This is a genomic window from Actinacidiphila glaucinigra (assembly GCF_035918135.1).
GTDB classification, from domain to species: domain Bacteria; phylum Actinomycetota; class Actinomycetes; order Streptomycetales; family Streptomycetaceae; genus Actinacidiphila; species Actinacidiphila glaucinigra.
This window is the reverse complement of record NZ_CP109144.1, coordinates 1,594,122-1,705,346: the sequence shown is the minus strand read 5'-3', so window position 1 is coordinate 1,705,346 and position 111,225 is coordinate 1,594,122. Positions and strand designations below refer to the sequence as shown.

The 111,225-nt window shown below is 73.0% G+C and carries 108 protein-coding genes, 2 pseudogenes and 1 riboswitch (2 of these 111 running past the window's edge); of the genes and pseudogenes, 60 read left to right on the top strand and 50 right to left on the bottom strand.

Annotated features, from left to right (window positions below; genetic code table 11):
* Positions 1-728, bottom strand: the start of a protein-coding gene (locus OIE69_RS07555) for a DEAD/DEAH box helicase (protein WP_326571163.1). It extends 1,786 nt beyond the left edge of the window; 728 of the gene's 2,514 nt are visible here — the first part of the coding sequence; it begins with the start codon at positions 726-728; its stop codon lies off the left edge, out of view.
* A 134-nt stretch (positions 729-862) separates the two neighbouring features.
* On the opposite strand from OIE69_RS07555, the gene OIE69_RS07550 reads away from it, so the two are divergent.
* On the top strand, positions 863-1,654 hold the full coding sequence (locus OIE69_RS07550) for a metal-dependent hydrolase (protein WP_326571162.1): 792 nt from the start codon (positions 863-865) through the stop codon (positions 1,652-1,654).
* Between the two features lie 56 nt (positions 1,655-1,710).
* Here the strand turns inward: OIE69_RS07550 and OIE69_RS07545 are convergent.
* Both OIE69_RS07545 and OIE69_RS07540 read right to left on the bottom strand, forming a co-directional pair.
* A pseudogene (locus OIE69_RS07545) lies at positions 1,711-3,493 on the bottom strand (ABC transporter ATP-binding protein).
* A complete protein-coding gene (locus tag OIE69_RS07540; RefSeq protein WP_326571161.1) occupies positions 3,490-5,310 on the bottom strand; it encodes an ABC transporter ATP-binding protein in 1,821 nt (606 codons plus the stop codon). The pseudogene OIE69_RS07545 and the gene OIE69_RS07540 overlap by 4 nt, the downstream one beginning before the upstream one ends.
* Positions 5,311-5,487: 177 nt before the next feature.
* On the opposite strand from OIE69_RS07540, the gene OIE69_RS07535 reads away from it, so the two are divergent.
* Positions 5,488-6,204 (top strand): L,D-transpeptidase family protein, encoded by a 717-nt coding sequence (locus tag OIE69_RS07535; protein WP_326571160.1) that lies wholly within the window; start codon positions 5,488-5,490, stop codon positions 6,202-6,204.
* A gap of 231 nt (positions 6,205-6,435) precedes the next feature.
* The gene (locus OIE69_RS07530) at positions 6,436-8,139 is read left to right on the top strand and encodes a carbohydrate-binding module family 20 domain-containing protein (protein WP_326571159.1); all 1,704 of its coding nucleotides are present in this window, start codon (positions 6,436-6,438) and stop codon (positions 8,137-8,139) included.
* A gap of 43 nt (positions 8,140-8,182) precedes the next feature.
* Here the strand turns inward: OIE69_RS07530 and OIE69_RS07525 are convergent, their stop codons facing one another.
* On the bottom strand, positions 8,183-8,650 hold the full coding sequence (locus OIE69_RS07525; RefSeq protein ID WP_326571158.1) for a MarR family winged helix-turn-helix transcriptional regulator: 468 nt from the start codon (positions 8,648-8,650) through the stop codon (positions 8,183-8,185).
* Between the two features lie 158 nt (positions 8,651-8,808).
* Here OIE69_RS07525 and OIE69_RS07520 point away from each other — a divergent pair, with 158 nt between their 5' ends.
* The 4 genes from OIE69_RS07520 (at position 8,809) to OIE69_RS07505 (ending at position 13,349) form a co-directional block, all read left to right on the top strand.
* Positions 8,809-10,551: an ABC transporter ATP-binding protein gene (locus OIE69_RS07520; RefSeq protein WP_326581035.1), complete on the top strand. Its 1,743-nt coding sequence runs from the start codon at positions 8,809-8,811 to the stop codon at positions 10,549-10,551.
* A 9-nt stretch (positions 10,552-10,560) separates the two neighbouring features.
* A complete protein-coding gene (locus OIE69_RS07515; RefSeq protein ID WP_326571157.1) occupies positions 10,561-11,172 on the top strand; it encodes a hypothetical protein in 612 nt (203 codons plus the stop codon).
* Between the two features lie 102 nt (positions 11,173-11,274).
* Positions 11,275-11,649, top strand: coding sequence for a DoxX family protein (locus OIE69_RS07510; RefSeq protein WP_326571156.1), 375 nt, complete (start codon positions 11,275-11,277; stop codon positions 11,647-11,649).
* A gap of 44 nt (positions 11,650-11,693) precedes the next feature.
* Positions 11,694-13,349, top strand: a complete 1,656-nt coding sequence (locus OIE69_RS07505; protein ID WP_326571155.1) for a bifunctional 3'-5' exonuclease/DNA polymerase — start codon at positions 11,694-11,696, stop codon at positions 13,347-13,349.
* 11 nt (positions 13,350-13,360) lie between these two features.
* Here OIE69_RS07505 and OIE69_RS07500 read toward each other — a convergent pair whose 3' ends face one another.
* The 3 genes from OIE69_RS07500 to OIE69_RS07490 are packed head-to-tail and all read right to left on the bottom strand — an operon-like array spanning position 13,361 to position 16,295.
* The gene (locus tag OIE69_RS07500) at positions 13,361-14,008 is read right to left on the bottom strand and encodes a LutC/YkgG family protein (RefSeq protein ID WP_326571154.1); all 648 of its coding nucleotides are present in this window, start codon (positions 14,006-14,008) and stop codon (positions 13,361-13,363) included.
* Positions 14,005-15,534: a LutB/LldF family L-lactate oxidation iron-sulfur protein gene (locus OIE69_RS07495; RefSeq protein WP_326571153.1), complete on the bottom strand. Its 1,530-nt coding sequence runs from the start codon at positions 15,532-15,534 to the stop codon at positions 14,005-14,007. Before OIE69_RS07495 ends, OIE69_RS07500 begins: the two co-directional genes overlap by 4 nt.
* On the bottom strand, positions 15,531-16,295 hold the full coding sequence (locus OIE69_RS07490) for a (Fe-S)-binding protein (protein ID WP_326571152.1): 765 nt from the start codon (positions 16,293-16,295) through the stop codon (positions 15,531-15,533). Before OIE69_RS07490 ends, OIE69_RS07495 begins: the two co-directional genes overlap by 4 nt.
* 187 nt (positions 16,296-16,482) lie before the next feature.
* Between OIE69_RS07490 and OIE69_RS07485 the strand changes: the two genes are divergently transcribed.
* A complete protein-coding gene (locus tag OIE69_RS07485) occupies positions 16,483-16,803 on the top strand; it encodes an L-rhamnose mutarotase (RefSeq protein ID WP_326571151.1) in 321 nt (106 codons plus the stop codon).
* A gap of 200 nt (positions 16,804-17,003) precedes the next feature.
* Positions 17,004-18,029 (top strand): LacI family DNA-binding transcriptional regulator, encoded by a 1,026-nt coding sequence (locus tag OIE69_RS07480; protein ID WP_326581034.1) that lies wholly within the window; start codon positions 17,004-17,006, stop codon positions 18,027-18,029.
* Positions 18,030-18,099: 70 nt separating this feature from the next.
* Here OIE69_RS07480 and OIE69_RS07475 read toward each other — a convergent pair whose 3' ends face one another.
* The 7 genes and pseudogenes from OIE69_RS07475 to OIE69_RS44745 all read right to left on the bottom strand — a co-directional run bounded on the left by OIE69_RS07475 (position 18,100) and on the right by OIE69_RS44745 (position 23,999).
* A complete protein-coding gene (locus tag OIE69_RS07475) occupies positions 18,100-19,200 on the bottom strand; it encodes an NAD(P)-binding domain-containing protein (RefSeq protein ID WP_392567654.1) in 1,101 nt (366 codons plus the stop codon).
* 20 nt (positions 19,201-19,220) lie between these two features.
* Positions 19,221-19,676, bottom strand: a complete 456-nt coding sequence (locus OIE69_RS07470) for a hypothetical protein (protein WP_326571149.1) — start codon at positions 19,674-19,676, stop codon at positions 19,221-19,223.
* A gap of 123 nt (positions 19,677-19,799) precedes the next feature.
* Entirely contained in the window at positions 19,800-21,008 is a 1,209-nt protein-coding gene (locus OIE69_RS07465) for an LLM class flavin-dependent oxidoreductase (RefSeq protein WP_326571148.1), read from the bottom strand.
* 11 nt (positions 21,009-21,019) lie between these two features.
* Positions 21,020-22,051, bottom strand: a complete 1,032-nt coding sequence (locus OIE69_RS07460) for an ABC transporter substrate-binding protein (RefSeq protein WP_326571147.1) — start codon at positions 22,049-22,051, stop codon at positions 21,020-21,022.
* 32 nt (positions 22,052-22,083) lie between these two features.
* Positions 22,084-22,853: pseudogene (locus OIE69_RS07455) on the bottom strand (ABC transporter ATP-binding protein).
* A complete protein-coding gene (locus OIE69_RS07450) occupies positions 22,826-23,731 on the bottom strand; it encodes an ABC transporter permease (protein WP_326571146.1) in 906 nt (301 codons plus the stop codon). Before OIE69_RS07450 ends, OIE69_RS07455 begins: the two are co-directional and overlap by 28 nt.
* A gap of 184 nt (positions 23,732-23,915) precedes the next feature.
* Entirely contained in the window at positions 23,916-23,999 is an 84-nt protein-coding gene (locus OIE69_RS44745) for a putative leader peptide (RefSeq protein WP_392567653.1), read from the bottom strand.
* A gap of 142 nt (positions 24,000-24,141) precedes the next feature.
* On the opposite strand from OIE69_RS44745, the gene OIE69_RS07445 reads away from it, so the two are divergent.
* Entirely contained in the window at positions 24,142-24,564 is a 423-nt protein-coding gene (locus OIE69_RS07445) for a secondary thiamine-phosphate synthase enzyme YjbQ (protein WP_326571145.1), read from the top strand.
* Positions 24,565-24,591: 27 nt separating this feature from the next.
* On the opposite strand, the gene OIE69_RS07440 is transcribed toward OIE69_RS07445, so the two are convergent.
* The 5 genes from OIE69_RS07440 to OIE69_RS07420 form a co-directional block, all read right to left on the bottom strand.
* Positions 24,592-25,263 (bottom strand): HAD family hydrolase, encoded by a 672-nt coding sequence (locus OIE69_RS07440; RefSeq protein WP_326571144.1) that lies wholly within the window; start codon positions 25,261-25,263, stop codon positions 24,592-24,594.
* A 24-nt stretch (positions 25,264-25,287) separates the two neighbouring features.
* Complete coding sequence (locus OIE69_RS07435) at positions 25,288-25,776, bottom strand: Lrp/AsnC family transcriptional regulator (RefSeq protein ID WP_326571143.1); 489 nt, start codon at positions 25,774-25,776, stop codon at positions 25,288-25,290.
* Between the two features lie 72 nt (positions 25,777-25,848).
* On the bottom strand, positions 25,849-28,056 hold the full coding sequence (locus OIE69_RS07430) for a xanthine dehydrogenase family protein molybdopterin-binding subunit (RefSeq protein WP_326571142.1): 2,208 nt from the start codon (positions 28,054-28,056) through the stop codon (positions 25,849-25,851).
* Positions 28,053-29,042, bottom strand: coding sequence for an FAD binding domain-containing protein (locus OIE69_RS07425; protein WP_326571141.1), 990 nt, complete (start codon positions 29,040-29,042; stop codon positions 28,053-28,055). The genes OIE69_RS07430 and OIE69_RS07425 overlap by 4 nt, the downstream gene beginning before the upstream one ends.
* On the bottom strand, positions 29,029-29,556 hold the full coding sequence (locus OIE69_RS07420; RefSeq protein ID WP_326571140.1) for a (2Fe-2S)-binding protein: 528 nt from the start codon (positions 29,554-29,556) through the stop codon (positions 29,029-29,031). Before OIE69_RS07420 ends, OIE69_RS07425 begins: the two co-directional genes overlap by 14 nt.
* Positions 29,557-29,926: 370 nt before the next feature.
* Between OIE69_RS07420 and OIE69_RS07415 the strand changes: the two genes are divergently transcribed.
* The 3 genes from OIE69_RS07415 to OIE69_RS07405 all read left to right on the top strand — a co-directional run bounded on the left by OIE69_RS07415 (position 29,927) and on the right by OIE69_RS07405 (position 34,264).
* On the top strand, positions 29,927-31,444 hold the full coding sequence (locus OIE69_RS07415; RefSeq protein WP_326571139.1) for an FUSC family protein: 1,518 nt from the start codon (positions 29,927-29,929) through the stop codon (positions 31,442-31,444).
* Between the two features lie 432 nt (positions 31,445-31,876).
* A complete protein-coding gene (locus tag OIE69_RS07410) occupies positions 31,877-33,148 on the top strand; it encodes a nitric oxide synthase oxygenase (protein WP_326581033.1) in 1,272 nt (423 codons plus the stop codon).
* A 78-nt stretch (positions 33,149-33,226) separates the two neighbouring features.
* On the top strand, positions 33,227-34,264 hold the full coding sequence (locus tag OIE69_RS07405; protein ID WP_326571138.1) for a lactonase family protein: 1,038 nt from the start codon (positions 33,227-33,229) through the stop codon (positions 34,262-34,264).
* A 93-nt stretch (positions 34,265-34,357) separates the two neighbouring features.
* Here the strand turns inward: OIE69_RS07405 and OIE69_RS07400 are convergent, their stop codons facing one another.
* The 4 genes from OIE69_RS07400 to OIE69_RS07385 form a co-directional block, all read right to left on the bottom strand.
* A complete protein-coding gene (locus OIE69_RS07400) occupies positions 34,358-35,233 on the bottom strand; it encodes a sirohydrochlorin chelatase (protein WP_326571137.1) in 876 nt (291 codons plus the stop codon).
* Between the two features lie 126 nt (positions 35,234-35,359).
* A complete protein-coding gene (locus OIE69_RS07395) occupies positions 35,360-36,199 on the bottom strand; it encodes a phospholipid scramblase-related protein (RefSeq protein WP_326571136.1) in 840 nt (279 codons plus the stop codon).
* A gap of 25 nt (positions 36,200-36,224) precedes the next feature.
* The gene (locus tag OIE69_RS07390; RefSeq protein WP_326571135.1) at positions 36,225-36,902 is read right to left on the bottom strand and encodes a uracil-DNA glycosylase; all 678 of its coding nucleotides are present in this window, start codon (positions 36,900-36,902) and stop codon (positions 36,225-36,227) included.
* A gap of 31 nt (positions 36,903-36,933) precedes the next feature.
* Entirely contained in the window at positions 36,934-38,019 is a 1,086-nt protein-coding gene (locus tag OIE69_RS07385) for a WD40/YVTN/BNR-like repeat-containing protein (protein WP_326571134.1), read from the bottom strand.
* 250 nt (positions 38,020-38,269) lie between these two features.
* Between OIE69_RS07385 and OIE69_RS07380 the strand changes: the two genes are divergently transcribed.
* Positions 38,270-38,665 carry an ArsR/SmtB family transcription factor gene (locus OIE69_RS07380; protein ID WP_326571133.1) on the top strand — a complete coding sequence of 132 codons (396 nt, stop codon included), beginning with the start codon at positions 38,270-38,272 and terminating at the stop codon, positions 38,663-38,665.
* Here OIE69_RS07380 and OIE69_RS07375 read toward each other — a convergent pair.
* The 3 genes from OIE69_RS07375 to OIE69_RS07365 form a co-directional block, all read right to left on the bottom strand.
* Entirely contained in the window at positions 38,567-39,979 is a 1,413-nt protein-coding gene (locus tag OIE69_RS07375) for a nucleobase:cation symporter-2 family protein (protein ID WP_326571132.1), read from the bottom strand. The two genes, OIE69_RS07380 and OIE69_RS07375, sit on opposite strands and share 99 nt — an antisense overlap.
* 119 nt (positions 39,980-40,098) lie before the next feature.
* On the bottom strand, positions 40,099-41,445 hold the full coding sequence (locus tag OIE69_RS07370) for an FAD-dependent oxidoreductase (protein ID WP_326571131.1): 1,347 nt from the start codon (positions 41,443-41,445) through the stop codon (positions 40,099-40,101).
* A 142-nt stretch (positions 41,446-41,587) separates the two neighbouring features.
* Positions 41,588-42,265, bottom strand: a complete 678-nt coding sequence (locus OIE69_RS07365; RefSeq protein WP_392567476.1) for a DUF305 domain-containing protein — start codon at positions 42,263-42,265, stop codon at positions 41,588-41,590.
* 113 nt (positions 42,266-42,378) lie between these two features.
* Here OIE69_RS07365 and OIE69_RS07360 point away from each other — a divergent pair, with 113 nt between their 5' ends.
* The gene (locus OIE69_RS07360; protein ID WP_326581031.1) at positions 42,379-43,743 is read left to right on the top strand and encodes an LVIVD repeat-containing protein; all 1,365 of its coding nucleotides are present in this window, start codon (positions 42,379-42,381) and stop codon (positions 43,741-43,743) included.
* Here OIE69_RS07360 and OIE69_RS07355 read toward each other — a convergent pair.
* The 6 genes from OIE69_RS07355 to OIE69_RS07330 form a co-directional block, all read right to left on the bottom strand.
* The gene (locus OIE69_RS07355; protein ID WP_326571129.1) at positions 43,734-44,372 is read right to left on the bottom strand and encodes a TetR/AcrR family transcriptional regulator; all 639 of its coding nucleotides are present in this window, start codon (positions 44,370-44,372) and stop codon (positions 43,734-43,736) included. The genes OIE69_RS07360 and OIE69_RS07355 overlap by 10 nt on opposite strands.
* 158 nt (positions 44,373-44,530) lie before the next feature.
* On the bottom strand, positions 44,531-45,226 hold the full coding sequence (locus tag OIE69_RS07350) for an HAD family hydrolase (RefSeq protein WP_326571128.1): 696 nt from the start codon (positions 45,224-45,226) through the stop codon (positions 44,531-44,533).
* A gap of 55 nt (positions 45,227-45,281) precedes the next feature.
* Positions 45,282-45,992 (bottom strand): phosphatase PAP2 family protein, encoded by a 711-nt coding sequence (locus tag OIE69_RS07345; protein WP_326571127.1) that lies wholly within the window; start codon positions 45,990-45,992, stop codon positions 45,282-45,284.
* 10 nt (positions 45,993-46,002) lie between these two features.
* Positions 46,003-46,941, bottom strand: coding sequence for a M56 family metallopeptidase (locus tag OIE69_RS07340; RefSeq protein WP_326571126.1), 939 nt, complete (start codon positions 46,939-46,941; stop codon positions 46,003-46,005).
* Positions 46,942-47,013: 72 nt separating this feature from the next.
* Positions 47,014-47,604 carry a DUF5134 domain-containing protein gene (locus OIE69_RS07335; RefSeq protein ID WP_326571125.1) on the bottom strand — a complete coding sequence of 197 codons (591 nt, stop codon included), beginning with the start codon at positions 47,602-47,604 and terminating at the stop codon, positions 47,014-47,016.
* 103 nt (positions 47,605-47,707) lie between these two features.
* On the bottom strand, positions 47,708-48,613 hold the full coding sequence (locus OIE69_RS07330) for a DMT family transporter (RefSeq protein ID WP_326571124.1): 906 nt from the start codon (positions 48,611-48,613) through the stop codon (positions 47,708-47,710).
* Here OIE69_RS07330 and OIE69_RS07325 point away from each other — a divergent pair.
* Positions 48,612-50,066 carry an aminotransferase-like domain-containing protein gene (locus tag OIE69_RS07325; RefSeq protein WP_326571123.1) on the top strand — a complete coding sequence of 485 codons (1,455 nt, stop codon included), beginning with the start codon at positions 48,612-48,614 and terminating at the stop codon, positions 50,064-50,066. The two genes, OIE69_RS07330 and OIE69_RS07325, sit on opposite strands and share 2 nt — an antisense overlap.
* A 13-nt stretch (positions 50,067-50,079) precedes the next feature.
* Here OIE69_RS07325 and OIE69_RS07320 read toward each other — a convergent pair whose 3' ends face one another.
* Entirely contained in the window at positions 50,080-50,466 is a 387-nt protein-coding gene (locus OIE69_RS07320) for a VOC family protein (protein WP_326571122.1), read from the bottom strand.
* A 179-nt stretch (positions 50,467-50,645) separates the two neighbouring features.
* On the opposite strand from OIE69_RS07320, the gene OIE69_RS07315 reads away from it, so the two are divergent.
* Positions 50,646-51,446 (top strand): hypothetical protein, encoded by an 801-nt coding sequence (locus OIE69_RS07315; protein ID WP_326571121.1) that lies wholly within the window; start codon positions 50,646-50,648, stop codon positions 51,444-51,446.
* A complete protein-coding gene (locus tag OIE69_RS07310) occupies positions 51,368-51,913 on the top strand; it encodes a GNAT family N-acetyltransferase (protein ID WP_326571120.1) in 546 nt (181 codons plus the stop codon). Before OIE69_RS07315 ends, OIE69_RS07310 begins: the two co-directional genes overlap by 79 nt.
* A gap of 25 nt (positions 51,914-51,938) precedes the next feature.
* Here the strand turns inward: OIE69_RS07310 and OIE69_RS07305 are convergent, their stop codons facing one another.
* On the bottom strand, positions 51,939-52,634 hold the full coding sequence (locus tag OIE69_RS07305; protein ID WP_326571119.1) for a glycerophosphodiester phosphodiesterase: 696 nt from the start codon (positions 52,632-52,634) through the stop codon (positions 51,939-51,941).
* Positions 52,635-52,862: 228 nt separating this feature from the next.
* Here OIE69_RS07305 and OIE69_RS07300 point away from each other — a divergent pair, with 228 nt between their 5' ends.
* Genes OIE69_RS07300 through OIE69_RS07290 form a run of 3 tightly spaced genes read left to right on the top strand, consistent with a single transcriptional unit; the run spans position 52,863 to position 56,148 of the window.
* Positions 52,863-54,281 carry a DUF6421 family protein gene (locus OIE69_RS07300; protein WP_392567475.1) on the top strand — a complete coding sequence of 473 codons (1,419 nt, stop codon included), beginning with the start codon at positions 52,863-52,865 and terminating at the stop codon, positions 54,279-54,281.
* 26 nt (positions 54,282-54,307) lie between these two features.
* On the top strand, positions 54,308-55,072 hold the full coding sequence (locus tag OIE69_RS07295; RefSeq protein WP_326581028.1) for an SDR family oxidoreductase: 765 nt from the start codon (positions 54,308-54,310) through the stop codon (positions 55,070-55,072).
* Positions 55,051-56,148, top strand: coding sequence for a threonine aldolase family protein (locus OIE69_RS07290; RefSeq protein ID WP_326571118.1), 1,098 nt, complete (start codon positions 55,051-55,053; stop codon positions 56,146-56,148). The genes OIE69_RS07295 and OIE69_RS07290 overlap by 22 nt, the downstream gene beginning before the upstream one ends.
* 103 nt (positions 56,149-56,251) lie before the next feature.
* Here OIE69_RS07290 and OIE69_RS07285 read toward each other — a convergent pair whose 3' ends face one another.
* Positions 56,252-56,521 (bottom strand): chaplin, encoded by a 270-nt coding sequence (locus tag OIE69_RS07285; protein ID WP_326571117.1) that lies wholly within the window; start codon positions 56,519-56,521, stop codon positions 56,252-56,254.
* Between the two features lie 37 nt (positions 56,522-56,558).
* Positions 56,559-57,731 carry a sialidase family protein gene (locus OIE69_RS07280; RefSeq protein WP_326571116.1) on the bottom strand — a complete coding sequence of 391 codons (1,173 nt, stop codon included), beginning with the start codon at positions 57,729-57,731 and terminating at the stop codon, positions 56,559-56,561.
* A gap of 293 nt (positions 57,732-58,024) precedes the next feature.
* On the opposite strand from OIE69_RS07280, the gene OIE69_RS07275 reads away from it, so the two are divergent.
* The gene (locus tag OIE69_RS07275; protein ID WP_326571115.1) at positions 58,025-59,419 is read left to right on the top strand and encodes a peptidase C39 family protein; all 1,395 of its coding nucleotides are present in this window, start codon (positions 58,025-58,027) and stop codon (positions 59,417-59,419) included.
* A 38-nt stretch (positions 59,420-59,457) separates the two neighbouring features.
* On the opposite strand, the gene OIE69_RS07270 is transcribed toward OIE69_RS07275, so the two are convergent.
* Both OIE69_RS07270 and OIE69_RS07265 read right to left on the bottom strand, forming a co-directional pair.
* Positions 59,458-61,383: a M48 family metallopeptidase gene (locus OIE69_RS07270; RefSeq protein WP_326571114.1), complete on the bottom strand. Its 1,926-nt coding sequence runs from the start codon at positions 61,381-61,383 to the stop codon at positions 59,458-59,460.
* Positions 61,384-61,461: 78 nt separating this feature from the next.
* Positions 61,462-63,123 carry an IclR family transcriptional regulator domain-containing protein gene (locus OIE69_RS07265; protein WP_326571113.1) on the bottom strand — a complete coding sequence of 554 codons (1,662 nt, stop codon included), beginning with the start codon at positions 63,121-63,123 and terminating at the stop codon, positions 61,462-61,464.
* A gap of 146 nt (positions 63,124-63,269) precedes the next feature.
* Here OIE69_RS07265 and OIE69_RS07260 point away from each other — a divergent pair, with 146 nt between their 5' ends.
* The 12 genes from OIE69_RS07260 (at position 63,270) to OIE69_RS07205 (ending at position 73,280) form a co-directional block, all read left to right on the top strand.
* Positions 63,270-64,040, top strand: a complete 771-nt coding sequence (locus tag OIE69_RS07260; RefSeq protein WP_326571112.1) for a CoA transferase subunit A — start codon at positions 63,270-63,272, stop codon at positions 64,038-64,040.
* The gene (locus OIE69_RS07255) at positions 64,040-64,693 is read left to right on the top strand and encodes a CoA transferase subunit B (RefSeq protein WP_326571111.1); all 654 of its coding nucleotides are present in this window, start codon (positions 64,040-64,042) and stop codon (positions 64,691-64,693) included. Before OIE69_RS07260 ends, OIE69_RS07255 begins: the two co-directional genes overlap by 1 nt.
* Positions 64,690-65,883, top strand: coding sequence for a thiolase family protein (locus OIE69_RS07250; protein ID WP_326571110.1), 1,194 nt, complete (start codon positions 64,690-64,692; stop codon positions 65,881-65,883). Before OIE69_RS07255 ends, OIE69_RS07250 begins: the two co-directional genes overlap by 4 nt.
* A 9-nt stretch (positions 65,884-65,892) precedes the next feature.
* Positions 65,893-66,675, top strand: coding sequence for a protocatechuate 3,4-dioxygenase subunit beta (gene pcaH / locus OIE69_RS07245; protein ID WP_326571109.1), 783 nt, complete (start codon positions 65,893-65,895; stop codon positions 66,673-66,675).
* Positions 66,672-67,244, top strand: a complete 573-nt coding sequence (gene pcaG, locus OIE69_RS07240; protein WP_326571108.1) for a protocatechuate 3,4-dioxygenase subunit alpha — start codon at positions 66,672-66,674, stop codon at positions 67,242-67,244. Before pcaH ends, pcaG begins: the two co-directional genes overlap by 4 nt.
* Complete coding sequence (pcaB, locus tag OIE69_RS07235; RefSeq protein ID WP_326571107.1) at positions 67,213-68,643, top strand: 3-carboxy-cis,cis-muconate cycloisomerase; 1,431 nt, start codon at positions 67,213-67,215, stop codon at positions 68,641-68,643. Before pcaG ends, pcaB begins: the two co-directional genes overlap by 32 nt.
* Positions 68,640-68,801 (top strand): hypothetical protein, encoded by a 162-nt coding sequence (locus OIE69_RS07230; protein ID WP_326571106.1) that lies wholly within the window; start codon positions 68,640-68,642, stop codon positions 68,799-68,801. Before pcaB ends, OIE69_RS07230 begins: the two co-directional genes overlap by 4 nt.
* Positions 68,798-69,979: a bifunctional 3-oxoadipate enol-lactonase/4-carboxymuconolactone decarboxylase PcaDC gene (gene pcaDC, locus OIE69_RS07225; protein ID WP_326571105.1), complete on the top strand. Its 1,182-nt coding sequence runs from the start codon at positions 68,798-68,800 to the stop codon at positions 69,977-69,979. Before OIE69_RS07230 ends, pcaDC begins: the two co-directional genes overlap by 4 nt.
* An 8-nt stretch (positions 69,980-69,987) precedes the next feature.
* On the top strand, positions 69,988-71,169 hold the full coding sequence (locus OIE69_RS07220) for a 4-hydroxybenzoate 3-monooxygenase (RefSeq protein ID WP_326571104.1): 1,182 nt from the start codon (positions 69,988-69,990) through the stop codon (positions 71,167-71,169).
* A 69-nt stretch (positions 71,170-71,238) separates the two neighbouring features.
* On the top strand, positions 71,239-71,949 hold the full coding sequence (locus OIE69_RS07215) for a molybdopterin-dependent oxidoreductase (RefSeq protein WP_326571103.1): 711 nt from the start codon (positions 71,239-71,241) through the stop codon (positions 71,947-71,949).
* The gene (locus OIE69_RS07210; RefSeq protein WP_326571102.1) at positions 71,933-72,577 is read left to right on the top strand and encodes a cytochrome b/b6 domain-containing protein; all 645 of its coding nucleotides are present in this window, start codon (positions 71,933-71,935) and stop codon (positions 72,575-72,577) included. Before OIE69_RS07215 ends, OIE69_RS07210 begins: the two co-directional genes overlap by 17 nt.
* Positions 72,578-72,830: 253 nt before the next feature.
* Positions 72,831-73,280: a phospholipase gene (locus tag OIE69_RS07205; RefSeq protein ID WP_326571101.1), complete on the top strand. Its 450-nt coding sequence runs from the start codon at positions 72,831-72,833 to the stop codon at positions 73,278-73,280.
* Positions 73,281-73,343: 63 nt separating this feature from the next.
* Here the strand turns inward: OIE69_RS07205 and OIE69_RS07200 are convergent, their stop codons facing one another.
* The gene (locus OIE69_RS07200; RefSeq protein WP_018562386.1) at positions 73,344-73,841 is read right to left on the bottom strand and encodes a peptidylprolyl isomerase; all 498 of its coding nucleotides are present in this window, start codon (positions 73,839-73,841) and stop codon (positions 73,344-73,346) included.
* A 93-nt stretch (positions 73,842-73,934) separates the two neighbouring features.
* Between OIE69_RS07200 and OIE69_RS07195 the strand changes: the two genes are divergently transcribed.
* Positions 73,935-74,567: a GNAT family N-acetyltransferase gene (locus OIE69_RS07195; RefSeq protein ID WP_326571100.1), complete on the top strand. Its 633-nt coding sequence runs from the start codon at positions 73,935-73,937 to the stop codon at positions 74,565-74,567.
* Between the two features lie 69 nt (positions 74,568-74,636).
* On the opposite strand, the gene OIE69_RS07190 is transcribed toward OIE69_RS07195, so the two are convergent.
* Positions 74,637-75,644 carry an aldo/keto reductase gene (locus OIE69_RS07190; protein ID WP_326571099.1) on the bottom strand — a complete coding sequence of 336 codons (1,008 nt, stop codon included), beginning with the start codon at positions 75,642-75,644 and terminating at the stop codon, positions 74,637-74,639.
* Positions 75,645-76,276: 632 nt separating this feature from the next.
* A riboswitch (cyclic di-AMP (ydaO/yuaA leader) is annotated at positions 76,277-76,468 on the top strand.
* A gap of 2 nt (positions 76,469-76,470) precedes the next feature.
* On the opposite strand from OIE69_RS07190, the gene OIE69_RS07185 reads away from it, so the two are divergent.
* The 3 genes from OIE69_RS07185 to OIE69_RS07175 all read left to right on the top strand — a co-directional run bounded on the left by OIE69_RS07185 (position 76,471) and on the right by OIE69_RS07175 (position 80,793).
* On the top strand, positions 76,471-77,616 hold the full coding sequence (locus tag OIE69_RS07185; RefSeq protein WP_326571098.1) for a transglycosylase family protein: 1,146 nt from the start codon (positions 76,471-76,473) through the stop codon (positions 77,614-77,616).
* 208 nt (positions 77,617-77,824) lie between these two features.
* Complete coding sequence (locus tag OIE69_RS07180) at positions 77,825-78,640, top strand: SAM-dependent methyltransferase (protein WP_326571097.1); 816 nt, start codon at positions 77,825-77,827, stop codon at positions 78,638-78,640.
* Entirely contained in the window at positions 78,637-80,793 is a 2,157-nt protein-coding gene (locus OIE69_RS07175) for a putative bifunctional diguanylate cyclase/phosphodiesterase (RefSeq protein ID WP_326571096.1), read from the top strand. Before OIE69_RS07180 ends, OIE69_RS07175 begins: the two co-directional genes overlap by 4 nt.
* Here OIE69_RS07175 and OIE69_RS07170 read toward each other — a convergent pair.
* A complete protein-coding gene (locus OIE69_RS07170; RefSeq protein WP_326571095.1) occupies positions 80,790-81,590 on the bottom strand; it encodes an alpha/beta fold hydrolase in 801 nt (266 codons plus the stop codon). The genes OIE69_RS07175 and OIE69_RS07170 overlap by 4 nt on opposite strands.
* Before the next feature lie 134 nt (positions 81,591-81,724).
* On the opposite strand from OIE69_RS07170, the gene OIE69_RS07165 reads away from it, so the two are divergent.
* From OIE69_RS07165 to OIE69_RS07145, 5 genes are all read left to right on the top strand, one after another.
* Complete coding sequence (locus OIE69_RS07165) at positions 81,725-83,065, top strand: aminotransferase-like domain-containing protein (RefSeq protein ID WP_326571094.1); 1,341 nt, start codon at positions 81,725-81,727, stop codon at positions 83,063-83,065.
* A gap of 135 nt (positions 83,066-83,200) precedes the next feature.
* On the top strand, positions 83,201-83,584 hold the full coding sequence (locus OIE69_RS07160; protein ID WP_089223574.1) for a hypothetical protein: 384 nt from the start codon (positions 83,201-83,203) through the stop codon (positions 83,582-83,584).
* On the top strand, positions 83,581-84,540 hold the full coding sequence (locus OIE69_RS07155) for a transcriptional regulator (RefSeq protein ID WP_326571093.1): 960 nt from the start codon (positions 83,581-83,583) through the stop codon (positions 84,538-84,540). Before OIE69_RS07160 ends, OIE69_RS07155 begins: the two co-directional genes overlap by 4 nt.
* 80 nt (positions 84,541-84,620) lie before the next feature.
* Complete coding sequence (locus OIE69_RS07150) at positions 84,621-85,013, top strand: roadblock/LC7 domain-containing protein (RefSeq protein ID WP_089223339.1); 393 nt, start codon at positions 84,621-84,623, stop codon at positions 85,011-85,013.
* Between the two features lie 116 nt (positions 85,014-85,129).
* Positions 85,130-85,504 (top strand): hypothetical protein, encoded by a 375-nt coding sequence (locus tag OIE69_RS07145; protein WP_089223338.1) that lies wholly within the window; start codon positions 85,130-85,132, stop codon positions 85,502-85,504.
* A gap of 100 nt (positions 85,505-85,604) precedes the next feature.
* Here the strand turns inward: OIE69_RS07145 and OIE69_RS07140 are convergent, their stop codons facing one another.
* Entirely contained in the window at positions 85,605-86,036 is a 432-nt protein-coding gene (locus OIE69_RS07140; protein WP_326571092.1) for a hypothetical protein, read from the bottom strand.
* Positions 86,037-86,379: 343 nt separating this feature from the next.
* On the opposite strand from OIE69_RS07140, the gene OIE69_RS07135 reads away from it, so the two are divergent.
* Complete coding sequence (locus OIE69_RS07135; protein ID WP_326571091.1) at positions 86,380-87,558, top strand: acyl-CoA dehydrogenase family protein; 1,179 nt, start codon at positions 86,380-86,382, stop codon at positions 87,556-87,558.
* A gap of 70 nt (positions 87,559-87,628) precedes the next feature.
* Here OIE69_RS07135 and OIE69_RS07130 read toward each other — a convergent pair whose 3' ends face one another.
* Together OIE69_RS07130 and OIE69_RS07125 are read right to left on the bottom strand one after the other, a co-directional pair.
* Positions 87,629-88,066, bottom strand: a complete 438-nt coding sequence (locus tag OIE69_RS07130) for a hypothetical protein (protein ID WP_326571090.1) — start codon at positions 88,064-88,066, stop codon at positions 87,629-87,631.
* A gap of 215 nt (positions 88,067-88,281) precedes the next feature.
* Entirely contained in the window at positions 88,282-89,331 is a 1,050-nt protein-coding gene (locus OIE69_RS07125) for a LacI family DNA-binding transcriptional regulator (RefSeq protein WP_326571089.1), read from the bottom strand.
* A 139-nt stretch (positions 89,332-89,470) separates the two neighbouring features.
* On the opposite strand from OIE69_RS07125, the gene OIE69_RS07120 reads away from it, so the two are divergent.
* Genes OIE69_RS07120 through OIE69_RS07095 form a run of 6 tightly spaced genes read left to right on the top strand, consistent with a single transcriptional unit; the run spans position 89,471 to position 97,473 of the window.
* Positions 89,471-90,775 carry an ABC transporter substrate-binding protein gene (locus OIE69_RS07120; RefSeq protein WP_326571088.1) on the top strand — a complete coding sequence of 435 codons (1,305 nt, stop codon included), beginning with the start codon at positions 89,471-89,473 and terminating at the stop codon, positions 90,773-90,775.
* A 16-nt stretch (positions 90,776-90,791) separates the two neighbouring features.
* Positions 90,792-91,721, top strand: a complete 930-nt coding sequence (locus tag OIE69_RS07115) for a carbohydrate ABC transporter permease (protein WP_326571087.1) — start codon at positions 90,792-90,794, stop codon at positions 91,719-91,721.
* Positions 91,721-92,539, top strand: a complete 819-nt coding sequence (locus OIE69_RS07110; RefSeq protein WP_326571086.1) for a carbohydrate ABC transporter permease — start codon at positions 91,721-91,723, stop codon at positions 92,537-92,539. Before OIE69_RS07115 ends, OIE69_RS07110 begins: the two co-directional genes overlap by 1 nt.
* Positions 92,536-94,884 (top strand): beta-xylosidase/alpha-l-arabinosidase, encoded by a 2,349-nt coding sequence (locus OIE69_RS07105; RefSeq protein WP_451916784.1) that lies wholly within the window; start codon positions 92,536-92,538, stop codon positions 94,882-94,884. The genes OIE69_RS07110 and OIE69_RS07105 overlap by 4 nt, the downstream gene beginning before the upstream one ends.
* Positions 94,881-96,494, top strand: a complete 1,614-nt coding sequence (locus OIE69_RS07100) for a glycoside hydrolase family 43 protein (RefSeq protein ID WP_326571085.1) — start codon at positions 94,881-94,883, stop codon at positions 96,492-96,494. The genes OIE69_RS07105 and OIE69_RS07100 overlap by 4 nt, the downstream gene beginning before the upstream one ends.
* Positions 96,484-97,473 carry an acetylxylan esterase gene (locus OIE69_RS07095; RefSeq protein WP_326571084.1) on the top strand — a complete coding sequence of 330 codons (990 nt, stop codon included), beginning with the start codon at positions 96,484-96,486 and terminating at the stop codon, positions 97,471-97,473. The genes OIE69_RS07100 and OIE69_RS07095 overlap by 11 nt, the downstream gene beginning before the upstream one ends.
* A 91-nt stretch (positions 97,474-97,564) precedes the next feature.
* Here OIE69_RS07095 and OIE69_RS07090 read toward each other — a convergent pair whose 3' ends face one another.
* The 3 genes from OIE69_RS07090 to paaI form a co-directional block, all read right to left on the bottom strand.
* The gene (locus OIE69_RS07090; RefSeq protein WP_326571083.1) at positions 97,565-98,362 is read right to left on the bottom strand and encodes an ArsR/SmtB family transcription factor; all 798 of its coding nucleotides are present in this window, start codon (positions 98,360-98,362) and stop codon (positions 97,565-97,567) included.
* Positions 98,363-98,471: 109 nt separating this feature from the next.
* A complete protein-coding gene (gene paaK / locus OIE69_RS07085) occupies positions 98,472-99,818 on the bottom strand; it encodes a phenylacetate--CoA ligase PaaK (RefSeq protein ID WP_326571082.1) in 1,347 nt (448 codons plus the stop codon).
* Complete coding sequence (gene paaI / locus OIE69_RS07080) at positions 99,815-100,228, bottom strand: hydroxyphenylacetyl-CoA thioesterase PaaI (RefSeq protein WP_326571081.1); 414 nt, start codon at positions 100,226-100,228, stop codon at positions 99,815-99,817. Before paaI ends, paaK begins: the two co-directional genes overlap by 4 nt.
* Before the next feature lie 110 nt (positions 100,229-100,338).
* On the opposite strand from paaI, the gene OIE69_RS07075 reads away from it, so the two are divergent.
* From OIE69_RS07075 to OIE69_RS07045, 7 genes are all read left to right on the top strand, one after another.
* On the top strand, positions 100,339-101,544 hold the full coding sequence (locus OIE69_RS07075) for a thiolase family protein (protein WP_326571080.1): 1,206 nt from the start codon (positions 100,339-100,341) through the stop codon (positions 101,542-101,544).
* Positions 101,545-101,654: 110 nt separating this feature from the next.
* The gene (paaA, locus tag OIE69_RS07070) at positions 101,655-102,638 is read left to right on the top strand and encodes a 1,2-phenylacetyl-CoA epoxidase subunit PaaA (RefSeq protein ID WP_326571079.1); all 984 of its coding nucleotides are present in this window, start codon (positions 101,655-101,657) and stop codon (positions 102,636-102,638) included.
* Positions 102,635-102,943 carry a 1,2-phenylacetyl-CoA epoxidase subunit PaaB gene (gene paaB, locus OIE69_RS07065; protein WP_018562414.1) on the top strand — a complete coding sequence of 103 codons (309 nt, stop codon included), beginning with the start codon at positions 102,635-102,637 and terminating at the stop codon, positions 102,941-102,943. The genes paaA and paaB overlap by 4 nt, the downstream gene beginning before the upstream one ends.
* Positions 102,944-102,952: 9 nt before the next feature.
* A complete protein-coding gene (gene paaC, locus OIE69_RS07060) occupies positions 102,953-103,810 on the top strand; it encodes a 1,2-phenylacetyl-CoA epoxidase subunit PaaC (RefSeq protein ID WP_326571078.1) in 858 nt (285 codons plus the stop codon).
* A complete protein-coding gene (gene paaD / locus OIE69_RS07055; protein ID WP_326571077.1) occupies positions 103,807-104,328 on the top strand; it encodes a 1,2-phenylacetyl-CoA epoxidase subunit PaaD in 522 nt (173 codons plus the stop codon). Before paaC ends, paaD begins: the two co-directional genes overlap by 4 nt.
* Positions 104,328-105,437, top strand: a complete 1,110-nt coding sequence (paaE, locus tag OIE69_RS07050) for a 1,2-phenylacetyl-CoA epoxidase subunit PaaE (protein WP_326571076.1) — start codon at positions 104,328-104,330, stop codon at positions 105,435-105,437. The genes paaD and paaE overlap by 1 nt, the downstream gene beginning before the upstream one ends.
* An 80-nt stretch (positions 105,438-105,517) precedes the next feature.
* Entirely contained in the window at positions 105,518-106,459 is a 942-nt protein-coding gene (locus tag OIE69_RS07045) for an anti-sigma factor RsbA family regulatory protein (RefSeq protein ID WP_326571075.1), read from the top strand.
* 67 nt (positions 106,460-106,526) lie between these two features.
* Here the strand turns inward: OIE69_RS07045 and OIE69_RS07040 are convergent, their stop codons facing one another.
* The 3 genes from OIE69_RS07040 to OIE69_RS07030 all read right to left on the bottom strand — a co-directional run bounded on the left by OIE69_RS07040 (position 106,527) and on the right by OIE69_RS07030 (position 108,545).
* On the bottom strand, positions 106,527-106,640 hold the full coding sequence (locus OIE69_RS07040; RefSeq protein WP_326571074.1) for a hypothetical protein: 114 nt from the start codon (positions 106,638-106,640) through the stop codon (positions 106,527-106,529).
* A complete protein-coding gene (locus OIE69_RS07035) occupies positions 106,627-107,508 on the bottom strand; it encodes a ribonuclease BN (RefSeq protein WP_326571073.1) in 882 nt (293 codons plus the stop codon). The genes OIE69_RS07040 and OIE69_RS07035 overlap by 14 nt, the downstream gene beginning before the upstream one ends.
* Before the next feature lie 575 nt (positions 107,509-108,083).
* Positions 108,084-108,545 (bottom strand): SRPBCC family protein, encoded by a 462-nt coding sequence (locus OIE69_RS07030; RefSeq protein WP_326571072.1) that lies wholly within the window; start codon positions 108,543-108,545, stop codon positions 108,084-108,086.
* Positions 108,546-108,621: 76 nt separating this feature from the next.
* Between OIE69_RS07030 and OIE69_RS07025 the strand changes: the two genes are divergently transcribed.
* The 3 genes from OIE69_RS07025 to OIE69_RS07015 all read left to right on the top strand — a co-directional run.
* Positions 108,622-109,455, top strand: a complete 834-nt coding sequence (locus OIE69_RS07025; RefSeq protein ID WP_326571071.1) for a PP2C family protein-serine/threonine phosphatase — start codon at positions 108,622-108,624, stop codon at positions 109,453-109,455.
* Between the two features lie 81 nt (positions 109,456-109,536).
* Positions 109,537-109,977 carry an Lrp/AsnC family transcriptional regulator gene (locus OIE69_RS07020; protein ID WP_018562423.1) on the top strand — a complete coding sequence of 147 codons (441 nt, stop codon included), beginning with the start codon at positions 109,537-109,539 and terminating at the stop codon, positions 109,975-109,977.
* Positions 109,978-110,157: 180 nt separating this feature from the next.
* Positions 110,158-111,225, top strand: the 5' portion of a protein-coding gene (locus OIE69_RS07015; RefSeq protein ID WP_326581024.1) for an amidohydrolase. Its footprint extends 483 nt past the window's final position; only the first 1,068 of its 1,551 coding nucleotides appear in the window; its start codon is at positions 110,158-110,160; its stop codon lies beyond the right edge, outside the window.

The following is a 111,225-nucleotide window of genomic DNA, read 5'->3' as shown; positions in this document are numbered from 1 at the left end:
TCCACGGCAGCCGCCTGCGTGAAGTGCACGATGTAGACGGGCGCCTGGCGGGTCTCCAGCAGCTCGGTCAGCGTCTCGGTGAGCGGGGTGAGCCGGTACTCGTACGACAGCGGCACCGGCCGTGTCGCCGAGCGCACGACGGTGGTCGGCCGGCCGGTGCGTCGGGTGAGGTCGGTCTCGAAGCGCGAGACGTCGCCGAGCGTCGCCGACATCAGCAGGAACTGCGCCTGCGGCAGCTCCAGCAGCGGGATCTGCCACGCCCAGCCGCGGTCGGGCTCCGCGTAGAAGTGGAACTCGTCCATGACGACCTGGCCGATGTCGGCGTTCTTGCCGTCGCGCAGCGCTATCGACGCGAGCACCTCCGCCGTGCAGCAGATGACGGGCGCGTCCGGGTTGACCGAGGCGTCGCCGGTCAGCATGCCGACGTTCTCGGTGCCGAAGAGCTTGCACAGGTCGAAGAACTTCTCCGACACCAGTGCCTTGATCGGGGCGGTGTAGAAGGTGACCTCGTCCCGGGCCAGTGCGGCGAAGTGCGCACCGGCCGCGACCAGGCTCTTTCCCGAGCCGGTGGGGGTCGACAGGATGACGTTCGCCCCCGACACCACCTCGATCAGCGCCTCCTCCTGCGCGGGGTAGAGGGAGATGCCGCTGCCCTCCGCCCAGGACGAGAAGGCCTCGAAGAGGGCGTCGGGATCGGGCTCGGAAGGCAGCTGATCGATGAGGGTCACACCACCATCTTGCCTGTCCCGGGGACCAGGGGAGGAACCGGCGGCGCACACGAAGATCGGCCGACGGTATGGTGTGCCGTCGACTGGGCGTCAAGTCCGCTGTCAGAGCGGGCCGAAAGGGCGGGACACACACCATGATGGGACCGGCACATTCCATCTCCGGAGCGGCGGCGTGGCTGTCCGTGGGAGCAATCTCCGCGGGACTCGGTCATCCGATGCCGTGGCCGACCATCGTGGTCGGCGCGCTGATCTGCGCCGGCGCGGCTCTCGCCCCCGACCTGGACCACAAGGCGGCGACGATCTCGCGGGCCTTCGGCCCCATATCGCGCGGGCTGTGCGAGATCATCGACAAGCTGTCGTACGCCACCTACAAGAAGACCCGGAAGCCCGGTGACCCCGTGCGCCAGGGCGGCCACCGCACCCTCACCCACACATGGCTGTGGGCGGTCCTGATGGGCGCCGCGGCCTCCGGCCTGGCCCTGGTGGGCGGCCGGTGGGCGGTACTCGTCATCCTCTTCGTGCACGCGGTACTGGCCGTCGAGGGACTGCTGTGGCGGCAGGCCCGGGTCTCCAGCGACATCCTGGTCTGGCTGCTCGGCGCGACCAGCGCCTGGGTACTGGCGGACGCCCTGGACAGCACCGAGAGCGGCAAGGCCTGGCTGTTCACCGAGCCCGGCCAGCACTACCTGTGGATCGGCGTCCCCATTGTGCTGGGCTCCATCGTGCACTGCATCGGCGACGCCCTGACCGTGTCCGGTTGCCCGGTGCTGTGGCCCATCCCGATCGGGCGCAGGCGCTGGTACCCGCTCGGCCCGCCCAAGTTCATGCGCTTCCGCGCCGGCAGCAAGGTCGAGGTCAAGGTGCTGACGCCTGTGTTCTTCGTGATCGGCGGCGTGGGCGCGGCCGGGGCCCTGTTCTTCGGCTGACCGCCCCGACCGCCGCCCGCACTGCCGCGTGGCACGCGGCGCCGTGCCGGTCCGCACTATCCGTGCCAGGACCGCCACAGCGCCGCGTAGGCGCCGTCGGCCTCGACCAGCTGATGGTGGCTGCCCAGCTCGCTGATCGCGGCCGTCCTCGACGACCGCGATCAGGTCGGCGTCGTGCGCCGTGTGCAGCCGGTGCGCGATGGCCACCACGGTCCTGCCGTCCAGCACACGGGCCAGCGACCGCTCCAGGTGGCGCGCCGCACGCGGGTCCAGCAGCGAGGTGGCCTCGTCCAGCACCAGGGTGTGCGGGTCGGCGAGGACGAGCCGTGCCAGCGCCACCTGCTGCGCCTGGGCCGGGGTCAGCGCGGTGCCGCCCGAGCCGACCTCGGTACCGAGGCCGTCGTCGAGGCCCCGCGCCCACCCGTCGGCGTCGACCGCGACGAGCGCCGCCCACAGTTCTCCGTCTTCCGCTCCCGCACGGGCGAGCAGCAGATTGTCCCGGAGCGTGCCGACGAAGACGTGGTGCTCCTGGTTGACCAGGGCCACGTGCTCACGGACCCGCTCCGCGGGCATCCGGGCCAGCTGGGCGCCGCCCAGGGTGACCTCGCCGGCCCGCGGGCTGTAGATCCCGGCCAGCAGCCGCCCCAGCGTCGACTTGCCGGCCCCGGACGGGCCGACCAGAGCCAGCCGGATGCCCGGGCGGACCCGCAGGCTCACCCCGTGCAGCACGTCGCTGCCCGCGCGGTAGCCGAAGCGCACCTCGTCGGCGTGGACGTCGCGTCCGTCCGGTGCCACCCGCTCGTCCCCGGCGCCCTGCTCGACCTCCCGGACGCCGACCAGCCGGGCCAGTGACACCTGTGCCACCTGCAGCTCGTCGTACCAGCGCAGGATGAGGTTGATCGGGTCGACCAGCATCTGCGCGTACAGCGCGCCCGTCGTCAGCTCGCCCACCGACACCCGGCCGTGCAGCACCAGCGTCCCGCCGATCAGCAGCACCGAGGCGAGGATGAGCATGTACGTCACGTTGATCACCGGGAAGAGCACGCTGCGCAGCCACATCGTGTAGCGCTCCCATTCCACCCACTGGTGGATGCGGGTGCGCGACAGCTCCTCGCGGCGGTCGCCGAGCCGGTGCGCCTCGATGGTGCGCCCGGCGTCCACCGACTCCGCGAGGACCGCCGAGACGGCGGCGTAGCCGGCGGCCTCGGAGCGGTAGCCCTGCGGAGCTCGGCGGAAGTACCAGCGGCAGCCGGCGAGCAGCACCGGCACGGCCACCAGCACCGCCAGCGCCAGCGGCGGCGAGGTGGCCGTCAGCGCGCCGAGCAGCAGGCCGCTCCACACCACGGCGATCGCCAGCTGCGGGACGGCCTCCCGCATCGCGTTGGAGAGCCGGTCGATGTCGGTGGTGATGCGGGACAGCAGGTCGCCCGTGCCCGCCCGCTCCAGGACACCGGGCGGCAGCCCCACGGACCGTACGAGGAAGTCCTCGCGGAGGTCCGCCAGCATCCGCTCGCCCAGGACCGCGCCGCGCAGCCGCACCTCCCGGACGAACACGGTCTGCACGGCGAGCGCCACGGCGAACAGCGCCATGGTGCGTCCGAGGTGCAGGTCGCGGCGGCCCGCTGCCAGGTCCTCGACGAGCCCGCCCAGCAGGTAGGGGCCGACCATCGAGGCGACGACGGCGACGGTGTTCACCGAGACGAGCAGCACGAACGCGCCCCGGTGCCGCCGGGCCAGCTCGCCGACGTAACGGCGCACGGTCGCGGGCGAGCCCACCGGCAGGGTCGTCACGTGCCGGGGCGCGGCCGGGTCGTACTCCGGCGGTTCCACGCCGATCATGCGGTCTCCTCGGCTTTCTCGAGTCGTGCGGATTGCCCGGGCCCCGCGGGTCCCTCGGGTTCGTTCTCGGTCTCGCGGGTGACGACGGCGCGGTAGCCGGCGTCGGCGCGGAGCAGTTCGCGGTGCGTGCCGGACGCGCGCACCGTGCCGTCCTCGACGAACACCACCCGGTCCGCACGGTCCAGCAGCAGCGGGCTGGAGGTGAGGACCACCGTCGTCCGGCCGGCGCGCAGCGCCCTGAGGCCCTGGGCGATCCGGGCCTCGGTGTGCGTGTCGACGGCGCTGGTCGGCTCGTCCAGCACCAGGACCTCCGGATCGGCGACGAGCGACCGGGCCAGCGCCAGCCGCTGCCGCTGGCCGCCCGACAGGGACCGTCCGCGCTCGGTGATCGGGGACCGCATCGGGTCCCCGGAGTCGTCCGCCGAGGCCTGCGCCAGCGCGTCGAGCACATCGCCGCACTGCGCCGCCGCGAGCGCCTCGGCCGCGGTGACGTCGCCGGAGGCGGGCACGTCCAGCAGTTCGGTCAGCGTGCCGGAGAGCAGCACCGGCTCCTTGTCCTGGACCAGCACGGCGGCGCGGGCCGCCATCAGAGGAAGGCCGTCCAGCGCGGTCCCGCCGAGCAGCACCGAGGGGGCGTCCCCGGAGCCGGCGGGGCTGTGCCCGCCCAGCCGGTCGGCGAGCGCGCCCGCCGGGTCCGGGTCCCCGCACACCACGGCGGTCAGTTCGCCGGCCGTGGCGAGCAGCCCCGTCTGCGGGTCGTGGAGGTCGCCCGCCGGCAGCCGGTCCGCGGAGGTCCACGTCCCGCGGTGGTCCCCCGTGCTGTCCCGCCGCAGTGCCAGCACTCCCGCGGCGCGCTGGGCGGACGGCCGCGAGAAGGAGTACGCCATCGCGATCTCCTCGAAGCCGCGCAGAGGGAACAGCAGGAAGACCACCGTCCCGTAGACGGTGACCAGTTCGCCCACCGCGATCCGTCCGTCCAGCGCCAGCCGTGCGCCGTACCAGGTGACCGCGAGCAGCAGCAGACCGGGCAGTGCCACTTGGACGGCGCTGATCAGCGCCCACATCCGGGCGTTGCGGACGGCGGCGCCGCGGACCTCCTGGGAGGCCTGCCGGTAGCGGGACAGGAACAGCTCCTCGCCGCCGATGCCGCGCAGCACGCGCAGTCCGGCCACGGTGTCGGAGGCGAGTTCGGTGGCCTTGCCCGCCTTGGCACGCTGCTCGTCGGCCCGCCGTGTCGCGTGCGGCAGCAACGGCAGCACCGACAGGGCCAGCACGGGGACGCCCGCGGCGACGATCAGCCCCAGTTCGGGCCGGTAGACGAGCAGCGCGACGGTGACGCCGACGGTCGCCAGCACGGAGCAGGCGAAGCGGGCCAGCGCCTCGACGAACCAGCCGATCTTCTCGACGTCGCCGGTGCTCACCGCGACGACCTCGCCCGCCGCGACCCGACGGGTGAGCAGCGAGCCCAGTTCCACGGTCTTGCGCGACAGCAGGAGCTGCACCCGGGCGGCCGCGGCGATCCAGTTGGTGACGGCGGTGCGGTGCAGCATGGTGTCGCCGACGGCGGTCACCACGCCCAGGGCGAGGATGAGGCCGCCCGCGAACGCGAGGCGCCCGGCGGAGCCGTCGACGACGGCCTGAACGGCGATGCCGACCGCGGCCGGGAAGCAGGCCACGGCCGCCATGTGGAGGGTGCCCCACAGCGCGGCCTTGACCTGGCCCCCGATCTGGCGCTGTTCCAGCCAGAGCAGGAAACGGAAGCCGGAGCGGGTGTCGGGGACACCCGGATCGGCATGGGGGAGAGCGCGTAGCGACATGACGTCCCGACATCGGTGCTGAGGGGTGGGAGCAGACGTGCCAGCGTCGCGTCATCGACGTGACGAATTCAACCCGTTTTTTCCCGAGGCGGGTGGAACGGGCCGCGGTCCGCATCCGTCCTCGACCAGGGGTGCGAAGATGGAGCGCGACTGCACAAAAGAGGGGCGGTTCGAGTGATGCGTGGGGCGGGGACGGTGGTCGTCGCGGCGGCGCTGGTGCTGCTGGCCGGCTGTGCCGGGGGCGCCGATGAGCACCGGGACACGTCGCGGCAGACGGTGAGGCAGCCGCCGCGAGCGACCCAGGCGGCCGCCACGCAGCAGATCCCGGGTGTCGGTCCCGCGCTGCGGTCGCGTATCCCGGCCGGTTCCCGTCAGGTCGTGGCGGTGTACGGGGACGATGCGCGTTCGGCGGACTCGACCATCGTGCTGTACACCCGGCAGGGCGACCTGTGGAAGCGCGAGCGCTCCTGGTCCGGGCACAACGGCAAGCGCGGCTGGACGACCGACCACCATGAGGGCGACAAGAAGAGTCCGGTGGGCGTCTTCACACTGTCGGACGCCGGCGGCGTTCTGGCCGAACCGGAGTCCCGGCTCCCGTACCACCACTCCTCCGCCTTCACCGCGCCGCGGTCGTGGTCCCGTTCGCACTGGCACGACTTCGACCTGGTCATCGCCATCGACTACAACCGGGTCAAGGGCACGTCCCCGCTCGACCCGACCCGGCCCCAGGGTCAGTCCAAGGGCGGCGGCATCTGGCTGCACATGGACCACGGCAGCGGTACGTCGGCCTGCGTCAGCCAGTCCAAGGCAGACATGGAGTACCTGCTGCGCACGCTCGACCCGGCGCTGCACCCGGTCGTGGTGATGGGGGACCGGGCGCACCTGAAGGCCTGACGGCTGATCAGGATGCCGGAGTGCGCGGCTTGCGGGACTGCTGCAAGAGCGAAGCAGGACTTTTCCGCAAGAAGTTGAAAGTTTTTCACGCGACGTATTGACGCTACCCGCCGGTGGCGCCAGTCTCCTACCCGGAGTTCCCACGGGCGGGAACTCCGCCCCCACACTCGATGGCCCGGCGCGTGGCTGTCTTCGGGGCACCTTTGTGCCCGAACACGAAGGAGCCGCACCATGAGATCGCGTTTTCTGCGCGCGGGTCTGGCCGCCCTGCTCGGCACGGCCGGGCTCGTCGGCGTCTCGCAGCAGCCGGCCGAGGCAGCACCGCCCGGAAGCAAGGACGTCACCGCCACCCTCTTCGAGTGGAAGTTCGCCTCGGTCGCCAAGGAGTGCACCAGCACGCTCGGCCCGGCCGGGTACGGCTACGTCGAGGTGTCGCCGCCCCAGGAGCACGTGCAGGGCGCGCAGTGGTGGACCTCCTACCAGCCCGTCAGCTACCGCATAGCGGGCCGGCTGGGCGACAGCACGGCATTCAGGAACATGGTCGACACCTGCCACGCCGCCGGGGTGAAGGTCGTCGCGGACGCCGTCATCAACCACATGAGCGCCGGCTCCGGCACCGGTACCGGCGGCACGTCGTACAGCAAGTACAACTACCCGGGGTATTACCAGAACCAGGACTTCCACTCCTGCCGGACGAACATCTCCGACTACACCAACCGCGACAACGTCCAGAACTGCGAACTCGTCGGGCTCTCGGACCTGAACACCGGCAGCGACTACGTGCGCTCGACGATCGCGGCGTACATGAACAACCTCATCGCGCTGGGAGTCGACGGATTCCGCATCGATGCCGCCAAGCACATGGCGGCCTCGGACCTCGCGGCCATCAAGGCCAAGCTCACCAACCCCTCGGTCTTCTGGGTGCACGAGGTCATCTACGGCTCCGGAGAGGCCGTGCAGCCCGGTGAGTACACCGGCACCGGTGACGTCGACGCCTTCCAGGGCGCGTACGACCTGAAGCGGATCTTCACCAGCGAGAAGCTCGCCTACCTCGGCAACTGGGGCGCCTCATGGGGCGCGGGCTACCTCTCGAGCGGCAACTCCCGCACCTTCGTCGACAACTGGGACACCGAGCGCAACGGTTCCACGCTCAACTACAAGGCGGGCGCGACCTACACCCTGGCCAACGTCTACATGCTGGCCTGGCCCTACGGCTCGCCGAACGTCTACTCCGGCTACGAGTTCTCCGACAACGACGCGGGCCCGCCCAACGGCGGCACCGTCAACGCCTGCTACAGCGACGGCTGGAAGTGCCAGCACGCCTGGCCGCAGATCGCGGGCATGGTCGGGTTCCGCAACGCCGTGGCCGGCACGGCGGTGACCAACTGGTGGTCCAACGGCAACAACGCCATCGCCTTCGGGCGTGGCAGCAAGGGCTACGTCGCCATCAACCACGAGAGCGGCCCGCTGACGCAGACCTTCACCACCTCGCTGCCCGCCGGCACCTATTGCGACGTGCAGCACAGCGGCGCCACCTACACCGTCGGCTCGGACGGCAGGTTCACCGCCACCATCGGTGCCAACGACGCGGTCGCGCTCCACACCGGTGCCCCGTGCGGCACCGGAGGCGGCACCACTCCCGCGAGCGGTGCGTCCTTCTCGGCCAACGCCACCACGGTGTGGGGCCAGAACGTCTACGTCGTCGGCAACAACGCCGCGCTCGGCAACTGGAACACCGGCAGCGCCCTGCCGATGTCCTCGGCGGCCTACCCGGTGTGGAAGCTCGACGTCTCCATGGGCGCGGGCACGTCCTTCGAGTACAAGTACATCAAGAAGGACAGCGGCGGAAACGTCACCTGGGAGTCCGGCGCCAACCGTACGGCGACCGTCCCCGCGAGCGGCAAGGTGACGCTGAGCGACACCTGGCGCGCCTGAGGCCCCGGCGCGTTTTGGCGCGCCGATTCCGGTCCTCCGGCCCTCAGCAGCGACCCGGCGCGGTGTCCAGGGCGGCGAGCAACGCCGTCAGGGCATCGCGCTGGTCCGTGTCCAGGGGGGCGAGCAGTTCCTCGGCCGCCGCCCGGCGGGCCCCGCGCAACCGTCGTACGGCGTCGTCGCCCTCCTCGGTGAGCTCGATGCGCACCACCCTGCGGTTGGCCGGGTCGGGCGCCCTGCGGACGAGCCCCCGCTCCTCCAGGGCGTCGGTCAGGCTCGTCACCGCGCGCGGCACGACGTCCAGCCGTTCCGCGAGGTCGGCCATCCGGGGCGCGGGCCCGCTCTTGAGGATGTGCGCGACCGTGCGCAGCATGCGCGCCTGGGCCGGCGTGACGCCCACCGGCTCCAGGTGCCGCCGCTGTGCGCGGTGCAGCCGGCGGGTCAGCCACAGCAACTGGTCGGCGAGGCGCCCGGTGGTCTCGTCGGTGTCCGCGGCGGAGGTGCGGGATTCCATGGTCAGAGGGTATCAGGATGCACTTCATTGTGAGTATAGGTAACAATGAACTACACTCTCATCGTTCTGCCCTGCCCGGAGCCTTCGGAGGCCCTTTGCACCCCGATGAAACCTCGCGGTGGACCCCGCCGCCCAAGGACCCCGCCCGACCCACCGACGTGCGCCGCGTCGTGCGGCTCTTCCGTCCCTACCGCGCCCGCCTCGCCCTCGTCGGACTCCTCGTCGGCGCCGCCTCGCTCGTCTCGGTCGCCTCGCCCTTCATGCTGCGCGAGATCCTCGACACCGCGATCCCGCAGGGCCGCACCGGGCTGCTGAGCCTGCTCGCCCTCGGCATGATCGCCACCGCGGTCCTCAACAGCGTCTTCGGAGTCCTGCAGACCCTGATCTCCACCACGGTCGGCCAGCGCGTCATGCACGACCTGCGCACCGCCGTCTACGAGCGGCTGCAGCGCATGTCGCTCGCCTTCTTCACCCGGACGCGCACCGGAGAGGTGCAGTCCCGCATAGCCAACGACATCGGCGGCATGCAGGCCACCGTCACCTCCACCGCGACCTCGCTGGTCTCCAACCTCACCAGCGTCGTGGCCACCGTCGTCGCGATGATCGCCCTGGACTGGCGGCTGACCATCGCCTCCCTGCTGCTGCTCCCGGTCTTCGTGTGGATCAGCCGCCGGGTCGGCACCGAACGCAAGAAGATCACCACCCAGCGCCAGAAGCAGATGGCCGCGATGTCCGCCATCGTCACCGAGTCGCTCTCGGTCAGCGGCATCCTCCTCGGCCGCACCATGGGACGCGCCGACTCCCTCACGCGCTCCTTCGCTGACGAGTCGGACCGGCTGGTCGACCTCGAGGTGCGCTCCAACATGGCCGGCCGCTGGCGCATGTCCACCATCGGCGTGGTCATGGCCGCCATGCCCGCGCTCATCTACTGGGTCGCCGGCATCGCCGTGCACGGAGCGGGCGGCACCGTGTCCATCGGCACGCTCGTGGCCTTCGTCTCGCTCCAGCAGGGACTGTTCCGGCCCACCGTCAGCCTGCTGTCGACCGGTGTCCAGATGCAGACCTCGCTCGCGCTCTTCCAGCGCATCTTCGAGTACCTCGACCTGCCCGTCGACATCACCGAGAAGGACGACGCCGTACGCCTCCCGCGCGTGCGCGGCGACATCCGCTTCGAAGGCGTCGGCTTCTCCTACGACCCGGCCTCGCCCGGGCGCACCCTCGACGGCATCGACCTGACGGTCCCGGCCGGCGGCAGCCTGGCCGTCGTCGGCGCCACCGGCTCCGGCAAGAGCACCCTGAGCTACCTCGTGCCCCGGCTGTACGACGTCACGGAGGGGCGCGTCACTCTCGACGGCCACGACGTGCGCGACCTGGCCTTCGACACGCTTGCCGCGTCGGTCGGCGTCGTCTCCCAGGAGACGTACCTCTTCCACGCCTCGGTCGCCGAGAACCTGCGCTTCGCCAAGCCCGACGCCACCGACGAGGAGGTCGCCGCCGCCGCGCGTGCCGCGCAGATCCACGACCACATCGCGGGCCTTCCCGACGGCTACGACACCGTGGTCGGCGAGCGCGGCTACCGCTTCTCGGGTGGCGAGAAGCAGCGACTCGCCATCGCGCGGACGATCCTGCGGGACCCCCCGGTCCTCATCCTCGACGAAGCCACCAGCGCGCTGGACACACGTACCGAGCACGCCGTCCAGGACGCCATCGACGGCCTCTCGGCGGGCCGCACGACGATCACCATCGCCCACCGGCTGTCCACCGTCCGCGACGCCGACCAGATCGTCGTCCTCGACCACGGCCGGATCGTGGAACGCGGAAGCCACGACGAACTGCTCGCCATGGACGGCCGCTACGCCGCCCTGGTCCGCCGTGACGCCCAACTCGTCCATACGGCATGATCCTCGGCCATGGGACCCATCGCGGGGGCGGAACTCCCCGGCTACCGGCAGATCGAGGCGGACGCCTGGACCAACGACCACGGCGACCTCGTCAGCCTGCACTGGTTCGACGTGCCGCCGGACATCCCCGCGCCCCTGGAGGACCTGCCGCGCCTGCGCCACGCCCTGGCCCACTACACGGCCGGGGCGGGCGGCGGCCTCATCGAGGCCGACGTCCTGCACCTGGGGACGGTGCCGACGCTGCGCCAGGTCATCAAAGTCCCCCTGCCGGACCGCCCCACCGGCCAGGCGTTCCTGGGCAGCTACACCCTTCCCCGCGCCTCCTGCAGCGCCGTCGTGAAGGTGCAGGCCCTGGAGCAGGGCACCACCGGCGCCCGGGAGGCGAAGGTGCTCATCGAACTCGGCCCCGAGCACTATTTCATGCCCCATCCGTACGCCGCCGACCTGCGGCAGGGCCTGCCCTTCCACTGGGGCGACGCCCCCCACTACGACGCGCACTTCCCGGAGCACCCCCTCACCCGGATCCGGGACGCGCTCGCCCAGCTCGCCGTGTCGCTCCGGGTCGCCCCGGAGTTCGCGGCGCTGCCGCCCTTCGCCGGACCGGCCTTCACCACGCCGTGAGCCGGGTGAGTAAGCGCACACCAGGGCCCGGGCGATCGCCCGCCCGGCACAGGGCGCCGGCGCTAGCCTGAGCGGCGCCGCGCAGACCGCAGGAGGTAACCGATGGCCGCGTCCGACCGCTCCGCCCTGCTGCTGGCCAGGCTGCTCGCCACCACGGGCACCGCACACTTCGTGGCGCCCCGGCCCTTCGACGCGATCGTCCCGCGCGTCCTGCCCGGTGAGCCCCGTACCTGGACCTACGTCAGCGGCGCGGTGGAGCTGGCGCTCGCCGCGGGCATCGCCCTGCCCCGCACCCGCCGGGCGAGCGCCCTGCTGGCGGCCGGCTTCTTCACCGCCGTGCTCCCCGCCAACGTGAAGATGGCCCACGACTGGCGCGACCGGCCCGCGCCCCTGCGGAAGGCGGCCTACGCCCGGCTGCCGCTGCAGGCGCCGCTCGTGCTGTGGGCCCTGAAGGTGAGCCGCGACAACCGTCCCTGACCGGCACGCGGGGCGTTGTCGGTACCTCGTTCTACTCTCGAACGGTGACCTCGCCCAGGAGTCTGTCCGTCGCCGTCGTCGCCGATCCCCTGGGGACCGGCGGGCGGCTGCAGGCGCTGCGCGAGGACGGCACCGCGGACGGGCCCCCGCAGACCGTCGGCGACCTCGCGGCGGCCGTCGCCGAGCGCGAGGCCCGGCAGGCGCCCCGCTGGGTGTGGGCGGCGACCGACGAGATCTACCCGTCGCTGCTGGAGCGGGTCCCGGTACGTCCGGCCCGGTGCCACGACCTCAAGCTCGTCGAGGCACTGCTGCTCGGATCCGAGGAACGCTGGGGCCTGCCCCGTTCGCTGGGCGCCGCGTGGGCCCGGCCGCGCGGGCTCCCCGTGCCGGAGGACGCGCGCGAGGGCGGCCCCGACGACCAGCCGGTGCTCTTCGCCGCCGACCGCCACCATCTGCCGCCGGGCACCGACCCGCTGGAGGCGGTGGTCGCCGTCCACGCCGACCAGCAGCGTCGCATCGCCCTGTCCGAACACCCCGACCGGCTGCGCCTGCTGTGCGCCGCCGAGTCCGCCGGCGCCCTGGCCGCCGCCGAGATGACCTGGGACGGCCTGCCCTGGAGCGCGGCCGCCCACGACGCGGTGCTCATCGGGCTGCTGGGCCCCCGTCCGGCCGGCGGCATCCGCCCCAAGGTGCTCTCCGAGCTCGCCACCGGCATCCAGGAAGCCCTGGGCCGCCCGGTCAACCCCGACTCGCCCGCCCAACTGCTGCCCGCCTTCGAGCGCGTGGGAGTGAAGATCGGCTCCACCCGCTCCCATGTGCTGCGGGAGGTCGGGCACCCGGCCGCCGCGCTGCTGCTGCGCTACAAGGAGCTCTCCCGCATCCACAGCGCCCACGGCTGGGCCTGGCGCGAACAGTGGGCTCCCACCGGGCGGTTCCACCCCGAATACGTCGTCGGCGGTGTCGTCTCCGGCCGCTGGGCCACCCGCGGCGGCGGCGCCCTGCAGATCCCCCGGCAGATCCGCGCCGCCGTGGTCGCCGACCCCGGGCACCGGCTGGTCGTCGCCGACGCGGGCCAGCTGGAACCCCGCGTCCTGGCCGCCCTCTCCGGTGATCCCGGGCTGATGGCGGCCGCCGCCGAGGGCGACCTCTACGCCGCCCTCGCGCACACCGCGTTCGGCGGCGACCGCGCCCGGGCCAAGCTCGGTCTGCTGGGTGCCATGTACGGCCAGACCAGCGGGGAGGTGGGGCCGCTGCTGGAAGTGCTGCGCCGCCGCTTCCCGGACGCCATGCGCCTGGTGGAGTCCGCCGCCCGTACCGGCGAGGGCGGCGGCGTCGTCCGGTCCCACCTCGGGCGTACCTCACCGGCCCCGTCCGCCGACCGGCAGGACCTCACCGACGCGCAGGCCCGCTCCTGGGGGCGCTTCACCCGCAACTTCGTCATCCAGGCCACGGCCGCCGAATGGGCGCTGGCCGTGCTGGCCTCCCTGCGCCGCCGCCTGGCCGCGCTGGGCGGAGGGCCGCGCCTGGTGTTCTTCCTGCACGACGAGGTCATCGTGCACACACCCCAGGAGCTGGCCCCCGACGTGGAGCGCGCCGTCGCCGAGTCCGCGGAGGAGGCCCGGCGCCTGCTCTTCGGCCCGACGCCGGTGCCCTTCCCGCTGCAGACCCATGTCGTCGAGTGCTACGCGGACGCCAAATGAGCGGCGCGCGGTCAGTCCGTGACGAGCACGACCTCCAGGGTGCGCGGCCCGTGCACACCCTCGACGCGGTCCAGCTCGATGTCGCTGGTGGCCGAGGGCCCGGAGATCCACGTCAACGGCCGGACGGGATCGAGCCGTTCCAGCGCCTGCGGCACCGAGTCCACGACCTGCTCCGGGACGCGCACGACGACGACGTGGTGGTCCGGGACGAGGGTGATCCTGCGCCGACCCTGGTCGGGCCCGGCATCCAGCACGATGGTGCCGGTCTCGGCGATCGCCACCGCGCAGCCGGTGACGACGCTGTCGACGGCGTCGAGCTCGCGCGCCGTCAGCCCGGCCGAGTCGGGCACCCGCTCCACCTCCTGCACCGCCGAGAGCCACCACTCCGGAAGACCGGGCGGTACGACGACCCGGCGGGCGCCGCGGGCGGCCAGCAGGCCCGCGAGGCGGCCGGGGAGTTCGTCGCCGGTGGCGCGGTGGACGATCGCACGGTAGTCGGCGAGGTTCTCGGCCAGCAGATCCGCGGTCTGTGCCGCGTCCCGTTGTCCGTGGACGCGCAGATAGCCGCGGTCCACCGCGCCGCGTGCCGGTGCCGCTTCGTGCGGCGCTCCGGCGAGGGCGCGGCGGATCCGCCCCAGGACCTGGTCACGGGTGCTCACTTGGTGCCCTCCCTGCTCTCGGTGCCGGTGCCGGTGCCGGTGGCTGTGCCGGGGTCCGGTGCGCCCGTCCCCCGGGTGCGCTGCCACCAGTCCCGGAAGGACTCCGCCGGCACCGCCGGGACGTCCCGGGTGTCGGTCCACGCCTTTCCGGGCCCCGGCAGCCGCCGCGGGTGGAACCTGCGGGTCCGCGACGCCAGCCGCTGGCCGGCGCGCAGCGCCGCCGGGTGGTCCAGCGTCCAGCGCGCCGCGCGCATGGCCGCCCGCTCCGCCGCGTGGCCCTTGGCGGGCCTGAGCGTCACCCTGTTGCCCGCCCGGGTCACCTCACCGCCCTGCACCACGCGTTCCCGCAGGTGGACGAGGACCTCCGGGATGTCGATGGCGACCGGGCACACCTCGTAGCATGCGCCGCAGAGGGACGAGGCGTACGGCAGCGAGGCGTCGAGCGCGGTGTCCGTGCCGCGGAGCTGCGGGGTGAGGATGGCGCCGATCGGCCCCGGGTAGGCGGAGCCGTACGCGTGCCCGCCCGCCCGCTCGTACACCGGGCAGACGTTGAGGCAGGCCGAGCAGCGGATGCAGCGCAGCGCCTGCCGGCCCACCTCGTCGGCGAGGGTGTCGGTGCGGCCGTTGTCGACCAGGACGAGATGGAAGGCGCGCGGCCCGTCCTCGTCGGTGGTCCCGGTCCAGGTGCTCGTGTACGGGTTCATCCGTTCGGCCGTGGAGGAGCGCGGCAGGAGCTGCAGGAACACCTCGAGGTCCTGCCAGCTCGGCAGCACCTTCTCGATGCCGACCACCGAGATCAGGGTCTCGGGCAGCGTCAGGCACATGCGGCCGTTGCCCTCGGACTCCACCACGACCAGGGTGCCGGTCTCGGCGATCATGAAGTTGGCGCCCGAGATGCCGACCTTGGCGCGCAGGAACTTCTCCCGGAGGTGGAGCCGTGCGGCCTCGGCCAGTTCGGCGGGGGAGTCCGACAGTCCCTCGGGTGCGGGACGGCCCCAGCGGCCCATGGCGTCGGTGAAGATGTCGCGGATCTCGGAGCGGTTGCGGTGGATCGCGGGCACCAGGATGTGGCTCGGCAGGTCGTCGCCGAGCTGCACGATCAGCTCGGCCAGGTCCGTCTCGTAGGCGGTGATCCCGGCCTCCGCGAGCGCGTCGTTGAGGCCGATCTCCTGCGTCGCCATGGACTTGACCTTGACGACCTCGGTCTCGCCGGTGGCGCGCACCAGGTCCGTCACGATGCGGTTGGCCTCGTCCGCGTCGGCGGCCCAGTGGACGGTGCCGCCCGTGGTGGTGACCGCCTCCTCCAACCGCACCAGGTAGTGGTCGAGATGGCGCAGCACATCGTCCTTGATCTGCTTGCCCGCCGCGCGCAACTGCTGCCAGTCGTCGAGTTCGGCGACGGCGCGGGCCCGCTTGTCCCGGATGGTGTGGGTGGCGTGCCGCAGGTTGCGGCGCAGCGTCGTGTCGCGCACGGCCTCGCCGGCGGCGACGGGGAAGGCGGGCATGCCCAGATAGGTGCCGCTCATCGGTTGCCTCCGTAGGGCTGCTCCTCGGTCGACGCGAGGATCTCGGCGAGGTGGACCGGCCGGACCTCGGAGCCGAGCCGGGCGAGGGTGCCGCCGATGTGCATCAGGCAGGAGTTGTCCACCGTGCACACGGCGCGTGCGCCGGTGGAGGTGATGTTGCGGGCCTTGTCCGCGCCCATGGCGGCGGAGACGGCCGCGTTCTTGACGGCGAAGGTGCCGCCGAACCCGCAGCACTCCTCGGCGCCGGGCAGCTCGACCAGCTCCAGCCCCTTCACATGGCTGAGCAGCTCCTGCGGGCGGCGGCCCAGCCCCAGCATCCTCAGGCCATGACAGGTCGGATGATAGGTGACGGGATGGGGGAAGTAGGCGCCGACGTCCGTCACCTTGAGCACATCGGTGAGGAACTCGGTCAGCTCGTAGGTGCGCGGCACGACTGACGCGGCGACGGCGGCGAGGCCCTCCCCGCGTCCTTCCGCGCGGGCCCGCTCGCCGATCCGGGGGTAGTTGTCACGCACCATCGCGGCGCACGAACCGGACGGGGTGACGATGTAGTCATAGCCCTCGAAGGCCCTGGCGTACCGCTTGACCAGGGGCTCCGTCTCGTGGCGGTAGCCGGTGTTGAACTGCGGCTGGCCGCAGCAGGTCTGTGCGGCGGGGAAGTCCACGGTCACCCCCAGCCGCTCCAGCAGGGTCACGACAGCCTTCCCCGTATCCGGGTACAGCGTGTCGTTCACGCAAGTGACGAACAGTGCTACGCGCATGCGGCCTCCTTACGGTCGGCACGGCCACCCGTGGGCTCATACTGCCGTATGTGCCCCGCACCATGGGGCAGAGATCGGATGTCTGCGCGTCGCAGAGGGTGCCATTGACGAGCCATGTCGGGGTGTCCTAACGTCCCTGCCATCGATTGAAACCTTTCATATCAGACCCGAGAGGCCAGGGCCGACCGTGCAGCGCGTCTGTTTCCTGTTGAAGGTCCGCGAGGACCGGCTCGCCGAGTACCGCGAGCGCCACGCCGCCGTCTGGCCCGAGATGCTGGACGCCCTCTCCGCCACCGGCTGGCACAACTACTCGCTCTTCCTCCGCGAGGACGGTCTGCTCGTCGGCTACCTGGAGACCGAGGACTTCGCCGCCGCCCAGGAGGCGATGGCGGCGACCGATGTCAACGCCCGCTGGCAGGCCGAGATGGCCGACTTCTTCGAGGCGCTGGACGGGACCCGGCCCGACGAGGCCATGCGGCCCCTCACCGAGGTCTTCCACCTGGCGTGACGCCGCACGGCCGCATCCCGCGCGGACGATCCGCCCCGCCCCGGAGGCTGCTGTTCCGCCCCGGAGCCCGCCGTTCCGCTCCACCACCGCCGTTCGGCCACCCGGACACAGTGGGCACCGACGCCGTCACGAATGCGTAGCATGAACCCGCGGCCTGCGGCGGGCCGGCGGCAGGAGGTAGGGCGGAGCTCGTGACACGCATGGTGGGGATCAAGGACGTCGCCCGGCAGGCGGGTGTTTCGGTCGGCACGGTGTCGAACGTGATCAACCGGCCCGACATGGTCTCCGAGGACACGCGTGCCCGCGTGCTGTCGGTCATCGAGCAACTCGGCTACGTGCGAAGTGAGTCCGCCCGGCAGTTGAGGGCGGGCCGCAGCAGGATCATCGCGCTGCTCGTGCTCGACATGGCCAACCCCTTCTTCGTGGACGTCGCCTCGGGGGCCGAGCGGGCCGCCCGGGAGACCGGGCTCGGGGTGATGCTCTGCAACAGCGGCGAGAGCCCCTCGGAGGAGGCCGACTACCTCGGGCTCTTCGCCGAGCAGCGGGTGCGCGGCGTCCTGGTGACGCCCGCGGACACCAGCGGCCGGAACATCACCTCCTTCCGGCGGCACGGCATCCCCTTCGTCTTCGTCGACCGCGTCGTGCCGAGCGCCGAGGCCTGCTCGGTGTCCGTGGACGACACGGAGGGCGGCCGCCTCGCCGTCGACCACCTCATCGAGCGCGGCCACGAGCGCATCGTCTACGTCAGCGGTCCGATGCACCTCGCCCAGTGCCAGGACCGGCGCGCCGGCGCCCTGGACGCGCTTGCCGCCGCCGGGCTCCCCGCCGAGTCCCTGGCGCACATCGAGGCCGAGCGGCTCGACGTCCCCTCCGGACGCGACGCCGGCGCCCGCCTGCTGGGGATGGCCAACCGCCCGAGCGCCGTCTTCTGCGCCAACGACCTGCTCGCGCTGGGCGTGCTCCAGGCGCTGTACGCCGCGGGCATCGCGGTGCCCGAGGAGATCGCCCTGGTCGGCTACGACGACATCGAGTTCGCGGCGGCCGCGGCGGTGCCGCTCACCTCCGTACGGCAGCCCGCGTACCGGATGGGCCGCGCGGCGGCCGACCTGCTCATCGAGGAGACCGGGGACGCGGCAGAGGAACACGAGCACCGGCGCATCGTCTTCCAGCCCGAACTCGTCGTCCGGGCCTCCACCCTCGGCAAGAGCGGCCGCGCCGTCCGCTGAGCCCTCAGGGGCGGCCCCGTTGCCTTCCCGGTACGCGGGACAGGGTTCCGGGCGTTCGGGACGGACGCCGTCAGCCGGCCGCGGCCACCGGTTCCGGCGCCCGGGTCCCGTCCCGTCCCCGCAGGTGGGCGCGGATCTCGCGGACCGCGCTGCGGCCGGCCCGGTTCGCGCCGATCGTGCTCGCGGAGGGGCCGTAGCCGATGAGGTGGATCCGGGGGTCGGCGGCGACCCGGGTGAGCCCCTCCAGGCGGATGCCGCCGCCGGAGCCGCGCAGGTGCAGCGGGGCGAGGTGGTCGAGGGCCGCGCGGAAACCGGTGGCCCACAGGATGACGTCGGCGGTGACATGGCGGCCGTCCGCCCAGCTCATGCCGTCCTCGGTGATCAGGTCGAACATGGGGAGGCGTTCGAGGATGCCGCGCTCACGGGCGCGTTCCATCGCCTCGGTCATGGGGAGCCCCGTCACGCTGACCACGCTCTGGGGCGGCAGACCCCGCTTGACGCGCTCCTCGACCAGCGCGACCGCGGCCCGGCCCTGCTCCTCCCCGAAGGGGCCGCCGTGGTAGACGGGAGGCCGCCGGGTGACCCAGGTCGTCGCGGCCGCGCCGCCCGGCTCGTGGAGCTCCATCAGCAGCTGGACGGCGGAGGTGCCGCCGCCGACGACGATCACGTGCTTCCCGGCGAACTCCTCGCGCCCGCGGTAGCCCGCCGTGTGCAGCTGGCGGCCGCGGAAGACCTCCTGGCCCGGGTAGCGCGGCACGAAGGGCCGGTCCCAGGTCCCGGTGGCGTTGATCAGCGCGCGGGCCGCCCAGGTGCCGGCGTCGGACTCGACCAGCAGCCGGCCCTCCGTGCCCTCACGGACCGTGGAGACGTCGACCGGGCGGTGCACGCGCAGGTCGAAGGTGCGCTCGTAGCGGTCGAAGTACTCCGCGACGACCTCGGCGGACGGCCGGGCGGGGTCGGCCCCCTCGAGTTCCATGCCGGGCAGCGAGTGCACCCCGTGCGCCCTGCCGTACGTCAGCGTCGGCCAGCGGTACTGCCAGGCGCCGCCGGGGCCGGGGGAGTGGTCGAGGACGACGAAGTCCTCGTCGGGCCGCATCCCCGCCCTTCGCAGGAAGTACGCGCCGGACAGCCCGGCCTGCCCGGCCCCGATGACGGCGACGTCCACATCCACATGGTTCACGCTTCCACCAACTACGCGCGTCCGCGGAAGCTTCCCGCGGACACCTCGCGGCGCAGCCGGGCCACTCGCGCGGCCGCCTCCTCCAGGCGGGACAGCGGCAGGTCGCCGTCGGCGACCGCCCTGGTGGCCGCGGTGCGGATGGCCTCCCGGACGCCCGCGCCGCAGCCGGGGCCGAGCTGGAGCAGGTCCACGCCCGAGAGCCAGGCGAGGACGGCCGCGCCCGGTACCCCCCAGCCCTCCACGACCTCGTCGGTGTCGAGCGGTTCGCTGATCACGACCGCGCCGTCGCCGAACTCGTCCCGCAGCAGTTCCGTGACCGCGGGCCCGCTGAGCGCGGCGGGGACGCCGATGGTGACCGCCCCGGCCCGTTCCAGGCCGCGCCGGAGCCATTCCGGCGGTCTGCGGGTCCGGCCGACGGGCAGCAGGCAGACGTCGACCAGCGCGGCGACGCGGTGCGGTGCGTACACGTGGAGTCCCCCTCTGGCGCTCGGGCGGGCGCTGCCGACCCTATCCCGAGGGGCGGCAAGTGGTCCAGACCAATCGGGGCGGCCGCCCGGATCAGGACGGCCGCCCCCGTCGTGCGGTGCCGTTCAGCGGCCTCCTGAGAGCAGCAGCGGCGCCCCGCCGGGCGCGGACGCCGGCCGGCCGTTCGCCGCGGACACGCCCGCGAGCGGCGCGGTCGGCACCCTCTCGAGCAGCCCCCGTGCGGCCAGTTCGGGCATGACGCCCTCACCGAACCAGTACGCCTCCTCCAGGTGCGGGTAGCCCGACAGCACGAAGTGGTCGATCCCCAGGGCGTGGTACTCCTCGATCCGGTCGGCGACCTCCGCGTGGCTGCCGACCAGCGCCGTCCCGGCCCCGCCGCGCACCAGGCCCACCCCGGCCCACAGGTTCGGCGATATCTCGAGCCCGTCGCGCGAACCGCCGTGCAGGGCCACCATCCGCTGCTGGCCCACCGACTCGCTGCGCCCCAGCGCCTCCTGCGCGGCGGCGACGGTGTCCTCGTCGAGGTCGTCCAGCAGCCGTTCCGCCGTGGCCCACGCCTCCTTGGCGGAGTCGCGGGAGATCACGTGGAGACGGATGCCGAAACGTACGGTGCGCCCCTGGGCCTCGGCCTGACCGCGGATCCAGTCGGTCTTCGCCCTCACCTGCGCCGGCGGCTCGCCCCAGGTCAGGTAGACGTCCGCGTGCCGGGCGGCGACGGGCCCGGCCGCCGGTGAGGAACCCCCGAAGAAGATCTGCGGTACCGGGTCGGGCGGCAGCGCGGTCAGTCCGCCCTCGACCCGGTAGTGCTCCCCGTCGAAGTCGAAGGGCCGCCCGCCCCACACCCCCCGCACCACCGAGAGGAACTCGTCGGTGCGCGCGTAGCGGGCGTCGTGGTCCAGGTGGTCGCCGAAGCGCCGCTGTTCGACGGAGTCCCCGCCGGTGACGACGTTGAGCAGCAGCCGGCCTCGGGTGATCCGCTGGTAGGTCGCAGCCATCTGCGCGGCGAGGACCGGCGAGACGACTCCCGGCCGGAACGCGACCAGGAACTTCAGCCGCTCGGTGTGCTGCGACAGCGCGACCGTGGTCAGCCACGCGTCCTCGCACCAGGTGCCGGTGGGCGTCAGGACGGCCTCGAAGCCCAGCCCGTCGGCGGCCCGGGCGATCTGTGCCAGGTAGTCGACGTCGGGGGCGCGCACCCCGGAGACCGGCGTGACGCGCGAGCGCTTGACGCCGCCGTCGGTGTAGGCGTGACGGTCCACCAGGGTGCGGCCGTCGCCGCCGGTGGGCAGGAACCAGTGCAGGCGAACGGACATGTGCGGTCCTCTCAGCGGGTGCGCGCGGCGGTGGTGGAGGCGGGCAGGCCGGCGTTGAAGCGCCGGTCGACGAAGGCGGCGAAGTCCACGTGCCGCGGGATGAGCCCGAGGTCCTCGAAGGTGTCGGCGATCTCCTGCTCGGAGGCGACGGCGGCGTCGTCCACGGCCACCGAGACGCGGGTGCCGTTGGTGCGCTCCACCGCGTCCAGCGCCACCTCGTACGGCAGGCCGGTCTCCTTGGCCCACACCTTCGCCCACTGCTCCGGGTGTTCGGCGACCCATTCCTGGGCGCGCCGCAGGCGCTCCAGGTAGTCGCCGATGGCGGCCGACGTCGCCTTGTCGGCGAGCGCACCCGGTGCGGCGACCTGGAAGGCGAGCCCATTGACGCGCCCGGTGCCGGTGGTCAGGACGCGCGCGCCGTTGTTGCGCAGCACCTGGGAGGTGTAAGGGTCCCAGATCGCCCAGGCGTCGACTTTGCCACCGCTGAAAGCGGCGAGCGCGTCGGCGGGCTGCAGATAGCTGACGTCGACGTCCTCGAGCGAGAGTCCGGCGGACCGCAGCGAGGTGATCAGCTGGTAGTGCGCGGAACTGCCCTGGGCGACCGCGATGCGCCTGCCCTTCAGGTCGGCGAGCCGCTTCAGCGCCGAGTCCCCGGGCACCACGACGGCCTCGCCCTCGGAGGAGCCGTGCGAGGCCGCCACGACCGTGATCTTTGATCCTGAACCGGCGGCGAAGACCGGCGGGGTGTTGCCCACCCCGCCGATGTCCACGGCTTTGGCGTTCACCGCCTCCAGCAGGGGCGGCCCGGAGGTGAAGGTCGACCACTTGATGCGGTAGGTGAGGTCGTCGAGTTCGCCCGCGGCCCTCAGGACGGCCTCGGAACCGCCCTTCTGGTCACCGACGTTCAAGGTGACCGCGCCCTTGCCGTCGGTGCCGTCGCCGGTGCCGCCCACGGAGGTGTCGGCGGTGGAGACGCCGCAGGCGGCGAGCAGGAGGGTGAGCGGGAGCAGCAGGGCGGGGGCGATGCGCCGGGTGGTGTTCATGGTGGGTCCGTCGTCCTTCTCGTGAGGGCGGGTCAGGCCGCTTCGGTCGACGCCGGGGTCTCGACGCCGAGTTCGGCCAGCAGCCGGGAGCGCAGGGCGGTGAAGCGGGGGTCGCCGGCGTCGCGGGGCCGGGGCAGCGCGACCGGGGTGTCGTGGGCGATGACCCCGTCCCGCATGACCAGGGCACGGTCGGCCAGGAGCAGCGCCTCGTCCACGTCGTGCGTGACGAGCAGGACCGCGCAGCCGCGGCGCTGCCACAACTCGGCGACGAGGCGCTGCGCCTTGATGCGGGTCAGCGCGTCGAGCGCGCCGAACGGCTCGTCGAGCAGCAGCAGGTCGGGCTCACGGACCAGCGCCCGGGCGAGCGAGGCGCGCTGGGCCTCACCCCCGACAGCGTCTTCGGCCAGGCGCCGGACCGCTCCCGCAGCCCGACCTCCTCCAACGCGGCTTCCGCGAGTTCCCGTTGGGGCCGTCCCGGCAGTCCGAGCAGGACGTTGCGCCACACCCGCTTCCACGGCATGAGCCGCGGCGCCTGGAAGGCGACCGCACGCCTTTCCGGTACCAGTACGGTGCCCGCGATCTCCCGGTCGAGCCCGGCGAGGACGCGCAGCAGCGTGCTCTTGCCGCAGCCGCTGCGGCCGAGCAGAGCGGTGAACTCGCCCGGCCGCAGGGTGAGGTCGAGGCCGTCGATGACGGGCCGGCCGCCGAAGGCACGGGTCAGCCCCGCCACGCGCACGGCCGCGGGACCGCCGGCGGCCGGCGGGACTTCGTGGCTCACTGGCCGGTGAAGGTCGGTCGCCATTGCAGCAGCAGCCTTTCGAGAGCGCGGACGACGATGTCGGCGGTGAGGCCGAGGAAGGCGTAGACGACGAGGCAGACCACGATCACGTCGGTCCGCAGGAAGTCCCGCGCCTGGGTCATCAGGAAGCCGATCCCGTCGGAGGCGTTGATCTGCTCCCCGAAGACCAGGGCGAGCCACGCGGTCGCCAGCGAGTAGCGCAGACCCGTCATCGCGCCGGGCAGCGCACCGGGCAGGACGACGTGCCGGACCAGCGCCCGGCGGGACAGCCCGAGCGAGGTGCCCGCCTCGATCAGTTGCTCGTCGACGCCGCGGATCCCCGCGTAGACGTTGAGGTAGAGGTGGAAGGCGACGCCGAGCGCGATGAGGGTCACCTTCGGGGCCTCGCCGATCCCGAGCCAGATGATGAACAGCGGGATCAGGCCGACGAACGGCACCGCGCGCAGCATCTGCACGCTCGCGTCGACCAGGTCCTCGCCCAGGCGGGACAGCCCGGACAGCAGGGCCAGCGCGATGCCGGCCGCGCCGCCGAGGAGCAGCCCGATCACCACGCGCTGCAGCGACACCGCCATGGCGGAGGTCAGTTGGCCGCTCGTCACAAGATCGGCCGCCGTGCCGGCGATGGTGCCCGGCGATGCCAGCACCTCGGGCCGCAGCACACCCGTCGCGCTGAGCAGCTGCCACGCCGCGAGCAGCAGCAGAGGGCCCGTGGTGCGCCGCAGCCAGCGGGGGAGTGAACGGCGGCGGGCCGAGACCGGGACCACGGGCCGCAGTTCCAGGGCGGCCGCGGCCGGGACGGCAGAAGGGACGTCCGGTGGAGCGTCCGGTGGGACGTCAGCTGATACAGGGGATATGTCCGGTGGTGCTTTGCTGATGCTCATGGGAAGGCTCCACATGGGGAGGCGGCGAGCGGGCAGGCACGCCCCTCCGTACGCGCAACCGGTCAGGCGCAGGCGCGGGCGCTACGACTCGTCACTGGCAACGCGTACGGGGGGCGGTGCGGGAAGGGCGCGCAAAGGCGCGGAAAGCACGCGGAGGAAGAGCGTGCGAAAAGGTGGGGAAGCGTCAGCAGCCGCGGCGACAGGCGGCGGAGGCCACCCGCAGCAGGTCGATGTGACCGCGCGTGGTGAGCGGAACGGGACGCGACATGCCGACGACGGTAGCCAGGCCGTCCAGATGGCGTCAACGGCGTCTCGGCCCTCGGAACGTCCTCGGACGTCCTCGGACGTCCCCGAAACGCCCGCGGCCACCCCGGAACGCGCGGGCCCGCGACGTGGGCCACCATGGTCACATGGCCGACGCATTCTCCACCCGCACCATCGACGTCACCACCGGCAGCCGGGAGACGGTCCACGATCTGACCGGCGCCTGCGCCGACTTCCTCGACGACGTCGCCCACGGACGCGACGGGTTGCTCAACGTGTTCGTCCCGCACGCCACCGCCGGGATCGCCGTCATCGAGACCGGCGCGGGCAGCGACGACGACCTGCTGGCGGCGCTCCACGACCTGCTCCCCGCCGACGACCGCTGGCGCCACCGCCACGGCAGCCCCGGTCACGGCCGCGACCATGTGCTGCCCGCCGTCGTCCCGCCGCACGCCACGCTCCCGGTGGTCGGCGGCCGGCTCGAACTCGGCACCTGGCAGTCCGTCGTCCTGGTCGACACCAACCGCGACAACCCCCGGCGCCAGGTGCGGCTGAGCTTCCTGGGGTGACCGCCGCGAGGCCCGCGCGTCGGGGCGTCAGGCCGTCAGCCACTCCATGACCGCCCGCGCGTCGAAGGCGCTCTGCCCGCCGCGCACCAGCAGACCGGCCGTGGCGAAGGCGGGGTCGTCGGCCTGCACGGCCAGGTAAGGGACGGCCACGCACCGCATGCCCGCCCGGTGCGCGGCCTCCGCGCCGGGCGGCGCGTCCTCGACGACCACGCAGTCCGCCGGGTCCGCGTCGAGCCGGGCCGCCGCCTCCAGGAAGACGTCCGGGGCGGGTTTGCCGCGCTCGACCTCCTCCGCCGAGACCACGGTCGTCAGCAGGGCGTCCAGCCCGGTGCCGGCCAGCACCGCCCGGATCGCCTCCCGCGAGGAGCCCGAGGCCACCGCCATGGGGTGCCCCGCCTTCGCCAGCAGCTCGACGAACGCCCGCATCCGCGGGAACACCTCGGTGGCGCCGCGGGCCAGCTCCAGGTAGAGCCGGTTCTTGCCGTCCAGCAGCTCCTGGACGGACGCGGACAGGGCGTACTCCTCGCGCAGGGCCTCCAGCGTCTCCTTGGTGCCGATGCCGATGAAGCGCCGGTGCTGCTCCCAGGTGAAGTCGTCCACGCCGTGCGCGGCCAGCAGCCGGCGGCCCGCCTCGAAGTAGTTGGGCTCGCTGTCCACGAGGGTGCCGTCGAGGTCGAATATCACCGCGGGGAGCGTCATGCCCCCAGCATGCCAAGCCGGTGGTCACGGCGTGCGCCCGGCCGCCGCGTCCCGGCCCACTGCCCGCACCAGCGGCAGCATCCGCTGCGGGACCCGCTCGCGCAGCGCGACCTCGGTGCGGGTGCGCACCACGCCCGGCACCTGGACCAGACGCTGGATCACGTCCTCCAGGTGCGCGGCGTCCCGGGCGACCACCCGGGTGAGCAGGTCCCCGCCGCCGGTGATCGAGAACGCCTCGATGATCTCGGGCACCGCGGCCAGGGCCCGGCCCGTGGCGTCCAGATGGCCCTGGGTCACCTCGAGGTGGACGAAGGCCAGCACCCGGTACCCCAGGGCCTCCGGCGAGAGCCGCGGGCCGTACCCGGTGATCACCCCGTCCCGGTCCAGCCGGTCCAGCCGCGCCTGCAGGGTCCCCCGCGCCACACCCAGGATGCGGGCGTACTCGCGGACGCTGGTGCGCGGCTGTTCCAGCAGCAGCGCCAGGATCCGGGCGTCCAGCTCGTCGGCGGGCACGGGGCGCGGCCTCCTCGGGGTCCGGGGGCGGTGGGGGAGGGCCCGACGCTGCCGGCGGCCCGTGCGCGCCGCTCAGAGCAGGTTGTCGATGGTGATCGGCAGGTCGCGGAAGCGCTTCCCCGTGGCGTGGTACACGGCGTTGGCGATGGCCGGTGCGATGCCGACCAGGCCGACCTCGCCGACTCCCTTGGTGCCGGTCGGCGAACCGCGGTCGGGCTCACCGACGAAGACGACGTCCAGCTCCGGGATGTCGGCGTTCACGGCGACGAGGTAGTCGGCGAACGTCCCGTTGGCGATGCGGCCGGTGCGCGGGTCGGTGACGGTGTCCTCGAAGAGGGCCATGCCGATCCCGCCGACCGTCCCGCCGATGATCTGGCTCCTCGCCGTCTTCTCGTTGAGGATGCGGCCCCCGTCGATCACGGACACCACCCGGGCGACCCGGACGAGTCCGAGGTCGGCGTCGACGCGCACCTCCACGAACTTCGCGCCGTAGGCACCGGCCGGGGACATGTCGATCTCGGCCGGGTCCAGGGGTGTGCTGCCGCCGGTCGCCGTGAGCTGGGCCAGCCCGTGCCGGGCCAGGATGTCGGCGTACGGCTCCCCGCGGTCCGGGCGGCCGACGAGGTGGACCCGCCCGCCGGAGACCTCGACGCCCTCGGGGGAGGCGCCCAGCAGCGGCGAGTCCGCGTCCCCGCGGGCGAGGTCCGCGAACAACCCCACGAGCCTGCGGCAGGCGTCGTGCACCGCGTTGCCGAGCGCACCGGTCAGGCCGGAGCCGCCCGCCATCATCGAGTCGGGCATGTCGGAGTCGCCGAGGTCGAAGCGGACCTTGTCCAGGGGCAGGCCGAGTTCCTCGGCGGACAGCTGTGCCATCACGGTGTACGTGCCGGTGCCGATGTCGGTCGCCGCGCTGCGCACGAACGCGCTGCCGTCGCGGTTGACGGTGGCCTCGGCCATGCACGGCGTCGCGAAGTACGGGAACATCGCGCTCGCCATGCCGTAGCCGACGAGCCAGTTGCCGTCGCGCATGGACCGCGGCTCCGGGTTCCGGTCGGCCCAGCCGAAGCGCCGCGCCCCGACCTCGTAGCACTCCAGGATCGCCTTGCCGGACCAGGGCAGCCCGTTGCGCGGGTCGACCTCGGTGTGGTTGCGGATCCGCAGCTCCAGCGGGTCCATCCGCAGGGTGTACGCCAGCTCGTCGAGGGCCGACTCCAGCGCGAAGGAACCCTGCGCCTCCGCGGGGGCGCGCATCGACGTCGGCACGGCGATGTTGAGCTTGGCCTGCTGGTCCCGGGTGATGACGTTCGGGCACCGGTAGGCGAAGGAGGTCCCGTGGGAGAACGGCTCGAAGTCGTTGTCCTCCATACTCAGCGAGCTGAGGCTGCGGTGGTCGAGGGCGACCAGTTCGCCGTCGCGCGTGGCGCCCACGCTGAGCCACTGGACCCCGCTGGGACGGTGGCCGACGGAGGTGAACATCTGCGGCCGGGTCAGCACGAGCTTCACCGGGCGCTTGGTCGTGCGGGCCGCCATGGCGGTGAGGATCACGTGCGGCCACGCTCGCAGCCCGGCGCCGAAACCGCCGCCGACGTAGGGCACCAGCACCCGGACCGAGCTCTCGGGGATGCCGAAGGCCATGGCGAGGGTGGTGCGCACCATCGAAGGCCACTGGCTGGTGTCGTGGACGGTGAGGGTGTCCTCCTCCCACGCGGCCAGCGTGGCGAACAGCCCGAGCGGGTTGTTGGTGTTGTCCGCCGTGAGGAACGTGCCGCGCACGATGACGTCGGCGGCCTCCAGGGCGGCGGAGACGTCGCCGCGCGTGTGGTCCATCTGCCACGGGTCGACCACGTGCTGCGCCCTCGGGTCCTGCAGGTCCAGCAGCGGCTCCGCGGCCTCGTACTCGGCGTGCACCAGCCGGGCCGCCGCCGCGGCCTGTTCCGGTGTCTCGGCCACCACGAAGGCGATGTGCTGCCCGTGGTGGATGATCCGGTCGTTGCGCAGTGGGGCCGGCGGGGCCTCGCCGAGCACCGTGGTGGGGCCGGTTCCGACCTGCGGGGCGTTCTCGTGCGTGAGTACCGAGATCACGCCCGGGGAGCGTTCGGCCTCCTCGGTGTCCATGCGGACGATCCGGCCCGCGGGGACGGTGCTCTGCACCAGGGCGCCGTAGGCCTGGCCGGGGACACTGAAGTCCATCGGGTAGGGGGCGGTTCCGGTGACCTTGCGCGGTCCGTCGAGCCGGTTGACGCCCGCGCCTACCAGTGGCCTGCTCTCGACCGTGCTCATGCCGTCACTCCTGACACTGTCTGCAGTTCGCGGACGAGGGTCCGGCGGGCCAGCGGCACCTTGAAGGCCGTGCCGGGCACGGTCCACGCGTCGCGCATCGTCGCCTCGGACGCGTCCTGGAACGTGGCCGACGTCGCGGGAGCGCCGGTCAGCACGTGCTCGGCCTCGTACGCCCGCCACGGTTTCGAGCCCACCCCGCCCAACCCGACCCGGGCCTGACGGATCGTGCCGTCCTCCACGACCAGCACCACGGCGGCCGAGGTCAGCGCGAACTCGTACGACACCCGGTCGCGGACCTTGAGGTAACCCGACCGGGCGGACGGCGGCGGGAGCGGGATCTCGACCTCGGTGATCAGCTCGGCGTGCTCCAGGACGTTCTCCCGCTCGGGGCTCTCGTCGGCCGTCACGTAGAACTCCGTCAGCGGGACGGTGCGCCGCCCCGACAGCCCCTGGATGTGCACGACCGCGTCCAGCGCCACGAGCGCGACGGCGAGGTCGGAGGCGTGCAGCGCGATGCAGTTCTCGTTCACGCCGAGCACGGCGTGCATCCTGGCCGCGCCCTGCACGGCCGCGCAGCCCGTGCCCGGTGCGCGCTTGTTGCACTCGAGGACCGCCGGGTCGCGGAAGTAGCGGCAGCGGGTGCGCTGCAGCATGTTGCCGCCGATGGTGGCCATGTTCCGCAGCTGCACCGACGCGCCCAGCAGGAGGGCCTCGCGCACCACCGGCAGCCGCTGGGCGACCGTGGCGTCGGCGGCCAGCTCCTCCATCGTGGCCAGCGCCCCCACGTGGAGCGACTCGCCGCGCCGTTCGATGCCGTGCAGCGGGAGCCGGGTGATGTCGATCAGCGTCGGCGGCTCCAGGACCCCGTCCTTCATCAGGTCCAGCTGGGTCGTGCCGCCCGCGAGGCAGGACGCGGACGGGTCCTCCGCCAGCATCCGCACGACCTCCTGGGTGTCGGTGGCCCGTACGTACTCAAAGGTGTGCATCGTGACCTCCCCCGGACGCAGCCTCGCGAACGGCGGCCACGATGTTGGGATAGGCGCCGCAGCGGCACAGGTTGCCGCTCATGAACTCCCGGATCTCCTCGTCGGAGCCGGCCCGGCCCTCGGCCATCAGCGCCACCGCGGACATGATCTGCCCGGGGGTGCAGAAACCGCACTGGAAGCCGTCGTGGTCCATGAAGGCCCGCTGCACCGGGTGCGGTCCCTCCGTGCCGGCGACGCCCTCGATGGTGGTGATCGCCCGGCCCTCGGCCTGGGCGGCCAGTGTCAGGCAGGCCAGCACTCTCCTGCCGTCGAGATGGACCGTGCACGCTCCGCACGCTCCCTGGTCGCAGCCCTTCTTGGTGCCCGTCAGGCCCAGCCGGTCCCGCAGCGCGTCCAGCAGCGTGACCCGGGTGTCCAGGCGCAGGGTGTACGACCGGTCGTTGACGTCGAGTGTCACGACCCTCTCGGTGATTCCGGGACGGTCCACGTCCCGCTCGCTCGCCACGTCCCTCATCGCGTCCTCCTCCGGACGGGTCGGATACGACTCGAGCCCCTCCTGGGGCGGATCCGGTGAGTTGGTTCGTCAGGCGCCGTTAAAGGCGGCATCGACTTTTCGCGTCAATATGTCCGCCTTTCTCCTCAATATACGCCGAATGGGCGTTTCGGCATGGGCCAGTGGCTCGGCCCCGCCCCGGCCGTGCCATCGGCCGGTGGGCCAATGGCCCAGTGCATTCGCGCTCGCTTGAGCCATGGGCGCCGGGGATGTTCTCCTGGGGGCGACGATGGCGTTGCGGGAGGCACGAGGCCACGTAGCGCCTTTTCCATGCGCGGACATACGCCGTGACACGAACGAGGGGGCGGACGAGCACGTGGTGGTGAGGCGGATGTTCATCGCACCGGACCCGGGGCGCACGCGGCTGCGCGGCGCCTCGCGCGCGGTCCTGGGCATCGCGGGGGCGGTCGCCGCCGTGGCGGCGGCCGGGCTGCCGCTGCCCGCCGTCGTGGTCGGCGGGCTCGCCGCGCTGCTCGCGCTGTTCGTCGTCACCGACCGGGGGCCGGGCCGCCAGGCCGTGACCACCGCGCTGATGCCCGCGGCGGGGTTCCCCGTCCTCGCGCTGGCCGCCTGGCTGCACCCGTACCCGGGCGCACGGGACGCGGCCTTCCTCGCGGTGGTCTTCGCCGGGGTCTACGCCCGCCGCTGGGGGCCGCGCGGCCACGCGCTGGGCGTCTTCGCCTTCATGATGTTCTTCATCGCCCAGTTCCTGCGGGCCGCTCCCGGACTGCTGCCGGAGCTGTACGGGGCCATGGGCCTCGGGCTGGGCTGCGCCGCCCTCGTCCGCTTCGGCTTGTGGTGCTACGAGCGCGGGGCCGTCCCGGCGCCGGCCGTCGTCCTGCCCCAGCCGCGGGGGCTGCGCCGCCCGACGACCCGGCAGGCCTTCCAGGCGGTGCTCGCCGGCGGCATCGCGGTGGCGGTGGGCCAGGCGCTGTCCGAGGACCGCTGGTACTGGGCCGTCGGCACGGCCTGGTGGATCTTCGTGAACACCACCTCGCGGGGCGAGACCCTCGTGCGCGGCTTCCGCCGCGTCCTGGGCACGGTCACCGGCGTCGTCGCCGGACTCGCCGTGGCACTCCCGCTGCACGGGGCGCCCACGCCGACCGCGGCGCTCGTCGCCGTCTGCGTCTTCGGGATCTTCTACACCGCGCCGGTCTCGTACAGCTGGATGATGTTCTTCGTGACGGTGATGGCGGGGCTGCTCTACGGCCTGCTCGGCATCCTCCACCCCGGTCTGCTCGCCCTGCGGCTGGGGGAGACCGCCGTCGGCGCCCTGGGCGCGGCCGTCGCCGTCCTCCTGGTGCTGCCGGTGCGCACGCACGCGGCGACCGACGCCTGGATCCGCCGCGCGCTCCAGGCGGTCCGCGACTTCACCGGCGAGGCCGCCCGCCACCTCGCCGGCGGCCCCGGCGACGACCTGGCCCGCCACGTGACGGAACTCGACGTCCTCCTGGAGCGGGTGCGGGCCACCGTCGCCCCGCTGGTGCACCCCCTCAGCCCGCTGCGCCGCCGCAAGGCCCGCGCCCGTACCGTCCTCGCCCTGCTCGACGAGTGCGCCCGCCAGGTCCGCGGCCTCGCGGAGGTCGTGGCCGACCCGCACGCCTGCCACGACGAACGCCTCACCGCGGCCTGCCGCCGTGCCGAGATCGCCGTGCGGCGACTGGTGCCACCGGATGCGGCCGGGAGCGGGACCCCGGCGCCCGGTACGGCCGCCGGCGAGAGCGCGGGGCCGCACCCGCACGCCGACCGGGCCCTGGAGCACCTGCGCGGCCTCGAGACGGCCCTGGCCGGTCTGGCCGTTCCCCTGGGCGCCTCCGCGCGCCCGGAGCCGTCGGCCGGGCCCGCCTGAGCCGCTGCGGGCCTGCCGCCGTGTCGAGACCGACGGGCGGCGTCCGGTGCCACGGCGCGCGGGGAGCGCCCTCGGCGGGCGGAGACCCATCGGCGGGCGCCGGGCGCGCGTGCCGGGTTGATGTGCGCCCCCGGGCCGATCGCGACCGGTCGCCGTCGTCATCTGACCGGATTGCGTCCAACCCGGGTCGCGATGTCGTCAATCCACCCGATTCGGCGTCCTGTTCGGCCCGGCATGCCAGGATGACTGACTCCGGACGAGCGGTGAGACCGATTCCCGTCTCGTGCCGTATCCGCGGGCCGTGAGGGAAACGGTTCGCGCAGGGTGGTCTTGGGGGTGCCAGGCGTGCTGAGATTTCTGCGCCGTACCGGGGGGAAGAACGAACGGCGTGCCGGGCCGGGCCGTGTCCCGCCCGCGGCGGAGCACGCGCGGATGGACGGCCCGGAGCCACTGGCCGGGTGCCCCGCGGGGCACCCGCAGGCCGTGGACGAGGGCGGCGAGGCGCCGCGTCCCGATGAGGTGGCGGCCACCTGCCCCGTCGACGGCGCCGCAGGTCAGGACAGGTCGGGGGCCACGGCCGTCCGGCACAAGGAGGTGGACGTCCGCGCGCTGGCCACCGACTTCCTGCGGCAGTACCACAGTGAGCTCCCCGGCGTCGCGGGTGACCCGCGGCAGCGGCTGGCCGCGGTGCTCGCCGAGATCGACGCGACGGGCACCTACCGGCACACCCACGAGGAACTCGTCTTCGGGGCGCGCGTCGCCTGGCGCAACAGCAACCGCTGCATAGGGCGGTTGTACTGGAACTCCCTGCAGGTCCGCGACCGCCGCCATGTCGCCACGGCGCGCGGGGTGGCCCTGGAGGCCGCCGCCCACCTGAGGGTCGCGACCAACGGCGGGCGGATCCGCCCGGTCATCACCGTTTTCGCCCCGGACACCCCGGACCGTCCCGGCCCGAGGATCTGGAACGACCAGCTCATCCGCTACGCCGGCTACGCCCGGCCCGACGACGGTGTGCTCGGCGACCCCGGCAACACCGGCATCACCGAGGTGGCCCGGCAACTCGGCTGGCCCGGCGGCCCCGGCACGCCCTTCGACGTCCTGCCGCTGGTCGTGCAGGGCGGGGCCGAGCCGCCGCGTCACTTCACGCTGCCCGCCGACGCCGTGCTCGAGGTGCCGATCGTGCATCCGGAGCTCGACTGGCTGGCGGAGTGGGGCCTGCGCTGGCACGCCGTCCCGGCCATCTCCTCCATGTGCCTGGAGATCGGCGGCGTCTGCTATCCGGCCGCCCCCTTCAACGGCTGGTACATGGGCACCGAGATAGGCGCCCGCAACTTCGCCGACGCCGACCGCTACGACCTTCTGCCGCGCTTCGCCGACAGGCTCGGCCTGGACACCCGCAGCGACCGCTCGCTCTGGCGCGACCGTGCCCTGGTCGAGCTCAACCGGGCCGTGCTGCACTCCTTCGACCTCGTCGGCGCCAGCATCACCGACCACCACACCGAGTCCCGGCGCTTCCTCGCCCACATCGAACGGGAGGAGCGCAAGGGCCGTCCGGTGCCCGCCGACTGGTCGTGGATCGTGCCGCCCATCTCCGGCTCGGCCACCGGCGTCTTCCACCGCTACTACGACACCGGCGACCTGACCCCCGCCTACGTCCACCACCCCGAGTCGCTCGCCCTCGCCCGCGGCGAGACGCTGGTGTGACGGGGGCAACGGCATCGGTTTCCGGCCACTGCGTTACTCTCAGCCGCCGTACAGACAACCTGCGGAAGAGGTACGGCAGTGGCCGGGCACGTTTACATCGGGTCGTTCACCTCGGCGGGCGGAAAGGGACTGACCACCGCCGCCGTCGACCCCGATTCGGGAGCGCTGACGGTGCTGCGCGCCGACTCCGCGGTGGGGGACCCCTCCTTCCTCGTGCTCTCCGAGGACCGCGGCCTGCTCTACGCCGTCAGCGAGCACGCCGAGGACGGCGGCGCGGCCGTGTTCTCGCTGGCCGACCCCGCCCGCCCCGAACCGCTGGGCGCCACGGTCCCGGTGGGCGGCGGCGCGCCCACCCACCTGTGCCTGCACCGGGGACACCTGCTCACCGCCAACTACGCCTCCGGCACCGTCAGCGTGCTGCCGGTCGACGAGCGCGGCGCGCTCGGCGGGCCGCGCCACGTCCTGGAGCACGAGGGCGACGGCCCCGACCCGGAGCGGCAGCAGGGCCCGCACGCCCACATGGTGCTGCCCGACCCGTCCGGGCGCTGGGTGCTGAGCGTGGACCTCGGCACGGACTCCGTGCGCGTCTGCGAACTCGACGCGGACAGCGGGGAGCTGGAGGTGGAACGCGAGATGGGTCTGCGCTCCGGCAGCGGACCGCGCCACCTCACCTTCCACCCGCGCGGGGACCGCGCCTACGTCATGAACGAGCTGGACTCCGTGGTGACGGTCTGTCACTGGGACGCGGAGGTCGGCCGTCTGAAGCCCGTCGCCGAGGTCTCCGTGCTGCCCGCGGACGCCTCCGGCCCGAACTACCCCTCCGAGCTGGTCGTCTCGCCCGACGGCCGGTTCGCGTGGGCCGCCAACCGCGGACACAACAGCATCGCCGTGCTGTCCGTCGACGAGAGCGGTGACCGGCTGGAACTGCTGGAGACCGTCGACTGCGGCGGCGACTGGCCGCGTCACCTGACCCTCGACACCTCCGGGAAGCGGCTCTACGCGGCCAACGAGCGCTCCGGCGACGTCAGCTGGTTCGACGTGGACCCGGCCACCGGCACGCCGAAGCTCGCGGGCTCGGTTCCCGTGCCCGCCGCGTCCTGCGTGGTCTTCTGCTGACGGCAGCGGCCTGCCCGAACATGCGACGGCGTGGTGGCCGGCCCCGGCGTCCCGGGGCCGGCCACCACGCCGTCGTCGTCGACGGCCCACGGTTCAGCTCAGCGGAGCGCCCAGCGACGGCTGGGCGATGCCCAGGGCCGCGGTGTACGTGGAGACGACCAGCTTGCCGATGGCCGGGTAGGGGCCCAGCGCGTCGGCCGCGGAGCAGTCGGCCTCCTTGGCGGCGTCGTGCAGCACCTCGGGGGCGACCTCGGGACCGACCACGTACGGCGCGAGCGCCAGCGTGGTCGACCCGGAGGAGCGCAGCTGCTCGGCGGCCCCGGCGACCGAGCCCTCGATGTCCAGCGCGGCGGCCAGCACCGGCACCGCGAGACGCGCGGCCAGCAGCAGACCGGTCACGCCCGCGGCCTGGACGGCCTCCTCGCCGCCCACGGTGGCCAGGATGATGCCGTCGGCGGCCGTGGCCACCGTGAACAGGCGGGCGCGGTCGGCGCGGGCCAGGCCGGCCTCGGAGAGACGCACGTGCAGTGCCTCCGCCAGCAGCGGGTGGGGGCCGAGCACGTCGGTCACCTCCGCCGCGGAACGGCTGTCAGCAACGGCCTGGCGCAGCCGGCGCATCACCGAGGCCTCGGGTCCGGCCAGCAGCGGGACCACGACGGCCGCGGGGGCCTGGTCGCCGCGCTCGGTCGCGGCCTGGGCCAGCACGGACTCGAGAGTCGGGTACTCCTCGCCGTCACCGTCGACGTATCCGATGCGCGGGTCGAGTCCGGAGAGCTCGATGCGGGCGATGCTGACGATCTCCTCGGCGAGACTGCGTATCGCGGGAGAGGGCGTGCCGGGCACGGCGAGGACCAGCGCGGGTGCACCCTCGGGCGTGGTCAGCGGCTCCGGCCGCCGGTGCCGCCCGGGCTGGCGGGGGCGGGGCATACGAACGGGCAGGCCGGGTGCGGGGCCTTCGGCAGTGCTCATGGCGAGGCATGCTAGTGCCTTTGCGCGCTCTGTTGTTCGGGTGGGTCCATCGCAGGGGTTACCTGTCCGGTTCTGTCCTGATACGGTGCCGGGTCCGCACGCCCCGGCACCGTATGCGTGCCACCATCAGCCGAGTCCGCGCGAGTCCTGCTTGAGGGCGGTGTCCACGGTCAGCGCGGAGGCGACGACCATGCTCAGCAGGGGGTCCGGCAGTTGCCGGTGGATCTGCAGCACGTAGTTGTCGGCGGTGGTGAACATCGTCTTCGCCAGGCCCTCCCAGGTCTTGGTGATCCGGGCGACCTCGGTGTCGGTGTGGTCGACGATGGCGAAGTTCCAGGCGCGCCAGTTCTCGGCCTTGATCGCGCCGATCTTCTGGCCGTTCACCTCGAAGGCGAAGTTGATCTTGCCGATGGCGTTCTGCTGGACGATCTCGCCGAGCGTCGTGCCGTCGGCGCGCTGCACGATCACCTTGGACTTGATGAACTTCGCCGGACGCGTCAGGAGCAGCTGCGGCTGTCCGTGCGCGTCACGGACCTCCAGGCGCACCGACATGAACTGGTCGACGCTCGCGACGAAGCGCAGCACCTTCCGCGCGGTGCTCTGGCCGACCTGGAGCACCGAGCCGAGTTGGCGCCCCTGCTGGTCGAAGACGCTGTACTCGTTGTTCAGCTCGATGAGCTTGGCCTTCTGGTTGACCACCAGGACGGGCTCGCTGAAGAGCGTTCCCCCGCCCGGGCCGGTGGGGGAGACGCCCGCCTGCTGCTGCACCTGGCGCTGGATGCGCGAGGGGTCGGCGCCCCCGTCGACGCCCAGTTCCCAGGGGTTCGCCTTGGGCTGCGGCGGGACCTGCGCGCCGCCCGGGTGGGTGTGCTCCGTCCACTGGGAGCCGTCCCAGTAGCGCAGCAGGTTCTGCGTGCCGTGCGGGTCCGGGTACCAGCCCGCCGGGGTGTTCGATTGCGTCGTCACCCGGGCAGGGTAACGGCTGCCTCTGTCAGGGCAGCTGCCAGTCCACCGGATTCGCGCCCTGCCGTGCCAGGAGGTCGTTGGCCCGGCTGAACGGACGCGAACCGAAAAACCCGCGGTCGGCCGACATGGGGGAGGGGTGGGCGGACTCGACCGCAGGAAGACTCCCCAGCAGCGGGCGCAGCTTGCGAGCGTCGGAGCCCCATAGGATCGACACCAGCGGCTTGCCTCGCGCGACGAGCGCGCGCATGGCCTGCTCGGTGACTTCCTCCCAGCCCTTGCCGCGGTGCCCCCCGGGCTTGCGAGGTGCGGTGGTGAGCGCCCTGTTGAGCAGCAGGACGCCCTGCCGGGTCCAGGGGGTCAGGTCGCCGTTGGAGGGCCGGGGCAGGCCGAGGTCGGTGTTCAGCTCCCGGTAGATGTTCTCCAGGCTGCCGGGCAGCGGACGCACCTCCGGGGACACCGAGAAGGAGAGCCCGACGGCGTGCCCCGGGGTGGGGTACGGGTCCTGGCCCACGATGAGCACCCTGACGTCGTCGAAGGGCTGCTGGAACGCGCGCAGCACGTTCGCCCCCGACGGCACGTAGGTGCGGCCCGCGGCGATCTCGGCGCGCAGGAAATCGCCCATCTGGGCGATCCTCCCGGCGACCGGCTCCAGCGCCTTGGCCCAGCCCTCTTCGACGATCTCGTTCAACGGTCGTGCTGCCACGGGGAGTCACTCTAGTGGCTCGCACCGACAATCAGACCACGGCCGCCCGGACGCAGAGCACGTCCGGCAGGTGCGAGACCACGAGCCGCCAGCTGTCGCCCTCGTCGGAGCTGGCGTACACCTCGCCGTTGCGGTTGCCGAAGTACACGCCGACCGGGTCCGCGTCGTCGGTGCGCAGTGCGTCGCGCAGGACCACGCCGTAGTGCTCCTCCGTGGGCAGGCCGGCGGACAGGGCGGTCCACGAGGCGCCCGCGTCCTCGGTGCGGTAGACCCGGCAGCGGTAGTCGGGCTGGTAGCGGTCGCTGCCGTCGTTGACCGGGGAGACGTACGCGACGCCGCCGCGGCGGGGGTGGGCGGCCACGGCGAAACCGAAGTCCGCGGGCAGGCCCTTGCCGATCTCCGTCCACGCCGCGCCGGCGTCGTCGCTGCGGTAGACCCCGCCGTGGTTCTGCAGGTACAGCCGGTCCGGGTCCTCCGCGTCACGGGCGATCTTGTGCACGCACTGGCCGAACTCCGGGTACGGGTCGGGCAGGAACTCCGCCTTGAGCCCGGTGTTGGACGACTCCCAGCTCGCGCCGCCGTCGGACGAGCGGTAGACACCGCCGGAGGAGACGGCCGCGATCACCGCGTCGGCGTCGCGCGGATCGGTGACCACCGTGTGCACCGCCTGCCCGCCGAATCCGGCGCCCCACAGCTCCCGCTGCGGGTGCTCCCACAGGCTCCGCACGAACTCGAAGGTCACCCCGCCGTCGTCGGAGCGGAAGAGCGCACCCGGTTCCGTGCCGGCCCACACCAGGTCCGGGGCGCCGGTGCCGGCGGGCTGGATCTGCCAGACACGCTCCAGCGAGGTGTCCGTGTCCTTGGGGAACCGGACCGCGGGCCTCGCCGGCTCCTCCCAGCTGCGCCCGAGGTCGTCGGAGCGGAACACCGACGGCCCCCAGTGCGAGCTGTCCGCGCCGACCAGCAGCCGGGGTACCGCCCGGCGCGTGTCGATGCCCACCGAGTACACCGCCTGCATGGGGAAGTGCGGTCCGGTCAGCTCCCACTTGCCGGCGGCGCCCCGCCGTCCCAGGAACAGTCCTTTTCGTGTGCCGATCGCGAGTACGACGTCGTCCATGACGCACCATCTCCGAACTACGGGAATGTGTTCTGCATCACAGATTCTGCACCGCCCCACTGACAACGGGGGCCGCGGCGCGCGTTCTCCCCGCGGAAGCGGGCCGTACCGGGCCGTGAGCCCGCGGTGCTCCGTACGTGATCGGCGGTCACGTGGTGCGTATCTGCGGACCCGTCAGTTTTGGCCCGGTCCCCGGGATCCAGGTGGTACGTCCACGGTCGAACTACGAGAATTCTCGTAATATGGGTCCATGACCCCGCAGCAGCTCCCGGCCGCGGCCGCCCGCGTACCCGGCGGGAGGGTGTGCGCGCACCCGGACCGCGCGGAGATCCGCCTGGAGGCCGTCCTGCACGCGCTGTCCGACCCCATGCGCCTGCGCGTGGTGCGGACGCTGGCGGCGCGCGGTGTGGAGGCGGCGTGCTCCGAGGTCGATCTGCCGGTCGGCAAGTCGACCTGCACCCACCACTTCCGGGTGCTCCGGGAGGCCGGCGTGATCAGCCAGACCTACCGGGGCACCTCCAAGATGAACGCGCTGCGCCGTGCCGACCTAGAGGCGCTCTTCCCCGGGCTTCTGGACAGCGTCCTCGCCGCCGCCGACCGGCAGGACGGGCGGCTCGGCGGGGCCAACGGCCTCGTCCGCGCCTGAACCGGGGCCGCCGGGCAAGTGGTTGAAGAGCAGGTTCAGCGCGATCGCGGTGATGCACCCCGCGCTGATCCCGCTGTCCATCACCGTCTGGAACCAGTCGGGGAAGGCGTCGTACACATCCGGGACGCCGACCGGCAGCAGTCCGACCGCGACCGACACCGCCACCACGGTCAGATTGCCGTTGCCGTGGAAGTCGACGGTGGACAGGGTCCGCACCCCGCTCGCCGCCACCGTCCCGAACATCACCAGGCCCGCGCCGCCCAGCACCGGCGTGGGGATCGCCGCGACCACGGCGCCCAGTTTCGGCAGCAGCCCCAGCAGTACGAGGATGCCGCCCGCGGTCGCCACCACCCAGCGGCTGCGTACCCGGGTCATCCCCACGAGGCCCACGTTCTGCGCGTAGGCGGTGTACGGGAAGGTGTTGAAGACCCCGCCGAGCACGGTCGACACGCCGTCGGCGCGCAGCCCGTCCGCGAGCCGCAGCGGCTCCACGTGGCGGCCGGTCAGCTCCCCCACGGCGATGATGTCGCCGGTCGTCTCGGTCATCGTCACCAGGGCCACGACGAGCATGGAGGCGATCGCCGCGCCCTGGAAGTCGGGCGTGCCGAAGTGGAACGGCGTGCTGATCCCGACCCAGTCGGCGTCGCCGACCGCGCCGAAGTCGGTGAAGCCCAGCGGAACGGCCGCCAGGGTGCCCAGCACGATGCCCGCCAGGACCGCGACGCGCGCGACGGCAGGGGGCGCGAAGCGCTGCACCAGCAGGACGACCACGAGCACGGCGGCCGCCAGGCCGATGTTCCGCGGCGCCCCGAAGTCGGCCGAACCCACCCCGCCCGCGGCCCAGTTGCCGGCCACCGGCAGCAGGCTGAGCCCGATGACCAGGATCACGGTGCCGGTCACCAGCGGTGGGAAGAACCGCAGCAGCCGCCCGAAGACCGGTGCCAGCAGGACCATCGCCACTCCCGAGGCGATGACGGCGCCGTAGATCGCGGGGAGTCCGCCGTCCTGTCCGATCAGCACCATGGGGGCGACCGCCGCGAAGGTGCAGCCCTGCATGATCGGCAGCCGGACGCCGAACCGCCACCAGCCGACGCACTGCAGCAGCGTGGCGATGCCGCACACCAGCAGGTCCGCCGTGATCAGGTAGGCGAGGTCGGCGGGCGGCAGCTTCAGCGCACCGCCGACGATGAGCGGCACGGCCACCGCGCCGGCGTACATCGCCAGCACATGCTGCAGCCCGAACGCCCCGAGCTGGACGGCGGGCAGGACCTCGTCGACGGGATGGACGGCGGGACGGTGCGGCGGCGTCGCCATGGGCAGCTCCTCGAACGCGGCGCGGGTGAGCGGTGGAACGATGAAGCAGTTGCCCGGGACCCCGGTGAGCGCAAACAGTCTGTTGATCGCGGAGGGGGTTCGGTCGCTCCCCGCGGGTCTCAGCCCGTGGGGCGTGCGGCCGCCAACAGCCCTTCCCAGTCGGGGATCTTCACGGTCGCTCGGTTCAGCGACCGTCCCAGCGCCGCCTCGGCGGCCTCGATGGCCTCCCACCCGTTCCACTCCACCGGTTCCTGCCCCAGCGCCCGGAGCCCCTCCAGCGGATCGGCGGCCGTGGTGCGCCGGGCCAGCAGTTCCCGCGCGTCGGCGACCAGGGCCGCCGCCGTCTGCTTGGCGCAGGGCCGGTTGGTGCCGATGACCCCGGTCGGCCCGCGCTTGATCCAGCCGGCGACGTACTCGCCGGGCGAGGGCGCGCCACCGCGCAGCACACGGCCCTCCTCGTTGGGCACGATGCCGAGCCGGTCGTCGAAGGGCAGCCCCTCCAGGGGGACGCCGCGGTAACCGACCGACCGCAGCACCAGGCCGGCGTCGATGTCCTCCAGGACACCGGTGCCCCGCACCCCGCCCCGCCCGTCCGGCGCGGTCCGCTCGAACCGCACCCCCGTCACCCCGTCCTCACCGAGCACCGCCACAGGCCGCAGGAAGAACCGCAGATGGATGCGGCGCCGCCGGCCCGCAGCCGGCCGGGAGGCCCAGCCGCGCAGCACTTCCACATTGCGCCGGGCGACCGGGACGAGCCCCTGCGGATCGGCGTACGCGGGGTCGAGTTCCAGCTCCTCGGGACGGACGAGCGCCTCCGCGTCCGGCAGGTCGCCGAGCTCGCGCAGCTCCTTGGTGGTGAACTTCGCCTGCGAGGGCCCGCGCCGCCCCACCATGTGGACGTCCGTGACCCGGCTGTCCGCCAGGGCCCGCAGCACTCCCTCGGGCACATCGGTGCGGCGCAGCTCCTCGGCGCCCCGGGCCAGGATGCGGGCCACGTCGACGGCGACGTTGCCGACCCCGATGACGACGGCGGAGCGGGCGTGCAGGGGGAAGCCGTCGGGAGCCTCGTCGGGATGGGCGCTGTACCAGGAGACGAAGTGCGTGGCCGCGCAACTGCCGGGCAGGTCCTCCCCGGGCACGCCCAGCCGACGGTCGGTCGCGGCGCCGACGCAGTACACCACCGCGTGGTACAGCTCCAGCAGGGCTCCCGGGGACAGCCCCGGACCCCCGACGGTCACGTTGCCCAGGAAGCGGATCCGGGGGTCCTCCAGGACGCGCCGCAGCGTGCCCTGCAGGGACTTGATCTTCTCGTGGTCGGGTGCCACCCCGTACCGGACCAGCCCGTAGGGGCAGGGCAGGCGGTCGAGGACGTCGACGGCGACGTCCGGCGCCGACTCCTGGCGGGTCAGCGCCTCGGCCGTGTACACCCCGCTGGGACCTGATCCGACGACTGCCACACGCAGCACGGGCGCCTCCCCTTCGGCGAGGGTTGGGTTCACCTCGGCGGCCCGTGTGCCGCCCGGAACGGGCGGGACGGGCGGCCACGTCCAGCATCGCACCGAGGGGCCACCGGGGGGAGGGCACCGGAGCGTGTCGCGGTCCGGGATGTCAGCCCATGGCGCGCATCCGGGCGATCTCCGCGCTCTGCTGGGCGATCACGTCGTTCGCCCACTCGCCGACCTGGACGTTGCGCCCGTGCGTGAGCACGTCCGTGGCCATCGTCACCGCTCCCCGGTGGTGGGTGATCATCAGGCGCAGGAACTGCCGGTCGAACTCGGCGCCGCGCGCCTCGCGCAGCGCGGCCAGCTGCGCCGCGGTGGCCATCCCGGGCATCGAGGCGTGGTCATGGTCGTGGGCGGTGCCGTGGGAGCCGCCGTTGGTCTTGAGCCAGGCCTCCATGACGTCGATCTCCGGGCCCTGCGCGGCGTCGATGCGTGCGGCGAGTCCCCGGACCTGTTCGCCCGAGGCGTGACTGTCGGCGAGGGCGGTCATGACAAGCGCCTGCTGGTGGTGGGCGACCATGTTCGTCACATAGGTGAGGTCTGCCGGATTCGGGGAGTCGTCGGGCAGGGCCTTCGCCGCCTCGTCCCTGGAGAGGGTGGTGGCTTTCTCACCCGGTGCGCCCGGCGCGATGACCGAGGGCGCGGCGGACGCGGAATCGCTTCCGGAACCGCCATCGCAGCTGGTCAGGGCGAGTATTAAGGAGGCGGTGAGGGCCAGCGCGGGCAGCGTCGCAACGCGATAGGAAGAAAACACCAGTGCATTGTCATCTTTTGACGCGCACATGAGAAGGGCCATACTGCCGGGGTCCGCATGAAGTTCAATCGCGAACGGATACAAGGGAGGACGCGGTGAAGCGCTTACGTACAGCCCTCGCTCGCCCCGGACGACTGGCGACCCTGGCGGCCGCTGCCGTCACGTTGCTCGGACTGGCGGTTCCGGCCCCCGCCACGGCCGACGGGAGCATCCCGGGTGTCGACGAGGTCGTCACGAGCGCCAACGTCGAGCACCTGGTCAACATACCCAAGCAGTCCCTCGGGGGGTTCAACACCGACCTGGCGTTCCAGGGGAGATACGCCTTCGCGGGCAACTACGACGGCTTTGTCATCTACGACATCAGCCGTCCCACCAGCCCCAAGATGGTCAGCCAGGTCCTGTGCCCCGGATCCCAGAACGACATCTCGGTCTCGGGGAACCTGCTGGTCCTGTCCACCGACTCCTCGCGCTCCGACAACTCCTGCGCGAGCACGAGCCAGTCCGCCGCCGAGAAGTCCTCCTGGGAGGGCGTCAAGGTCTTCGACATCAGCGACAAGGCCAACCCGCGCTACGTCGCCGCCGTGGAGACCGCCTGCGGCTCCCACACCCACACCCTCGTGCCGGGCAAGCGCGACCTGTTCGTCTACGTGTCCTCCTACTCGCCCAGCGCCTCCTTCCCCGACTGCCAGCCGCCGCACGACGGCATCTCCGTGGTGAAGATCCCGCGCAACCACCCGGAGAAGGCCGCCGTCACGGCCTTCCCCGTCCTCTTCCCGGACGGCGGCAACCCGGGCGTCCCGCCCACCGACACCCAGGCCCGGGTCAGTGAGACCACCGGCTGCCACGACATCACCGCGTTCCCGAAGCTCGGGCTCGCCGCCGGCGCCTGCATGGGCGACGGCATCCTGATGGACATCCGCGACCCCGAGCGGCCGAAGGTCCTCGACCGTGTCCAGGACAACGTCAACTTCTCGTTCTGGCACTCGGCGACCTTCAACGAGCGGGGCAACAAGGTCGTCTTCACCGACGAGCTGGGCGGTGGCGGCGGCGCCGAGTGCAACGCCGCGATCGGTCCGCAGCGCGGTGCCGACGGCATCTACGACATCGTCCGCAAGCACGGCAAGTCCAAGCTCGTCTTCCGCAACTACTACAAGATCCCGCGCCACCAGGCCGACACCGAGAACTGCGTCGCCCACAACGGGTCGCTCATCCCCGCCAAGGGCCGCGACATCATGGTCCAGGCCTGGTACCAGGGCGGCGTCTCCGTCTGGGACTTCACCGACTCCGCCCGACCCAAGGAGATCGGCTTCTTCGAGCGCGGGCCCATCTCGGCCGACACCCTGACCCTCGGCGGCTCCTGGAGCGCCTACTACTACAACGGTTACATCTACTCCAACGACATCGCCAAGGGCTTCGACGTCCTCAAGATCTCCGACCGGCGCACCGACAGCGCCCGGGGCATCCGGATCGCCGAGCTCAACGTCCAGACCCAGCCCGACTACCGCTGAGCGGTCCCGGGCAGCTGCGTTCCGCCGGGCGGCAGGTCGCCCGGCGGAACGCCGAGTTCCCAGGGCAGGCCGTACCGCTGGAACGCGTCGGCTCTCAGCCGCGCCAGCGGCATGGCCGCGCCCGGGATCAACTGCGCGAACACCCCGCCCATGAGCAGGGCCCGCAGCATCCGGTAGTCCTGCTCGGGATCCGTCGAACCCCAGGCCCGCACGGCGCCCAGCAGCAGTTCGGCCAGGCGCTGCCGTTCCTCGCACTCGCTGAACCCCTCCGCCTGGAGGATGCCCGCCATGTGCGCCCGCATGACGACCGGATGGTGCACGGGCAGCGCCAGGACCGCGTCGATCGCCCGGGCCAGCACCTCGCGGCCGTCGGCGGGGGCGGGTTCCCGTCCCAGCGCCGCGGCCAGTTCGCAGTGCATCAGCCGGTGCGCGGCCGACTGCAGCAGCAACCGCTTGCCGGGGAAGTAGTACGACACCAGACCGCGTGCCGAGCCCGCGCGGTCGGCGATGTCCCCGAGCGTCGTGGCCTCGAACCCGCGCTCCTCCACCAGTTCGACGGTCGCCTGCAGCAGGCGCTCCCGTGAACGCCGGCGCATCGCTTCATTGACCGAAGGTCGCCGAGGGGACATGCTTTACTCCTGCGTTGACTGGCTCGGAGCCAATATACTCAGAGCCGGCCCGCCATGAGTGGCATGCTCATGCGGGTGACGGGGGTGAGGTGCATGTACCCGGCGGCGCGGGGGACCGCCGGGTACCGCATCTCCGCGCCGGCGCGCTCACACCCCCATCAGGCGGTCAGGTCCAGCACCGGCAGCAGCCCCGACGGGCGTTGCTCCACCGGCAGATGGTCCACCAGGTGCACCGCGCAGCCCATCGCCGCCGCCCCGCCGTCCGCACGCCGGTCGTCCCCGACCATCGCGACGCGCTCCGGCGGCAGCCCCAGCCCCTCGCACGCGATGCGGAACAGCCGCGGATCCGGCTTCTGGACGCCGTGCTCGAAGCTCAGTACGAAGACGTCCACCAGCCCTTCCAGACCGTGCGCGCGGAACACCGGCCGCAGGTCCCAACCGATGTTGCTCACCACCGCCACCGGCACGCCCCGGCGCCGCAACTCCCCGAGCACCTCCATCGCGTCCGGGTACGGCGACCAGGCGTCAGGCTCCATGTGCCGGTCGTACAGCGCGTCGTAGGCCTCCTCCCACGGCAGCTCCACCTCCCGCGCCAGCGCGGTGAACGCCGCGCGGTGGTGCTCCGCCGACAGGTCCCGCTCCTGCCACAGCCGCTCCAGCCGCGCCGGCACGCGCTCCGGCGGCGCGCCGCCCGGAAGCCCGCCGGCCCGCTCCAGGCGCTCCGCGTACGCCGCGATCTCGCCCTCGCCGAGGGCGATCCCCAGCCGCTCCAGCACCGTCCCCAGCCAGCGCCGGGCGGGCTCGGCCCGCAGCAGGGTCCCGGAGAAGTCGAACATGCATCCCTTGATGGTCATGCCCGTCATCCTCCCCGACCCGTCGGACGACCCCCGCGACGGGCCGTTCGACGTCTCAGGAGGTCGGCCGGTCCGGCTCGGCGGCGCCCGTGCGCCACGGTTCGCAGAGCGCGGCGGTGCCGGTGAGGACGGCCGCCGCCAGCAGCCAGCCGCCCAGGATGTCGGAGGGCCAGTGGACGCCGAGGTAGACGCGGGTGAAGCCGACGCCGACGACCGACACGAAGGCGACGGCGCAGGCGGCCACACACCAAGGGGAGCGAGCCGGCACGCGGAGCAGCAGCAGCCACAGCAGGGCGCCGCAGACGAGCGCGGCGGTCGTCGCGTGGCCGGAGGGGAAGGCGGCGAAGGCCGCCGAGTCGACGGGGTCGGGCCAGCGCGGGCGTTCCCGGCCGACGAGAGCCTTGGCGGCCTGCTGGATCACCCAGCCGAGGGTGCCGGCCAGCACCAGCCACAGGGCCTGGCGGTTCTCGCGCCGTACGAGCAGCCACCCCACGGCCGCGAGCAGCAGCAGACGCATCGTCAGCGGATCCCAGACCCAGTCGGTGAGGACGCGGTTGAGCCGGGTCCAGCCGGAGTGCCGCACCGCGACGGCGTGCAGCTCCACCGTGATGGCGCGGTCGGCGGCGAGCAGCGGCCCCCAGCGCGCCGCGACGATCCCGAGCAGCAGCAGGAAGGCGGCGGAGGCCGCCGCGCACTGGCTCAGACACGCGGTGCGCAGGGCGCGGTCGGGGTCCCGGACGGCGGACGGTGCGGGAGGGGCGTGCATGCAGCCGAGGCTACGTGAGCGCCCCGATTCCGGGGCCGAATGCCACGACCAACGGCACGACGGGGATCAGCAGCGCGCACGCGGAGGCATGGGCGCGGCCGAGGCGGGTGAGGCGGGGCGCCGGGTCCAGCAGCCGGTTGACGCGGACCGGGACCTGCGCGTCCGGCGCCGGGCAGGGGCCGAACACGCCGCGGTCCTCGTTGAGTTCGACCAGGGCCAGCGCGGTCGTGAGCCGCCCGAAGCGGCGTGAGGCGATGTCGTCGGCGGCGAGCTCGACGAGCCGGTGCACCTGGTCGCGGAACCCGGCGAAGACCGGCACCTGCGGGAAGCCCGAGGCCAGCGCGCCGGCGCAGTGCAGCAGGACGTCGTGCCTGGCGCGCGCGTGGCCCTGCTCGTGGGCGAGTACGGAGTCGAGCTGACGCCCCTTCAGGCGGCGCAGCGCGGCCGTGGTGATGACCAGTTGCGGCCGGGGGCCGGTCAGCCACCAGGCGTCCGGACGCTCACTCTCCAGGACGACCAGCCGCTCGTCGGAGGCGGCGGCCTCACCGGGCAGCCGTGGCGAGCGGGCCCGCAGTTCGGCGCGGCGTGCCCGCTGCCTGGCGCCGGCCCTGCGGATCTCCCGGGCGAGCATCGCCGCCGTCCAGACGCCGCCGCAGGCCAGCAGGACCGCCAGATAGCCCGCCCAGGGACCGTAGCCGGGCAGCTCGTAGGCGGCGACGACACCCCGGGGGGCGAAGGCGAACAGCCCCTCGCGCAGCCAGGTCCAGGTGGCGGAGGCGCTGAGGGCCATGGCCAGGAACAGGCAGAGCAGGACCGCGCCGACCACGCACTGCCACACCCACAGGGCCAGCACCGGTTCCTGCTCGGGCCAGACGGCGCGGGTGAGAAGGCGCGGGGCCATGGCGGCCGCCACCGCACCGAGCAGGAGCAGCACGAGCGGGACGGTCATGCCGCCACACTATGAGGGCGTCACTCCGCACGGGTACGTTCTTCGAGGGGAAAGTGACGCGCCTCACTGCCGTCACAGGGTGAGGAGCATCGCGAACATCCCGATTGCCATGGACACGCGGCACGCCGACGCCAGTTCGGGAGCGTGCGCCACCGGTACGGCGCCCCCCGCGGACGCCGTACCGGCCGCGGTCACGGTGGCGGGGGCCGAGACCAGGCGGACGCCCGCGGCCAGGACGTATATCGCGAAGTACGCCAGCAGCAGCCCGGTCGTCGCGGGCGTCCCGGCCGGGGTGTGGCCTGCGTGGGCCCCACCGCCGACGGCGCCACCCCCGGCCATGGCCACCGCCATGTAGACCATCGCCCCGGCGCCCACCGCGTGGTGCAAATGGTGCGCGTCGTGGCGGGCAAGCAGCAACGCCCGCACCGCGGCGACGCCGAAGACCAGGCCGAAGGCCGCGGCGGCCCACCGCGGCGGATCGAGGACCGACACCGGCACCGCCATCGCCGCCATGCCCATCCCCATCAGCGCCTCGGCGCGCGCCACCCGGCGCTCCTCGGGCCCGGTGCCCGGGCAGCCGAGCCGGGTGCGGAACAGGCAGTACACCCCCGTGGCGGTGCCGAGCACCACGAGCAGCCAGGCCACCAGCGGTGGTCCGTGCATGAGCGGCCCTCCTTCGGCTCCTGCGCGGAGGATGCCCGGCCACGGCGGCGCATACTCCAGCGCACGGGCGTACCGGGGGAGCACGGCGGGGCCGTCCAGGGCCTCAGCTGCGGGCCCGCTGGGTGACGGCCACGCACACCAGGACCGCCAGCGCCGCCGGCCCGGTCAGCGTGCCCAGGTCCTCGCCGAGCAGCGCGGCCGCCCAGACCAGCGTCAGCAACGGCTGCGCGAGCTGCAACTGGCTGGCACGCGCGACGCCGATGGCGGCCATGCCCCGGTACCAGACCATCAGCCCGAGGAACTGGGACACCACCGAGACCCAGAGCAGCCCCGCCACCGCCCGCCCGCCGAGGTGCAGCGGTTCGAGCGCGAGCGCCACCCCCGCCGCCGGCACCGTCAGGGGCAGCGCGCCGACCAGCGCCCATCCGATGACCTGCCAGCCCGGCATGACCGAGGCCAGCCGCCCGCCCTCGACGTAACCGGCCGCGCAGACCAGCAGCGACGCGAAGAGGAAGACGTCACCCGTGGTCAGGGCGCCGCCGCCCTGCCACAGGGCGAAGCCCACCACGACGGCACCGCCCGCGACGGCGGCGGACCAGAACGGCTTCGACGGGCGCGTGCCGACGCGTACGGCGGCCAGCACGGCGGTGACCAGCGGCAGCGCGCCCACGACGACGGCGGCGTGCGAGGTATCGGTGGTGCGCAGCGCCAGGGTGGTCAGCAGGGGGAAACCGAGGACGACACCGAGCGCCACGACCGCGAGCCCCGGCCAGTGCCGGCGGTCGGGCACCGGCACCCGCGCCGCGGCGAGACAGGCGGCCGCCACGGCCGCCGCCAGCACGCCCCGGACGGTGGTGGCCGTCCAGGGGCCGAGCCCCGTGAGCGCCCAGTGCGTCGCGGGGAAGGTCAGGGAGAAGGCGGCGACGCCCAGTCCGGCGAGAGCGGTGCCGCCCGCACGGCTCCCGACCGCTATCGGCGGAACGGCAGTAGCGCTATTCTGTGCTGTCATGAATGACGGTAGCAGTTCCGGAAACCTCGCGGATACCCTGCGCGCTGAGCTTCACCGCTACTCGCCGGGCGAGAAGCTGCCGTCGAGTCGTGTTCTCGTCGACCGCTTCGGCGTCAGCCCGGTCACGGTCTCCCGCGCCCTGGCCGCCCTCGCGGCCGAGGGGCTGGTCGTCACCCGTCCCGGCGCGGGCGCCTACCGTGCCCGAAGCGCCGCCACCGGACCTCGCGCCGTCGACACCTCCTGGCAGCAGGTCGCCCTCACCGTCGAGGAGCAGCACGGCGAACCCGCGCCCAGGGTCGTCGACGCCTCCGGCGTGACCGCCAGCCTCGCCGTACCCCCGCCCGGGGTCATCGCCTTCAACGGCGGCTATCTGCATCCCTCGCTCCAGCCCGGGCAGGCCCTCGGTGCCGCGCTCGCCCGCGCCGCCCGCCGGCCCGGTGCCTGGGACATGCCGCCGCTGGAGGGGCTGACGGCGCTGCGGGCCTGGTTCGCCCGCGAGGCGGGCGGCCCCGGCGGTACCCTCGGCCCCGCCAACGTCCTCGTCACCGCGGGCGGCCAGGCCGCGCTCACCACCGCCCTGCGCGCGCTCGCCCCGCCCGGCTCGCCGGTGCTGGTCGAGTCGCCGACGTACCCCGGCGCCATGGCCGTCGCCCGCGCCGCCGGCCTGCGTCCCGTCCCCGTCCCCGTGGACGAGGACGGCGTACGGCCCGACCTGCTCGCCGACGCCTTCGCCGCCACCGGCGCCCGGGTCTTCTTCTGCCAGCCGCTGTTCCAGAACCCCACCGGGGCCGTCCTCGCCGCCGACCGCCGCCGCAGGATCACCGAGATCGCCCGCGCCGCCGGGGCCTTCCTCATCGAGGACGACTTCGCCCGGCGCCTCGGCCACGGCGCCGAACCGCCGCCGCCCCTGGTCGCGGACGACCCGTACGGCACCGTCGTGCACGTCACGTCGCTGACCAAGCCCACCTCGCCCAGCCTGCGCGTCGGCGCGCTCGTCGCCCGCGGCCCGGTCATGGAGCGGCTGCGTGCCATCCAGGTCGTCGACAGCTTCTTCGTGCCGCGCCCCCTCCAGGAGGCCACCCTCGAACTCGTCGGCGCCCCCGCCTGGCCCCGCCATCTGCGGGCCGTCTCCGTGGGCCTGCGCGACCGCCGTGACGCGATGTCCGCCGCCCTCCACCGCGAACTGCCGGGCCTCATGGCCGAGGTCCACGTCCCCATCGGCGGCTACCAGCTCTGGCTCCGGCTCCCCGACGGCACGGACGAGTCCGCCCTGGCCGCCGCCTCGCTGCGCGCCGGCGCCGCCGTCGCCCCCGGGCGCCCCTACTTCGCCGCCGAGGCCCCGGCCCCGTACGTCCGCCTGAGCTTCGCCGACACCAGCGGTACCGAGGAGATCGCCGAGGGCGTCCGCCGGTTCGCGGCGGCCTGCGCCGAGACGGGCGTGGACGCGACCTAGCTGGTCAGGGGGCCTAGGGGCGGTAGCGCAGCGGGTGATCGGCCGGCACCTCCACCACGCAGATCTCGATCCCGTCCGGATCCTCGATCCACATCTCGATCAGCCCCCACGGCTCCCGGACGGGCTCCCGCACGATACGGACCCCGCGCCCGGCGAACCGCCGGTGGCACTCCGCGACGTCCTCGACCTGGAGCCACAGCCGAAGCCCCGGGGCGGGCGGCCCGTCGGCCTGCCCCGAGACCTCCAGGAAGCCCCCACCGAGGAAGAACACGGTGCCGCGCTCCTCCCAGGGCCCGAACTCTCGGTAGACCGCCAGCCCCAGGTCGTCGCGGTAGAAGGCGCGGGACCGTTCGAGTTCCGTCGGCCGTAGCAGGATCCGGCTGCTCAGTACGTTCGTCACGGGCCCGAAGCTACCCACGCGCCGCCGGGGAAACCGGCTGACACGGCGCTTTCTGCTGCGCGAGGCTGCCCCGCATGGACCACGGCCCCGGCGTGATCGCCCCGCTGTTCACGACCTGACGGCGTCCTGCACTGGAGCGTGGAGGGCGGCTGCGAGACATGCGGGGCCGGCGAGGTGGGGTGCGGACGCGGCGAGGTCCCCGAGTACGTCAGCGCCGCCTGATCGCCGCCCACGGCGAGGTGGTGCTGCGTGCCGAGCCGCTGCCCGCGACCGCGGGCGCGCGTGCCTTCAAGACGGTGCGCGAGCTCTTCGGTGTGCCGCTCGCCGAGGTGCGCGGACGGTTGCGCGCGCTCGCCGCGGAGGGCGAGCGGGGGACGGGACCCGAGACGGCGCTGCTCGCCGCCCGTCTGCGGGAGGGCGGGTTCGCCGTCACCCTGGAGGCCGGTCAGCCGCCCACGGGCGAGAAGCGCTTCGTGCCCACCGCGCCCGGCCGCCGCCGGCCCGCCAACCCGGCCGCCCGCGGCCGACCGGTCCTCACCGCCGCTGCCGCCCGCGTCGGCCGCGGCAGGGGCCGCGAGGTGCGCCTTGTGCCGGGAAGCCTGCCCGAGGAGTTGCGCGAACCGCTCGCCGACTACCTCGCGGCGGGCCGGATCCTCGTCATCGCCGTGAGCCACGCCCCGGATCCGCCGGCCGAGGGGGCCCTACGAGTACGTCCGCCCCGGGCGGGCCACCGACGGTACCTGGACGTGGGACCTGGCCTGGGAGCAGTGGGTGCGCCGGCGCGGGTGCGCGCCGCCCGAGGAGTTCGTGCGCCAGGTGCGGGCCAGGGGCTTCGTGCCGCCTCCCGGCGCGACCGGCTAGCCTCGGGACGAACCGCCGCCGCCGAGAGGACGCCCCCGCCATGGAGACCGCACAGCCCGTCGCCCGCCCCGTCTTCCGTACCGCCACCCGTGAGGACGTCCCCGCGCTCGTCGAGCTGATCGAGTCGGCGTATCGCGGCGAGTCCAGCCGCACCGGGTGGACGACGGAGGCGGACCTGCTCGAAGGTCAGCGCACCGATCCCGAGGGCGTGGCGGCCGTCATCGAGGGCCAGCGCAGCCTGATCCTCGCGGTCGAGTCGGACGGCGCCGTCGTGGCCTGCTGCCAACTGGAGAACCGCGACGGGCACGCCTATTTCGGGATGTTCGCCGTGCGCCCGGCCCTTCAGGGCAGCGGCATGGGCAAGCTGGTGCTCGCCGAGGCGGAGCGCCGGGCCCGCGAGGAGTGGGCGGCGGACGAGATGCACATGACGGTGATCACCCAGCGCGCGGACCTGATCGCCTGGTACGTGCGCCGCGGCTACGTGCGGACCGGCCGCACCAGCCCCTTCCCGTACGGCGACGCAAGGTTCGGGCTGCCCACCCGCGACGACCTCGCCTTCGAACTGCTGGTCAAGAAGCTCGCCTGAGCCGCCCCGCCCGACCCGGGTCGGGTCACCAGTCGGTGAGGCCGCCCTCGACCGCGCGCTTGACCGCCGGCATGTCGGTGACGACGCCGTCCAGCCCGAGGGCCCGCGCCAGGGCGAGGTCGGCCGGGGTGTTCACGGTCCAGGAGATCACCGAGATCCCCGCGCGGTGGCACTCCTGCACCAGCGCCAGGCTGATCCGCCGCAGGCTCAGGCTGACGAGCCTCGCGCCGACCGCCTGGGCCCGGGTGACGATCTCCGAGCCCATCGGGCCCTGGGCGACCAGCACGGTGCGCGCGTCGGGCAGCAGCTCGCGGATCTCGGCGAGCGCCTCGTCGTGGAAGGACAGGACGTCGACGCGCTCGACCAGGTCGCGCTCGCGCATCACGCCGGCCAGCACCCGGGCCGCCGCGACGTCCTTGATCTCGGCCTGGATCGGCTTGGTGACCGCGTCCAGCACCTCCTCGAACACCGGGATCCGCTCGCCGTGGCCCGCGTCCAGATCGCGCAGCTCGTCCAGGGTGAAGTCGCCGATCAGCCCGGAACCGTCCGTGGTGCGGTCGACCTTCACGTCGTGCATGACGATCAGGGCGCCGTCCTTGCTCAGGTGCAGGTCGAGCTCGATCTGGTCCATGTCCTCGCGCTCGGCGCGAACGAAGGAACGGAGGGTGTTCTCGGGCTCGACGCCCATGACACCGCGGTGGCCGACGGTGAGAAAGCTCAAAGGGGATCGCTTCCGTGCTGGGTGCTGCGCGTGATCGACGGACAGTCGGCAGCCTAGCGGGCCCTTACGGCGCAAGGCCGAACGCGGGATGAACGGCGCGGCCGCCCGCAGGAAGATCCACGGTCCGGGGCCTCCTCCGCGGAAGAATCTCCTCCGCCTCCACTTGAACGGGAGAAGCTGCCGTATATACGGTGAGCTGACAACAGGTTCTTCAGTGAAGGAGGGGTCATGACGGAAATTCTGTCGCCGGTAGCGGCATCGATGGACAGCGCAGCCACCAGCGAGACCGGTGTGTCCGGCGGCGGCATTGTCCGGCACCCGGCCTGGGCGGTCCTGAAGCAGGCGGTGGAGGAGATCCGCCCCTGGCAGAGCAAGGACGGCTCGATCGACTTCTCCGCGGAGGGCGCGCCCGAGCGCGCCGACGCCGAGAGCGCCCTGGACCGGGCGGTCCGCGCCGTCGAGGACCTCTCCCCGCTCGTGCCGCACGACAGCGCCTACCACGAGGCCCTGGTCGTGGACCTGCGCCGCTGGGCCGAGGGCGGCTTCGCGGTGCCCGACTTCCTCGACTCGCTGCTTGCCTTCCACCCGGCGGCCGACCGTCAGGACGGCCTGGAGCACCTCGTGGTGTTCCCGATGTACACGCAGAACGGCAACCCGGACCGCAACCTGGAGGCCGTCGCGCTGCGCGTCGTCTGGCCGGAGTGGCTGTCCGAGCTGGAGCGCACCCGCTACGACAACCCCCTCTTCGTGCCGATCACCTTCGAGGACTTCACCCCCGGGTACGACACGAACTCCGCCGTGCTCTTCCCGGAGACCGTCGCCGTCCGCGAGGCGCCCGAGCGCTTCACCTGGGGCGGCATCTTCTGCGACCGCGAGGCCGCCCGCTTCCGCGCGGTGAGCCGCGCCGCCGTGGACACCCTGGGCCTGGAACTCCCCGAGGACGCCGTCGAGCTCCTCGGCGACCAGGATCTCAGCCAGCAGACCTTCGTGCTGTGGGACATGATCCACGACCGCACGCACAGCCACGGCGACCTGCCCTTCGACCCCTTCATGATCAAGCAGCGGCAGCCGTTCTGGATGTACGGACTGGAGGAGCTGCGCTGCGACCTCACGACCTTCAAGGAGGCCGTGCAGCTGGAGGCCGAGGGCCACGGCATGGGCCGCTACGTCCAGTACGCGATCCTCTTCGACCGCCTCTTCCGCTTCCCGGTCACCGGCGACCGCGTCCGCAACTACGACGGCCTGGGCGGCCAGCTGCTCTTCGCCTACCTGCACAAGCACGACGCCGTACGCTGGACGGACAACAGGCTCCACATCGACTGGCAGCGCGCCCCGCAGGTGACCAACCAGCTGTGCGCCGACATCGAGAAGCTGTACCGGGACGGCATCGACCGCCCCAAGCTGGTGCACTGGTTCGCCGCCTACGACCTCGTCGCGGACTACCTCTCGCCGCACCCCGGTTCGGTCTGGGCCAAGGGGCCGGAGGCCCTGGACCTCGACCAGCCGCCGCGGAAGCTCGTGGACGACGTGCTGCCGGACGAATTTCCGCTCAGCATGTTCTACGAGGCCCTGGCGAAGAAGCTGCGTGATGTGATCGCCTCGACCAAGGGCATCACGGCCCACGGCACCGGCCAGGTGGCCGCGTGACCGATTCAGGCGAGGAGGCGGCGGAGATGACGGAAGCCAACGAGGCGGCCAGGGGACCCCTGGCCGGAGCCGTGATCGCGGTGGCGGGGGCCGGCGGCCCCGCCGGACGCGCGACGCTGCAGCGGCTCGCCCGTGCCGGCGCCTGGGTCATCGCCGCCGACGCCAACCCGGAGCGGCTCGCCGAGGCCGTGGACCTGGCCCGCTTCGACGCCGGCGGCGCCGGGATCACCGGCGACATCGTCGACCTGCTCGACCTGGACGCCACCCGCGAGTGGGCGGGCCGCATCGAGAAGGAGCACGGCCGGATCGACGGCATGGTCCACCTGGTCGGCGGCTGGCGTGGTTCGGCCTCCTTCCCGGAGACCGACCTCGCGGACTGGGACTTCCTGGAGAAGCTGCTGATCCGCACCGTCCAGCACACCTCGCTGGCCTTCCACGACGGACTGCTGTCCAGCCCCGTCGGGCGCTACGTGCTGATCAGCGCCGCCGGTGCCACGCAGCCCACCGCCGGCAACGCGGCGTACGCCGCGGCCAAGGCCGCCGCCGAGGCGTGGACGCTGGCGATGGGCGACTCCTTCCGCAAGCTCGCGGGGGAGCAGGGGCCGACCGCCGCCGCCACCGTCCTGGTGATCAAGGCGCTGGTGCACGAGCAGATGCGCAAGGAGCGCCCGAACGCCAAGTTCGCGGGCTTCACCGATGTGACCGACCTGGCCGACGCCATCGCGGACGTGTGGAACCGGCCCGCCGAAGAAGTGAACGGAACCCGCCAGTGGCTGACACCCCGCCCGTGACCGCACTCCGGACCGACGCGGTCCGGCATCACGACCCCCGCGTCCGGGGCTTCGCCAGCGACAACTACGCGGGCGTCCACCCCGAGGTGCTGGCGGCGATCGCGCTCGCCAACGGCGGCCACCAGGTCGCCTACGGCGAGGACGACTACACCGCCCATCTGCAGGACGTCTTCCGCGGCCACTTCGGCCCGCGGGCCGAGGCCTTCCCGGTCTTCAACGGCACCGGCGCCAACGTCGTGGCCCTGCAGGCGCTCACCGAGCGTTGGGGCGCGGTCGTCTGCGCCTCTTCCGCCCACATCAACGTGGACGAGGGCGGCGCCCCGGAGCGGATGGGCGGTCTGAAGCTGCTCACCGTGCCCACCCCGGACGGCAAGCTCACCCCGGAGCTGATCGACCGGGAGGCCTGGGGCTTCGACGACGAACACCGCGCGCAGCCGCAGGTCGTCTCGATCACGCAGTCCACCGAACTGGGCACCTGCTACACGCCCGAGGAGATCCGCGCGATCTGCGAGCACGCCCACGAGCGGGGTATGGCCGTCCACCTCGACGGCTCGCGGATCGCCAACGCCGCGGCCACCCTCGGGGTGCCGCTGCGCGAGTTCACCACGGACGCGGGCGTGGACGTGCTGTCCTTCGGCGGCACCAAGAACGGGCTGCTGCTGGGCGAGTGCGTCGTGGTGCTGAACCCGGAGCGGGTGCGGGCGATGAAGCACCTGCGCAAGCTGTCCATGCAGCTCGCCTCCAAGATGCGCTTCGTCTCGGTGCAGTTCGAGGCGCTGCTCGCCGGCGACCTGTGGCTGCGCAGCGCCGGTCACGCCAACGCGATGGCCCGGCGTCTGGAGTCGGCCGTCCGCGCCGTCGAGGGTGTCACCGTCGTCCGTCCCGTACAGGCCAACGCGGTCTTCGCGCGGCTGCCGCGCGAGGTCAGCGAACGGCTGCAGAAGCGCTACCGCTTCTACTTCTGGGACGAGTCGACCGGCGAGGTCCGCTGGATGTGCTCGTTCGACACCACCGAAGAGGACGTGGATTCCTTCGCGGCGGCGCTGGCCGAGGAAATGGCCGCCCACTCCGCCTGAATCCGTCGTCCGCACGGCACGGCATCACAAAGCCCGAGGGGCGTACGGGATTTCCCGTACGCCCCTCGGTGCGTCATTCCGCGCCCCTCGTGGGGGCGCCGGATCACGCGTTGACGCAGACGTTGCCGGCCGTGGGGTTGAGCAGCCCGACGATGTTGATGGTGTTGCCACACAGGTTGATCGGCACGCTGACCGGAATCTGGATGACGTTGCCGCTGGCGACACCGGGCGAGCCGACGGCGGCGGCCTTGGCCGAGGCACCGCCGTGGTCGTAGCCGCGACCGTGGTCGGACGCGGCTGCGGCGCCGGCGGCACCCAGCACGGTGGCGCCGGCGACAGCGGTCAGGGCCGCGGCCTTCGCGATGCGCATCATTCGTTCTCCTTATGGAAGATCGCTCTGTGGACCCTGCTCAACGACCCGCGGTGGGGCCGGATGTGGGAATCCACCCGTTCGGCCCTTGCGTCAACCGCGTAAACGTCACCGACTCGTACGGGGAGGTGATTCCGGTCTCGTAGAGCAGGCCGACCGTGCCGTCTCCGAGTTCGACGAGGTCGGAGTAGGCCGCGGGGAGGTCGCTGACAGGGGGTCCGGATGTCCACGACGCGCCCTGGTCGCCACTGACCCGGAGGGTCATCAGGCGGCGCTTGGCGGGGTCGGCCGGGCCCGAGTACACCAGGGCCCCCGCATGGGTGCGCAGTACGCTGCCCTGCACCTCGGGGCCCTGCAGGGCCCCCTGCGGCCGGAAGACGCCGGTGATGGTGAGCCCGCCGTCCGGGCTGTAGGCGTCGGCGCGGGTGGGGGCGGAGAACCCGCGGTCGTCGCGGCTGTTGACGTAGACCCGGCCGTCCGCGAGCTCGGCCATGGTGCTCTCGTTGAGGTTGAGCCAGTCCCCGGGAAGCGCCTGGACGAAGCCGATGTGCCAGTTCTGCCCGCCGTCGTCGCTGTACAGGGTGTGGGCGCCGTGCACCGTCTCGCCGGCCAGGACGGACGTGTGGTTGGCGGGTACCAGCAGCCGTCCGGCGTGCGGACCGTTCCTCAGGGCGATGGCGTGCCCCGGACCGGTCGCGTACCAGCGCCAGCCGGGGGGTTTGACCGTGGACGTGATGTCGCGGGGCGGGGACCAGGTCAGGCCGCCGGAGTCGCTGTGCAGTTCGTGGACGAGCCGTTCCTTGCCGGTGCCGCGGCAGATCAGCAGGACGACGCGGCCGGTGCGGGGGTCGACCACCGGGGCGGGGTTGCCGAAGGTCTCGGTGCCGGCGTCGGCGATCACCTGGAGGGGTTCCCAGGTGCAGCCTCCGTCGTAGGAGCGCCGGAGCACGACGTCGATGTCACCGTCGTCCGCCGCCGAGTTGCGCCGTCCCTCGGCGAAGGCGAGGACGGCGGTCCCGCCGATGCGCACGACCGCCGGGATCCGGAAGGTGTGGTAGCCCTGCGTCCCGGACCGGAAGGGCACCGAGGTCGTGCAGGCCACCGGGAGCGGCGTCGCCGCCTCGCCCAGGGACGCCTGCCATCCGGTGGCGCCGGTGAACAGCAGGGCGAGGCCGGCCAGCGTGTGCCGGCGTCTGGCGGCGGCGAATGTCATCGGGCGATTCCTCCGGGGCGGCGTGCGGTCGGCCGGCGGCGCCACATTCTCATCGGTCCGCCCGGGTCGCGGCATGACACTCCGTTCGAAGTTATTCCGGTAGTTCAATATGAGGAATTAGGCCGAAACGGGCAGGGATATGCTTGACGATTCACCGGGCCCCGCCTTTCCCTGTGTCAGAGGTATCGACCAATGAATGTGCCCGGATCCTTTCGGGGGTGCTGGTCGAAAGGCGCGCATGGAGCGATAGTTGTGCACCTGTCGTCCATGCCCATGACAGGGGGACACCCGCCATGACCCGACCGACCCCGCGTCGAACGGTGCTGGCCGCCGCCATCGCGGCGGCCACCGCGGCGGCGACCGCCCCGCGGGCCCTCGCCGCGTCCGACGCGGATGCGTGCGACCTCGCCGACGACGTGGTGGGCAGGCCGGGCGCCCACGACGGCGACGCGGCCCCCGTGGACTACCGCGCCTGGACGCGATGGGCCGACTGGCACCGCGGGCGGGGCTCCGGCACCGGTGTCGTGCACGGCCCGCGCCCCGGTGTGGCCATCCTGCGCCCCACGGGCACGGTGGAGTACACCGACCCGCACACCCGGATCACCGCCCCGTGGGAGACCGCCACCTGGACCTCTCCCGAGCACACCCCGCGGCACCCGGCGACCGAGGTCGTCGCCTCCTGGAACGCCCGCACGCCTCCCGGCACCTGGATCCAGGTCGAGTTGCGCGCCACCTACACCGACGGCAGCCGCTCCCCGTGGTACGTGATGGGCCGCTGGGCCTCGGGTGACGCGGACATCCGGCGAACCTCCGTCGACGACCAGAGCGACGGCAGGAGCAGCGTCTGGACCGACACGCTCTCCGTCGACGATCCCGCCTCGGGCCTGCGGCTCGCCTCGTACCGGCTGCGGCTCACCCTGCTGCGGACCCCCGGCTCGCGGGTCACCCCCACCGTCTGGCGGCTCGGCGCCATGGCGTCCGACATCCCCGACCGGTTCACGGTGCCGGCGTCCGTGCCGGGCGCGGCACGGGGGATCGAACTGCCCGTGCCGCGTTACTCGCAGGAGATCCACAAGGGCCAGTACCCGCAGTACGACAACGGTGGCGAGGCCTGGTGCAGCCCGACGGGCTCGCAGATGGTGATCGAGTACTGGGGCCGCGAGCCGACCGCCGCCGACCTGGCCTGGGTCGACCCCTCCTACGCAGACCCCCAGGTCGACCACGCGGCCCGCTACACCTACGACAACCAGTACGAGGGCTGCGGCAACTGGCCGTTCAACGCTGCCTATGCCGCGACCTACCGCGACATGGTGGGCGTCATCACCCGGCTTCGGGGCCTGGGCGACGTCGAACTGCTGATCAGGGCGGGCATTCCGGTGATAACGTCCCAGTCCTTCCTCGCCACCGAACTGGACGGCGCGGGGTACGGGACCTCCGGGCACCTGATGTGCGTCATCGGCTTCACCACCGACGGCGACGTCGTCGCGAACGACCCCGCGAGCCCCGACGACGCCTCGGTGCGCCGCGTCTACAAGCGGTCGCAGTTCGAGACCATCTGGCTCAGGACGAAGCGCTACACCGCCGACGGGCAGCTGCGCAGCGGCACGGGCGGCGTCTGCTACCTGTACTGGCCCCTGCGGCCCTCCGGCCGTCAGGCGCGGGCACTGCGGCGGATCGGGGTCCTCTAGGCGCCGCCGTCACGACAACGCCCCCGCCGCGGCCGCGTTCAGCGGGAGGGGGCGGGCGTGAACGGCACCACGAGGCGGGACGCGCTCGGGAGCGGGAGTGGCGGGACGCTGACGCTCGGCAGGGGGAGCAGGGACGGAAGGTACGTCGGGTAGTAGGGGGGGAGGGCCGTTCGCCAGTCCAGGGCCGGGTAGCCGGTCGGGTCGGAGAGCCCCTGGCCACAGACCAGGGCGCCGTCGACGATACGGCAGAGTGTCACGGCGGGTGACGGTACCTTCGTGCCGTCGTTGCCGCCGGCCGTCGCGATGATGGCCAGGACGAAGGCGGCCGCGCCCATCGTCACCAGCGTGACACGGGTCTGGCGCTTCTTCCGCTCCTCCGCTTCGGGGTCCACGACGGTCGTGAACTCCCATCCCCGGAACGACGGCTCCCTCGCTTCGCCCGGTATCTCCTCCACCCACGGATTCGCCGGGTCGGGCGGCCCCGACCGGTCGGGGTCCACGTCCAGGAGTGTGAGGTGGAGCCGCAGCCGGTCGAGTTCGGGGGGCTCGGAGAGCGCCTCCGCGACGAGCACGCGCAGCCCGTCGTCGGCCAGTCCGTCGCACACCAGGCGCGTGCCGCCGCCCCAGAGCGGGATCCAGGAGGCCCGTCCCTCCCTGAGCAGGGTGTGGCCCACCAGCGCGTACAGGGCCTCCGACAGCTCCTCGCGGGTGCCGTCGAACTCCCGTGCCAGCGGCGCCGTTCCGTCGTCGGCGAGCAGACGCAGCACGGTGTCCAGCCCCGGGAGCCGCTCCCCGGTCGCGCGGGATGCGGCACGCAGCAGGTCCCAGGCGCGGGTGCCCGCGACGCGGTTGGCGGAGAGCTCGATCCAGCGCTCCCACGGGACGGTCGTCCGGCTGCGGCCCGCCGGACCGCGCAGCTCCTCGAGCACCGCTCCCATGTCCTCGGGAAGCAGCCGGAGTGCCCCCGTCCCGTCGTCCTCCCCGGGCGGGACGTCGAGTTCCCCGAGACGGCGCAGCCTGAGGCCGAGCGGGGGGTGGGAGTCCCGCCGGTTCGAGCGGGTGCGGTCGTCGCCCACCGGTACACGAAGGACGCCCGGCGCGCCGAGCAGTGAACGGAACGCCAGGTAGGGGTTGTCCGGGTGCATCCCCGCCAGGGCGGACGGATCGAGCCACTCCCGCTGGAACCTCCGCCACGCCGACGCGGTGCCGTGCGTCGCGCGCAGCGCCGAGCCCGTCACCTCCCGCCCGGCCAGGCGCGCGGCCGTACGGTCCGCCTCCAGCTCCTGATGGCGGCGGACCGCGAAGGTGAGCCACCGGAAGGCCATCGCGTACAGCCGGACCGAGCCGCGGACCACGAGGTGCGGAAGGGAGAACCACCGCTTCCCGCCGTCCCACTGACCGAGCGTCGTGGCCAGTGCCACGTCGCACCGGTATGCGACCGCGCCGAAACGGGTGTGCCGGTGGGAGAAGTGGCCGAACTCGTGGGCCAGCACGGCCCTCAGCTCCGCGTGGGTGAGACTCGCCAGGAGGGGCAGGCCCAGGTGGAGCCGCCGCTGCCCGGACAGCAGGCCCAGGGCCGCCCCGTCCTCGGACACGGAGGCGTTGGCGTCCCCGGTCAGCAGCAGCACGTCCGGCGGACGCGCCCCGACCCGCCAGGCGATGCCCGTGGCCAACTCCCACAGCGCGGGCGCCTCTTCGCGGGACACCTGCACCGCGTCCGGACGCAGGGGCGTCGACCGGGTTATCGCGCCCAGCCCCTGGGCCATGCTCAGGAGCAGCGGGACGGCGGCCGCCCCGATGATGACACCGCGCAGCGCGAGGTCCGTCTGGCCGTCACGGGCCGCGAGCAGGAAGAGGCCCAGCAGCCCCAGGATGCCGAGCCCGAGCCCGCCGATCAGCACGACGAGCCCCGCCAGCAGCACGATCGCCAGCAGCGCCCGTAACGACGCCCACACCGTGTTCACCGCCCACCCCCTCGCGTCCCCCGTGTCCCTCGATGATGCCCTCTCGCGGACGCCGTGGACCACTTGTCCACAGGCTCCTCAGCCGGCCGGCACGCGCGCGTATCGGCCCGCCACGCGCAGGTCGTCGCCGATGCGCGCGGCGGCATCGAGGAGCGGGGGCAGCAGTTCGGAGCGCGACTCCTCCACGGAGCGGCGGCTGGCGTGCATGGAGACGTTGATCGCCGCCACCACCCGGCCGCCGCGGTCGCGGACGGGGACGGCGATGGACCGCAGGCCCTCCTCCAGTTCCTCGCTGACCAGGGCGTGCCCGTCGGCGGCGACGTCGTCGAGGACCCGGGCCAGGTGCGGTGCGTCCGTGACGGTGTACCGGGTGAGCCGCGTGAAGTCGGTGCGGCCGAGGTGTGCCGCGCGTTCCCGCTCGGGCAGCCCCGCCAGCAGCACGCGCCCCATCGCGGTCGCGTAGGCGGGGAAGCGGGTGCCGAGCGTGATGTTGACGCTCATGATGCGGACGGTGGGGACGCGCGCCACGTACTGGATGTCCTCGCCGGACAGCACCGCCATCGACGCGGAGTCGTGCACCGACTCGACCAGTTCGATCAGATGGGGCTGCGCGATCTCGGGCAGCGTCAGTCGCGACAGGTGGGCGCAGCCCAGCTCCAGCACATGCGGGGTGAGCCGGAACAGGCGCTCCGCGGAGGCGACGTAGCCCAGGTGCTCCAGGGTGATCAGGGAGCGCCGCGCGGTGGCGCGGGCCAGTCCGGTGGCCTCGGCGACGGCGGTCAGGGAGAGTTCGCCCCGGCCCTCGCCGAAGGCGGTGAGCACGGTGAGCCCGCGGGCCAGCGACTCCACGAACTCCGGCCCGAGTTCCTGCTTGGAGGCCCGGGTCCAGGTGGCGGGGGACGCGCCGACCGGGGAGGGGGCGGGTGCGCCGGCCGGCCGGGAGAGGGCGTCCTCCATGGCCGCGACCGTCTCCCGCAGCCGGGGCAGCACGGCCTCGCGCAGCGACCCGGCGCTGTGCCTGCTGGTGTGGCTGACCACGCTCACCGCGCACACCGGCCGCCCGGCGCCGTCCCGTACGGGCACGGCGACGGCGATCAGTCCCGGTTCGATGAGCTGGTCGTCGGTGGACCAGCCGTGGGCACCGGCGGCGGCGACCCGCTCCGCGAAGGAAGCGGCGGCGTCGCCGTGTCCGCGGGGCAGCGCGGGGAAGCCGGTGTCGTGCGGGTCCGCGGCGCGGCGGCGGCGCCAGCGCTCCCAGCCGGCGTCGTCCCAGTCGCCGGCGAAGAGCGCCCCGGGGGCGCCGCGCTCGGCGGGCAGCTGGTCGCCGATGCGGAAGGTCAGGGACATCGCGCGGCGCCGGGTCGCCTGGTGGACGAAGCGGACCCCGTCGCCGTCCGGCACGGCGATGGACACGGACTCGTCCAGGCCGTCCGCGAGGGCGTCGGCGAGCGGTCCCAGCAGGTCGGGGAAGCGGCTGGCGGCGAGGTAGGCGTTGCCGAGCTCCATCAGCCGCGGGGCGAGAACGGCGTCGCGGCCCTCGACCCGCAGGTACCCGGTCCGGACGAGGGTGCTGACCACCCGGTCCACCGTGGAGCGCGCCAGGCCGGTGGCGCGCACGAGGTCGCCGACCGAGCGGCGGCCGTCGGCCGCGGCCAGCTCGCGCAGCACCGCCAGTCCCCGGACCAGGGGGCCCACGGCCTCCTGCGGCGGGGGAGCGGTCGCGGTGGTCAGCGGCGTCATCAGCACTCCAGCGTGGCGAAATGTCGTCGAAACCGTACCGCCCCGGAACGTTGACAGAGCGGGCGCCCGAGGATCAGACTCGGGCACGAGCAATTGTGAACTTAAGTTCACTGGACGAACAAGACGAACGAGAAGGTGGGCGCAGGATGGACAAGGTGGTCGCCTCGGCCGCTGAGGCCGTAGCGGACGTCCAGGACGGCGCTTCGCTGGCGGTCGGCGGCTTCGGCCTGAGCGGCGTGCCGAACACGCTGATCCAGGCCGTGTACGAAGCCGGGGTCGGCGGCCTCGCCGTCGTCTCCAACAACTGCGGCGCCCTCGACTCGGGCCTCGCGGTCCTGCTGGCCGCGCACCGCATCGCCCGCGTCACCGGCAGCTACATCGGGGCCAACAAGGAGTTCGCCCGCCAGTACCTGGCCGGCGAGCTGGAACTCGAACTGATCCCGCAGGGCACCCTGGCCGAGCGCCTGCGCGCGGGCGGCTGCGGCATCCCCGCCTTCTACACCCCGGCGGGCGTCGGCACCCAGGTCGCCGAGGGCGGCCTGCCCTGGCGCTACGACGGGGACGGAGGCGTGGCACTGGCCTCCCCGCCCAAGGAGGTGCGCGCCTTCGACGGCGCCGAGTACGTCCTGGAGCGCGGCATCACCACCGACTTCGCCCTCGTGCGCGCCGCCAAGGGCGACCGCCACGGCAACCTGGTCTTCAACAAGGCCTCCCGCAACTTCAACCCGCTCGCCGCGATGGCCGGCCGAATCACCGTCGCCGAGGTCGAGGAACTCGTCGAGCCCGGCGAGCTGGAACCCGACCAGGTGCACCTGCCCGGCATCTTCGTCCAGCGCGTGGTCGCGCTCACCCCGGAGCAGGCCGCCGACAAGAAGATCGAATTCCGTACCGTCACCGCCAGGGAGGTGCGGGCCTGATGGCCTGGACACGCGACGAGATGGCCGCCCGCGCGGCCCGGGAACTGCGCGACGGCGAGTACGTCAACCTCGGCATCGGCCTGCCGACGCTGATCCCCAACCACCTCCCCGAAGGCGTCGAGGTCGTTCTCGAGTCGGAGAACGGCATCCTCGGCACCGGCCCCTTCCCGTACGAGGAGGAGGTCGACCCCGACCTGATCAACGCCGGCAAGGAGACGGTCACCGTGCTGCCAGGCGCGGCCTTCTTCGACTCCGCGCTGTCCTTCGGGATGATTCGCGGCGGTCACATCGACACCGCCGTGCTCGGCGCCATGCAGGTCTCCGCCGGCGGCGACCTGGCCAACTGGGCCATCCCCGGCAAGCTCGTCACCGGCATCGGCGGCGCCATGGACCTGGTGCACGGCGCCCGGCGGGTCATCGTCACCATGACCCACACCGCCAAGGACGGCAGCCCCAAGATCCTCAGGGAGTGCGCGCTGCCGCTCACCGGGAAGGCCTGCGTGGACCGGATCATCACCGACCTGGGCGTCCTGGACGTCACCGACGGGGGACTCGTCCTCGTGGAGACCGCACCCGGCGTCACCACGCAGGAGATCCTGGAGAAGACCGCGGCCCCGGTGCACGTCGCCGCCGCAGAAGGGAGCGCCCGATGAGCGGGCAGCTGCGTGAGGTGTACATCGTCGACGCCGTCCGTACCCCGGTCGGCAAGTACGGCGGCGCCCTGTCGGGAGTACGCCCCGACGACCTCGCGGCGCATGTCGTGGCCGCGCTGGTGGCCCGTACGCCCGAGCTCGACCCGGCCAGGATCGACGACGTCTTCTTCGGCGACGCCAACGCCGCGGGCGAGGACAACCGCAACGTCGCCAGGATGGCCGCACTCCTGGCCGGGCTGCCCGTCACCGTCCCCGGCACCACGGTCAACCGGCTCTGCGGCTCCGGCATGGAGGCCGTGATCCAGGCCGCCCGCGCCGTGGCCGTCGGCGACGTCTCCGTCGCCGTCGCCGGGGGCGTGGAGTCGATGAGCCGCGCCCCCTGGGTGCTGCCCAAGCCGGAACGCGCCTTCCCGGCGGGCCACCAGGAGATGTACTCCACCACCCTCGGATGGCGCATGGTCAACCCGAGAATGGACCCGCGGTGGACGATCCCGCTGGGCGAGAGCGCCGAGCTGATCGCCGACCGGCACGGCATCACCAGGGAGCAGCAGGACGCCTACGCAATGGCCAGCCACGAGAAGGCGGCCCGTGCCTGGAAGGACGGCCTGTACGAGGCCGAGGTCGTCCCGGTCGACGGCGTGGACCTGCCGCGCGACGAGACGATCCGCGACAACACCTCCATGGAGGCGCTCGCCCGGCTGAAGCCCGCCTTCCGCAGGGACGGCGGCACCGTCACGGCGGGCAACTCCTCGCCCCTCAACGACGGAGCGGCGGCCCTGCTCATCGTCGACGAGGAGGGCCTGAAGGCCACCGGCCGCGAGCCGCTGGCCCGCATCCGCGCCTCCGCCGTCACCGGCATCGAGCCCGACTACTTCGGCCTCGCCCCCGTCGAAGCCGTCCGCAGGGCACTGGCCAAGGCCGGCAAGGGCTTCGGCGACCTCGGCACCGTGGAGCTGAACGAGGCCTTCGCCGCACAGGTGCTCGGCTGCCTCGCCGGATGGCCCGAGCTCGACCCCTCCGTCGTCAACCCGCGCGGCGGCGCCATCGCCGTCGGCCACCCGCTCGGCGCCTCCGGCGCCCGCATCGCCGGCGCCGTCGCCCACCAGCTCGCGGCCGCGGGCTCCGGCACCGGCCTCGCCGCCCTGTGCATCGGCGTCGGGCAGGGCCTCGCCCTCGTCCTGGAACGGTAGGAGCCCCGCATGAGCAGCCCCCTCACCCAGGGCGACATCTCCGCCGAGATCGCCGACGAGCGCGCGGCCTACGCCAAGCGCCTCGCCGACGGCGGCGCCGCCCGGGACCACCCCGACCGGGGGTACGCCCCCTACCGCAGCAGCGTCCTGCGGCACCCCAAGCGGCCGCTGGTGGCGGCGGGAGCGGCGGCCGGCGACCCCGAGGCGGTCGAGCTCTCCGGGCCGGTCTTCGGCGTCACCGACGTCACCGCCCTCGACCACGACCTGACGCGGCAGCACCGGGCCGAGCCGCTGGGCGAGCGCATCAAGGTGACCGGGCGGGTCCTGGACCGCGCGGGCCGCCCCGTGCGCGGCCAGCTCGTGGAGATCTGGCAGGCCAACGCCTCCGGCCGCTACGCCCACCAGCGCGACGACCACCCCGCCCCGCTGGACCCCCACTTCACGGGCGTCGGCCGCACCCTGACCGGGGAGGACGGCTCCTACGAGTTCGTCACCATCAAGCCCGGCGCCTACCCCTGGCGCAACCACGTCAACGCCTGGCGCCCGGCCCACATCCACTTCTCGCTCTTCGGCCCGGCGTTCACCCAGCGCCTGGTCACCCAGATGTACTTCCCCGGCGACCCGCTCTTCGCGTACGACCCGATCCTGCAGTCCGTCACCGACGACTCGGCGCGGCGGCGGCTCGTCGCGACGTACGACCACGACCTGTCCACCCCCGAATGGTCGCTCGGCTACCGCTGGGACATCGTCCTGGACGGTCCGGCCGCCACCTGGATCGAGGAGGGCCGATGAGCACCGAGGCACCCGCCCCCACGCCCTCGCAGACCGTGGGCCCCTTCTTCGGCTACGCGCTGCCGTTCCCCAAGGGCGGAGACCTCGCCCCGGCCGGGCACCCGGACACCGTCACCGTCCACGGCTGGGTCTACGACGGTGCCGGGCAGCCCGTTCCCGACGCGCTCATCGAGGTCTGGCAGCCGGCACCCGACGGCTCCCGCCACGGCGCCCCCGGTTCGCTGCGGCGCGACCCGGTGACCGGCGCCGTCGTGGGGCGCGACGGACTGCTCTTCACCGGCTTCGGGCGCATCGCCACCGACGCGGACGGGCACTACGTGATCCGCACGCTGCCGCCGGGCGGCGTCCCCTACCTCTCGCTGATCGTCTTCGCCCGCGGTCTGCTCCACCATCTGCACACCCGGGTCTACCTCGGGGACGCCGAGGGCGACACGCTGCTCGGCTCCCTGGCGCCGGAGCGGCGCGCCACCCTGGTCGCCACTGCCGAGGGCGGGCGCGTCCACCGCTTCGACGTACGGCTCCAGTACGACGGAGTCCATGAGGAGACGGTCTTCCTTGCCTTCGACTGATCCTGCCGCGGACGTCGGCCTGCTCTCCCCGGTCCGGGCCGGGTCGGCCGCGGAGGAGGCGACCGGGGACGCCGCCTTCGTGCGCGGCATGCTCGACGCCGAGGCCGCGCTGACCCGGGCGCAGGCCGCGCTCGGGCTCGCACCGGCGTCCGCGGCGGCCGCGGTGACCGCCGCCGCGGCCGAGCCCGGCCGGTTCGACCCGCGCGACCTGGCGCTGCGCGCCCGGGCCGGGGGCAACCCGGTGATCCCGCTGGTGGCCGACCTGACCGAGGCCGTGGGGGAGCGCGACGCGGAGGCCGCCCCCTATGTGCACCGCGGCGCCACCAGCCAGGACATCCTGGACACCGCGGCGATGCTCGTCGCGTCCCGCGCGCTGCGCCCCGCCCTGGACGATCTCGCCGCCGCGGCCGGGGTGTGGGGGCGGCTCGCCGCGGAGCACCGCGGCACCCCGATGACGGGACGCACCCTGACGCAGCACGCCGTCCCCACCACCTTCGGACTCAAGGCGGCCGGCTGGCGCGCCCTCGTCCTGGACGCGCACGACCGGCTGACCGCCGTCCGCGGCGACCTGCCCGCGCAACTGGGCGGCGCCGCCGGCACGCTCGCCGCCTTCGGCGCCTTCGCCGAGGCGGACGGCGCCGCCCCGGGCACGAGTGCCGCCGCCGCTCCGCGTCTCCTCGCCGCCTACGCCGCGGAGACCGGGCTGGCGGAACCCGCGCTGCCCTGGCACACCCTGCGGACCCCCGTCGCCGACCTCGCCGGGGCACTCGCCTTCGCGGCGGGCGCGCTGGGCAAGGTCGCCGCAGACGTACTGGTGCTGTCGCGCACCGAGATCGGCGAGGTCGGCGAGGGCGCCGGCGGCGGTTCCTCGGCCATGCCCCACAAGGCCAATCCCGTCCGCGCCACGCTCATCGCCGCCGCGGCCCGCCAGGTGCCGGCGCTCGCCGCCGTGCTGTACGGCTCCCTGGCCGCCGAGGACGAGCGCCCGGCGGGCGCCTGGCACGCCGAATGGCAGCCGCTGCGCGAGGCGCTGCGCCTCGTCGGCGGCGCCGCCCGGGACGCCGCCGAACTCGCCGCGGGCCTGCGCGTCCACCCGCACCGCATGCGGGAGAACCTCGACGCGAGCGGGGGGCTGGTGGCCACCGAACGTCTCGCCGCGGCCCTGACCCCTCTCATGGGCCGCGGCGAGGCCAAGTCCGCCCTCGCACGGGCCTCCAGGCGCGTCGCCGAGGAGGGGATCACCCTCGACGACGCCCTCGCGGAGGACCCGGCCCTCGGCGGCCTCCTCCCCGAAGGCCGCCTACGGGAACTCACCGACCCCACCCGCTGCACCGGCTCCGCAGGCGAGCTCGTCGACCGCGCCCTGCGCCGCCCCGGCCCCGCGGGGACGTCCCCATGACCGCCCCCACCCCCTTCCGCGACCCGGGCCGCGCGGGGTACCCACTGTCCCGGGGCCTTCGGACCCGGGCGGGCGCCCGCCGGTCCGCCGGGCCGCGCAAGGACGCCGTGGCACCACCGCACGCACCCGTCGGCACCATCCGCGAGGAGCCCGCATGAGCACGCCGTACGAGGCCGTGGAACCGCGTCTGCCGCACCACCGGGTGGACGGCGCCCCGGGCCTGCCGCCGCTGATCCTCGGCCCCAGCCTCGGCACCTCGCTCGCCGTGTGGGACCCGCAGGTCCCGGCCCTGGCCCGCGGTCACCGCGTCATCCGCTGGGACCTGCCCGGCCACGGCGGCACCCCCGCCTCGCTGCTCCCCGAGGACGGCACCGTCGAGGACCTGGCGCGCGCGGTGCTGGCCCTCGCCGACGCGCTCGGCGCCGAACGCTTCGCCTACGCCGGCATCTCCCTCGGCGGCGCCGTGGGGACCTGGCTCGCGATCCACCACCCCGAACGGGTCACCGCGCTCGCGATCGTGTGCTCGTCCGCGGACTTCGGAGACCCTGACCGCTGGCGTGAACGCGCCGGCCTGGTGAGGGCGAAGGGCACGGGACCCGTCGCCGACACCGCCGCCGGGCGCTGGTTCACCCCGGGCTTCACCGGCGCCCCCGCCGTCAGTGCCCTCCTGGACGACCTGCGCGCCGCCGACCCGGAGGCGTACGCCACCCTCTGCGACGCCCTCGCGGCCTTCGACGTACGCGCCGACCTGCCCCGGATCACGGCGCCCACCCTCGTCGTCGCGGGCCGCGGCGACCCGGCGACCCCGGTCGCGGACGCCCGTGTCCTCGCCGACGGCATCCCCGGCGCGAGCCTCACCGAGGTGGCGCACGCGGCGCACCTGGCCGGCGTCGAGCGTCCGGCCCCCGTCCTCGCCGCGCTCCTGCAGCACTTCGCCACCGAGCCCGCCGCCGACGACGGCGCCCGCCACACCGAGGGCACGGCCGTCCGCCGCGCCGTGCTCGGGGACGCGCACGTCGACCGGGCGGTCGCCCGCACCACCGCCTTCACCGCCCCCTTCCAGGACTTCATCACCCGCTACGCGTGGGGCGAGATCTGGACCAGGCCGGGCCTGAGCCGCAGGACCCGCAGCTGCATCACCCTCACCGCGCTGGTGGCCCACGGCCACCTCGACGAGCTGGCGATGCACGTGCGCGCGGCCCGGCGCAACGGCCTGACCCGGGAGGAGATCCAGGAGGTCCTGCTCCAGTCCGCCGTCTACTGCGGGGTTCCCGCGGCCAACGCCGCGTTCGCCGTCGCGAACCGCGTCCTCGAGGAAGAGGAAGAAGAGGAGTAGGAGAACACATGCAGCACCACACCACCGTCGGCATCATCGGTGGCGGCCCCGCCGGCCTCCTGCTGGCCCGTCTGCTCCACAACCACGGCATCGACTGCGTCGTCCTGGAGAGCCGTGAACGCGACTACGTCGAGCACCGCCAGCGCGCCGGGATCCTGGAACAGGGCACGGTCGACGTGCTGCGCTCCTGCGGCGCGGGGGAGCGGCTGGACCGCGAGGGCCTGGTCCACGACGGCATCGAGCTGCGCTGGAACCGCCGTTCCCACCGTGTGGACTTCCCGGCGCTCACCGGGGGCCGGCGCGTGTGGGTCTACGCCCAGACCGAGGTCGTCAAGGACCTGATCGCCCTCCAGCTGGAGGACGGGGCGCCGCTGCTGTTCGGCGCGCACGTGCAGGCGGTCGAGGGGGCCGACACGGACCGCCCGCGGGTCCGCTACCGCCACGAGGGCCTGGAGAAGACCCTCACCTGCGACTACGTGGTCGGTTGCGACGGTTTCCACGGCGTGACGCGATCGGCGCTCCCGGAGCACGCCCGGCGGACGTACGAGCGGGTCTACCCGTTCTCGTGGCTGGGCATCCTCGCCGACGTCCCGCCGTCCTGCGACGAGTTGATCTACGCCCACTCGCCCCGCGGATTCGCGCTGCACAGCATGCGTTCCCCCGAGGTCAGCCGGCTCTATCTGCAGGTGCCGGGCGGCACCGACCCAGCCGAGTGGTCCGACGAGCGGATCTGGGACGAACTGGACGCCCGCTTCGCCGTCGACGGGGACTGGAAGCTGGAGCGCGGCCCCGTCACGTCCAAGGCCGTGCTGCCGATGCGCAGCTTCGTGACCGAGCCGATGCGCTGGGGCCGGGTGCTGCTCGCCGGCGACGCCGCGCACATCGTGCCGCCGACCGGCGCCAAGGGCCTCAACCTGGCCGCCGCCGACGTCGTCGTGCTGGCCCGTGCCCTCGCTCATCTCAAGGAGACCGGCTCCACCGCCCTGCTCGACGCCTACTCCGACACCTGCCTGCGGCGGGTGTGGCGTGCCGAGCACTTCTCCTGGTTCATGACCACGACCCTGCACACCGACCCGGCGCAGAGCGACTTCGACACCCGGCTGCAGATCGCCCAGCTCGACCGGATCGCCGCCTCCCCGCACGCGGCGGCCGAGCTCGCGGACAACTACGCGGGCCTGGAGATCGGCTAGCCCGCCGGGACGTGTTCATGCGGCACCCGGCGGTCCGCAACCGCACCGCGCGGGATTACCGTGAGAGCCATGGAAGACAAGGGCACGCCGGTCGGCCGGCGCGTGGTGCTCGGGATGCTCGGGCTGGGCGCCCTCGGGGTGGCGTTCGGCAGCCGCGCCCAGGACGGACTGGACTCGGCGCTCTCCCAGGTGGCGGGGAAGGATCCGACCGGGCTCAGCGGGCTGCTCCCCGGGGGCGGCGGCTTCCGCATCTACAACGTGGCCGACTCCGTCCCCCACCGGGACGCGACCGACTACCGCCTCACCGTCTCCGGCCTCGTCGACCGGAAGGCCACCCACACCCTCGCCGACCTGCGGGCGATGCCGCAGACCCGGCTGGTGCGCGACGTGCAGTGCGTGACCGGGTGGCGCGTGCCCGGTACGCCCTTCGAAGGGGTGCGGCTGTCCCACCTCCTCGACCTCGCGGGCGTGCAGGACGGTGCCGGGGCCGTCCGCTTCACCTGCTTCGACGGGGTCTACAGCGAGAGCCTCACCCTCGAACAGGCCCGCAGGGACGACGTCCTGGTCGCCCTGAGGATGCAGGACAAGCCGGTCAGCACGGCCCACGGCGGCCCCGTGCGGCTCTACGTGGCGCCGATGTACTTCTACAAGTCCGCCAAGTGGCTCTCGGGCATCGAGGTCACCCGGGACGTACGGCCCGGCTACTGGGAGCACTACGGCTACGAGGTCGACGCCTGGGTCGGCCGCTCGAACGGACGCCACGATGACCCCACGTCCTGACAGGGTGCGCCGCTTCACCCGCGGCGAGCGCCGGGTGCACCGCGCGACGGCCGCCCTGATGCTCGTCTGCCTCGTCACTGCGGCGGCCCTCTACCTGCCGCCGCTCGCCGAACTCGTGGGCCGCCGGCGGCTGGTGGTCACCGTCCACGAGTGGTCCGGCATCGCCCTGCCGCTGCCCGCCCTCCTGGGCCTCGCCTCCCGCGCCTTCCGGCGCGACCTGCGGCTGCTCAACCGGTTCGCCCCGTACGACCGCGGCTGGCTGCGCGACGCGGTGCGCCGCGTGCCCCACGACCGGCGTGCGGCGGGCAAGTTCAACGCGGGTCAGAAGCTGTACGCGTCCTTCGCCGCGGGTGCGGTGCTCGTCATGCTCGGCACGGGGCTGCTGATGATGTTCCCGCACCTGAGCGGTGTGGTGTGGCGTACCGGTGCGACCTTCGTCCACGACTGGCTGGCCCTGGCGGTGGCGGCCGTGGTGGCGGGACACCTGTGGATGGCGGCCGACGACCCGGAGGCGCGGCTGGGGATGCGCACGGGGTTCGTCGCGCCGGAATGGGCGCGTCGACACCATCCGCGGTGGGAACACGCGGAGCCGGGTGAGCCGGGGCCGTCCGACGCTGACGTTCCGTAGCGGAGACATGCGGCCCGCGGGGTCCGCGGGGAACTGAACCAGACAGCGGTGTCAGTCTCTTGACGTGCCGTCGACGATCGCGGTCGGCGGCACGTCGTCATGTTCATGTAATTTTTGCCGTCCGACATCTACTCGCATAGACCCCCGCGGCTCCATCCTGGCTTCGCACACCAGTACCACCTGTTCGGTTCCGCATCCGGTTGCACCCCCATGCCCGCGCGTCACAACGCGCCCGTCAGTGACTGGAGTCCCCATGCGCCGAATCACGACCGGCTTCGCCGCCACCGCAGTCGCCGCCGTCGCCACCGTCGTCTTCACCGTCCCCGCCCAGGCCGCTCCCGCCGACAAGGCCCAGGTGCTGTCCAGTTGGACTCAGACCAGCGCCTCCAGCTACAACACCTGGTGGTCCGCCCGCGGCAACCAGGGTGCCTGGGCGGCGTACGGCTTCGACTGGTCCACCGACTACTGCAGCAGCTCCCCGGACAACCCCTTCGGCTTCCCGTTCCAGAACTCCTGCGCCCGCCACGACTTCGGCTACCGCAACTACAAGGCGATGGGCTCCTTCTCCGCCAACAAGAGCCGCCTCGACAGCGCCTTCTACGAGGACCTCAAGCGCATCTGCGCCGGCTACAGCGGCGCCACCAAGACCGCCTGCAACGGCACCGCCTGGACCTACTACCAGGCGGTCAAGGCCCTCGGCTGACCCCGGGAACACGGCGGCCCGGCACCGGGAGCTCCGGTGCCGGGCCGTTGCCGTGGGACAGGGTCAGGCGACCGTGCCGGACTTGGCGATCTCGATGCGGGCGCTGGTGGCGCCGGTGCGCGAGCCGAGCGACTCGACCTTCTTGACGACGTCCATGCCCTCGACGACCTCGCCGAAGACCACGTGCTTGCCGTCGAGCCAGTCGGTGACGATCGTGGTGATGAAGAACTGCGAGCCGTTGGTGTTCGGGCCCGCGTTGGCCATGGAGAGCTGGCCGGGCTTGGTGTGCTTGAGCTGGAAGTTCTCGTCGGCGAACTTCTCGCCGTAGATGCTCTTGCCGCCGGTGCCGTTGCCGGCGGTGAAGTCGCCTCCCTGGAGCATGAAGTCGGGGATCACGCGGTGGAAGTGCGAACCCTCGAAGCCGAAGCCGTGCTCGCCGGTCGCGAGCTCACGGAAGTTCCGCGCGGTCTTGGGGACCACGTCGTCGAACAGGGTGAACACGATCCGTCCGGCGGGCTCGCCGTCGATCGTGATGTCGAAGAACACGTCGTTGCTGTTCATGCCCCCATTTTCGCATCCGTGGCGCCCGGCCTCCGACGCGCCCCGCGGAAACGCGCTTGACGGGTGACCCGGCCGGACACCACCATCCGGGGCATGCCCGAATCCGTGATCTTGGAAGGCCGGCACGTCCGCCTGGAGCCGCTGAACGCCGCCCACACGGACGGGCTGCTGCGCGCCGCCGGCGAATCCCGCGACACCTACGTCTACACCAAGGTGCCGGAGGACCGTGCGGCGATGGCGCGCTACGTCGAGGAGGCCCTCCAGGAGCAGGCGACCGGGACCGCGCTCCCCTTCGCGGTACGGGACGTCCGGCGCGACACCCTGATCGGCTCCACCCGGTTCCTGGACCTCGACTACTGGACGGCCGCCCCCGCCCGGCCGGCGGGCCGCTCCGTGCCCCGCGGCGGCGCGGTGCCCACCGTCGCCGAGATCGGCAGCACCTGGCTCGCCGCCTCCGCCCAGCGCACCCCCTGCAACACCGAGGCGAAGCTGCTGTTGCTCACCCACGCGTTCGACGTGTGGGGTGTGTTCCGCGTCACCTTGAAGACGGACGCGCGCAACGCGCGTTCCCGGTCGGCGATCGAGCGCATCGGCGGCCGCTTCGAGGGCATCCGCCGCGCCCACACCCGTGCCGTGGACGGCACCGTCCGCGACAGCGCGTACTACTCGGTCGTCGCCGAGGAGTGGCCCGGTGTCCGCGCCGCGCTGGAGGCCCGTCTCACCTGAGCCCGGCGGCGTACGCGAGGACGGGCCGGACCCACGGGGTCCGGCCCGTCCTCGCGTACGGAGAGGCCGCTACGGGATGCGGACGCCCGCCTCGGCGGAGAGACGGTCGATCTCGGCGAGCTCGTCGGCGCCGAGCGGGCCCGCGTCGAGGGCGGCGAGGTTCTGGTCGAGCTGGGCGACGCTGCTCGCGCCGATGAGCACGGAGACGACCCGCGGGTCGCGCAGCACCCAGGTCAGGGCCAGCTGGGCCAGGGTCTGGCCGCGCTCGCCCGCGAGCTTGTCGAGGGCGCGCAGGAAGGTGAGCTTCCGCTCGGTCAGGGCGTCGCGCTTGAGGAAGTGGCCCAGCGCCATCCGCGAGTCGGCGGGCACGCCGTCCAGGTAGCGGTCGGTGAGCTGGCCCTGGGCGAGCGGCGAGTACGCGATGAGGGCGGTTCCGGTGTCGCCGACGGCGTCGAGGACGCCGTCCTCCGGGTCGCGCTGGAGGATGCTGTAGGCCGCCTGGTGGATCAGCAGCGGGGTGCCCAGCTCGCGCAGGATCTGCGTCGCGCGGCGGTGCGCCTCGGCGGGGTAGTTGGAGATGCCGGCGTAGAGGGCCTTGCCCTGGCGGACCGCGGAGTCCAGGGCGCCCATGGTCTCCTCCAGGGGCGTGTCCGGGTCGAAGCGGTGCGAGTAGAAGACGTCCACGTAGTCCAGGCCCATGCGGCCCAGGGACTGGTCGAGGGACGACAGCATGTACTTGCGGCTGCCCCACTCGCCGTACGGACCGGGCCACATGTCGTACCCGGCCTTGGTCGCGATGAAGAGCTCGTCGCGGTACGGGCGGAAGTCCTGGGCGAGGAGCGTGCCGAAGTTGGCCTCGGCCGAGCCCGCGGGCGGGCCGTAGTTGTTGGCCAGGTCGATGTGGACCACGCCGCGGTCGACGGCGCGGCGCAGCACCGCGCGCTGGTTCTCCAGCGGCGAAGTGTCGCCGAAGTTGTGCCACAGGCCCAGGGACACGACGGGCAGCAGGACCCCGCTGCGCCCGGTCCTGCGGTAGTCCATCGAGGCGTAGCGGTCGTCGGCGGCGAGGTAGGGCACGCGAGGGCTCCTGGGCGATGTAAGAAAATGTGAGGGATTGGGAGGCTACCGTCGCCGAATCGGCGCTGTCACGTCCGTTTTCCGGGCGCGGCCCGCCGTCCGCGGCCCTTCTCGCCCCGCCGGAGCGGCGGTTGTGGCGCACGCCACACCGCGGGCCGGGCCGGATGGGCGCATCCGGGAATCGCCGGCCGCCCCCGGCGGTTGGCTCAGGGGGTGTTCCTCCGGGCGGGCCCTCAGAAGGGCGCGGTCGGGGGCGGGTTGGACCGGGATGCGTCCTCCCTTATCCGGCATTGAGGCATCTAACCGGACATATGCGCCCACAGTGCATGCGTAATACATCGTTGCGTGACGGGTGTCACGTGCCGAACACGCAGCGCAGACCCCGGGCGACGCACCGTCGAATTTTGCCGCTGAATTTTACCGGGCGATATCACGTGATTACCGAGGGGCAATTTTTCGCCTACGCAGAGCGGACACTTATCACGTAAAGTCACAGAAGTAATTGATCGACTTGCGGTCTGCCGGGGGGCGTGATTCCGCTCCTTGCTCCGGAACGATTCCGTCGTTTAGCTTCCAGATCTCGCAGGACAAATGCCTGCGAGATTCTTCCGGGTAGAACGCCTAGTCCTGCCGCTGCCCGGACGCCGGATGACAAGACCGCACGGCAGGAGCGGGGGACCCAGGTAGTTTGCCGTTCCCGTTGGTCTCGGGACGGCTAGGGGTGAAGTCGCAGCGACATGCCTTGATGTGGCGTGCCCTATTGCGGCCGGGCATCTCCAGCCCGAACCCGACAGCTTACCTCGCAGGCGTCGGAGAGGAATTCGGCATGCCCGGTAAGGGAAAGCACCGTCGCCCGCGGAACACCCGCATCACCCGTATCAGCGCGCTGGCCGGCACCACCGGTGCGGCCGTGGCGCTCCCGATCGTCGGTGCCACCGGTGCCCACGCCGCTCCCGTGAGCGTCTGGGACAAGGTCGCGGCCTGCGAGAGCACCAACAACTGGTCCATCAACACCGGTAACGGCTTCTACGGCGGCCTCCAGTTCACCCAGAGCACCTGGGCCGGCTTCGGCGGCACGAAGTACGCCCCGCGCGCGGACCTCGCGACCAAGGCCCAGCAGATCGCGACCGCGGAGAAGGTCCTGGCGACCCAGGGCCCGCAGGCCTGGCCCGTGTGCGGCCCCAAGGCCGGTCTGACCAAGGCGATGGCCAACCCGTCGGCCACCCCGGAGAGCGTCTCCGGCACGGCCGCGAAGCCGGCCGCCAAGCCCGCCGCCCCCGCCAGGAAGGCCGAGGCGCCGAAGGCCGCCACCGCGCCGAAGAGCGCCGGCGGTTCCTACGCGGTCGCCGGCGGCGACACCCTCTCCAAGATCGCCGACGCCAGGTCGGTCGAGGGCGGCTGGCAGAAGCTGTACGCCGACAACAAGTCGGTCATCGGCGGCAACCCGAACCTGATCTACCCGGGCCAGGTCCTGTCCCTCGGGGAGAAGGCCGCCGCCAAGCCCGCGCCGAAGGCCGCGAAGGCCGCGAAGGCCGCCCCGGCCGCCGTCAAGGCCGCCAGCACCTCCGGCTACACCGCCCCGCTCGACCGCGTCACCCTGGGCACCGCCTACCACCAGGCCGGTGCCATGTGGTCCAAGGGCTACCACACCGGTGTCGACTTCATCGCCTCGACCGGCACCAAGGTGAAGTCGATCGCCGCCGGCACCGTGGTCTCTTCGGGCTGGGGCGGCTCGTACGGCAACCAGGTCGTCGTCAAGCACGCCGACGGCCGGTACTCGCAGTACGCCCACCTGTCCTCGCTGTCGGTCTCGGCCGGCCAGACGGTCTCGGCCGGTCAGCAGCTGGGCCTGTCGGGCGCCACCGGCAACGTGACCGGTCCGCACCTGCACTTCGAGGTCCGCACCACTCCCGACTTCGGCTCCGACATGGACCCGCTGGCCTACCTGCGCGCCCACGGCGTCAACGTCTGATCGAACTGATCCACCGTCATCCGGCGGTAGCCTGTGCCCTGTTCCCCGCTTGTTGGGAACAGGGCACATGCCTTTGGTCTGTGACCGAAAACGGATCGAATATTTCCATTTCTAGTTTCCTCTCGAACGGTCGATCAGTAGCCTCTGTCGCACGTGGTCGTGTCCACGACCAAGTGCCCCGATCGCCGACGACGAGCTGGAGCCGTTGATGGAGCGTCCCGCCTGGGCCCCGCAAGGCATCGATCTCTCCGTGCCGAGCGTGTCCCGCATCTACGACTACTACCTGGGCGGCTCCCACAACTTCGAGGTCGACCGGGAGGCCGGACGGCGGGCCATCGAGGCATTCCCGGGGCTGCCGAAGATCATGCAGGCCAACCGGGCGTTCATGCGCAGGGCCGTGCGGTACTCCGTCGACCAGGGCGTCACCCAGTTTCTGGACATCGGCTCCGGCATTCCCACCTTCGGCAATGTCCACGAGGTCGCCCAGGCCGCCAGTCCCGGCGCCCACGTCGTCTACGTCGACCACGACCCGGTCGCCGTCGCCCACAGCCGTGCCGTGCTGGAGGGAGTCGAGCACACCGCCATCGTCGCCGCCGACCTGCGTTCCCCCCGCGACATCCTGGACAGCGCGGAGGTGCGCGGGCTCATCGACCTGGAGCGCCCGGTCGCACTGCTGCTCGTCGCGGTCCTGCACTTCCTCGAGGACGCGGACGAACCGGCCAAGGCGGTGGCCGAGTTGCGCGAGGCCATCGCCCCCGGCAGCCTGCTGGTCGTCACCCACGCCTCGGTCGAGGGAGGTCCGCGCAGACCAGAGGAGGGGGAGCGGGTCGAGAACGTCTACCGCAGCGCGAGTTCACCGCTGATCATGCGGTCCCGGGCCGCGGTGGAGCGCTTCTTCGACGGCTTCGACCTCGTCGAACCCGGCCTGGTCTCCGCGCCGTTGTGGCGCCCCGACGGCTCGGACGACGACGAGCTCGACCCGGTCGTGTTCAGCGGGTTCGCGGGCGTCGGCCGCAAGGCGTGACCGTGACCAGAGACCCCGGCCCGGAGCCGGAGGCCGCCGACAGCCTGCGGCGCTTCGCGATCATCTGGAGCCGGGCGATCTACCCGGCCACCGCCACCTCCATGACGCGCGGCGAGTTCGAGGAGTACCTGCTCCCGCTCGCCGCGCGTCTCAACGCCACCCTGCGTGCACAGCCCTTCGACCCCCGTCCGGCCGCGGAGGTCGGCGCCGCGCTCGTGGCCGCGCACTGCACCGACCCCGCCGCGCTGGCGCGCATTCTGGACGTCGTCGACGCCTACCTGCTGCTGTACTGCCCGCCGGGCCCCGCCCTCCCGTCCGAGGAGAGCCGTACCCGATGCAACCGCCTGCAGCACTGGGTGGCCGCCGGATACACCCGGGCCCTGCAGGAACGTACGCGGACCGAGCAGGAGGCACTGTCCCGTGCGGCGCTCGCCGCCCGGGCCGCCACCGAACAGGCCTTGTACGAGAGCGAGGTCCGCTTCCGCGCAGTCTTCCAGGGCGCCTCCATAGGCATCGGCATCGCCGACATGGACGGCCGCATCCTGGACGTCAACGCCGCCCTCACCACCATGTTCGGCGGCCTGGAGCGCCACATCCGCAGCAGGAACGTCTACGACTGGGTGCACCCGGACGACGCCCCCGAGGTCTGGGAGATGCAGCGCCAGCTCAACCGGGGCGAACGCGACCACTACCGCATGGAGAAGGCCTACTACCGGCCCGACGGCACCGTCCTGTGGACCAATCTGACGGTCTCCCTGCTGCGCGACGCCGGCGGCATCCCCCAGTACATGCTCGCGCTGATGGAGGACATCACCGAGGAGCGCCTGCTCAGCGAGCGGCTGCGGTACGAGGCCAACCACGACGCGCTCACCGGCCTGGCCAACCGGAACCTCTTCTTCGAGCGCCTGGAGCAGACGTTGAACGGCCCCGACGGGGTGGGCGTCGGGGTCTGCTACCTCGACCTGGACGGCTTCAAGGACGTCAACGACAGCCTCGGCCACGCCGTCGGCGACCGGCTCCTGGTCGCCGTCGCCGAACGCCTCCAGGCCTGTGTCACCTCACCCGACCAGCTGGTGGCCCGCATCGGCGGCGACGAGTTCGCCGCCCTGGTCGTCAACCCCGCCAGCCGCGCCGACACCACCGGCCTCGCCGACCTGATCCTGGCCGCGCTGGCCGACCCGATCCGGGTGGACGGCCGTGACCTGTCCGTACGGTGCAGCATCGGCATCGTCGAGGGCCAGGCCGGCTCCCTGGGGCCCGCCGAGGCGCTGCGCAGCGCCGACATCACGATGTACCGGGCCAAGGCCGCCGGTGGCAACCGCTTCGAGCTGGCCGACCCCGACTCCGACGCGCGCGCCATCACCCGGCACGGGCTGACCAACCGGCTGCCGACGGCCCTGGAACGCGGCGAGTTCTTCATCGAATACCAGCCATTGGTACGGCTCGGCGACGGCAGTGTCCGCGGCGCCGAGGCACTGGTCCGCTGGTGCCACCCGGTGCACGGGGTCCTCGGCCCCGACCAGTTCATCCCGCTCGCCGAGAGCACCGGGCTGATCGTGCCGCTCGGCCACTGGGTGCTGCAGCAGGCCGCCTGGCAGGCCCGGGACTGGCAGTTCCCGCGCAGCGACGGCCATCCGCTGCGGGTCAACGTCAACCTCTCCCCGGCCCAGCTCGGCCACCCCGGCCTCGTCCCGGAGACCCTCGCGGTGATCAAGGACGCCGGACTGGAGCCGACCGCCCTGTGCCTGGAGGTCACCGAGAGCGCCTTCATCGGCGCCGACGAGGAACTGATGCGCCCGCTGCGGGAGTTCGCCGAACTCGGCATGGCCATCGCCCTCGACGACTTCGGCACCGGCTACTCCAACCTGGCCTCGCTGCGCCGGCTGCCCATCACCACGCTCAAGCTCGACCGCTCCTTCACGCGCGGCATGCAGCAGCTGCCCGCCGACCCGGTGGACGTGAAGATCGTGGAGATCGTCGTCGATCTGGCGCACACCCTCGGGCTGTCGGTGACGGTGGAGGGCGTGGAGACCGGCACCCAGGCCGAGCACCTGCGGGCCCTGGGCTGCGACACCGCGCAGGGCTGGTACTACGCCCGGCCCGGACCGCCCGACCGCCTTCACTCGCTCTCCCTGGTCGACACCACGACCTAGCGAAGCGGGCCGAGGAACCGCAGCAGCGCGTCGTTGAACTCCTCGGGGCGCTCCAGGTTCGGCAGGTGCCCGGCGCCCTCGACGACCACGAGGCGCGAACCGCGGACGGCCGCGTGCATCGCCTCGGCCTCGGTGACGGGGGTGTACACGTCGTCCCGGCCGACCACGATCAGCGTGGGCACCCCGACCGCGGTCAGCACGGCCCCGTAGTCGGGCCGCCGGGCGCGGCCGCGCAGGGCCGCCGCGGCGCCCTCGGTGGAGGTGCCGCGCATCATCCGCAGGACGTGCCCGGCCACTTCGGGCAGCGCGGTCACGTTGCGGGGCGTGATCATCCGGTCCAGCACCTCGTCGGCGTAGCCGGACATCCCCTCGGCGGTCAGCCGTTGCGCCATCGCGTCGCGGGCCCGCCGCCCCTCCTCCGTCTCGGCGCCGGGGAAGGTGTCGGCGAGCACGAGGCCGGTCACCCGGCCGGGGAACAGCCGCTGGAACTCCATGACGATCTGACCGCCCATCGACAGCCCGCCCACGACCGCCTCCGGAACGCCCAGGTGGTCCAGCAGGGCAGCGATGTCGCGGGCGAAGGTCCCCAGCGGGGTGACCCCGGGGACGACCTCACTCGCACCGTAGCCGCGCAGGTCCGGCACGATCACCCGGCGGCCGGCCGCCGCGGCGGGGACCTGCGGTGCCCACATCGAGCGGTCGAAGGGGTGGCCGTGCACCAGCACCAGTGGTGTGCCCGGGCCGTCCCCCTCGTCGTCGTACGCCAATGTGACGCCGTTGACCACTGCCGTCGCCATGGGGATGTCCTCGCCTCGCATGTGCCCCCTTCCGCAGGGGAGTTGTGCGTGATGCTAGGTTCCCCTCCCTGCTCGGTGCAATAGGGTCTTTGCTCTCGGTGCAATGCCGGGATTGCCTCAAGAGGGGAATGCCGATGGACGACTACCGCACGGTCGCGGACGCCGTCGCCGCCGACATCGCCGCCGGACGCCTGCGTCCCGGCGACCGGCTCGCACCGCAGCGGGCGTTCGCGCGGCGGCACGGCATCGCCAACTCCACGGCGATCCGCGTCTACGCCGAACTCGCCCGCCGCGGCCTGGTCGTGGGAGAGGTGGGGCGCGGCACCTTCGTCCGTGCCGCGCCACCCGCCGACGGGCCCGCCCTCGCCGAGCCGGCACCCCAGCGGATCGACCTGGAGCTCAACCACCCCGTCGCCGAGGGACAGTCGCAGCTGCTCGCCCCGGGGCTCGCCGCACTGCAGCGCCCCGACGTCCTCGGCGCCGCGCTGCGCCCGCTCACCGCCGCGGGCACCCCGGCCGCACGCGAGGCCTTCGCCGAACTGCTCGCGCGCGGTGGACCGCGTCCCGACCCCGGACGGCTGCTCTTCGCGGGCAACGGCCGCCAGGCCATCGCCGCCGCCCTGGCCGCACTCGTCCCGCCCGGCGGCCGTCTCGCCGTGGACGCGCTCACCTATCCCGTGGTCAAGGCGCTCGCCGCACGGCTCGGGATCTCCCTCGTCCCCGTTCCCTCCGACGAGCACGGGATGCTGCCCGCCGCCCTCGCCGAACTCCACCGCGCCGCCCCGTTGCACGCGCTCTACACCCAGCCCACCCTGCACAATCCGCTCGGCGTCACGATGCCGGACGACCGCCGGGCCGAACTCGCGGTCGCCCTCGGCCGGCTGGGCCTGCACGCCGTCGAGGACGCCGTCTGGGGGTTCCTCGCCGCGGACGCCCCGCCGCCGCTCGCGGCGTACGCCCCCGACCGCGTGGTCCTCGTCGACAGCCTCTCCAAGCGGCTCGCCCCCGGGCTCACCGTCGGCGTCGCGGTAACTCCCAGGGAGCTTTCCGCCCCGGTTTCCGCGGCCCTGCGCTCGGCCGGTACGGCCGCCTCCGGCTTCGCGCTGGCCGTCGCCTGCCGGTGGATCGCCGACGGCACCGTGGACGCGGTGGTGGCGGCCAAGCGGCGCGACGCGGCCGCCCGGGCCCGTATCGCCGCCGAGCGCCTCGCCGGGTTCTCGGTCACGGCCGATCCGCGCGCCTGCTTCTGCTGGTGGCGGCTGCCCGGGCCCTGGCGCGCCGACACCTTTGTCGCGGCCGCCGCCCGGCAGGGGATCGCCGTCACCCCGGCCGCCGCCTTCGCCGCGGGCCGCGGCGGCGCGCCGCACGCCGTACGGATCGGCCTCGCCTCGCCGTCGCCGCAGGTCCTGGGCGACGCGCTGGACGTCCTCGCGCGGATCGCCAGGGGTGGTCCCGAGGACAATTGCGCCGACTGATCACAAGCGGCGGCGAATCCTAGCGAGTCGCCCGCACATGCCACTGGAAAATGCCCCAACTCACCTTTTTCGCGTACGGGATGAGTAACGTTCCGTGCTGTTCCGTATACCAGAAGTCGCGGCGAAGGGGTGCGCGTGCCCGGCATAGACGAGTGCCTTTCCGAGGCGCTGGCGATTCCAGGTGTGCTCGGGGCGAGCGTGGTCGACTGGAGCAGCGGCCTCCTCCTCGGGGCGGTCGGGCAGGAACCGGGACACGGTCACGAGGCGGCCGCGGCGGACACCACCGAGGCGGCACGCGCGGTCGTGGAGAGCGGCACCTTCACCGCCAAGGAGTCGGGAAGGGTGCCGGTCGAGGACATCATCATCACCGCGCCGGGGAGCTACCACCTCATCCGCTTCCTCGACACCTCCTTCGACAGCGACGTCGTCCTCTACCTGTGGCTGGACCGGTCGATGGCCAACCTGGCCGTCGCCCGGCTCGGACTGCAGTCCATCGCCGAGCGGCTGGTGCTCGTATGACGGGCGCGGAGGCGGCGAGGCCGGCGCTGGCCGTGCGCGGCCTGCCCCGGCGCACTCCGGCGCGCGGCGGCGCGCAGGCCCAGGTCCGCGCCGGGGTGGTGGGCGCGTACGCCTTCACCGCGGCGCTGGCCCGGCTCGCCGAGGCGAGGGCCAGCGGAGCGCTGTACGGATCGGCGGGCGCGGTCTACCTGCGCGACGGGGCGATCGTCCACGCCGAGAGCCCCTGCGCCCCGGACCTCGGGGTACGGCTCATGGCCTGCGGGCTGCTCTCCCCGGACCAGTGGCGCGAGGCGGTCACCACCGCGAGCGCCGAGCGCGGCGTCGGCGGGCACCTCGTCGACACCGGGCGCGTGGCCCGCGGCGAACTGGAGTTGTGCCACCTGCTGGCGCTCTTCGACGCCGCCTACTTCACGCTGCTGCCCGACTCGGAACCCGATCGGTTCCAGCCGGGTGCCACCTCCCGGCTGGGTCCCATCTCCCGGCCGGTCGCCGCCCAGCGCGTGGCCAGGGAGGCGCAGCGGCGCCGCGCGCAACTGGAGCGGGCCTGGCCCTGGGACGACACCGACGCCGGCCCTGTCGTCCCCCGCTCCGAGGCGGAGGCGCGGGGCGGCCGGGCCAGGGCCCCCACGCCCGCTCAGCTCGCGGTGCTGGCGGCGGCGGACGGATCCCGTACGCCCGTGCAGATCGCCTGGCACCTGGGACGTTCCGCCTTCGCGACCCTGCTGGACGTCCGTCGGCTCGCCGCGACCGGCCGGATCAGCATGCCGGTCCGTGCCCAGGCACCCGCGGCTCCGGCGCGGCCAGCGCCCCCGCCGATGGCGCCCCCGCCGGTGCTGCCGGCTCCGGTGCCGCCGCCCCCGGCCCACGGCGGACCGCAGCCGGCGGTCCTGCCGTCCTCCGATCCCTCAGTCGCCCTGTTGCTACGACTTCGTGCCGCCCTGGAGGCCCGCCTGTGAGCGCCCTGCCGACCCGCCCGGCGCCCGCCGAACGACCGTGGAGGAAGGCTCTGCGGCAGCTCGCCGGAAGGAGACAGCTGGTGGCACTCGAAGCCGACGTACTGGCCGAACTCCGGAGCCTGCGGGCGAGGGTGCCGCACCTGACGGGCGGGCTCGTCGCCAGCGTCGACGGACTGGTCGTCGCACACGACCTGAGCGGGCCGGAGCCGGAGGGGGTCGCCGCGCTGACCGCCGCGGCACTGGGCGTGGCGGCCCGTATCACGGAGGCCACCGAATGCGGCGGCTTCCGGGAACTGCTGGTCAGGGGCGACCGCGGCTACATCGCCGCGTACGCGGCCGGCGGCGCCATGGCCCTCGCCCTGGTGGCGGGACCCGGCTCCAACGTGGGCCGCCTGCACCTGGAGGCCCGTCGATCCAGTCGACGGATCGAGGATCTCGTCGACCTCGCGCTCCAACGTCAGGAGCGGAAATGACCGTACGACCCGGCTCATCAGCCGACAAGCCGCCGGGCACGGGACGCGGCCGCGCCGCCACCGGACCCAGGCATTCGTCACGTCAGAGAACTCAACCCCAAGGAAGTGAGACCGCAATGGCCAACACCGAGACCGCGCTGAAGGATGTAATGACGTCGATCGAGGGCGTCCTGGGCGTCGCTCTCGTGGACTACGGCAGCGGCATGGCCCTGGGCACCCTCGGGGGCTCCAAGGACCTCGACCTGACCGTCGCGGCCGCGGGCAACACCGACGTCGTCCGCGCCAAGATGCGCACGATGGAGATGCTCAACCTCAAGGAGCACATCGAGGACATCCTCATCACGCTCAACACCCAGATCCACATGATCCGGCTGCTGACCGGGCGTTCGGGCAAGGGCCTGTTCCTCTACGTCGCACTGGACAAGGACCGGGCGAACCTGGCGATGGCCCGCCACCAGCTCAGGCGCATCGAAGCCGACCTGGAGGTCTGACCCGCTTCCCGAGCCCGCGACCGACGGCGGCCCGGCACATCAGGCGCAGGCCGACGTGTGCCGGGCCTCGCCGTGCCGGGCCTCGCCGTGCCGAGGTCCGCTAGCGGCTCGCGGAGGACGAGGGGGCCGCGGACGAGCCGGCGGAGTGGCCGTGGTGCGCCCCCTCCTCGACCCTGCCGCCCAGCTTCTCGCGCACCGGCTCCAGCGCCTCGGGGTCGGCCTCCACCACCCAGCGCTCGCCGATCAGGTAGGAGCCGCCGTACGGCTCCGCCTCCGCCAGCCACGACTTCTGGCCGGCGGAGCTGGTGAAGGTGAGCATCACGTAGGCACCGCGTGCCGTCGTGCACGCCCCCTGGCGCAGGTCCTCCACGTCGGTCTGCAACTGCGGGGTGCACCCGACGGCCTCGCCGATCCGCTCCAGGGCGACCGGACCGCCCGCCGCATCCGTGTCCTGGCCGCCGCAGCCCGTCACCGCCAGCGCGACGACCGCCACCGCGGCCACCTTCGGGCCCCACGCACGGAACACGGACACCGGCATCACCTTTCCTCGACTCCTGGCGCGGGCGACACACGCCCCGCACGCGCACCGCGCGCGGGACGACGCTAACCCGAACGGCCCCATGACCCGTACAGCCTTGCGAAAAGCCCGCCCACGGGCGCGCGGTATGAAAAAATCCGCCGCCGCATGCCTCGGAGGGCCCGGCACCCCGTGACTCCGACGCCTCCGATCGGGCATACTCCAACGCGCCGAAGCCGCAGGTCGGACCATGCCGTGACCCGGCAGGAGACCATCGGTCTACGGTCGACAACCCGGTAGCGCCGCCACACCCTGTGCGGACGCCGCCGCAGCGCCCGACAGGGAGGAGAGTGCCGCCATGTCCCACGACGGCCTTCAGCCGGTGGACCGACAGCTTCCCACCGAGGAGGCCCGCGACCTGCTCGCGCTCGTACGCGAGCTGGCCCAGCGGGAGATCAAGCCCAGGGCGGCCGAGGAGGAGGACGCGGGCGTCTTCCCGCGCGAGGTCTTCCGCCTCATCGGCGAGGCGGGGCTGCTCGGACTGCCCTACCCGGAGGAGTACGGCGGCGGTGGCCAGCCGTACGAGGTCTACCTGCAGGTCCTGGAGGAACTGGCGGCGGCGCGCCTGACCGTCGGTCTCGGGGTGAGCGTGCACACCCTGGCCTGCCACGCGGTCGCCCAGTTCGGCAGCAAGGAGCAGCGCACCGAGCACCTGCCGGCCATGCTCGGCGGCTCCCTGCTCGGTGCCTACAGCCTTTCCGAGCCCGCCTCCGGCTCCGACGCCGCGTCCCTGCGGACCCGTGCCACCCGCGAGGGCGACGCGTGGCGGATCGAAGGCACCAAGGCGTGGATCACCCACGGCGGTGTCGCGGACTTCTACACGGTGCTCGCCCGCAGCGGCGCCGAGGGCCCACGCGGCATCACCGCGTACCTGGTGCCCGGCGACGCGGAGGGCCTGACCGCGGCGGTCCCGGAGAAGAAGATGGGCATGAAGGGGTCGCCCACGGCCCAGGTCCACTTCGACGGCGTGACCGTCCCCGACAGCCGCCGAGTCGGCGAAGAGGGCCAGGGCTTCACCATCGCGCTGGCCGCGCTCGACTCCGGCCGCCTCGGCATCGCCGCCTGCGCCATCGGCGTCGCCCAGGCGGCGCTCGACGAGGCGCTCGCGTACGGGATGACCCGGCAGCAGTTCGGCCGTCCCGTCGTGGACTTCCAGGGGCTGCGCTTCATGATCGCCGACATGGCCACCAAGATCGAGGCCGGCCGGGCGCTGTACCTCGCCGCGGCCCGGCTGCGGGACGCGGGCCGGCCGTTCTCCCGGCAGGCGGCCATGGCCAAGCTGTTCTGCACGGACGCCGCGATGCAGGTGACCACGGACGCGGTCCAGCTGCTCGGGGGCTACGGCTACACCGCCGACTTCCCCGTCGAGCGGTACATGCGGGAGGCCAAGGTGCTGCAGATCGTCGAGGGCACCAACCAGATCCAGCGCATGGTGATCGCCCGCAGCCTCGCCGGGCCGGAGAGCAAGGAGCGCTGAGCCCCGGTGCGACGGTGCCGCGCCGCCCCTGCAGGGCGGCGCGGCACCGTGCGTACGCGGTGGGCGCGGGTCAGGCCGCGCGTTGGAACGGTACGCGGATCGGCCGCGAACCGGGCCCGCCGACGTGGGAGAACGGCTGTGTGCGCCAGTCCAGCCCGGCGGGGAGTGTCAGCAGCGCGCCCCATTCGAGTTCCTCGCCCCGGGCGTCGTCGTCGGCCGGCGCGACCTCGGGGGTGGGACGGCCCGAGCCGGGGCAGACCGTCAGCCCGAAGGGGTTCCACGGCGAGGCGCACAGCGCGTGCTGCGGCAGGACGTCCTCGTCGGCGAGGAGGGCGATCGGGCGGGCACAGTCGGGGCAGTGCACCCGGATGATCTCATAGCCCTCGTCGTCGAAGGCGTCGTCGGCGTCGTCCGCCGTCAGCAGCTCGAACGGCTCGCGACGTTCGTGCTCCTCCTCGAGCACCGTCAGCGTGCGTTCGCCGCGGCTGTGTCGTGCGTGGGTGCGCATGGGTGCATCTCCCCCTCAGAAGAACGCCCACCAGCGGGGCCGGCCGGGCTCTTGGCCTCGGCCATAGCGAGCATTTCCCGCCTCGCGCCCGTGGTAATCGCCGCCACTCCGAAGAGCGTTGACATCGGGTGTGGCCTTCGTCACACCGCCGCCCCAAGGGGTGCCCCGCGCCCCCGGGGACGACGCCGTGCGCCCGCTCCGCGCCCTTTCGGGCGTCAGCCCCCGGGTGTCGCCCCGGGCTCTCGCGGGGACGCCGTGCTCTTCCTGACGACCAGTCTGACCCCCAGCTCCATACGGGTGTTGCTCTTGTCGCCGGCCTCCTCGGGCTGTGACAGCCGGAGCAGCATCCGGGCGGCCTCCTCGGCCATCTCGACCAGCGGCTGGTTGACGGTGGTCAGCGACGGGCTCGCCCACTGGGCGAGCGGGATGTCGTCGTAGCCCACCACCGACAGGTCGCGGGGCACCTGCAGGCCCTTGACCCGGGCCGCCTCCAGGACGCCCAGCGCCTGCAGGTCGCTGCCCGCGAAGATGGCGGTCGGCGGGTCCGGCTGCTCCAGCAGGGCGAGGGCGCCGTCGTGACCGCCCTGGACGTGGAAGTCCCCGTAGCGGATCAGGTCGTTGTCGACGGCGAGTCCCGCCATGCCCATGGCCGAGCGGAAGCCGTCGAGGCGGGCCAGGGAGCACAGCATGTCGTCGGGTCCGGTGATGATCCCGATGCGGCGGTGGCCGAGGTCGATGAGGTGCCGGGTGGCCGCGACGCCGCCGGCCCAGTTCGCCGAGCCCACGGACGGGACGTCGGGCTCGGGGTCGCCCGCCGGGTCGATGATCACGAAGTTGATGGCCCGTGAGCGCAGCTTGCGCTTGATGTCGTCGGGCAGCGAGGAGAAGACCAGGACGACGCCGAGCGGGCGGCGGCGCAGCACGCCCTCGATCCACTCGGGGCCGGGGGCGTGCCGGGTGCCGCTCTCGGTGAGCACCACGCTCATGTTGCGGCTCTTGGCGACGTTCTCCACGCCCCGGATGAGCTCCATCGCCCAGACGCTCTCGAGTTCGTGGAAGACGATCTCGATCAGCCGCGACTCGGGCTGGGTGGGGGAGGGGCGCTGGTAGCCGTTCGCCTCCAGCAGGCGTTCGACCTTGCTCCGGGTCGGCGCGGCCACATCGGGACGTCCGTTGAGCACCTTCGAAACTGTCGAAAGTGACACGCCCGCTTTCGAAGCCACGTCGGCCAGGGTGATTCGGCCCTCGGTCTCATCATCACGCATGCGGCACAGGATAGGGCACCCCGTTCGGTAACGGTTTGGTCGCGTCAATTCCACGCTGTTGACCCCGGCGAAGAGGGAGCCTACGGTCCGTCATCAAGCGAATTTCGGCAAAGTGGCCGAAACTTTCGAGAGGTCGATTATGAAGAAGCGTGCGTGGTTCCCCCGTGCCGTCGCCGGCGGCGCGACACTGGCACTGGGTCTGACCCTGACCGCCTGCGGCGGTGACGGCGCCTCGGCGGGGGGTGATTCCGGGACGATCCACGTCCTCGTGTACGGCGACTCCGCGAACAAGGTGGAGAGGGCGCTCGTCGCCGAGTTCAACAAGACCTCGAAGGTCAAGGCGGTCCTCGACACGATCCCCGGTGCGGACTACCAGCAGAAGCTGCAGACCGTCATCAACACCAAGCAGGCGCCCGACGTCTTCTTCAACTGGGGTGGCGGCAGCATCCAGCCGTTCGTGAAGGCCGGTCTGCTGCTCCCCCTGGACGACTTCATCAAGAAGGACCCGGGCCTGAAGGACAACTTCCTGTCCTCGGTCTTCAACACGGCGGTCGTCGACGGCAAGTCCTACGGCGTGCCGATGCGCGGCACCCAGCCGGTGCTGATGTTCAACAACAAGAAGGTCCTCGCGGACGCGGGCGTCCAGCCCCCGCAGACCTGGGACGAGCTCATCGACGCGGTCAAGAAGCTCAAGGCCAAGGGCGTGACCCCGATCGCGCTCGGCGGCGGCGACAGGTGGCCGACCCTGATGTGGTTCGAGTACCTCTACGACCGCGTCGCCGGCCCGGAGCTGTTCACCAAGGCCCTCGGCGGCGACAAGAGCGCCTGGGAGAGCGAGGACAGCAAGAAGGCGCTGAGCATGCTCAAGGAGCTCATCGACTCCGGTGCCTTCGGCACCAACTACGACTCGGTGAAGTTCACCGACGGCGGCTCGCCCCAGCTTCTCGCTTCCGGCAAGGCCGGCTTCGAGCTCATGGGCTCCTGGGAGTACTCCACGCAGCAGGACGCCAGCCCGGACTTCGCCAAGAACGACCTCGGCTACACCAACTTCCCGACCATTTCCGGCGGCAAGGGTGACGCCGCGAACGTCGTCGGCAACACCAACAACTTCTACTCGGTGCTGAAGAAGACCGAGCACCCCGAAGCGGTGGCGGAGTTCCTCAAGCTGATGTACTCCGACGACTTCGTGAAGCAGCAGCTGGCCATCGGCAACCTGCCCACCACCACGAACACCACCAAGTTCCTCGACACGACCGACCACCCCGAGTACCTGAAGTACCAGTTCGACCTGGTCGAGAAGGCCCCCTCCTTCCAGCTGTCGTGGGACCAGGCCTACCCGCCGTCGGCCGGCACGCCGATCCAGCAGGCCGTACAGCAGTTCTTCAACGGCCAGCTCGACGCCGACGGTTTCATCAAGGCCATGCAGGCCCTGCCCGCCTCCTGAGAGCGACGTCCCCCGCATGGTCTCCCTCACCGCCACCGTGACGGGCAAGCGGCAGACGCGGCGTCCGGTCGGCCGTTCCATCGGCCGACCGGGCATCGCCTGGGCGCTCCCCGCCACGATCTTCTTCGCCCTCTTCGCCATCGTGCCGCTGGTACTGGTGGCGGTCCTCTCCTTCACCAGCTGGAGCGGACTGGGCTCGCCCGAGTACGCGGGCTTCGACAACTGGGTCCGGGTCTTCCAGGACCCCGTCATGATCAAGAGCCTCTGGCTGAGCGTGCTGCTCACCGTGCTGGGCGTCGTCGTCCAGACCCCGCTGAGCATCCTGCTCGGCGTCTGGGCGGCCGGTCCCCAGCGCAACCGCGCCGTGCTGTCGGCGGTCTTCTTCGTGCCGCTGCTGCTCTCCGCGACCGCCGTGTCGGTGCTGTGGCGCGCGCTGCTCGACCCCAACTTCGGTGTGCCCTCGCAGGCGCGCTGGCTGTTCGGCGACGGCAACCTCTTCGGCACGCAGACCGCCGCGATCGGGGTCCTGGTGTTCGTCAGCACCTGGCAGTTCACCCCGTTCCACGCCCTGATCTACCAGGGCGCCACCCGGGCGATCCCGCAGGTGCTCTACCAGGCCGCGCAGATCGACGGCGCGGGCACCGTACGGCAGTTCTTCCACATCACGCTGCCGCAGCTGCGCAACTCGATCATCACCTCGATGATCCTCATGATCGTCGGCGGTCTCACCACCTTCGACACGGTGCTGATCCTCACCCAGGGCGGCCCCGGCACCGACACCACCATCAGCGCCTACTACATGTACGACAAGGCCTTCAAGGGCTTCGACTTCGGTGCGGGCGCCGCCGTCGCCCTGATGCTCGTCGTCGTGGCCACCGTGATCTCGCTGGTCGTCGCCCGGGTCTCCGGCTACGACAAGATGGCCGGCACCAAGGAGGGGCTCTGATGAGGCGACGCCCCAACTACCTGGCGGGCCTGGGCGCCCTGCTGTGGCTCGCGCTGGTGGGCCTGCCGCTGTACGTGATGCTCGGCGCGACCGTGCAGACGCGCGCCGACTACAGCGCGGGCGGCCCGCTGGCCTTCCCCCGCTCCTTCACCCTGGACAACTACATCCAGGACTTCAGCAACGGCTTCGGGCAGTACTTCCTCAACACGGTCGTCGTCACGCTCAGCGTGGTGGCCATCGTGCTGCTGCTCGTGCCGCCGCTGGCGTTCACCATCGTCCGCAACCGCGGACGCGGCACCTCCGGGGTGTTCCGGCTCTTCCTGCTGGGCCTGGCCATCCCCGCGCAGGCCGTGATCGTCCCGATGTTCTACGTCATCAGCAAGGTCGGGCTCTACGACAACCTCATCGGCGTCATCCTGCCGACGGCGGCGTTCTGCCTGCCGGTCTGCACGCTGATCCTCACCGGCACGATGCGCGACATCACCTCCGACCTGTTCGAGGCGATGGCCATGGACGGCGCCTCCGTCCGGCGGACCTTCTTCCAGCTCGTCCTGCCGCTGTCCGGCAGCGGACTGTCGACGATCGTCGTCTTCTCCGCCCTGCAGGCGTGGAACGGCTTCCTGTTCCCCCTGGTGCTCACCCAGTCCGAGGAGACCAAGGTGATCACCCTGGGCCTCTACAACTTCCGGACCCAGTACGGCATCAACATCCCCGGCCTGCTGGCCGCCGTGGTGCTGTCCACGATTCCCGTCCTGCTCGTCTACCTGTTCGCCCGCCGTGCCCTCGTGCAGGGGCTCATGGGCGTCGGAGGAAAGTGAACGACAACGTGACCGCCGACTCCCGCGTCGAGGCGCTCATCCGCGAGATGACCCTGGACGAGAAGATCGCCCAGCTCTACGGCGTCTGGGTCGGCGCCTCCGGCGAAGGTGCCGAAGTCGCCCCCCACCAGCACGACATGGAAGAGCCGCCGAGCCTCGACGAGCTCCTGCCGGACGGCCTCGGGCAGCTCACCCGGCCCTTCGGCACCGTCCCCGTCGACCCCGCCCTGGGGGCGCTGTCCCTCCTGCGCACCCAGGAACGGATCGCCGCCGCCAACCGGTTCGGCATCCCGGCCATGGCCCACGAGGAGTGCCTCGCGGGTTTCGCCGCCTGGGGCGCCACCACCTACCCCGTCCCGCTGTCCTGGGGCGCCTCCTTCGACCCCGGGCTGGTCCGGGCGATGGCCGCGGCCATCGGCCGCGACATGCGCTCGGTCGGCGTCCACCAGGGCCTCGCCCCCGTCCTCGACGTCGTGCGCGACGCGCGCTGGGGCCGGGTCGAGGAGACCATCGGCGAGGACCCCTACCTCGTCGGGACCATCGCCACCGCATACATCCAGGGCCTGGAGTCCGCGGGCATCGTGGCAACCCTCAAGCACTTCGCCGGCTACTCCGCCTCCCGCGCCGGGCGCAACCTGGCGCCGGTCAGCATGGGCCCGCGCGAGCGTGCCGACGTCGTCCTGCCGCCCTTCGAGATGGCGGTCCGGGAGAGCGGCGTCCGGTCCGTGATGCACGCGTACACCGACACCGACGGCGTGCCCTCGGCCGCCGACGAGGAACTGCTGACCGGGCTGCTCCGCGACACCTGGGGCTTCGACGGGACCGTCGTCGCCGACTACTTCGGGATCGCCTTCCTCAAGACCCTGCACGGCGTCGCCGCCGACTGGGCGGACGCGGCGGGCACCGCGCTGCACGCCGGTGTGGACGTGGAACTGCCCACCGTCAAGACCTTCGGGCAGCCGCTGCGGGACGCCGTCGCCGCGGGCCTGGTCGACGAGAAGCTCGTGGACCGCGCGCTGCGCCGCGTCCTGACCCAGAAGGCGCAGCTCGGCCTGCTCGACCCCGGGTGGAGCCCGGTGCCGTCCGCGCTCGCCGGGGCCGACCTCACCGACCCGCAGGCACTGCGCGGCACGGTCGACCTGAATTCCGCCGCCCACCGGGACCTGTCGAGGCGCCTCGCCGAGCGGTCGGCCGTCCTGCTGAGCAACGACGGCACCCTGCCCCTGGAGCGGCCCGCCCGCATCGCGCTCATCGGGCCCCAGGCCGAGACCCCGACCGCGGTGCTGGGCTGCTACTCCTTCCCGGTGCACGTCGGCGCGCAGCACCCCGACACCCCGGTCGGCATCGACCTGCCCACGCTGCGCCAGGCCCTGGTGGCGGAGTTCCCCGGCTCGGAGATCGTCACCGTCGCCGGCTGCGGCATCGACGACGGCGATGTCTCCGGGATCGCGACGGCCGTGCGCGCGGCCCTCGACGCGGACGTGGTCGTCGCGGCGCTCGGCGACCGCGCCGGGCTCTTCGGCCGCGGCACCAGCGGCGAGGGCTGCGACGCTGAGACGCTCACCCTGCCCGGCGTGCAGCAGCGGCTGCTCGACGCGCTCCTCGACACGGGGACGCCCGTCGTGCTCACCCTGCTGGCCGGCCGCCCCTACGCCCTCGGGCGGGCCGTGGACGAGGCCTCGGCCGTCGTCCAGACCTTCTTCCCGGGGCAGGAGGGCACCGCGGCACTCGCCGGAGTGCTGAGCGGGCGGATCAACCCGTCCGGGCGGCTGCCGGTGAGCGTGCCCCGGCACCCGGGCGTCCAGCCGTCCACCTACCTCGCGGCGCCGCTCGCGCGGGCCAGTGAGGTCTCCAACATCGACCCCGCCGCCGCCTTCGGCTTCGGCCACGGGCTGAGCTACACGGACTTCGAGTGGTCGGCGCCGCAGGTGCACGGCCCCTCCGAGGGCCGGGCCGTTACCGGCACCGACGGCGAGGTCGAGCTGTCCTTCACCGTCCGCAACACCGGCGGTCGCGCGGGCAGCGAGGTCGTCCAGGTCTACCTGCACGACCCGATCGCCTCCGTCGTCCAGCCGGTGCAGCGGCTCGTCGGCTATCTGCGGGTGCCGCTGGCGGCGGGCGAGGCGCGGCGCATCGACGTCACCGTCCCCGCCGACGTCGCCGCCTTCACCGGCCGGGACGGCCGCCGCGTCGTGGAACCGGGGGAGCTGGAGGTGCGGCTGGCCGCATCGAGCACCGACGTCCGGTTCACCGTACGGGCCGAACTGACCGGCCCGGCACGCCAGGTGGACCACACCCGGCGGCTGCACGCGCTGGTCGACGGCGCGCCGGAGGAGTCCAGGTGAGCCTGCCCGAAGGGACGGGGGAGGCGGCCGTGTCGACGGCGAACGTCGCCAACCCCGTCCTGCCGGGCTGCCACCCCGACCCGAGCGTCTGCCGGGTCGGGGCCGACTTCTACCTGGTCACCTCGACCTTCGAGTACTTCCCGGGCATCCCGGTGTTCCACAGCCGCGATCTGGTCCACTGGCGGCCGGTCGGGCACGTCCTGGACCGGCCCTCGCAGGTGGACCTCGGCACCGTGGCGTCCTCCGAGGGGATCTTCGCCGCGACGATCCGGCACCATCGGGGCCGCTTCTACGTCGTGACCACCCTCGTCGGCGGCAGCGGACGGGGCGGTACCTTCGTCGTCAGCGCCACCGACCCGGCCGGGCCGTGGAGCGATCCGGTGTGGCTGGACGACGCCCCGGGCATCGACCCCTCCCTGTTCTTCGACGACGACGGCCGGGCCTGGTGCACCGGCACACGGCTCGCGGAACCGGGCGAGTGGGAGGGCCAGACCGACGTCTGGCTGCGGGAGTTCGACACCGCGGCGCTGACCCTCACCGGCCCCGAGCACCTGTTGTGGCGCGGGGCGCTGCACGGCGCGGTCTGGGCCGAGGGGCCCCACCTGTACAAGGTGGACGGCCGCTACTACCTGCTGGCGGCGGAGGGCGGCACCGAGCACGGGCACGCCGTCAGCGTCGCCCGCGCCGACCACGTCACCGGTCCGTACACCGGCAACCCGGCCAACCCGGTGTTCACCCACCGCCACCTGGGCCGTGACTTCCCCGTCGTCGGCGTCGGCCACGCCGACCTGGTGCGTACGGCGGAGGGGCAGTGGTGGGCGGTGCTGCTGGGCAGCCGTCCGTACGGCGGGTACCACCCCAACCTCGGGCGGGAGACCTTCCTCGTCCCGGTGCGCTGGGAGGACGGCTGGCCGCTGTTCGCACCCGGCGCCGGCACGACGCTCGGCCCCTTCCGCCCGCCCGCGGTCGCCCGGCCCTCCGGCGGGCCCCACCCGGATCCGGTGCGCGACGACTTCGACGGCCCCCGGCTGGACCCGCGGTGGAACCAGGTGCGCACCGCGGAACCCTTCTGGTCGCTCACCGCACGCCCCGGCGCGCTCCGGCTGCCCCTCGGGCCCGCGACGCTCGCCGAGGTCGGCACCCCCTGCTTCCTCGGCCGGCGTCAGCAGCACCAGCACGTCAGCGTGTCCGCGCTCGTGGACGTGGAGCCCCGGACGCCGCGGGAGTGGGCGGGAATCGCCGTCCGCCAGTCCGAGGCGGACCATCTGGTGCTCGCGGTGGCCGGCGACGGCCGAGGCGGCCGCCGTGTGCTCGCCGCGGTCCGCACCGGCGGCGAGGAACGCGTGGTCGCGGAGGCGCCGTTGCCCTCCGGCCCCGTGGTGCTGCGGATCCACGCCGAGGGCCAGCGCTACGGGTTGTGCTACGCCGCAGCCGGCGCGGGAGCGGACGCGGAGACCGAACTGACCGCCGTGGACGGCGGCTTCCTCAGCTCGCCGCGCGCCGGCGGCTTCCTCGGGGTATGGCTCGGCCCGTACGCCACCGCCCACGGCGGGCCCTCCGCCACCGTCGCCGACATCGACTGGTTCGACTACCGGCCGCTTGCCCCCTGACCTGGAGCCGACGTTGTTCACCGACCTCCCCGAGGCCGAACTGCGGGACCACCGCAGCACCCAGACCGTGCCCGCCGACTTCGACGACTTCTGGAGCACGACGCTCGCCGAGTCGCGCGCCGCCGGCACGGCCGCGGTCACCGTCACCCCCGCGCCCGGTCCGCGGCTGAGCACGGTGCGCGTCTTCGACGTCACCTTCCCCGGCTACGGCGGCGAGCCGGTGCGAGCCTGGCTGCGGCTGCCGCACGGCGCCGAGGGACCGCTGCCCGCGGTCGTCCAGTACGTCGGCTACGGCGGCGGGCGGGGCCACGCCCTGGACAGCCTGCTGTGGGCGTCCGCGGGCTTCGCCCACTTCCACATGGACACCCGGGGCCAGGGATCGGGCTGGAGCCGCGGCGACACCCCCGACTCCGGCACCACGGGCCCGCAGGCCCCCGGCATGATGACCCGCGGCATCGACGACCCCCGCACCTACTACTACCGCCGCCTGTTCACGGACGCCGTCCGCGCCGTGGACGCGGTCCGTACGCTGCCCTCGGTCGATCCCGGCCGGATCGCGGTCCTCGGCGCGAGCCAGGGCGGCGGCACCGCGCTCGCCGTGGCGGCCCTCACCCCCGAGGTGCACGCACTGGTGGCGCACGTCCCGTTCCTGTGCGACTTCCCCCGGGCCACGGTCATCACGGACGCCGACCCGTACCGCGAGATCGGCCGCTACCTCGCCGTCCACCGCGGCAACGCCGAGCGGGCGATGCGCACCCTGTCCTACTTCGACGGCGTCAACTTCGCCGCCCGCGCCAGGGTGCCGGCCCGCTTCTCCGCGGCCCTGATGGACGAGATCACGCCGCCCTCGACGGTCTTCGCCGCGTACAACGCGTACGCGGGGCCCAAGGAGATGGCCGTCTGGCCCTGGAACGGCCACGAGGGCGGCGCGATCGACGACGACGCGGAGGCACTGGGCTTTCTCCGCGCGCGCATCTGAGAGTTAAGCCAAGTACCGTGCTGACAACTGGAGTTGGGGCGACGCGACGCGTGGTGCGGGCGCCGCCCGCATCACGCGCCCCGCGAGGCGGTCAGCGTCCCTTCGGCTCCGGCAGCGGCTCGCCGGTCTCCAGCAGCGTCTTCAGGCCCGACGCCAGGGCGGGCCAGCCCTGTGAGACCATGCCCAGCACCGCGCTGCCCGGATCGTGGGCCTCGTGGACGACGGTCAGCCTGACCGTCTCCCCGAGCGGTTCGATCTCGAACGTCACCTGGGAGCGGCGGTCCGCGGCAAGCCGGGCGCGCACCTCCTCGTCCACCCCCGCGTTCGCGGCCCACTCCGGGGTGAAGGTGTGCCAGGTGTAGGAGAGCCGGCGGGGCGGCTCGGACTCCAGCACGACCTGGGCGGGATCGGCGGTACGGGCCCCGCCCTCCTCCCAGACCATGGCCGAGCCGGCCGCCCAGTCCGTCTCGAAGGCGACGCCCCAGTAGCGGCGCGTGAATGCCGGGTCGGTCAGGGCCTGCCAGAGGCGCTCGGGTGTGGTGCGGATGTAGGTCGTGTAGACGAATGCGGACTCGCTCATGGGTGCCTGCTCCAATGCCCTCTGCAGGTCGGCGAGCGCCTGCGCGCGCCCGCGGTCGTACCGGTCGATCCATCGCTCGGCGACGGCGTTGATCGGAGCGGCGTTGAGGTAGTGCAGCTTCTCCCGGCCCCGCCGGACCGTGGTGACCAACTGGGCCGCCTCCAGCACGGACAGGTGCTTGCTGACCGACTGCCGGGCCATGTCCAGTTCGGCGCACAGCTCGCGCAGGGTCTGGCCGTTGCGCGCGTTGAGGCTGTCCAGCAGCCGTCTGCGGCCGGCGTCGGCCAGCGCCCTGAAGACCTCGTCCATCTCGCTTCCCCGCCGTCCGAACATGCAGCCGTATGGCTGCCTGTTCAAAATAGGCAGCCATACGGCTGCATGTCAACGAGGTGCGGCCGCGGCCGGGTGCTCGGCGGCGCTATTCGGCCCGCAGGTCCCGCACGCGGCGGATCTTGCCGACGGAGCGCTCGACGGTGTCGGGTTCGACGACCGTCACCTCGACGCTGACTCCCGCGCCGTCCTTGACGCCCGTCGCGATGGAGCGAGCCGCCTCCTCGCGCAGCGCGGCCCCGGCGTCGGGACGCGCCTCGACGACGACCTCCATGTGGTCCATCCGGCCGCGCTTGGTGAGCCGGATCTGGAAGTGCGGGGCCACGCCGGGCGTGCGCAGCACGATCTCCTCGATCTGGCTGGGGAAGACGTTCACCCCGCGCAGGATGATCATGTCGTCGGAGCGGCCGGTGATCTTCTGGATGCGGCGGAAGGCGGGGCGGGCGGTGCCGGGCAGCAGCCGGGTCAGGTCGCGCGTGCGGTAACGGATGATCGGCAGCGCCTCCTTGGTGAGGGAGGTGAAGACCAGCTCGCCCTCCTCTCCCTCCGGCAGCGGTTCGCCCGTGATCGGGTCGACGACCTCGGGGTAGAAGTGGTCCTCCCACACGTGCAGGCCGTCCTTGGTCTCCACGCACTCCTGGGCGACGCCCGGGCCGATCACCTCGGACAGGCCGTAGATGTCGACCGCGTGGATGTCCATGCGCTCCTCGATCTCCCGGCGCATCTCCTCCGTCCACGGCTCCGCGCCGAAGATGCCGATCCGCAGCGAGGTGCCGCGCGGGTCGACGCCCTGGCGCTCGAACTCGTCCAGCAGGGTGAGCATGTAGGACGGGGTGACCATGATGATCTCGGGCTTGAAGTCCTGGATGATCTGCACCTGGCGGGCCGTCATGCCGCCCGAGGCGGGGATCACCGTGCACCCGGCGCGCTCGGCGCCGTAGTGCGCGCCCAGGCCGCCGGTGAACAGGCCGTAACCGTAGGAGACGTGCACCTTGTGGCCGGGTCGGCCACCGGCGGCGCGTATGGAGCGGGCCACCACGTCGGACCACATGGACAGGTCGTTCTCGGTGTAGCCCACCACGGTGGGCAGGCCGGTCGTGCCGCTGGAGGCGTGGACGCGGCGCACCTGGTCCATGGGGACCGCGAACATGCCGAAGGGGTAGTTGTCGCGCAGGTCGGCCTTGGTGGTGAAGGGGAAGCGGGCCAGGTCGTCCAGGCTCGCGCAGTCCTCGGGGCGCAGCCCGGCCTCGTCGAACTTCTTCCGGTACGCCTCGACGTTGTCGTACGCGTGGCGCAGCGTCGCCCGGAGCCGGGTGAACTGCAGTTCCCGCAGCTGCGCGGGGCTCAGCTTCTCGGCGGGGTCCAGCAGGCCGTGGGGGAGCGGCTCGCCGAGGCGCGTCCCCGCGGTCGCCCGGTCCGTCGGCTCGCTGCTCATCCGTTCTCCTTCGTGCGTCCGATGCTGCGGCTGCGCCCGCGGAACTCGGCGACCACCTGGTCGCCCCGCAGGATGCTCACGTCGTAGATGCCGCTGCGGCCGAAGCGGGTGCGCTCCTGCGCGGTGGCGACCAGTTCGTCCCCCTCGTGGACGGGGGCGACGAAGCTGATGTCGGCGCCGGCGGCGACCGTCACCGGGCCGTGGCTGTTGCAGGCGCAGGCGAAGGCGGTGTCGGCGAACAGGAAGAGGTAGCCGCCGTGGGCGATCCCGTGCCCGTTGACCATCGCGGGCGTGACGGTCATGCGCAGCACGGCCGTCCCCTCGCCGGTCTCCAGCAGCTCGATGCCGAGGCTCTGCGACGCCTTGTCCGCTGCGAACATGCTCTCCGCCGGGCCCTGCGTCGCGTCCATGGCACCCCTCACGATCGTCACCACCCTTGTGAACCGACCGAACATTCGGTTAGCGTGCGGCACGCCCAAGGTAATCCAGCATCCGAACTGCCTGTCAAGAGGTGGAACGCATGTCCCAGCACCTCCCCGCGCGACCCGCTGACGAGGTCTTCCTGATCGACGGCGCGCGCACCCCGCAGGGCCGCTACGGCGGCGCACTGGCGTCCGTGCGCCCCGACGACCTGGCCGCCCTGGTGGTCGGCGAGGCCGTCGACCGCGCCGGGATCCCGGCCGAGTCCGTGGACGAGGTGATCCTCGGCGCCGCCAACCAGGCCGGCGAGGACAACCGCGACGTCGCCCGGATGGCCGTGCTGCTGGCCGGTCTGCCGCACACCGTGCCCGGCTACACCGTCAACCGGCTCTGCGCCTCCGGTCTCACCGCCGTCGCCTCGGCGGCGCAGGCGATCCGCTCCGGCGAGGCCGGCCTGGTCGTCGCCGGCGGTGTGGAGTCGATGACCCGCGCCCCGTGGGTGATGGCCAAGCCCGGCACCCCGTGGGCCAAGCCCGGCGAGGTGCACGACACCTCCCTGGGCTGGCGCTTCACCAACCCGCGCTTTGCCGCCGGGGACACCCTGTCCATGGGGGAGACCGCGGAGGAGGTCGCCGCCCTGGACGGGATCAGTCGCGCCGACTCCGACGCCTTCGCGCTGCGCAGCCACCAGCGGGCCGTGGCGGCCCAGGAAGCCGGTCGCTTCGACCGCGAGATCGTGCCGGTCTCCGTCAAGGACGGCGAGGTCACCCGTGACGAGGGTCCGCGGCCCTCCACGACCCTGGAGAAGCTCGGGTCGCTGCGCACCATCTTCCGCAAGGACGGCATCGTGACCGCCGGTTCCTCCTCGCCGCTCTCGGACGGCGCCGCCGCCCTCGTGGTCGCCGGCCGCGCTGCGGTCGAGCGGTACGGCCTCACGCCCCGCGCCAGGATCGTCACCTCCGCCACCGCCGGCGTCGAGCCCCGCCTCATGGGCCTCGGACCCGTCCCGGCGACGGAGAAGGCCCTCGCGCGCGCCGGATGGCAGACCGGCGACCTGGACGCCGTCGAGCTCAACGAGGCCTTCGCCGCCCAGGCGCTCGCGGTCGTCCGCCGCCTCAAGCTGGACGAGGAGCGGGTCAACGCCGACGGTGGCGCGATCGCGCTCGGCCACCCGCTGGGCTGCTCCGGCACCCGCATCCTGCTCACCCTCCTCGGCCGCCTGGAGCGCGAGGGCGGCCGCCGCGGCCTGGCCACCCTCTGCGTGGGGGTCGGCCAGGGCGTGGCGATGCTGGTGGAGCGGGTGTGAGCGGAGGCTTCGGCGGACCGCGGGCGACCGTCGTCCACAGGGCTTGCCGGGTGCGGCAAAGTTCGTCAGACTGTAACCGAACGAATGGTCGGTAGGGGAAGCTGGTATCGATGACCACACCGAACGCCACCGTGCCGGCGGAGGGCGCGCAGGCGCCGCTCCAGGAGCACTTCGACGCCACGATCGCGCGGGATCAGCGCATCGAGCCGCGGGACTGGATGCCCGAGGGCTACCGCAGGACGCTGGTCCGGCAGATCGCGCAGCACGCGCACTCGGAGATCATCGGCATGCAGCCCGAGGGCGAGTGGATCACCCGCGCCCCCTCACTGCGCCGCAAGGCCATCCTGTTCGCGAAGGTCCAGGACGAGGCCGGCCACGGGCTCTACCTCTACTCGGCCGCCGAGACCCTGGGCGTCGACCGCGCGGACCTCACGCAGCGCCTGATCGAAGGCCGCCAGAAGTACTCCTCGATCTTCAACTACCCGACCCTCAGCTTCGCCGACGTCGGCGTCATCGGCTGGTTCGTCGACGGCGCCGCCATCTGCAACCAGGTGCCGCTGTGCCGCTCCTCCTACGGGCCGTACGCCCGTGCCATGGTGCGCATCTGCAAGGAGGAGTCCTTCCACCAGCGCCAGGGCTACGAGCTGCTGCTGACGATGATGCGCGGCACCGAGGCCCAGCGGGAGATGGTGCAGGACGCGGTGGACCGCTGGTGGTGGCCGTCGCTGATGATGTTCGGCCCGCCCGACGGGGACTCGCCCAACTCGGCCGCCTCGATGGCCTGGAAGATCAAGCGCCACAGCAACGACGAGCTGCGCCAGCGGTTCGTCGACATGACCGTCCCGCAGGCCGACAAGCTCGGCGTGACCCTGCCCGACCCGGAGCTGCGCTGGAACGCGGAGCGCGGACGGCACGACTTCGGCACCCCCGACTGGTCGGAACTGCAGCGCGTCATCAGTGGCGACGGACCGTGCAACAGCGAGCGGATGGAACGCCGCCGCTCCGCACACGAGGAAGGCGCCTGGGTGCGCGAGGCCGCGACCGCCCACGCCGCCAAGCAGGCGGCCCGGGCAGAGGAAGGAGCCGTGGCATGAGCACCACCGGCGACAGCACGACCCGGGCCGAGTGGCCCCTGTACGAGGTGTTCGTCCGCGGCAAGCGCGGCCTGAACCACGTCCACGTCGGCTCCCTGCACGCCGCCGACGACCGCATGGCGCTCACCCACGCCCGCGACCTGTACACACGGCGCAACGAGGGCGTGAGCATCTGGGTCGTGCGCTCGGAGCACATCACCGCGTCCACGAGGGACGAGAAGGACCCCTTCTTCACGCCCAGCGCCGACAAGGTCTACCGGCACCCCACCTTCTACGACATCCCCGAAGACGTCCCCCACATCTAGGAGCAGGGCATGAGCGACGAGCACGTCTACCTGTCCCTGGCCGAGGGGCACGACGACAGCGACGCCCGCTGGGCATTCGGCACCGGCTTCGAGGACCCGCTGCACGGCGTCGACACCACCGTGCCCGAGGGCGTGGACGCCGCGGAACTGGCCGCCCGCTGCCTGGCGCTCGGCGACGACGCCCTGGTCGCCGCCCAGCGCCTGGCCGAGTGGTGCACCCGCGCCCCGGAGCTCGAGGAGGAGGTCGCCCTCGCCAACATCGGGCTCGACCTGCTCGGCCAGGCCCGCCTGCTCTACTCCCGCGCCGGCCAGGTGGACGGCACCGGCCGCGACGAGGACGCCTACGCCTACCTCCGGGACCCCGCCGACTTCCGCAACGTCCGCCTCGCCGAACTGCCCTGCGGGGACTTCGCATTCTCCATGGCCCGGCTGCTGGTCACGTCCTGCTGGCGGCTCGCCGTCCTCGAGCGGCTCGCCCGCACCGTGCAGGACCCGGTGCTCGCCGCCATCGCCGCCAAGGGTGTCAACGAGCTGACCTACCACCGGCAGTACGCCGCCGAGTGGACGGTACGGCTCGGCGACGGCACCGAGGAGTCGCACGGCCGCATGCGGGCCGGCCTGGAGCAGGCCGCCCCCTACCTGGAGGAGCTCTTCACGGCCGCCGCGACGTGCGGCGCCGACCCGGCCGGGGTCCGGCACGAGGTGACCGCCGCGCTGCGCCAGGTCACCGAGGCCGCCGGGCTGCCCCCGGTCGAGGCCGAGCCGCTGCCCGGACACGGCCGCGAGGGCGACCGCACCGAGCACCTCGCCCCGCTGCTCGCGGAGCTGCAGGGCATCGCCCGCGCACACCCCGGAGCGGTCTGGTGAGCGCCGTGACCGTGCTCACCGACGCGCACCGGGCGGCCCGCGTGGCCGCCGAGGTGCCGGACCCCGAGCTGCCCATGCTGACCCTGGCCGACCTCGGCGTTCTGCGCGACGTCGAGGTCGCCCCGGACGGCACCGTCGTCGCCGCCCTCACCCCCACCTATTCGGGCTGCCCCGCCATGGCGGAGATGCGCGCCGACGTGGCCGCCCGGCTGCGCGCCGCCGGCTTCCCCCGCGTCGAGATCCGCACCGTCCTGGACCCGCCGTGGACGACCGACTGGATCACCCCCGAGGGCCGCCGCAAGCTCGCGGAGCACGGCATCGCACCCCCCGGCCCCGCGCCCCGGCGCGCCGCCGGCCCGGTGCCGCTGGTGCTCACCACTACCCGGCGCGCCGTCGCCTGCCCCCGCTGCGGTTCGGCGGACACCGAGGAGACCTCGCGCTTCGCCGCCACCTCCTGCAAGGCCCTGTGGCGCTGCCGTGCCTGCCTGGAGCCGTTCGAGTACGTCAAGGAGATCTGATGGCCCCGACCACCCCCGCCCCGCAGGCGCCGGCCCCGCGCGTCCGCCGCCGCCCGGCCTTCCACGCCCTGCGGGTCGCCGCGGTCGAGACGCTCTGCGAGGACGCGGCCGCCGTCAGCTTCGACATACCGCAGGAACTGGCCGAGGAGTTCGCCTTCGCGCCGGGGCAGTCCCTCACGCTGCGCCGCGAGGTCGACGGCCGCGACGAGCGACGCTCGTACTCCATCTGCTCCCCCTCCGGCGCCACCCCGCGCATCGGGGTGCGCGTGGTGCCCGGCGGCCTGTTCTCGGCCTGGCTGGTGCACGAGGTGCGCCCGGGCGACACCGTCGAGGTCATGGGGCCCACCGGCGCCTTCACCCCCGACCTCACCGTGCCCGGGCACCATGTGCTCGTCGCGGCGGGCTCCGGCATCACCCCGATGCTCTCCATCGCCGAGTCCGTCCTCGCCGCCGACCTCGGCTCCCGGGTCACGCTCTTCTACGGCAACCGGCGCACGGACACGGTCATGTTCGCCGACGAGCTCGCCGAGCTGAAGGACCTGCACCCCGCCCGGTTCCAGCTCGCCCACGTGCTCTCGCGGGAGCCGCGCGAGGCCGACGTGCTCTCCGGCCGCCTGGACGCCGGACGGCTCGCCACGCTCGTCGAGGCCCTCGTCGACGTCCCGAACGCCGACCACTGGTGGCTGTGCGGCCCGCATGGCATGGTCGTCGACGCCCAGCAGGTCCTCGCCGGGCTCGGCGTGCCCGACGACCGGGTGCACCAGGAGTTGTTCTACGCCGACGACGAGCCCGTCACCCCGGTCCGCCACGAGGACGCCGTCACGGAAGGTCCGGTCAGCCAGGTCACCGTCGTCCTCGACGGCCGCACCACCACGGCCGCGCTGCCGCGTGACCGCAGTGTCCTCGACGGCGCCCAGCGCACCCGCCCCGACCTGCCCTTCGCCTGCAAGGGCGGCGTCTGCGGCACCTGCCGGGCACTCGTCACCGACGGGAAGGCGGAGATGCGCCGCAACTTCGCCCTCGAGGCGTCCGAGGTCGACGCGGGCTATGTGCTGACCTGCCAGAGCTATCCGGTCTCCGAGATGCTGACGGTCGACTACGACAGCTGACGTCTTGCTGACGTCTCGTCACTGCCTCCGACTCCCGGGAACCGGTTGGTAAGGTCGCCCCGGGGGTGGGAGGTGGCGACGTGCTGAGTGAGGTCGGCGAGGTCTCCGACGCCGGGCCGTTCGTGCACCCCGCGCTGTTCTACCGGGACGCGGGGGAGTACACGGCCGGCACGGTGCCTTTCCTGCTGGAGGGGATGGACGCCGGGGAACCGGTCGCCGTCGCCGTGCCCCCGCCCCGTCTCGCCCTGCTGCGCGCCGCGTTGGGCCCGCGCGGCACCGAGGTGCAGTGGGTGGACATGGAGCGGGCCGGGCGCAATCCCGGCCGTATCATCCCCGGTGTGCTGCGGGCCTTCGCCGACGCCTGCCCCGATGGCCGGGTGCGCATCATCGGGGAGCCCGTCTGGCCCGGGCGGAGCGCCCTCGAGTACCCGGCGTGCGCCCAGCACGAAGCACTGATCAACATGGCGTTCGCCGGACGCCCCGTCACGATCCTGTGCCCCTACGACGCAGCCCGGCTGGACGCCGCGGTGCTGGCGGAGGCCCGCGCCACCCATCCCGTGGTGCTGGACGGCGGCCGCGAGCACCGCAGCGCGCACTACGCCCCGCGCCGGGTGATCGCCGCGCACAACCGGCTGCCGCAACGCCCCTCCGGCGCGCTCGCCTTCGGCTTCGCGGAGCCGCAACTCGCCGAGGCCCGGCACACGGCGACGGCCGAGGCACGCCGCCTGGGGCTGGACGGCGAGCGGCTCGCCGAGTTCTCCCTCGCCGTCGGCGAACTGATCACGAACAGCGTGCTGCACGGCGGCGGTTCGGGCGCCGTCCACGTCTGGGCGGAGGACGGCCACGTGGTGTGCGAGGTGCACGACCGCGGACGGCTGACCGACCCGCTCGCCGGGCGCCACCCGGCGTCCAGGGACCGGCCCCACGGCAGGGGCCTGCTGATGGTCAACCGCATCGCCGACCTGGTGCGCCAGCGCGCCACCGGCGACGGCACCACCATCCGCTTCTACGTCCGAGGCTGACCGGCGGGCGCGGGACCGGCGGGCGCGGCGCGCCCGCCGGTCCCGCGGTCCGTGGTCACCGGCGCGGTCAGCGGCCGAAGGCGTCCTTGCCCGCGTCCTTGCCCTTCTCCACGGCCTGCTTGGCGTCGCTGCCGACTTGATCCGCCTTCCCCTTCATGCGCAGGCTCTCATTGCCGGTCACCTTGCCCGTGGCCTCCTCCGCTTTGCCCTTCATCTTCTGGCCGGTGTGCTTGACCTTCTTCTCGGCACCCATGGGGTTCTCCTTCCAGGGCTCGATCAACGCTCCCCTCCGCCTGCCCGGAAGGTCCCGAATGAAACCATTTGCTCGGATTCTGCAGATGGCGGCCCAGCAGGGCGCCCCCGAACACCACGAAGCCCACCCCGATCAGCCAGCACTGCACGATCAGCACCGTGCCGACGGCCCCGTACGAGACGGCGTTGGTCACGATCAGCGGGGAGAACACGAACGAGGAGAAGACCCGCAGCCCGATGAGGCCGGCCATCGTCGCGATCGCCCCGGGCACCAGCGCCGCCCACGGCACCTGTCCGGCCAGCAGGAAGTACTGCCCCCACCAGAAGAAGAGGAAGCCCAGCACGACGCCCGTGCCGCCGCGGAGCACCGTGTCCGGCCACCCCCCGCCCAGCACCGCGCCGCTCTGCGCCTCCGCGAACAGGTACGCCGTCAGCGCCGCCAGCCACACCGCCCGCCGCCACACGTGGTGCCACGGGGTGGGCGGCACCTGCCAGATCCGGGTGTACCCGACCTCGACGCACGCCGCGAAGGAGAGCCCGAACAGCGCCAGCGCCAGCAGGCTCAGACCGCTCGTACTGCTGATCACCTTGCGCGGAGCGGCGAACAGCTCCTTCACGGCCTGCGCGGGTTCGGCCGACAGCCCCATGCCGTCCACGACCCACTGTGCGAAGCCGTAGCCGCGGAAGGGCACCGCCGCGGCGACCACGATCAGCAGCGGGACCAGGGTCACCAGGCCGAGCGCCGCGAACCCCATGGAGCGCTGCAGCAGCTCCAGCTCACCGCCCTGGTGCCACATGCGGCCCGCCCGTGAGGCCCGCCAGGACCGGTACGGATGCCGGAGCCACCGGGCCGCCCCACCTGCCATCGCGGCGGCCTCAGCGCAGGGTGGCGCCGGCCGCCGCGCGGCGTGCCGTCCCCACGGTCCCCAGGGGTGCTGAGCGCATCGCTCGACCTCCTTGCTCAGGCCTGCTCGGCGGGCGGGACGCCGCTGCGACGCGCTGCTCGAGCCTCCTGAGGTGCACTTTCCCCGTACGAACCGTACGAACCGGACGGCAGGGAGAGCCCCGGTACGGCGCGCAGCGAGGTGCGCCCGGCGCGCCACGCGCCCAGGACTCCCAGCCGGGGTGCACCCCGGCGAAGCCCTGGTGGTGCAGGGCAAGCTGCAGGTCCTCGCCGAACGCGCCGACGCCCTCGACCGCGCCGGTGGGCGGCGCGGGCTCGGCGGTCAGGGGAGCGGTCGAGAGGTCGCGGACGGCGTCCATCGGGTCCTCCGTCGGTCGGGTGCGGTGACGCCCCCGGTGTACGGGTGGCCCCGGTGCGGGCAGCCGGCCGCCCGCCGCCGCGGCCCGGCGCCGCCGGCCCGAGTGGAGGTCATCCGCCCGGGGCGACGCGACCGCGCCAGGCGCCCGTCTCGCTGCCCCGCTCCTCGACGAAGTGCTTGAACCGCCGCAGGTCGCCCCGCGCCCGCCGGTCGACGACGCCGAGCGCGTCGGCCGCCTTCTCCGCGAGCCCGGAGGTCTCCAGCTCCATGGCGAGGTTGACCCGGGTGCGCGAGGCGTCCAGCTCCAGGAAGGTCACGACACCGCGCTGCCGTACGTCCCCGGTGACGGTGCGCCACGCGACCCGCTCGTCCGGCAGCTGGTCGACGATCTCCGTGTCGAATTCCCGGCGGGCACCGGCGACATTCGTCACCCAGTGGTTGTGCCGGTCGTCGACCTGGGTCACCTGTTCCACGCCCTCCATGAAGTTCGGGAATTCCTCGAACTGCGTCCACTGGTTGTACGCGGTGTGCAGCGGGACGCCGACGTCGACGGATTCGCTGATCGTGCCCATGGGTGCTCTCCTTCCGAGGAATCCTCGCTGGGTCGGCTTCCCGGTGCGGATGTGCCTAACCGTCCCCATGTGCTGCGTGCCCCCCACCGACCACCCGGCCGAGGCCGTCACCGACGCCGAGGGCACGCCCGTGGTGGTGCACGGCTTCTTTCACGACCTGACCGACCTGCGCCACGGCGAGATCGCCCTCGACGAGGCCCACCGCGCGTTCAGCACGCAGCAGCGGACGCTGAACGCCGAGCACATCCTGGCGCGGCGGCTGCAGCGCGCGCTGCTTCCCGTCCCCGAGGAACCCTTCCGACCGGGCGGCGTCAGCTGTGACGTCTCGTACCTGCCGGCCGAGAGCACGATCCAGATCGGCGGTGACTGGTTCACCCCCGTCGCGCTCCCCGACGGCTCCGTGAGGCTCGCGGTCGGCGACGTCGCCGGCCACGGCGTCGAGGCCGTGGCCCTGAGCGGCACGCCCCCGCACCGCCTGCTGGAGCGTCTCAACCAGGTGCTCATGAACACCGGTTCCGCCACCGCCACCATGGTCCTCGCCCAGTACCGGCCCGCCGAGGGCGTCCTCACCTGGGCGCAGGCCGGGCACCTCCCCGTACTCCACCTGCACGGCGGGCGCGCCGCGTACGTGGAGCACCCGGAGGGCCGCATCCTCGGCGCCGGCCGCGACACCGTCCACGGCCTGTGCGAGACCCCGCTGCCCCCCGGGGACCGGCTCCTCCTCTTCACCGACGGTCTGATCGAGCGCCGCGGCCAGGACCTCGACACCGGCCTCGCCGACCTCGCCCGCACCGCCGAGCGCGTCGCCACGGAGGACTGCACGACGGTCGCCACCGTCCTCACGCACGCCCTCGGCCCCGCCAACCCGCGAGACGACACCTGTCTTCTCTGCGTCCGCAGCCGCCCCTGACCCCCCAGCCCCGGCGCCTGACACCGGTGCCGGGGCGGCCGGATACCGCCGACGACTGCGGACCCTGTAGGTTCTTGCGCTGTGGAGGAGCTGGACCGGCAGATCGTGGAACTTCTCGTGGCCGACGGGCGCATGAGCTACACCGACCTGGGCAAGGCCACCGGCCTGTCCACGTCCGCGGTGCACCAGCGCGTCCGGCGCCTGGAGCAGCGCGGGGTGATCCGCGGGTACGCGGCGATCGTGGACCCGGAGTCGGTGGGGCTGTCGCTGACGGCGTTCATCTCGGTCAAGCCCTTCGACCCGAGCGCCCCCGACGACATCGCCGACCGGCTCGCCGAGGTCCCCGAGATCGAGGCGTGCCACAGCGTCGCGGGCGAGGAGAACTACATCCTCAAGGTCCGGGTGGCGACCCCGATCGAGCTGGAGCACCTGCTCGCGAGGATCCGCACGCTGGCCGGGGTCTCCACCCGCACCACGGTCGTCCTCTCCACTCCGTACGAGGCGCGACCACCACGCGTCTGAGGGGCCCACGCCCTCAGAGCCACCGCACCATCGCGTCCCCCGCCCCCACCGGGGCCCGGGCGGGTCCATCATCACATCGCGAGGCGAAACCCAGTGCCGCACACCACGAACGAGCCGACCACCACCGTGCTGCTGCGCGGCGGCAACGTCTACAGCCCCGCCGACCCCTTCGCGACGGCCATGGTCGTCGACGGCGGCACGGTCGCCTGGGTCGGCTCCGAGGGCGCCGCGGAGTCCTACGCGGCGGGCGCGGACGAGGTGATCGACCTCGACGGGGCGCTGGTCACCCCCGCCTTCACCGACGCCCATGTGCACACCACCGCCACCGGCCTGGCGCTGACCGGCCTCGACCTGGCCCCGTCCCGGGACCTGGCCGACGCCCTCGCCCGGGTCGCCGCCTTCGCGCACGCCAACCCCGCCCACCGCGTGCTGCTCGGCCACGGCTGGGACGAGAGCCGCTGGCCGGGGCAGCGCCCGCCGACCCGCGCGGAGCTGGACGCGGCGACCGGCGGCCGCCCCCTGTACCTGACGCGTGCCGACGTCCACTCGGCCGTCGTCACCAGCGCCCTGCTGGCGCTGGCCCCCGGTGTCGAGGCCATGGCCGGCCACCACCCCGACGGGCCCCTCACCCGCGACGCCCACCACGCGGTCCGGCGCGCCGCCTACGCCGCCGTCACGCCCGAGCAGCGCGCCGCGGCCCAGCGTGCCGCGCTCGCCCGTGCCGCCTCGCTCGGCATCGGCGCCGTCCACGAGTGCGCGGGCCCGGACATCTCCTCCGAGGACGACCTCAGCGCGCTGCTGCGGCTCGCCGCGGCCGAGCCCGGACCGCAGGTGTTCGGGTACTGGGCCGAGGCCGTGACCGGCGCCGAGGACCTTGAGCGGATCCGCGACCTGGGCGCCGTCGGCGCCGGTGGCGACCTCTTCGTGGACGGCTCCATCGGCTCCCGTACGGCCTGCCTGCACGCCCCGTACACCGACGCGCCCGCCGTCGGCGGCACCGCCTACCTGGACGCGGCCGCGATCGCCGAACACGTGGCGCTGTGCACCGAGGCCGGGGTGCAGGCGGGGTTCCACGCGATCGGCGACGCTGCCGTGGCGGCCGTCGCGCAGGGGGTGCGCGAGGCCGCCCGCCGGGTGGGCCTGGACCGGGTGCGCGCGCTGCGCCACCGCGTGGAGCACGCCGAGATGATGACCGAGGAGACCGTCGCCGCCTTCGCCGAGCTGGGCCTGGTCGCCTCCGTGCAGCCC

Excerpts from the sequence above, each read along its gene's own strand:
- OIE69_RS07550 (WP_326571162.1), top strand. The coding sequence starts at position 863 with ATGATGGGACCGGCACATTCCATCTCCGGAGCGGCGGCGTGGCTGTCC.
- OIE69_RS07540 (WP_326571161.1), bottom strand. The coding sequence starts at position 5,310 with ATGTCGCTACGCGCTCTCCCCCATGCCGATCCGGGTGTCCCCGACACC.
- OIE69_RS07535 (WP_326571160.1), top strand. The coding sequence starts at position 5,488 with ATGCGTGGGGCGGGGACGGTGGTCGTCGCGGCGGCGCTGGTGCTGCTG.
- OIE69_RS07530 (WP_326571159.1), top strand. The coding sequence starts at position 6,436 with ATGAGATCGCGTTTTCTGCGCGCGGGTCTGGCCGCCCTGCTCGGCACG.
- OIE69_RS07525 (WP_326571158.1), bottom strand. The coding sequence starts at position 8,650 with ATGGAATCCCGCACCTCCGCCGCGGACACCGACGAGACCACCGGGCGC.
- OIE69_RS07515 (WP_326571157.1), top strand. The coding sequence starts at position 10,561 with ATGGGACCCATCGCGGGGGCGGAACTCCCCGGCTACCGGCAGATCGAG.
- OIE69_RS07510 (WP_326571156.1), top strand. The coding sequence starts at position 11,275 with ATGGCCGCGTCCGACCGCTCCGCCCTGCTGCTGGCCAGGCTGCTCGCC.
- OIE69_RS07495 (WP_326571153.1), bottom strand. The coding sequence starts at position 15,534 with ATGAGCGGCACCTATCTGGGCATGCCCGCCTTCCCCGTCGCCGCCGGC.
- OIE69_RS07490 (WP_326571152.1), bottom strand. The coding sequence starts at position 16,295 with ATGCGCGTAGCACTGTTCGTCACTTGCGTGAACGACACGCTGTACCCG.
- OIE69_RS07480 (WP_326581034.1), top strand. The coding sequence starts at position 17,004 with ATGGTGGGGATCAAGGACGTCGCCCGGCAGGCGGGTGTTTCGGTCGGC.
- OIE69_RS07465 (WP_326571148.1), bottom strand. The coding sequence starts at position 21,008 with ATGTCCGTTCGCCTGCACTGGTTCCTGCCCACCGGCGGCGACGGCCGC.
- OIE69_RS07460 (WP_326571147.1), bottom strand. The coding sequence starts at position 22,051 with ATGAACACCACCCGGCGCATCGCCCCCGCCCTGCTGCTCCCGCTCACC.
- OIE69_RS07450 (WP_326571146.1), bottom strand. The coding sequence starts at position 23,731 with ATGAGCATCAGCAAAGCACCACCGGACATATCCCCTGTATCAGCTGAC.
- OIE69_RS44745 (WP_392567653.1), bottom strand. The coding sequence starts at position 23,999 with ATGTCGCGTCCCGTTCCGCTCACCACGCGCGGTCACATCGACCTGCTG.
- OIE69_RS07445 (WP_326571145.1), top strand. The coding sequence starts at position 24,142 with ATGGCCGACGCATTCTCCACCCGCACCATCGACGTCACCACCGGCAGC.
- OIE69_RS07440 (WP_326571144.1), bottom strand. The coding sequence starts at position 25,263 with ATGACGCTCCCCGCGGTGATATTCGACCTCGACGGCACCCTCGTGGAC.
- OIE69_RS07430 (WP_326571142.1), bottom strand. The coding sequence starts at position 28,056 with ATGAGCACGGTCGAGAGCAGGCCACTGGTAGGCGCGGGCGTCAACCGG.
- OIE69_RS07425 (WP_326571141.1), bottom strand. The coding sequence starts at position 29,042 with ATGCACACCTTTGAGTACGTACGGGCCACCGACACCCAGGAGGTCGTG.
- OIE69_RS07420 (WP_326571140.1), bottom strand. The coding sequence starts at position 29,556 with ATGAGGGACGTGGCGAGCGAGCGGGACGTGGACCGTCCCGGAATCACC.
- OIE69_RS07415 (WP_326571139.1), top strand. The coding sequence starts at position 29,927 with ATGTTCATCGCACCGGACCCGGGGCGCACGCGGCTGCGCGGCGCCTCG.
- OIE69_RS07410 (WP_326581033.1), top strand. The coding sequence starts at position 31,877 with ATGGACGGCCCGGAGCCACTGGCCGGGTGCCCCGCGGGGCACCCGCAG.
- OIE69_RS07400 (WP_326571137.1), bottom strand. The coding sequence starts at position 35,233 with ATGAGCACTGCCGAAGGCCCCGCACCCGGCCTGCCCGTTCGTATGCCC.
- OIE69_RS07385 (WP_326571134.1), bottom strand. The coding sequence starts at position 38,019 with ATGGACGACGTCGTACTCGCGATCGGCACACGAAAAGGACTGTTCCTG.
- OIE69_RS07380 (WP_326571133.1), top strand. The coding sequence starts at position 38,270 with ATGACCCCGCAGCAGCTCCCGGCCGCGGCCGCCCGCGTACCCGGCGGG.
- OIE69_RS07375 (WP_326571132.1), bottom strand. The coding sequence starts at position 39,979 with ATGGCGACGCCGCCGCACCGTCCCGCCGTCCATCCCGTCGACGAGGTC.
- OIE69_RS07365 (WP_392567476.1), bottom strand. The coding sequence starts at position 42,265 with ATGTGCGCGTCAAAAGATGACAATGCACTGGTGTTTTCTTCCTATCGC.
- OIE69_RS07355 (WP_326571129.1), bottom strand. The coding sequence starts at position 44,372 with ATGTCCCCTCGGCGACCTTCGGTCAATGAAGCGATGCGCCGGCGTTCA.
- OIE69_RS07350 (WP_326571128.1), bottom strand. The coding sequence starts at position 45,226 with ATGACCATCAAGGGATGCATGTTCGACTTCTCCGGGACCCTGCTGCGG.
- OIE69_RS07345 (WP_326571127.1), bottom strand. The coding sequence starts at position 45,992 with ATGCACGCCCCTCCCGCACCGTCCGCCGTCCGGGACCCCGACCGCGCC.
- OIE69_RS07340 (WP_326571126.1), bottom strand. The coding sequence starts at position 46,941 with ATGACCGTCCCGCTCGTGCTGCTCCTGCTCGGTGCGGTGGCGGCCGCC.
- OIE69_RS07335 (WP_326571125.1), bottom strand. The coding sequence starts at position 47,604 with ATGCACGGACCACCGCTGGTGGCCTGGCTGCTCGTGGTGCTCGGCACC.
- OIE69_RS07325 (WP_326571123.1), top strand. The coding sequence starts at position 48,612 with ATGAATGACGGTAGCAGTTCCGGAAACCTCGCGGATACCCTGCGCGCT.
- OIE69_RS07330 (WP_326571124.1), bottom strand. The coding sequence starts at position 48,613 with ATGACAGCACAGAATAGCGCTACTGCCGTTCCGCCGATAGCGGTCGGG.
- OIE69_RS07310 (WP_326571120.1), top strand. The coding sequence starts at position 51,368 with ATGGAGACCGCACAGCCCGTCGCCCGCCCCGTCTTCCGTACCGCCACC.
- OIE69_RS07300 (WP_392567475.1), top strand. The coding sequence starts at position 52,863 with ATGACGGAAATTCTGTCGCCGGTAGCGGCATCGATGGACAGCGCAGCC.
- OIE69_RS07295 (WP_326581028.1), top strand. The coding sequence starts at position 54,308 with ATGACGGAAGCCAACGAGGCGGCCAGGGGACCCCTGGCCGGAGCCGTG.
- OIE69_RS07285 (WP_326571117.1), bottom strand. The coding sequence starts at position 56,521 with ATGATGCGCATCGCGAAGGCCGCGGCCCTGACCGCTGTCGCCGGCGCC.
- OIE69_RS07280 (WP_326571116.1), bottom strand. The coding sequence starts at position 57,731 with ATGACATTCGCCGCCGCCAGACGCCGGCACACGCTGGCCGGCCTCGCC.
- OIE69_RS07275 (WP_326571115.1), top strand. The coding sequence starts at position 58,025 with ATGACCCGACCGACCCCGCGTCGAACGGTGCTGGCCGCCGCCATCGCG.
- OIE69_RS07265 (WP_326571113.1), bottom strand. The coding sequence starts at position 63,123 with ATGACGCCGCTGACCACCGCGACCGCTCCCCCGCCGCAGGAGGCCGTG.
- OIE69_RS07260 (WP_326571112.1), top strand. The coding sequence starts at position 63,270 with ATGGACAAGGTGGTCGCCTCGGCCGCTGAGGCCGTAGCGGACGTCCAG.
- OIE69_RS07255 (WP_326571111.1), top strand. The coding sequence starts at position 64,040 with ATGGCCTGGACACGCGACGAGATGGCCGCCCGCGCGGCCCGGGAACTG.
- OIE69_RS07250 (WP_326571110.1), top strand. The coding sequence starts at position 64,690 with ATGAGCGGGCAGCTGCGTGAGGTGTACATCGTCGACGCCGTCCGTACC.
- pcaH (WP_326571109.1), top strand. The coding sequence starts at position 65,893 with ATGAGCAGCCCCCTCACCCAGGGCGACATCTCCGCCGAGATCGCCGAC.
- pcaG (WP_326571108.1), top strand. The coding sequence starts at position 66,672 with ATGAGCACCGAGGCACCCGCCCCCACGCCCTCGCAGACCGTGGGCCCC.
- pcaB (WP_326571107.1), top strand. The coding sequence starts at position 67,213 with ATGAGGAGACGGTCTTCCTTGCCTTCGACTGATCCTGCCGCGGACGTC.
- OIE69_RS07230 (WP_326571106.1), top strand. The coding sequence starts at position 68,640 with ATGACCGCCCCCACCCCCTTCCGCGACCCGGGCCGCGCGGGGTACCCA.
- pcaDC (WP_326571105.1), top strand. The coding sequence starts at position 68,798 with ATGAGCACGCCGTACGAGGCCGTGGAACCGCGTCTGCCGCACCACCGG.
- OIE69_RS07220 (WP_326571104.1), top strand. The coding sequence starts at position 69,988 with ATGCAGCACCACACCACCGTCGGCATCATCGGTGGCGGCCCCGCCGGC.
- OIE69_RS07215 (WP_326571103.1), top strand. The coding sequence starts at position 71,239 with ATGGAAGACAAGGGCACGCCGGTCGGCCGGCGCGTGGTGCTCGGGATG.
- OIE69_RS07210 (WP_326571102.1), top strand. The coding sequence starts at position 71,933 with ATGACCCCACGTCCTGACAGGGTGCGCCGCTTCACCCGCGGCGAGCGC.
- OIE69_RS07205 (WP_326571101.1), top strand. The coding sequence starts at position 72,831 with ATGCGCCGAATCACGACCGGCTTCGCCGCCACCGCAGTCGCCGCCGTC.
- OIE69_RS07200 (WP_018562386.1), bottom strand. The coding sequence starts at position 73,841 with ATGAACAGCAACGACGTGTTCTTCGACATCACGATCGACGGCGAGCCC.
- OIE69_RS07195 (WP_326571100.1), top strand. The coding sequence starts at position 73,935 with ATGCCCGAATCCGTGATCTTGGAAGGCCGGCACGTCCGCCTGGAGCCG.
- OIE69_RS07185 (WP_326571098.1), top strand. The coding sequence starts at position 76,471 with ATGCCCGGTAAGGGAAAGCACCGTCGCCCGCGGAACACCCGCATCACC.
- OIE69_RS07180 (WP_326571097.1), top strand. The coding sequence starts at position 77,825 with ATGGAGCGTCCCGCCTGGGCCCCGCAAGGCATCGATCTCTCCGTGCCG.
- OIE69_RS07170 (WP_326571095.1), bottom strand. The coding sequence starts at position 81,590 with ATGGCGACGGCAGTGGTCAACGGCGTCACATTGGCGTACGACGACGAG.
- OIE69_RS07165 (WP_326571094.1), top strand. The coding sequence starts at position 81,725 with ATGGACGACTACCGCACGGTCGCGGACGCCGTCGCCGCCGACATCGCC.
- OIE69_RS07155 (WP_326571093.1), top strand. The coding sequence starts at position 83,581 with ATGACGGGCGCGGAGGCGGCGAGGCCGGCGCTGGCCGTGCGCGGCCTG.
- OIE69_RS07145 (WP_089223338.1), top strand. The coding sequence starts at position 85,130 with ATGGCCAACACCGAGACCGCGCTGAAGGATGTAATGACGTCGATCGAG.
- OIE69_RS07135 (WP_326571091.1), top strand. The coding sequence starts at position 86,380 with ATGTCCCACGACGGCCTTCAGCCGGTGGACCGACAGCTTCCCACCGAG.
- OIE69_RS07130 (WP_326571090.1), bottom strand. The coding sequence starts at position 88,066 with ATGCGCACCCACGCACGACACAGCCGCGGCGAACGCACGCTGACGGTG.
- OIE69_RS07125 (WP_326571089.1), bottom strand. The coding sequence starts at position 89,331 with ATGCGTGATGATGAGACCGAGGGCCGAATCACCCTGGCCGACGTGGCT.
- OIE69_RS07120 (WP_326571088.1), top strand. The coding sequence starts at position 89,471 with ATGAAGAAGCGTGCGTGGTTCCCCCGTGCCGTCGCCGGCGGCGCGACA.
- OIE69_RS07115 (WP_326571087.1), top strand. The coding sequence starts at position 90,792 with ATGGTCTCCCTCACCGCCACCGTGACGGGCAAGCGGCAGACGCGGCGT.
- OIE69_RS07110 (WP_326571086.1), top strand. The coding sequence starts at position 91,721 with ATGAGGCGACGCCCCAACTACCTGGCGGGCCTGGGCGCCCTGCTGTGG.
- OIE69_RS07090 (WP_326571083.1), bottom strand. The coding sequence starts at position 98,362 with ATGGACGAGGTCTTCAGGGCGCTGGCCGACGCCGGCCGCAGACGGCTG.
- paaK (WP_326571082.1), bottom strand. The coding sequence starts at position 99,818 with ATGAGCAGCGAGCCGACGGACCGGGCGACCGCGGGGACGCGCCTCGGC.
- paaI (WP_326571081.1), bottom strand. The coding sequence starts at position 100,228 with ATGGACGCGACGCAGGGCCCGGCGGAGAGCATGTTCGCAGCGGACAAG.
- OIE69_RS07075 (WP_326571080.1), top strand. The coding sequence starts at position 100,339 with ATGTCCCAGCACCTCCCCGCGCGACCCGCTGACGAGGTCTTCCTGATC.
- paaA (WP_326571079.1), top strand. The coding sequence starts at position 101,655 with ATGACCACACCGAACGCCACCGTGCCGGCGGAGGGCGCGCAGGCGCCG.
- paaB (WP_018562414.1), top strand. The coding sequence starts at position 102,635 with ATGAGCACCACCGGCGACAGCACGACCCGGGCCGAGTGGCCCCTGTAC.
- paaC (WP_326571078.1), top strand. The coding sequence starts at position 102,953 with ATGAGCGACGAGCACGTCTACCTGTCCCTGGCCGAGGGGCACGACGAC.
- paaE (WP_326571076.1), top strand. The coding sequence starts at position 104,328 with ATGGCCCCGACCACCCCCGCCCCGCAGGCGCCGGCCCCGCGCGTCCGC.
- OIE69_RS07035 (WP_326571073.1), bottom strand. The coding sequence starts at position 107,508 with ATGTGGCACCAGGGCGGTGAGCTGGAGCTGCTGCAGCGCTCCATGGGG.
- OIE69_RS07030 (WP_326571072.1), bottom strand. The coding sequence starts at position 108,545 with ATGGGCACGATCAGCGAATCCGTCGACGTCGGCGTCCCGCTGCACACC.